Origin of the sequence: Aeromonas sp. S2(2024), from assembly GCF_041402505.1 — a bacterium.
GTDB classification, from domain to species: Bacteria; Pseudomonadota; Gammaproteobacteria; order Enterobacterales; family Aeromonadaceae; genus Aeromonas; species Aeromonas media.
On sequence record NZ_JBGLRL010000014.1, the window covers coordinates 1 to 109,174 of the forward strand.

Annotated in this window: 106 protein-coding genes and 1 riboswitch; of the genes, 64 read left to right on the top strand and 42 right to left on the bottom strand. The window is 61.3% G+C overall.

The window, feature by feature from the left end; translation table 11 throughout:
* Positions 1-343: 343 nt before the first annotated feature.
* The 4 genes from ACB039_RS14330 (at position 344) to ACB039_RS14345 (ending at position 5,434) form a co-directional block, all read left to right on the top strand.
* Positions 344-793 carry a pullulanase gene (locus ACB039_RS14330; protein WP_041206375.1) on the top strand — a complete coding sequence of 150 codons (450 nt, stop codon included), beginning with the start codon at positions 344-346 and terminating at the stop codon, positions 791-793.
* Between the two features lie 207 nt (positions 794-1,000).
* Positions 1,001-3,148 carry an adenosylcobalamin-dependent ribonucleoside-diphosphate reductase gene (locus ACB039_RS14335; protein ID WP_005323871.1) on the top strand — a complete coding sequence of 716 codons (2,148 nt, stop codon included), beginning with the start codon at positions 1,001-1,003 and terminating at the stop codon, positions 3,146-3,148.
* A gap of 9 nt (positions 3,149-3,157) precedes the next feature.
* Complete coding sequence (locus ACB039_RS14340; RefSeq protein ID WP_005323870.1) at positions 3,158-3,841, top strand: hypothetical protein; 684 nt, start codon at positions 3,158-3,160, stop codon at positions 3,839-3,841.
* Between the two features lie 222 nt (positions 3,842-4,063).
* Positions 4,064-5,434: a PhoH family protein gene (locus tag ACB039_RS14345; RefSeq protein ID WP_041206373.1), complete on the top strand. Its 1,371-nt coding sequence runs from the start codon at positions 4,064-4,066 to the stop codon at positions 5,432-5,434.
* A 69-nt stretch (positions 5,435-5,503) separates the two neighbouring features.
* Here ACB039_RS14345 and thiQ read toward each other — a convergent pair whose 3' ends face one another.
* The 3 genes from thiQ to thiB form a co-directional block, all read right to left on the bottom strand.
* On the bottom strand, positions 5,504-6,208 hold the full coding sequence (thiQ, locus tag ACB039_RS14350) for a thiamine ABC transporter ATP-binding protein (RefSeq protein ID WP_371165916.1): 705 nt from the start codon (positions 6,206-6,208) through the stop codon (positions 5,504-5,506).
* Positions 6,209-6,286: 78 nt separating this feature from the next.
* Positions 6,287-7,915: a thiamine/thiamine pyrophosphate ABC transporter permease gene (thiP, locus tag ACB039_RS14355; RefSeq protein ID WP_371165917.1), complete on the bottom strand. Its 1,629-nt coding sequence runs from the start codon at positions 7,913-7,915 to the stop codon at positions 6,287-6,289.
* The gene (thiB, locus tag ACB039_RS14360; RefSeq protein WP_371165918.1) at positions 7,891-8,871 is read right to left on the bottom strand and encodes a thiamine ABC transporter substrate binding subunit; all 981 of its coding nucleotides are present in this window, start codon (positions 8,869-8,871) and stop codon (positions 7,891-7,893) included. The genes thiP and thiB overlap by 25 nt, the downstream gene beginning before the upstream one ends.
* A 100-nt stretch (positions 8,872-8,971) precedes the next feature.
* Positions 8,972-9,062: riboswitch (TPP riboswitch) on the bottom strand.
* A gap of 91 nt (positions 9,063-9,153) precedes the next feature.
* Here thiB and ACB039_RS14365 point away from each other — a divergent pair.
* On the top strand, positions 9,154-9,444 hold the full coding sequence (locus ACB039_RS14365) for a PilZ domain-containing protein (RefSeq protein WP_025328169.1): 291 nt from the start codon (positions 9,154-9,156) through the stop codon (positions 9,442-9,444).
* 104 nt (positions 9,445-9,548) lie between these two features.
* On the opposite strand, the gene ACB039_RS14370 is transcribed toward ACB039_RS14365, so the two are convergent.
* From ACB039_RS14370 to leuA, 5 genes are all read right to left on the bottom strand, one after another.
* Positions 9,549-10,475: a transglutaminase domain-containing protein gene (locus ACB039_RS14370; protein WP_371165919.1), complete on the bottom strand. Its 927-nt coding sequence runs from the start codon at positions 10,473-10,475 to the stop codon at positions 9,549-9,551.
* 112 nt (positions 10,476-10,587) lie between these two features.
* Entirely contained in the window at positions 10,588-11,187 is a 600-nt protein-coding gene (leuD, locus tag ACB039_RS14375; RefSeq protein ID WP_005323852.1) for a 3-isopropylmalate dehydratase small subunit, read from the bottom strand.
* Positions 11,188-11,199: 12 nt separating this feature from the next.
* Complete coding sequence (gene leuC, locus ACB039_RS14380) at positions 11,200-12,597, bottom strand: 3-isopropylmalate dehydratase large subunit (protein ID WP_371165920.1); 1,398 nt, start codon at positions 12,595-12,597, stop codon at positions 11,200-11,202.
* A 32-nt stretch (positions 12,598-12,629) separates the two neighbouring features.
* Positions 12,630-13,715 carry a 3-isopropylmalate dehydrogenase gene (leuB, locus tag ACB039_RS14385; RefSeq protein ID WP_371165921.1) on the bottom strand — a complete coding sequence of 362 codons (1,086 nt, stop codon included), beginning with the start codon at positions 13,713-13,715 and terminating at the stop codon, positions 12,630-12,632.
* A gap of 265 nt (positions 13,716-13,980) precedes the next feature.
* A complete protein-coding gene (leuA, locus tag ACB039_RS14390) occupies positions 13,981-15,543 on the bottom strand; it encodes a 2-isopropylmalate synthase (RefSeq protein ID WP_005323845.1) in 1,563 nt (520 codons plus the stop codon).
* A gap of 406 nt (positions 15,544-15,949) precedes the next feature.
* Here leuA and ACB039_RS14395 point away from each other — a divergent pair, with 406 nt between their 5' ends.
* The 6 genes from ACB039_RS14395 to ilvN all read left to right on the top strand — a co-directional run bounded on the left by ACB039_RS14395 (position 15,950) and on the right by ilvN (position 21,113).
* Complete coding sequence (locus ACB039_RS14395) at positions 15,950-16,573, top strand: TetR/AcrR family transcriptional regulator (RefSeq protein ID WP_005323843.1); 624 nt, start codon at positions 15,950-15,952, stop codon at positions 16,571-16,573.
* Positions 16,574-16,713: 140 nt separating this feature from the next.
* Positions 16,714-17,217: a phosphatase PAP2 family protein gene (locus tag ACB039_RS14400; RefSeq protein ID WP_005323841.1), complete on the top strand. Its 504-nt coding sequence runs from the start codon at positions 16,714-16,716 to the stop codon at positions 17,215-17,217.
* Positions 17,214-18,323, top strand: a complete 1,110-nt coding sequence (locus ACB039_RS14405) for an MJ1255/VC2487 family glycosyltransferase (protein WP_371165922.1) — start codon at positions 17,214-17,216, stop codon at positions 18,321-18,323. Before ACB039_RS14400 ends, ACB039_RS14405 begins: the two co-directional genes overlap by 4 nt.
* 35 nt (positions 18,324-18,358) lie before the next feature.
* Positions 18,359-18,511, top strand: a complete 153-nt coding sequence (locus ACB039_RS14410; protein ID WP_005323837.1) for a hypothetical protein — start codon at positions 18,359-18,361, stop codon at positions 18,509-18,511.
* A 389-nt stretch (positions 18,512-18,900) separates the two neighbouring features.
* Positions 18,901-20,619: an acetolactate synthase 3 large subunit gene (locus tag ACB039_RS14415; RefSeq protein ID WP_005323836.1), complete on the top strand. Its 1,719-nt coding sequence runs from the start codon at positions 18,901-18,903 to the stop codon at positions 20,617-20,619.
* Positions 20,619-21,113: an acetolactate synthase small subunit gene (gene ilvN / locus ACB039_RS14420; protein ID WP_025328160.1), complete on the top strand. Its 495-nt coding sequence runs from the start codon at positions 20,619-20,621 to the stop codon at positions 21,111-21,113. Before ACB039_RS14415 ends, ilvN begins: the two co-directional genes overlap by 1 nt.
* Positions 21,114-21,512: 399 nt before the next feature.
* Here ilvN and pta read toward each other — a convergent pair whose 3' ends face one another.
* Both pta and ACB039_RS14430 read right to left on the bottom strand, forming a co-directional pair.
* Entirely contained in the window at positions 21,513-23,666 is a 2,154-nt protein-coding gene (gene pta, locus ACB039_RS14425) for a phosphate acetyltransferase (protein ID WP_025328159.1), read from the bottom strand.
* Between the two features lie 69 nt (positions 23,667-23,735).
* The gene (locus ACB039_RS14430; protein WP_005323830.1) at positions 23,736-24,938 is read right to left on the bottom strand and encodes an acetate kinase; all 1,203 of its coding nucleotides are present in this window, start codon (positions 24,936-24,938) and stop codon (positions 23,736-23,738) included.
* A gap of 302 nt (positions 24,939-25,240) precedes the next feature.
* Between ACB039_RS14430 and yfbV the strand changes: the two genes are divergently transcribed.
* Entirely contained in the window at positions 25,241-25,681 is a 441-nt protein-coding gene (gene yfbV / locus ACB039_RS14435; protein ID WP_025328157.1) for a terminus macrodomain insulation protein YfbV, read from the top strand.
* A gap of 45 nt (positions 25,682-25,726) precedes the next feature.
* Here yfbV and ACB039_RS14440 read toward each other — a convergent pair whose 3' ends face one another.
* The 3 genes from ACB039_RS14440 to ACB039_RS14450 form a co-directional block, all read right to left on the bottom strand.
* Positions 25,727-26,227, bottom strand: coding sequence for a YfbU family protein (locus ACB039_RS14440; protein WP_005323826.1), 501 nt, complete (start codon positions 26,225-26,227; stop codon positions 25,727-25,729).
* A 219-nt stretch (positions 26,228-26,446) separates the two neighbouring features.
* Positions 26,447-26,911 carry a thioredoxin-dependent thiol peroxidase gene (gene bcp, locus ACB039_RS14445; RefSeq protein ID WP_005323824.1) on the bottom strand — a complete coding sequence of 155 codons (465 nt, stop codon included), beginning with the start codon at positions 26,909-26,911 and terminating at the stop codon, positions 26,447-26,449.
* 23 nt (positions 26,912-26,934) lie between these two features.
* Positions 26,935-27,468, bottom strand: coding sequence for a glycine cleavage system protein R (locus ACB039_RS14450; protein WP_025328154.1), 534 nt, complete (start codon positions 27,466-27,468; stop codon positions 26,935-26,937).
* A gap of 199 nt (positions 27,469-27,667) precedes the next feature.
* Between ACB039_RS14450 and dapA the strand changes: the two genes are divergently transcribed.
* From dapA to ACB039_RS14465, 3 genes are all read left to right on the top strand, one after another.
* The gene (dapA, locus tag ACB039_RS14455) at positions 27,668-28,555 is read left to right on the top strand and encodes a 4-hydroxy-tetrahydrodipicolinate synthase (protein WP_226170226.1); all 888 of its coding nucleotides are present in this window, start codon (positions 27,668-27,670) and stop codon (positions 28,553-28,555) included.
* Positions 28,548-29,672 (top strand): outer membrane protein assembly factor BamC, encoded by a 1,125-nt coding sequence (gene bamC, locus ACB039_RS14460; RefSeq protein ID WP_226170224.1) that lies wholly within the window; start codon positions 28,548-28,550, stop codon positions 29,670-29,672. The genes dapA and bamC overlap by 8 nt, the downstream gene beginning before the upstream one ends.
* A gap of 169 nt (positions 29,673-29,841) precedes the next feature.
* Positions 29,842-30,945, top strand: a complete 1,104-nt coding sequence (locus tag ACB039_RS14465; protein WP_226170221.1) for a phosphoribosylaminoimidazolesuccinocarboxamide synthase — start codon at positions 29,842-29,844, stop codon at positions 30,943-30,945.
* Between the two features lie 128 nt (positions 30,946-31,073).
* On the opposite strand, the gene ACB039_RS14470 is transcribed toward ACB039_RS14465, so the two are convergent.
* Positions 31,074-31,676, bottom strand: a complete 603-nt coding sequence (locus ACB039_RS14470; protein WP_182786308.1) for a short chain dehydrogenase — start codon at positions 31,674-31,676, stop codon at positions 31,074-31,076.
* A gap of 98 nt (positions 31,677-31,774) precedes the next feature.
* On the opposite strand from ACB039_RS14470, the gene ACB039_RS14475 reads away from it, so the two are divergent.
* The 4 genes from ACB039_RS14475 (at position 31,775) to ACB039_RS14490 (ending at position 34,690) form a co-directional block, all read left to right on the top strand.
* Positions 31,775-32,674, top strand: coding sequence for a LysR family transcriptional regulator (locus ACB039_RS14475; RefSeq protein WP_226170218.1), 900 nt, complete (start codon positions 31,775-31,777; stop codon positions 32,672-32,674).
* Between the two features lie 77 nt (positions 32,675-32,751).
* Positions 32,752-33,363 (top strand): DUF2057 domain-containing protein, encoded by a 612-nt coding sequence (locus ACB039_RS14480; RefSeq protein WP_371165923.1) that lies wholly within the window; start codon positions 32,752-32,754, stop codon positions 33,361-33,363.
* Between the two features lie 66 nt (positions 33,364-33,429).
* Entirely contained in the window at positions 33,430-33,876 is a 447-nt protein-coding gene (locus ACB039_RS14485) for an HIT domain-containing protein (protein ID WP_226170212.1), read from the top strand.
* A 118-nt stretch (positions 33,877-33,994) separates the two neighbouring features.
* Positions 33,995-34,690, top strand: coding sequence for a DUF3334 family protein (locus tag ACB039_RS14490; RefSeq protein ID WP_226170210.1), 696 nt, complete (start codon positions 33,995-33,997; stop codon positions 34,688-34,690).
* Positions 34,691-34,760: 70 nt separating this feature from the next.
* Here the strand turns inward: ACB039_RS14490 and ACB039_RS14495 are convergent, their stop codons facing one another.
* Complete coding sequence (locus ACB039_RS14495; RefSeq protein ID WP_371165924.1) at positions 34,761-35,759, bottom strand: DUF2860 family protein; 999 nt, start codon at positions 35,757-35,759, stop codon at positions 34,761-34,763.
* A 201-nt stretch (positions 35,760-35,960) separates the two neighbouring features.
* Between ACB039_RS14495 and arcB the strand changes: the two genes are divergently transcribed.
* The 7 genes from arcB to ACB039_RS14530 all read left to right on the top strand — a co-directional run bounded on the left by arcB (position 35,961) and on the right by ACB039_RS14530 (position 49,453).
* The gene (arcB, locus tag ACB039_RS14500) at positions 35,961-38,273 is read left to right on the top strand and encodes an aerobic respiration two-component sensor histidine kinase ArcB (protein WP_371165925.1); all 2,313 of its coding nucleotides are present in this window, start codon (positions 35,961-35,963) and stop codon (positions 38,271-38,273) included.
* A 33-nt stretch (positions 38,274-38,306) separates the two neighbouring features.
* Positions 38,307-39,677, top strand: coding sequence for a dGTPase (gene dgt, locus ACB039_RS14505; protein ID WP_371165926.1), 1,371 nt, complete (start codon positions 38,307-38,309; stop codon positions 39,675-39,677).
* 292 nt (positions 39,678-39,969) lie between these two features.
* On the top strand, positions 39,970-40,173 hold the full coding sequence (locus ACB039_RS14510) for a hypothetical protein (protein WP_005328210.1): 204 nt from the start codon (positions 39,970-39,972) through the stop codon (positions 40,171-40,173).
* Between the two features lie 913 nt (positions 40,174-41,086).
* Positions 41,087-41,752, top strand: coding sequence for a hypothetical protein (locus tag ACB039_RS14515; protein ID WP_371165927.1), 666 nt, complete (start codon positions 41,087-41,089; stop codon positions 41,750-41,752).
* Positions 41,753-41,969: 217 nt separating this feature from the next.
* A complete protein-coding gene (locus ACB039_RS14520) occupies positions 41,970-46,235 on the top strand; it encodes a transporter substrate-binding domain-containing protein (RefSeq protein WP_371165928.1) in 4,266 nt (1,421 codons plus the stop codon).
* Positions 46,228-47,439 (top strand): EAL domain-containing protein, encoded by a 1,212-nt coding sequence (locus ACB039_RS14525; protein ID WP_371165929.1) that lies wholly within the window; start codon positions 46,228-46,230, stop codon positions 47,437-47,439. Before ACB039_RS14520 ends, ACB039_RS14525 begins: the two co-directional genes overlap by 8 nt.
* A gap of 37 nt (positions 47,440-47,476) precedes the next feature.
* Positions 47,477-49,453 (top strand): methyl-accepting chemotaxis protein, encoded by a 1,977-nt coding sequence (locus tag ACB039_RS14530; protein WP_371165930.1) that lies wholly within the window; start codon positions 47,477-47,479, stop codon positions 49,451-49,453.
* Positions 49,454-49,622: 169 nt separating this feature from the next.
* Here the strand turns inward: ACB039_RS14530 and ACB039_RS14535 are convergent, their stop codons facing one another.
* The 5 genes from ACB039_RS14535 to metN all read right to left on the bottom strand — a co-directional run bounded on the left by ACB039_RS14535 (position 49,623) and on the right by metN (position 52,913).
* Positions 49,623-49,763 carry a hypothetical protein gene (locus tag ACB039_RS14535; RefSeq protein ID WP_371165931.1) on the bottom strand — a complete coding sequence of 47 codons (141 nt, stop codon included), beginning with the start codon at positions 49,761-49,763 and terminating at the stop codon, positions 49,623-49,625.
* Positions 49,732-50,232, bottom strand: a complete 501-nt coding sequence (gene rfaH / locus ACB039_RS14540; RefSeq protein ID WP_005331636.1) for a transcription/translation regulatory transformer protein RfaH — start codon at positions 50,230-50,232, stop codon at positions 49,732-49,734. Before rfaH ends, ACB039_RS14535 begins: the two co-directional genes overlap by 32 nt.
* 98 nt (positions 50,233-50,330) lie before the next feature.
* On the bottom strand, positions 50,331-51,131 hold the full coding sequence (gene metQ, locus ACB039_RS14545) for a methionine ABC transporter substrate-binding lipoprotein MetQ (RefSeq protein ID WP_005327312.1): 801 nt from the start codon (positions 51,129-51,131) through the stop codon (positions 50,331-50,333).
* A 26-nt stretch (positions 51,132-51,157) separates the two neighbouring features.
* Positions 51,158-51,811: a methionine ABC transporter permease gene (locus ACB039_RS14550; protein WP_005327310.1), complete on the bottom strand. Its 654-nt coding sequence runs from the start codon at positions 51,809-51,811 to the stop codon at positions 51,158-51,160.
* A 58-nt stretch (positions 51,812-51,869) separates the two neighbouring features.
* A complete protein-coding gene (metN, locus tag ACB039_RS14555; protein WP_041206353.1) occupies positions 51,870-52,913 on the bottom strand; it encodes a methionine ABC transporter ATP-binding protein MetN in 1,044 nt (347 codons plus the stop codon).
* A 482-nt stretch (positions 52,914-53,395) separates the two neighbouring features.
* Here metN and ACB039_RS14560 point away from each other — a divergent pair, with 482 nt between their 5' ends.
* The gene (locus tag ACB039_RS14560; RefSeq protein ID WP_005327308.1) at positions 53,396-53,851 is read left to right on the top strand and encodes a hypothetical protein; all 456 of its coding nucleotides are present in this window, start codon (positions 53,396-53,398) and stop codon (positions 53,849-53,851) included.
* Positions 53,852-53,905: 54 nt separating this feature from the next.
* Here the strand turns inward: ACB039_RS14560 and ppgK are convergent, their stop codons facing one another.
* Both ppgK and queG read right to left on the bottom strand, forming a co-directional pair.
* Positions 53,906-54,649, bottom strand: a complete 744-nt coding sequence (gene ppgK, locus ACB039_RS14565; protein WP_005327307.1) for a polyphosphate--glucose phosphotransferase — start codon at positions 54,647-54,649, stop codon at positions 53,906-53,908.
* 83 nt (positions 54,650-54,732) lie between these two features.
* Positions 54,733-55,887: a tRNA epoxyqueuosine(34) reductase QueG gene (gene queG / locus ACB039_RS14570; protein ID WP_005327306.1), complete on the bottom strand. Its 1,155-nt coding sequence runs from the start codon at positions 55,885-55,887 to the stop codon at positions 54,733-54,735.
* 132 nt (positions 55,888-56,019) lie between these two features.
* Between queG and ACB039_RS14575 the strand changes: the two genes are divergently transcribed.
* From ACB039_RS14575 to ACB039_RS14620, 10 genes are all read left to right on the top strand, one after another.
* Positions 56,020-57,522 carry a bifunctional ADP-dependent NAD(P)H-hydrate dehydratase/NAD(P)H-hydrate epimerase gene (locus ACB039_RS14575; RefSeq protein WP_041206352.1) on the top strand — a complete coding sequence of 501 codons (1,503 nt, stop codon included), beginning with the start codon at positions 56,020-56,022 and terminating at the stop codon, positions 57,520-57,522.
* Positions 57,523-57,539: 17 nt separating this feature from the next.
* Entirely contained in the window at positions 57,540-58,013 is a 474-nt protein-coding gene (gene tsaE, locus ACB039_RS14580) for a tRNA (adenosine(37)-N6)-threonylcarbamoyltransferase complex ATPase subunit type 1 TsaE (RefSeq protein WP_041206351.1), read from the top strand.
* Entirely contained in the window at positions 58,004-59,539 is a 1,536-nt protein-coding gene (locus ACB039_RS14585) for an N-acetylmuramoyl-L-alanine amidase (RefSeq protein WP_041206350.1), read from the top strand. The genes tsaE and ACB039_RS14585 overlap by 10 nt, the downstream gene beginning before the upstream one ends.
* Before the next feature lie 180 nt (positions 59,540-59,719).
* Positions 59,720-61,591 carry a DNA mismatch repair endonuclease MutL gene (mutL, locus tag ACB039_RS14590; RefSeq protein WP_371165932.1) on the top strand — a complete coding sequence of 624 codons (1,872 nt, stop codon included), beginning with the start codon at positions 59,720-59,722 and terminating at the stop codon, positions 61,589-61,591.
* Between the two features lie 81 nt (positions 61,592-61,672).
* Positions 61,673-62,605, top strand: coding sequence for a tRNA (adenosine(37)-N6)-dimethylallyltransferase MiaA (miaA, locus tag ACB039_RS14595; protein WP_081805770.1), 933 nt, complete (start codon positions 61,673-61,675; stop codon positions 62,603-62,605).
* A gap of 72 nt (positions 62,606-62,677) precedes the next feature.
* Complete coding sequence (gene hfq / locus ACB039_RS14600) at positions 62,678-62,941, top strand: RNA chaperone Hfq (protein WP_011704864.1); 264 nt, start codon at positions 62,678-62,680, stop codon at positions 62,939-62,941.
* 63 nt (positions 62,942-63,004) lie between these two features.
* On the top strand, positions 63,005-64,291 hold the full coding sequence (gene hflX / locus ACB039_RS14605; protein WP_005327255.1) for a ribosome rescue GTPase HflX: 1,287 nt from the start codon (positions 63,005-63,007) through the stop codon (positions 64,289-64,291).
* A gap of 82 nt (positions 64,292-64,373) precedes the next feature.
* The gene (hflK, locus tag ACB039_RS14610; protein ID WP_041206349.1) at positions 64,374-65,522 is read left to right on the top strand and encodes an FtsH protease activity modulator HflK; all 1,149 of its coding nucleotides are present in this window, start codon (positions 64,374-64,376) and stop codon (positions 65,520-65,522) included.
* A 3-nt stretch (positions 65,523-65,525) separates the two neighbouring features.
* Complete coding sequence (gene hflC / locus ACB039_RS14615) at positions 65,526-66,410, top strand: protease modulator HflC (protein ID WP_041206348.1); 885 nt, start codon at positions 65,526-65,528, stop codon at positions 66,408-66,410.
* 85 nt (positions 66,411-66,495) lie between these two features.
* The gene (locus tag ACB039_RS14620; RefSeq protein WP_005327246.1) at positions 66,496-66,684 is read left to right on the top strand and encodes a DUF2065 family protein; all 189 of its coding nucleotides are present in this window, start codon (positions 66,496-66,498) and stop codon (positions 66,682-66,684) included.
* Between the two features lie 92 nt (positions 66,685-66,776).
* Here ACB039_RS14620 and ispB read toward each other — a convergent pair whose 3' ends face one another.
* A complete protein-coding gene (ispB, locus tag ACB039_RS14625; RefSeq protein WP_171272527.1) occupies positions 66,777-67,748 on the bottom strand; it encodes an octaprenyl diphosphate synthase in 972 nt (323 codons plus the stop codon).
* 242 nt (positions 67,749-67,990) lie between these two features.
* On the opposite strand from ispB, the gene rplU reads away from it, so the two are divergent.
* From rplU to ACB039_RS14645, 4 genes are all read left to right on the top strand, one after another.
* On the top strand, positions 67,991-68,302 hold the full coding sequence (rplU, locus tag ACB039_RS14630; protein WP_005304210.1) for a 50S ribosomal protein L21: 312 nt from the start codon (positions 67,991-67,993) through the stop codon (positions 68,300-68,302).
* 17 nt (positions 68,303-68,319) lie between these two features.
* Positions 68,320-68,577 carry a 50S ribosomal protein L27 gene (gene rpmA / locus ACB039_RS14635; protein WP_005911261.1) on the top strand — a complete coding sequence of 86 codons (258 nt, stop codon included), beginning with the start codon at positions 68,320-68,322 and terminating at the stop codon, positions 68,575-68,577.
* Positions 68,578-68,766: 189 nt separating this feature from the next.
* Positions 68,767-69,972: an Obg family GTPase CgtA gene (gene cgtA / locus ACB039_RS14640; protein ID WP_218409651.1), complete on the top strand. Its 1,206-nt coding sequence runs from the start codon at positions 68,767-68,769 to the stop codon at positions 69,970-69,972.
* Between the two features lie 368 nt (positions 69,973-70,340).
* The gene (locus tag ACB039_RS14645; RefSeq protein WP_043130455.1) at positions 70,341-71,711 is read left to right on the top strand and encodes a YjiH family protein; all 1,371 of its coding nucleotides are present in this window, start codon (positions 70,341-70,343) and stop codon (positions 71,709-71,711) included.
* 72 nt (positions 71,712-71,783) lie between these two features.
* On the opposite strand, the gene ACB039_RS14650 is transcribed toward ACB039_RS14645, so the two are convergent.
* Positions 71,784-74,669: an HD domain-containing phosphohydrolase gene (locus tag ACB039_RS14650; protein ID WP_371165933.1), complete on the bottom strand. Its 2,886-nt coding sequence runs from the start codon at positions 74,667-74,669 to the stop codon at positions 71,784-71,786.
* A gap of 231 nt (positions 74,670-74,900) precedes the next feature.
* Here ACB039_RS14650 and ACB039_RS14655 point away from each other — a divergent pair, with 231 nt between their 5' ends.
* Together ACB039_RS14655 and ACB039_RS14660 are read left to right on the top strand one after the other, a co-directional pair.
* Positions 74,901-75,890, top strand: coding sequence for a luciferase-like monooxygenase (locus ACB039_RS14655; protein WP_371165934.1), 990 nt, complete (start codon positions 74,901-74,903; stop codon positions 75,888-75,890).
* Positions 75,891-76,060: 170 nt separating this feature from the next.
* Positions 76,061-76,546, top strand: coding sequence for a 2TM domain-containing protein (locus tag ACB039_RS14660; RefSeq protein ID WP_371165935.1), 486 nt, complete (start codon positions 76,061-76,063; stop codon positions 76,544-76,546).
* Positions 76,547-76,612: 66 nt separating this feature from the next.
* Here ACB039_RS14660 and ACB039_RS14665 read toward each other — a convergent pair whose 3' ends face one another.
* The 6 genes from ACB039_RS14665 to lptD are packed head-to-tail and all read right to left on the bottom strand — an operon-like array spanning position 76,613 to position 83,390.
* Entirely contained in the window at positions 76,613-77,434 is an 822-nt protein-coding gene (locus ACB039_RS14665) for a symmetrical bis(5'-nucleosyl)-tetraphosphatase (protein WP_317841417.1), read from the bottom strand.
* 6 nt (positions 77,435-77,440) lie between these two features.
* Positions 77,441-77,803: a Co2+/Mg2+ efflux protein ApaG gene (gene apaG, locus ACB039_RS14670; RefSeq protein ID WP_171272523.1), complete on the bottom strand. Its 363-nt coding sequence runs from the start codon at positions 77,801-77,803 to the stop codon at positions 77,441-77,443.
* 4 nt (positions 77,804-77,807) lie between these two features.
* A complete protein-coding gene (gene rsmA / locus ACB039_RS14675) occupies positions 77,808-78,635 on the bottom strand; it encodes a 16S rRNA (adenine(1518)-N(6)/adenine(1519)-N(6))-dimethyltransferase RsmA (RefSeq protein WP_043130439.1) in 828 nt (275 codons plus the stop codon).
* Positions 78,625-79,620, bottom strand: coding sequence for a 4-hydroxythreonine-4-phosphate dehydrogenase PdxA (gene pdxA / locus ACB039_RS14680; RefSeq protein WP_043130574.1), 996 nt, complete (start codon positions 79,618-79,620; stop codon positions 78,625-78,627). Before pdxA ends, rsmA begins: the two co-directional genes overlap by 11 nt.
* Positions 79,621-79,634: 14 nt before the next feature.
* Positions 79,635-80,927, bottom strand: a complete 1,293-nt coding sequence (surA, locus tag ACB039_RS14685; protein WP_043130437.1) for a peptidylprolyl isomerase SurA — start codon at positions 80,925-80,927, stop codon at positions 79,635-79,637.
* 30 nt (positions 80,928-80,957) lie between these two features.
* A complete protein-coding gene (gene lptD / locus ACB039_RS14690; RefSeq protein WP_182786258.1) occupies positions 80,958-83,390 on the bottom strand; it encodes an LPS assembly protein LptD in 2,433 nt (810 codons plus the stop codon).
* Positions 83,391-83,564: 174 nt separating this feature from the next.
* Here lptD and ACB039_RS14695 point away from each other — a divergent pair, with 174 nt between their 5' ends.
* From ACB039_RS14695 to djlA, 3 genes are read left to right on the top strand one after another with little or no spacing between them, the layout of a single operon-like run.
* Positions 83,565-84,593 (top strand): aminoglycoside phosphotransferase family protein, encoded by a 1,029-nt coding sequence (locus ACB039_RS14695; RefSeq protein ID WP_371165936.1) that lies wholly within the window; start codon positions 83,565-83,567, stop codon positions 84,591-84,593.
* Positions 84,590-85,258 (top strand): N-acetylmuramate alpha-1-phosphate uridylyltransferase MurU, encoded by a 669-nt coding sequence (gene murU, locus ACB039_RS14700; protein WP_041206335.1) that lies wholly within the window; start codon positions 84,590-84,592, stop codon positions 85,256-85,258. The genes ACB039_RS14695 and murU overlap by 4 nt, the downstream gene beginning before the upstream one ends.
* A 19-nt stretch (positions 85,259-85,277) precedes the next feature.
* Positions 85,278-86,096 carry a co-chaperone DjlA gene (djlA, locus tag ACB039_RS14705; RefSeq protein WP_005327208.1) on the top strand — a complete coding sequence of 273 codons (819 nt, stop codon included), beginning with the start codon at positions 85,278-85,280 and terminating at the stop codon, positions 86,094-86,096.
* A gap of 67 nt (positions 86,097-86,163) precedes the next feature.
* Here djlA and ACB039_RS14710 read toward each other — a convergent pair whose 3' ends face one another.
* The 12 genes from ACB039_RS14710 to ACB039_RS14765 all read right to left on the bottom strand — a co-directional run bounded on the left by ACB039_RS14710 (position 86,164) and on the right by ACB039_RS14765 (position 98,764).
* On the bottom strand, positions 86,164-87,519 hold the full coding sequence (locus ACB039_RS14710; protein WP_041206332.1) for an NCS2 family permease: 1,356 nt from the start codon (positions 87,517-87,519) through the stop codon (positions 86,164-86,166).
* 261 nt (positions 87,520-87,780) lie between these two features.
* Positions 87,781-88,116, bottom strand: a complete 336-nt coding sequence (locus ACB039_RS14715; RefSeq protein WP_005329107.1) for a hypothetical protein — start codon at positions 88,114-88,116, stop codon at positions 87,781-87,783.
* A gap of 268 nt (positions 88,117-88,384) precedes the next feature.
* On the bottom strand, positions 88,385-90,052 hold the full coding sequence (gene ettA / locus ACB039_RS14720) for an energy-dependent translational throttle protein EttA (protein WP_005329110.1): 1,668 nt from the start codon (positions 90,050-90,052) through the stop codon (positions 88,385-88,387).
* Positions 90,053-90,080: 28 nt separating this feature from the next.
* Complete coding sequence (locus ACB039_RS14725) at positions 90,081-91,388, bottom strand: Arm DNA-binding domain-containing protein (RefSeq protein ID WP_371165937.1); 1,308 nt, start codon at positions 91,386-91,388, stop codon at positions 90,081-90,083.
* Positions 91,364-91,579, bottom strand: coding sequence for an excisionase family protein (gene xisR / locus ACB039_RS14730; RefSeq protein WP_307773191.1), 216 nt, complete (start codon positions 91,577-91,579; stop codon positions 91,364-91,366). Before xisR ends, ACB039_RS14725 begins: the two co-directional genes overlap by 25 nt.
* A 60-nt stretch (positions 91,580-91,639) precedes the next feature.
* Positions 91,640-92,113, bottom strand: a complete 474-nt coding sequence (ssb, locus tag ACB039_RS14735; protein WP_103244313.1) for a single-stranded DNA-binding protein — start codon at positions 92,111-92,113, stop codon at positions 91,640-91,642.
* Entirely contained in the window at positions 92,113-92,370 is a 258-nt protein-coding gene (locus tag ACB039_RS14740; protein ID WP_216944648.1) for a hypothetical protein, read from the bottom strand. Before ACB039_RS14740 ends, ssb begins: the two co-directional genes overlap by 1 nt.
* Positions 92,371-92,425: 55 nt before the next feature.
* Positions 92,426-92,620, bottom strand: a complete 195-nt coding sequence (locus ACB039_RS14745) for a hypothetical protein (protein ID WP_102948876.1) — start codon at positions 92,618-92,620, stop codon at positions 92,426-92,428.
* Positions 92,596-93,033, bottom strand: coding sequence for a hypothetical protein (locus tag ACB039_RS14750; protein ID WP_371165938.1), 438 nt, complete (start codon positions 93,031-93,033; stop codon positions 92,596-92,598). The genes ACB039_RS14745 and ACB039_RS14750 overlap by 25 nt, the downstream gene beginning before the upstream one ends.
* Positions 93,030-94,841 carry a DNA cytosine methyltransferase gene (locus ACB039_RS14755; protein ID WP_371165939.1) on the bottom strand — a complete coding sequence of 604 codons (1,812 nt, stop codon included), beginning with the start codon at positions 94,839-94,841 and terminating at the stop codon, positions 93,030-93,032. The genes ACB039_RS14750 and ACB039_RS14755 overlap by 4 nt, the downstream gene beginning before the upstream one ends.
* Complete coding sequence (locus ACB039_RS14760; protein ID WP_371165940.1) at positions 94,838-96,583, bottom strand: phage N-6-adenine-methyltransferase; 1,746 nt, start codon at positions 96,581-96,583, stop codon at positions 94,838-94,840. The genes ACB039_RS14755 and ACB039_RS14760 overlap by 4 nt, the downstream gene beginning before the upstream one ends.
* 1,497 nt (positions 96,584-98,080) lie before the next feature.
* Positions 98,081-98,764 carry a LexA family transcriptional regulator gene (locus tag ACB039_RS14765; protein ID WP_323895287.1) on the bottom strand — a complete coding sequence of 228 codons (684 nt, stop codon included), beginning with the start codon at positions 98,762-98,764 and terminating at the stop codon, positions 98,081-98,083.
* A 104-nt stretch (positions 98,765-98,868) separates the two neighbouring features.
* Here ACB039_RS14765 and ACB039_RS14770 point away from each other — a divergent pair, with 104 nt between their 5' ends.
* The 18 genes from ACB039_RS14770 to ACB039_RS14855 all read left to right on the top strand — a co-directional run bounded on the left by ACB039_RS14770 (position 98,869) and on the right by ACB039_RS14855 (position 108,894).
* The gene (locus ACB039_RS14770) at positions 98,869-99,135 is read left to right on the top strand and encodes a hypothetical protein (RefSeq protein WP_180911231.1); all 267 of its coding nucleotides are present in this window, start codon (positions 98,869-98,871) and stop codon (positions 99,133-99,135) included.
* Between the two features lie 25 nt (positions 99,136-99,160).
* On the top strand, positions 99,161-99,607 hold the full coding sequence (locus ACB039_RS14775) for a phage regulatory CII family protein (protein WP_323895291.1): 447 nt from the start codon (positions 99,161-99,163) through the stop codon (positions 99,605-99,607).
* 339 nt (positions 99,608-99,946) lie between these two features.
* Complete coding sequence (locus tag ACB039_RS14780) at positions 99,947-101,020, top strand: hypothetical protein (protein ID WP_323895293.1); 1,074 nt, start codon at positions 99,947-99,949, stop codon at positions 101,018-101,020.
* 107 nt (positions 101,021-101,127) lie between these two features.
* Positions 101,128-101,682, top strand: a complete 555-nt coding sequence (locus tag ACB039_RS14785; RefSeq protein WP_324051297.1) for a replication protein P — start codon at positions 101,128-101,130, stop codon at positions 101,680-101,682.
* The gene (locus ACB039_RS14790) at positions 101,682-101,942 is read left to right on the top strand and encodes a hypothetical protein (protein WP_323895297.1); all 261 of its coding nucleotides are present in this window, start codon (positions 101,682-101,684) and stop codon (positions 101,940-101,942) included. Before ACB039_RS14785 ends, ACB039_RS14790 begins: the two co-directional genes overlap by 1 nt.
* Positions 101,939-102,169, top strand: a complete 231-nt coding sequence (locus tag ACB039_RS14795) for a hypothetical protein (protein WP_231959418.1) — start codon at positions 101,939-101,941, stop codon at positions 102,167-102,169. The genes ACB039_RS14790 and ACB039_RS14795 overlap by 4 nt, the downstream gene beginning before the upstream one ends.
* Positions 102,166-102,375 carry a hypothetical protein gene (locus tag ACB039_RS14800; protein ID WP_322131003.1) on the top strand — a complete coding sequence of 70 codons (210 nt, stop codon included), beginning with the start codon at positions 102,166-102,168 and terminating at the stop codon, positions 102,373-102,375. Before ACB039_RS14795 ends, ACB039_RS14800 begins: the two co-directional genes overlap by 4 nt.
* A complete protein-coding gene (locus ACB039_RS14805) occupies positions 102,368-102,673 on the top strand; it encodes a hypothetical protein (protein WP_103244322.1) in 306 nt (101 codons plus the stop codon). Before ACB039_RS14800 ends, ACB039_RS14805 begins: the two co-directional genes overlap by 8 nt.
* Positions 102,663-103,052, top strand: coding sequence for a DUF4406 domain-containing protein (locus ACB039_RS14810; RefSeq protein WP_103244323.1), 390 nt, complete (start codon positions 102,663-102,665; stop codon positions 103,050-103,052). Before ACB039_RS14805 ends, ACB039_RS14810 begins: the two co-directional genes overlap by 11 nt.
* 103 nt (positions 103,053-103,155) lie before the next feature.
* Entirely contained in the window at positions 103,156-103,965 is an 810-nt protein-coding gene (locus tag ACB039_RS14815; RefSeq protein ID WP_371165941.1) for a Bro-N domain-containing protein, read from the top strand.
* A 31-nt stretch (positions 103,966-103,996) separates the two neighbouring features.
* A complete protein-coding gene (locus tag ACB039_RS14820; protein WP_371165942.1) occupies positions 103,997-104,620 on the top strand; it encodes a 3'-5' exonuclease in 624 nt (207 codons plus the stop codon).
* Positions 104,592-104,810 carry a DUF3283 family protein gene (locus ACB039_RS14825; RefSeq protein WP_042648553.1) on the top strand — a complete coding sequence of 73 codons (219 nt, stop codon included), beginning with the start codon at positions 104,592-104,594 and terminating at the stop codon, positions 104,808-104,810. The genes ACB039_RS14820 and ACB039_RS14825 overlap by 29 nt, the downstream gene beginning before the upstream one ends.
* The gene (locus ACB039_RS14830; RefSeq protein WP_371165943.1) at positions 104,794-105,057 is read left to right on the top strand and encodes a hypothetical protein; all 264 of its coding nucleotides are present in this window, start codon (positions 104,794-104,796) and stop codon (positions 105,055-105,057) included. The genes ACB039_RS14825 and ACB039_RS14830 overlap by 17 nt, the downstream gene beginning before the upstream one ends.
* Positions 105,054-106,043: a DUF968 domain-containing protein gene (locus tag ACB039_RS14835; RefSeq protein ID WP_371165944.1), complete on the top strand. Its 990-nt coding sequence runs from the start codon at positions 105,054-105,056 to the stop codon at positions 106,041-106,043. The genes ACB039_RS14830 and ACB039_RS14835 overlap by 4 nt, the downstream gene beginning before the upstream one ends.
* A 74-nt stretch (positions 106,044-106,117) precedes the next feature.
* Positions 106,118-106,408: a phage related protein gp8 gene (locus tag ACB039_RS14840; RefSeq protein ID WP_042648556.1), complete on the top strand. Its 291-nt coding sequence runs from the start codon at positions 106,118-106,120 to the stop codon at positions 106,406-106,408.
* Positions 106,408-107,037, top strand: a complete 630-nt coding sequence (locus ACB039_RS14845) for an antitermination protein (protein WP_371165945.1) — start codon at positions 106,408-106,410, stop codon at positions 107,035-107,037. Before ACB039_RS14840 ends, ACB039_RS14845 begins: the two co-directional genes overlap by 1 nt.
* A gap of 304 nt (positions 107,038-107,341) precedes the next feature.
* Positions 107,342-108,487 (top strand): hypothetical protein, encoded by a 1,146-nt coding sequence (locus ACB039_RS14850; protein ID WP_317841390.1) that lies wholly within the window; start codon positions 107,342-107,344, stop codon positions 108,485-108,487.
* Positions 108,488-108,609: 122 nt separating this feature from the next.
* A complete protein-coding gene (locus tag ACB039_RS14855; protein WP_317841389.1) occupies positions 108,610-108,894 on the top strand; it encodes a DUF3892 domain-containing protein in 285 nt (94 codons plus the stop codon).
* The last annotated feature ends 280 nt before the right edge of the window (positions 108,895-109,174 follow it).

Here is a 109,174-nt window from a genome sequence, read left to right on the forward strand (position 1 = left end):
AGAAGTGAAACGCGGTAGCGCCGATGGTAGTGTGGCATTCGCCATGCGAGAGTAGGACACTGCCAGGCACCCAATACAAGAAACCCCGCTCAATGAGCGGGGTTTTTTATTTCCTGAAAATTAGCGCATTGACTGATAATTGACCTCTAACTTTGACGGCATGTTCCCTCGGTCCAAAAACCTCGACCATCTTCTGTTCGATATTTATCCATTATCACCACGTGCTGGATATAAAAAGCACAGAATGTGATGACTCTACCTTTCTTGTGATGCCTGCTCTGCTTTAATTCGTCTGCCCACGTTCGATGGGCCAAGGAATCACAATAATCTGAGGAATGGACACATGTTCAAAAGAACAGTAACGATGATGCTGGCGGCGGGAACCCTGGTATTAGGCGGTTGCGCATCCAATGGTGGTGCAGAGCAGGCGGCAGACAACAGCGACTTCGACGGCAAGTCCATCTACCTGCGCGGTGAGATGAACGACTGGATGGCGACCGATGAGAGCAAGGTGGTCAAGGTGGCAGACAAGCTCTACATGGCCAAGGGCACGCTCAAGAAAGAATGGGCTCCCTACAAGTTCAAGTTCGCCGATTCCGGCTGGAGCTGTGGTACCAACTTCGGCTACAAGAGTCCGAGTGACGGCGTTGCCGTGCTGGGCGGAGAGCCTGTGCCGGTCAACCCCTGCTCCAAGTATGAGGACATGAAGTTCTCGCCGGATGCCGACGGTGTCTACGAGTTCTATCTGAACATGGCGGGTGAGACGCCGAGCGTGTACGTCAAGAAGCCCTGAGAACTCACCTCCCGTTAAATTCATCGGGAAATGAACCGGTTAAATGCCCTGGCCCAAATATCTGCTGGCCGGGGCATTTTTTTAGGATAGAATCGGCGCCCCGTGAGAGAGATACTATATATAGTGTTATCTGGTTTATATGAAACCTATTAGTTGTGTTTTTAACTCTGTCATGACGTTGTTGCATTCACATAAGGTGGCTTGAAAATGGCTAAATCCAACCCTGTTCTGGAGAGTGGACCCGGTTCTGCCCTCATCCCCATGCAGGAAACCTCCCTCGAGATCTGGGACAGCAAGTATCGCCTCAAGAGCAAGGATGGGGCGCCCATCGATGGCACCATAGACGAGACTTATCAGCGGGTTGCCCGTGCGCTGGCGGCCCAGGAGAGCGAGCCCGATGCCTGGTATGAGCCCTTCCTGTGGGCCCTGCGCAATGGCGCCATCCCGGCGGGTCGCATCACTTCCAATGCCGGGGCCTTCGAGCACAAGCCGGCCACCTCGACCATCAACTGCACCGTCTCCGGCACCATCGAAGATTCGATGGACGACATTCTCGGCAAGGTGCACGAGGCCGGCCTGACCCTGAAAGCGGGCTGCGGCATCGGCTATGACTTCTCGACCCTGCGCCCGCGCGGTGCCTTCGTCTCCGGCGCCGGGGCCTATACCTCGGGCCCGCTCTCCTTCATGGATATCTACGACAAGATGTGTTTCACCGTCTCGTCAGCCGGTGGTCGTCGCGGCGCCCAGATGGGCACCATGGATATCCGGCATCCCGACGTGATCGAGTTCATTCAGGCCAAGCGGGAAGATGGTCGCCTGCGCCAGTTCAACCTCTCCCTGCTGATCACAGAAGAGTTCGTCAAGGCGGTGAAGGAGGATGCTCCCTGGCAGCTGATCTTCCCCTACACCGCCAAAGAGGTGGAGCAGGACGGCATAGCCCTGGATGATCCCGCTCAGGTGCTCTGGGCCGACTGGCCGAACAAGGAAGGAGTGGTGATCAATGCACTGGGGCAGGTGGCCTGCAAGGTCTACAAGACCCTGCCAGCGCGCAAGCTGTGGAACGTCATCATGACCTCCACCTATGACTATGCGGAGCCCGGTTTCATCTTGATCGACAAGGTGAACCAGATGAACAACAACTGGTTCTGCGAGGAGATCCGCGCCACCAACCCCTGTGGTGAGCAGCCCTTGCCCCCCTATGGCGCCTGCCTGCTGGGGTCGGTCAATCTGACCAAGTTTGTCCGCGAGCCCTTCACCGAGCGTGCCGCCTTCGACTGGCAGGCGTTTCGCAAGGTAGTGGCCATATTCACCCGCATGCTGGACAACGTGGTGGAGATCAATCAATTGCCGCTCCCTAAGCAGCGCGAGGAGATCACCGCCAAGCGCCGCCACGGCATGGGCTTCCTCGGCCTGGGGTCGACCCTCACCATGCTGCAGATAAAGTACGGCTCTGCCGCTTCTGTCGCCTTCACCGAGCAGGTCTCCCAGGAGCTGGCGATGACCGGCTGGCAGGAGTCCCTGGCGCTGGCGAAAGAGAAGGGCCCGGCTCCCATCATGGAGCAGGAGTTCGAGGTGACCGGCAAGATGCTGCGGCTGCGCCCCGAGATGGTGGCCGATGGCATCAAGCTCGGCGACAAGGTGAAGGGCAAGGTGCTGCATGCGCGCTACAGCCGCTACATGCAACAGGTGGCCGAGGTGGCTCCCGCCCTGGTGGCCGCACTGGCCGAGGTGGGTGGGCGTTTCACCCACCACAGCAGCATAGCGCCGACCGGTACCATCTCCCTGTCGCTTGCCAACAATGCCAGCAACGGCATAGAACCGAGCTTCGCCCATCACTACAGCCGCAACGTCATCAAGGCGGGCAAGAAGAGCAAGGAGAGCGTGGATGTCTACTCCTTCGAGCTGCTGGCCTACCGGGAGCTCATCAATGCTGGCGCCATGCCCTACACCGAGGATGAAGCCTGCCGTCTGCCGGATTACTTCATCACCGCCGACGACATCAGCCCGGCCCAGCACGTGGACATTCAGGCCGCGGCCCAGCGCTGGATAGATTCGTCCATCTCCAAGACGGCCAACGTACCGACCGACTTCCCGTTCGAGCAGTTCAAGGACATCTACATGTATGCCTCGGACTCCGGCCTCAAGGGCTGCACCACCTTCCGCTTCAACCCTGAGGCCTTCCAGGGGGTGCTGGTGAAGGAGAAGGATCTGGAGAACACTCAGTACGAGTTCACTCTGGAGGATGGCTCCGTCATCACGGTGAAGGGGAACGAAGAGATCGAATACGATGGCGAGCTGCACACCGCCGCCAACCTCTACGACGCCTTGAAAGAAGGCTATTACGGTAAATTCTGAGAACAGATTATGGTCAAGAAGATCGACAGGAAAATCGTCGCCTACAAGGTGAAAACCCGGGATGAGCCGCAAGAAGCGCCGGCTCCTCAGGATGACGTGGTGCACATGCACGAGACGGTACTGCGTCCGGAGCGGCTGATGGGCACCACCTACAAGCTGAAGACGCCGGAGCATGTCTCCGAGCACTCGCTGTTCATCACCATCAACGACATCATTCTCAACGAGGGCACGGTCCACGAGACGCGCCGTCCGTTCGAGATCTTCATCAACTCCAAGAGCCTGGAGCACTACCAGTGGATAGTGGCGCTGACCCGCATCATCTCTGCGGTGTTTCGCAAGGGTGGAGATGTCACCTTCCTGGTGGAGGAGCTGAGGTCCGTGTTCGATCCCAAGGGGGGTTATTGGAACAAGGGCAAGTATGTGCCGTCGCTCATCGCCGAGATTGGCAATGTGATCGAGACCCATCTCACCGAGATAGGGATGCTCAAGGCCACCGGGCTGGATGAGCACCAGCAGGCGTTTCTGGCCGAGAAGCAGGCACAGATCCAGGCCGAACAGGAGGCTGACGTCCAGCAGGCAGGCAGCGGCTTCCCGGCCAGTGCGGCGCTCTGCTACAAGTGCCACACCAAGGCGCTGGTGCAAAAGGATGGCTGCATGACCTGCCTAAACTGTGGCGATTCCAAGTGTGGCTAGCAGGTGCGGTTAGTCCGAAAAGCAGTGTGAAAAGACCGGCCTGTGGGCCGGTCTTTTCTATTGGGTATTTTCTGTTCAGTCAGTCGCGGGAGCCAAAGGGATTTGTTGCACGCTGGTAAAATCGGGCGTAGCGTTGGGGGTAATAAAACTGTCACGGCCGTGTGGTTTCAATGACATCTGAGATTCACACACGTGGCACCTTCAGTGCCAAGGAGGATGCTTATGGACAACACGGACCGAAAGCTGTTTATCCTGGATACCAACGTTCTGCTTCACGAACCCCTCGCCATCTACTCCTTCAAAGAGCACGACGTGCTCATTCCCATGACGGTGCTCGAAGAGCTCGACAACATCAAGGATCGCCAGAAAGACGTCAGTCGTGATGCCAGGGTCGCCATCCGGGCGCTGGAAGACGTGTTTCGCGACGCCAACCCCGAGCAGATAGTGCAGGGGGTGGCCCTGGCCGGTGAGGCAAGCGGTCATATCTCCATCTTCAGCGATCATCATCTGCCCCAGGATGCCGAGGTGTTCACCGACAAGGAGGCGGACAACCGCATCATCAACGCGGCCCTCTACCTGCAAAAACACGAGATGAAACGCCAGGTGGTGCTGGTCACCAAAGACATCAACATGCGCCTCAAGGCCAAGGGGGCGGGCCTTGCCCATGTGGAGGATTATCGCAGCGACCAGCTCATCGACGACATTCGCCTGCTGGCCAAGGGTTTCCAGGTGGTGCCCGGCAGCTTCTGGGAGCGGGTCGGCGAGTGCGACAGCGAAACCCATGGCCGCGATACGGTGCACGTTATCGATGCCAACCTGTTGGAGGGGGTACACGTCAACCAGTACCTGCTGGACGAGGAGAACTTCTTTGCAGCCAGGGTGCTGAGCCACGATAGCAACAAGATCCGCCTCAAGGATCTGGGCCGCGAGCGGCTGATGTCACGCAAGGCCTGGGGGGTGCATCCCAAGAACGTCTATCAGGGGATGGCGCTGGATGCTCTGCTGGATCCGCACATCGACCTGGTGATCCTGACCGGCCCGGCGGGCTGCGGCAAGACATTGCTCGCCATGGCTGCGGCCCTGGAGCTGGTGATCGAAAAGGGGATCTACGAGAAGGTGATCGTCACCCGTAACACCCCGGAGATCGCCGAGAGCATCGGCTTCCTGCCCGGTACCGAAGAAGAGAAGATGATGCCCTGGCTGGCGGCGGTGACCGACACCCTGGAAGTACTGCACAAGCAGGACGAGAACATGAGCGGGTCCCTCAGCTACATCATGGAGAAGGCCAACATCCAGTTCAAATCGGTCAACTTCATGCGCGGGCGCAGCATCCAGAACACCTTCGTGCTGCTGGACGAGTGTCAGAACCTGACTGCTTCCCAGATCAAGACCATCATCACCCGCTGCGGCGAGGGGACCAAGATAGTCTGCTCCGGCAACCTGGCGCAAATAGACTCCAACTACCTGAGCCCGGTGACCTCGGGGCTGACCTACATAGTCGAACGGTTCAAGGACTTCGACGGCAGTGCCAATATCTTCCTGAACGGGGTGGTGCGCAGCCGGCTGGCCTCGTTCGCCGAGGAAAATCTCTGATTTAACTGACTATCTTCATACGGAAAAAGGGAAGCCAGCGGCTTCCCTTTTTTGATCCCGTTGCTGTCATTACCCTTGTGCACGACCAAGGTAACGTAGCAGTCCGGGGTGCTCGCTGTTCTGCAGTATGTCGGGTTTGCCCTGCAGGGCGATGCGGCCTTCGTCCACGAACAACACCTGATCGGCGATAAGCTGGGCATCTTCCGGGTTGTGGGACACCATGAGCACAGTGATGCCCTGCTCGCAGGCAAGCTTGGCCACTTCGGCCAGCATCTCCCGGCGCAGGGCGGGATCCAGGGCCGAGAAGGGCTCATCCAGCAGCAACAGCGGTTTTCCCCGCACCATGGCGCGGGCCAGCCCGACCCGCTGTTGCTGGCCGCCGGAGAGCTGCTCCGGCAGGCGCGTGAGCATGTCGCCAAGACCGACCCGCTCTGCGCCCTGCTTCACCTGCTCGCGCTGTGCCGGACTCAGGCGCAGGCCCGGGTGCAGGCCGATGGCAATGTTGTCGAACACAGACAGGTGCAGGAAGAGGTTGTGATCCTGAAACAGGGTGGTGACAGGGCGCTCGGCCGGACCGAGCGGCAGCAGATCGACGTCATCGAAACTGAGGCGGCCGGACTCCACCGGCACGAAACCGGCGATCATGCCGAGCAGGGTGGACTTGCCGGCGCCGCTCGGCCCTATCAGGGCCGTGATCTCCCCTCTGGGCAGGGTGGCGCTGAAGCTGACGCGCCAATCCGGGTAGCTGGTGACCAGCTGATCAATGTTCAGCATGTTGTCTTCTCCAAGAGGCCGCTTGACCAGCCTGTCTGGCCGAATAAACGGTGAGGGTGGAGTCGTACGCTCTGTGCCTCAATGTTCAGCATTTTTTCCTCCAAGACCCCGCTCAACCAGCCAGAACAGGGAGAAACAGAGCGTGAGCAGCAGCAGGGCAGTGGCGGCCGCCTCGGTCAGCCGGTAGCTGCCGAGCTGCTGATAGAGCAGCCAGGGCAAGGTGGTGAGGGCCTGGCTGCCGAACATGGCGATGGCGCCGAGATCCCCGAGGGACAATATCATGGAGAGCGCCATGGCGAGCGCCAGCGGGCGGCGCAGCAGAGGCCACTCCACCAGTCGCAGGCGATGCAGACCGCGCACCCCCAGGCTGTCCGCCAGCCGGTCATACTGACGCACCACCAACTGCATGGGGGCGCTGAGTGTGCGCAGCACATAGGGCAGCGCCATCAGGGCGTTGACCAGCACCACCAGCCAGGGGCCCAGAGCAAAGACATCGGTGAAGGGCATGAACATGATGAACAGCCCTGTGCTCAGCACCACTGCCGGGATCATCAGGATCATGGAGCCGCTGGCCTCCCACAGGGCGGCGGCCCGCCGCTTGCGCCCGCGCACCCTCAGGTGGCGGCTGGTGAGCAGCAGACCGGCGCCGAGCAGGGTCGCCAGCGACCCGGCCGCCAGGGCGATGGCCAGGGACTGGCCGCCCGCCTGCCACAGTTGGAGGGATGCCAGCGCCGTCAGCAGGCCGGGGTTGAAACCGGCCACGACTATGGCCAGCAGGGGGGGCAGGAAGATGGCAAGCCCGGTGGCAAGGGCCAGCCCATCCACCAGGCCTGTCCCCGGCTGATGGCGATCCGGCCTCAGGCAGGGGCGGCGGCTGGTGAGACGGCTGGCCGGGGTGGTCTGCAGCCTGTGTTGCAGCAGGAGCAGGGCGACGGTCAGCAGCAGCTGTACCAGCGCCAGTCCGCCCGCGGTGGCGAGATCGAAATCAAAGCGCAGTGCCTGATAGACGGCGACTTCCAGGGTGGTGGACTTGGGGCCGCCGCCCAGCGCCAGCACTGTGGTGAAGCTGGTGAAGCAGAGCATGAAGATGAGGCTGGCGAGCCCTGGCAGTATGCTGCGGATGAGCGGCCACTCCAGCAGCAGGAAGATGTGGGATGAGCGCATGCCGAGCTGGCTGGCGAGGCGCCAGGAGGTCTCAGGGACGCTCTCTATGCTTTGCAGCATGAGGCGCGCCGCCAGCGGCATGTTGAAGAAGACATGGGCCAGCAGTATGCCGAACAGGCCGTACAGGTAGTTGCCGGGATCCAGCCCCAGGCCGCGCAGCAGCTGTGGCAACCAGCCCTGGCGGCCGTGCACCGCGACCATGCCGAAGATGGCGATGATGACGGGTAGCACCAGGGAGAGGCCGAACAGCTTGAGCAGCAGGGCTCGGCCGGGGAAGCGGCGCCGCGCCAGGGCACGGGCCACCGGAATGGCGAGCCCCAGACTCAGCAGGGTGGAGAGCAGGGCCTGCCCCAGGCTGAAGCCCAGCACATGGCGCAGATAGGGATCGGCCAGCAGGGTGCGGGGAGACAAGGTGCCCGCCTGCCACAGCAGGGCCGCGAGCGGCCCGAGGGACAACAGCAAGATCAGCAGGGTGGCCGCACTGCCCGGCAGCCACCAGAGGGGACGAGAGCCTGCGTTCACTGGGTGACGGCTTGCAGCCATTCGCGGATCCAGTCCTTGCGATTGGCGGCCACTTCATCGGCGCTGAAGGCGAGCGGTTTGGCCACGGTGATCATCTGCTCGAAGCCCTTGGGCAGCGGCTGGTCGATCACAGGGTACATCCAGTTGCCGGCGGGGATCTCCTGCTGGAAGGCAGGGCTTATCATGAACTGCAGGAACTGGTCCGCCAGCTTGTCCTGGACAGCGCCTTTCAGCTTGGCGGCCACTTCCACCTGACGGTAATGCCCCTCTGCGAAGGCGGCCGCCTGATACTGGGGCTTGTTTTCGGCGATCAGGTGATAGGCGGGGGAGGTGGTGTAGGAGAGCACCATGTCCGCCTCGCCATCGAGGAACATGCCATAGGCCTCGGACCAGCCCTTGGTGACGGTGACCGTCTTCTTGGCCAGCTCGGCCCAGGCGGCGGGGGCCTGGTCGCCGTAGACGGACTTCATCCACAGCATCAGCCCCTGGCCTGGGGTGGAGGTGCGGGGATCCTGATAGATCACCTTGAGATCGGGCCGTTCCACCAGCTCTTTCAGGCTCTTGGGGGGCTGCTTGAGTTTGTCCTTGTCGTAGACGAAGGCGAAGTAGCCGTAGTCATAGGGGACGAAGGTGTCATCCTGCCAGCCACCCGGCACCTTGAGGGCGTCTAGCCTGGTGTGATGGGGGGCAAACAGGCCGCTCTGCTTGGCCTCGCTGACCAGGGCATCGTCCAGCCCCAGCACCAGGTCTGCCTTGCTGTGCTGGCCTTCCAGCCGCAGTCGGTTGAGGATGGCGACGCCGTCTTCCAGGGCCACCAGGTTGAGGGTACAGCCGCACTCCTTCTCGAAGGCCTGCTTGATCTTGGGACCCGGGCCCCATTCGGCTGCAAACGAATCGTAGGTGTAGACGGTGAGGGTGTCGGCGGCAAATGCCTGGGCAGAGAGCAGGCCGGTCGCGAGCAGCAGCAGGGTCTTCATCAATGGCACTCCTGTGGGTACTGAGGTGCCATGGGCAGCGGTCTGCTCATCAATGGCACGTCTCCTGTGGTGAGGGCCAGCGGATGAGGGCACAAAAAACGCGCGCCATGCCTCAAATTCCTCCGCCAGCATTATCTGGATCAGGTTCACGGGTATAATCTCAGCGGTAAACCGCACCCCGTTTGAGCAACGAACCGCATTGTATTGGCCTTCTTTGGGGGAGGCCAGCACTATGTTTCACGGGCCGCGCCGTGCGAGCCACCACCAAGGAGGATGCCCCCAGTGATCACCAGCACCAAGGAAAGACGTGCCTTCCAGCGCATGGTCATCAACGCCCCTGTCACCCTGTTCCAGCGCCAGCAGGTGCTTGAGGGAGTCTGCCGGGATCTCAGCGCCAATGGCATGGGGGTCGAGGTGAATGAGCATGGCTTCGATCTGGCTCAACCCATCAGGGTGAGCCTGGCCACCAGCAGCAACCTGCTGCCCCCCTTCGAAGCCCAGGCCCGCATAGTGCGGGTGCTGGAGGAGGAGGGCGGGCTCTTGCTGGCGCTGGAGTTCCTGCCGCTGACCTGAGCCCGCACGTCACCCTGTTCCATCGACCAGCCACCGGCTGGTCGATGCATTTTCGGCCCGTGCCAATCTTATCTTCCCGCCCGGATTGTCGCCCTGGGGGCAGCTCAGTTGCTGGCCAGCACGGGTTGGACGCTCAACTGCTTGCTGTCGACCAGCGTCTTGCTGGTGGGGGCGAGCTGGCCCATGGGCAGCTGGGCGGGGCCGGTCGGTTCCAGCAGCAGATAGCTTTCCCCTTGCCAGCTCAGGGTCGCCTGACCCGGGCCGGCAGGCAGTGCCACCCCCAGCAGGGCATGGCCCGGCACGAACACCATGGCCTGCTTCAGCTCGGGAAAGCGCTGGGCCAGCAGGGCCGACATCAGAGTGACCTTGCTGTCACAATCCCCCCGGTTCTGTTCCAGCACCTGGCGCGGGCTGAGAAAGCCCTTGCCCGAGCGCCCCGACTGGCTGTCGAGCAGTTGATAGGGGATGGCCTGGATGAAGTCGAGCATGTGCGCCACCGTCTTCTGGCGCGCCTCCGTCTCTGTGGCTCCCTCCTGCTTGAGTTGCTCGGCCAGGGGCGCCAGTTCGGCGCGGCTCTCCAGGGCGATGCGCACATGATCCTGCTTGATGGCGGGGACGCCGTCGGGCGGGGTGAAGGGCTGGAAGTAGTGCTGCTTGAGCCACTCTGCCTCCAGCCTGGCCTGCTCCGGCTTGACCCAGAGCGAGGCTTCCCTGGCCATGTCGGCGTTGCGGCTCTTGAGGCTGAGGGCGAGGCTGGGGCGAGCGAGGGAGAATTGCACCTCGGGGAACTCAAGGGCAGCCTGCTGCAGCAAGGTCTGCAGCACCTCCTCCTGCATCCTGGCCGGGCGATAGGCGATGAGCGGCGGCAGCTTGCCCGCCTCCAGCCGGTAGCTGAGTTGCTGGGGTTGGCCCTCCCTGTCCTGCCAGCCGACGTTGAGCTGACCGCCGTTGCTGTTGAAGTAGGTCTGTCCGCCCAGGGCCGGGAGGCTGAGCAGCAGGCAGAGCAGTGAAAGGGCGCCCCTTGCGGACATAGGTGTCTCCTGTCGGACATGCAGAGGTGGCGGGCCTTGTACAGCGACCCGACAATAAAACAGGGAGCCTCGGCTCCCTGTTGATTCTACTCGTTTTCTTGCAGCTGGCGCGTCAGATCCAGCTCGGCTGTTTCGCCTCGAAGGCGCTGATGGCGGCCTCGTGCTGCAGGGTCAGGCCGATGGCATCCAGCCCGTTGAGCAGGCAGTAGCGGCGAAACTCGTCGATCTCGAAACTGAAGCTGAGCTCACCGGCGCGCACCTGGTTCGCCTCCAGATCCACGTCGATCTCGATACCCGGCTGGGCGGCAACCAGCTGGAACAGGGCCTCGACCTCTTCTTCTTTCAGGCGTACCGGCACCATGCCGTTGTTGATGGCGTTGCCGTAGAAGATGTCGGCAAAGCTCGGGGCAATGATGGTCTTGAAGCCGTAGTCCGCCAGCGCCCAGGGGGCGTGCTCGCGGCTCGAGCCGCAGCCGAAGTTCTCCCTGGCCAGCAGTATGCTGGCGCCGGCGAATTGCGGCTGGTTCAGCACAAACTCGGGGTTCGGCTGCTGGCCTGCATCGTCCAGGAAGCGCCAGTCGTGGAACAGGTGCTTGCCAAAACCGATGCGGTTGACCTTCTGCAAAAACTGCTTGGGAATGATGGCGTCGGTGTCGACGTTGGCGCTGTCGAGGGGGACGACGATCCCTTTATGCTGTTTGAATCCTGTCATCGCTGTTTCCTCTTAGAGTGCGCGAATGTCGGCGAAGCGGCCGGTGACGGCGGCGGCGGCGGCCATGGCCGGGCTCACCAGGTGGGTGCGGCCGGCACGGCCCTGACGCCCTTCGAAGTTGCGGTTGCTGGTGGAGGCGCAGCGCTCCCCCGGTTGCAGCCGGTCGTTGTTCATGGCCAGACACATGGAGCAGCCGGGCAGGCGCCACTCAAAACCCGCCTCGAGGAAGATCTTGTCCAGCCCCTCGGCTTCGGCCTGGGCCTTCACCTGCTCGGAGCCCGGCACCACCAGGGCCTGTACCCCGGCGGCCACCTTGCGGCCACGAGCGATGGCGGCGGCGGCGCGCAGATCCTCGATGCGGCTGTTGGTGCAAGAGCCGATGAACACCTTGTCGATGGTGACATCACAGAGCTTCTGGCCCGGTTGCAAGTCCATGTAGGCAAGCGCCTTGCGGGCGGACTGCTGCTCCATCAGGTCGGTAAACGACTCCGGCGCAGGAATGGGTTCATTGACGGCAATCACCTGGCCCGGGTTGGTGCCCCAGGTCACCTGAGGGGCGATGGCGGCGGCGTCCAGCACCACTTCGGCATCGAATCTGGCATCGGCATCGCTCTTGAGGGTTTGCCAGTAGGCGATGGCCTGCGCCAGCGCCTCGCCGGTGGGGGCGAATACCTTGCCGCGGATGTAGTCGATGGTGGTCTGATCCGGTGCGATCATGCCTGCCTTGGCGCCGAGCTCGATGGCCATGTTGCACACCGTCATGCGCCCTTCCATGGAGAGACCCGTGATGGCATCGCCTGCGAACTCCACCACATAACCGGTACCGCCGGCCGCGCCGACCTTGCCTATGATGGCCAGCACCACGTCTTTCGCGCTGATGCCTTCGGCCAGCTTGCCGTTGACAGAGATACGCATGGTCTTGGCCCGGCCCTGCTTCAGGGTCTGGGTCGCCATCACATGTTCCACTTCGGAAGTACCGATGCCAAACGCGAGCGATCCGAAGGCGCCATGAGTGGCGGTGTGGGAGTCGCCGCAGACGATGGTGGTGCCGGGCAGAGTGATGCCGAGCTCGGGACCCATCACGTGGACTATGCCCTGGTATTTGTGGTTGAGATCGTAGAGACGGACCCCGAACTCCTTGCAGTTGGCGGCCAGGGTTTCCATCTGGATGCGGGCCATCTTGCCAGAGGCGGCGATGTCCTTGGTGGTGGTGGAGACGTTGTGATCCATGGTGGCCCAGGTCAGATCCGGGCGGCGCAGCGGGCGCTTCATGGCGCGCAGGCCGTCGAACGCCTGCGGGCTGGTCACTTCATGCACCAGATGGCGGTCGATGTAGATAAGGGGGGTTTCCCCTTCCACTTCCCGGACCACATGGGCGTCGAACACTTTCTGATAGAGGGTCTTGGACATTGCTCTGTATTCCTTGTTATGTGCTGCGTGGCTCAGATCCGTGCGGCTATCTGGCTGCCCATCTCGGCGGTGCTCTGTACCGGGTGCTGTGCGTTACCCTGATGCAGGTCGGCGGTGAAGTAACCCTCGGCCAGAGCCTGGGCCACGGCCTGCTCTATGGCCTGGGCCGCCTCTTCCTGCTTGAGGCTGTAACGCAGCATCAGGGCGGCGGAGAGAATCTGGGCTATGGGGTTCGCAATACCCTTGCCGGCGATGTCGGGGGCCGAGCCACCGGCCGGCTCGAACAGGCCGAAGCCGGATTCGTTCAGGCTGGCGGAGGGGAGCAGCCCCATGGATCCGGTGATCATGGCGCACTCGTCGGAGAGGATGTCACCGAACAGGTTGGAGCAGAGCAGCACGTCGAACTGGGACGGATCCTTAATGAGCTGCATGGTGGCGTTGTCGATGTACATATGGTTCAGGGCCACGTCCGGATAGGACTTGGCGACCTCGCTGACCACCTCGCGCCACAGAATGGAGGAGGCGAGTACGTTGGCCTTGTCGATGGAGGTGACCCTGGACTTGCGCACCCGGGCGGATTCGAACGCTATCTTGGCGATGCGCTCGATCTCGAAGCGGTGATACACCTCGGTGTCGAATGCCTTCTCCATGGCGCCTTCCCCTTCGCGCCCCTTGGGCTGGCCGAAGTAGATGCCGCCGGTCAGCTCCCGCACGCAGGCGATGTCGAAGCCGCGATCCGAGATGTCGGCACGCAGCGGGGAGAACTGCTCCAGGCCGGTGTAGATACGGGCCGGGCGCAGGTTGCAGAACAGCTTGAAGTGGGCACGCAGGGGCAGCAGGGCGCCGCGCTCCGGCTGATCGTTCGGCGGCAGATGCTCCCACTTGGGGCCACCGACCGAGCCGAACAGCACGGCATCCGCCGCTTCGCAGCCCGCGATGGTGCTCTGGGGTAGCGGGGTGCCGTGGTTGTCGATGGCGATGCCACCCACGTCGTGGCGCTCATAGTCGAGGGAGAAGCCGAATTTGGCCTGTACCTTTTCCAGTACCTTGATGGCCTCGGCCATCACTTCCGGGCCAATGCCGTCCCCCGGCAATACTGCGATCCGATAACTGCTCATACTCTCTCCGTCCTGATGTTGTCTTGAGTTCCATCTGCCCAGTGACCCGATACTGCGAGCCTATACCTGTTCAGACTGTCTCCGTCCTGATGTTGTGATTGAATTCCGTCGCTTTCAGCGAGCCGATCGCTGCTCAGACGGTTTCCGATTTGGTGTTGTTTTTATGTCCCATCTGCTCAGTGAGCCGATCACTCACTGTTCAGACGGTTTCCGATTTGGTGTTGTTTTTATGTCCCATCTGCTCAGTGAACCTATCACTAACTGCTCAGACGGTTTCCGATTTGATGTTGTTATTGCGTTCCATCTGCTCGGCGACCTGATCGGCACGCCAGATGCTGTTGATGACATGGACCAGGGCCTGGGCCGAGGATTCTATGATGTCGGTGGCCAGCCCCATGCCATGGAATTTGCGGCCCTTGTATTCGGCGACGATGTCGACCTGGCCGAGGGCATTCTTGCCTTCCCCCTTGCCCTTGAGCTCGTACTTGTCGATGCGGATCTCGTAGCCGGTGATGCGGTTGATGCACTGGTAGACCGCATCCACAGGACCGTTGCCGGTGGCCGCTTCGCAGATCAGATCCTGACCCACCTTGAGCTTGACCGAGGCGGTGGCCAGCACAGAGCTGCCGCTCTGCACCCCGAGGTACTCCAGCTTGAAGTGTTCGGGCTCCTCGTGGATTTGGCTGAAGAAGGCCAGCGCCTCGAGATCGTAATCGAACACCTGCCCCTTCTTGTCGGCCAGGACCAGGAACTTGCCGTAGAGGTGGTCGAGATCGTAGCTGCTCTCGGCGTAGCCCATGCTCTCCATGCGGTGCTTGATCACGTGGCGGCCGGAGCGGGAGGTCATGTTGAGGTTGTTCTGGGTGAGGCCGATGCTCTCGGGGGTGATGATTTCGTAGGTGTTCTTGGCCTTGAGCACGCCGTCCTGATGGATGCCTGAGCTGTGGGAGAAGGCGTTGGCCCCAACGATGGCCTTGTTCGGCTGCACCGGCATGTTGCACAGCTGACTGACGAGCGTGCTGGTGCGGTGGATCTCGTTGTGGCGGATGTTGGTGTGCACCCCGAGCAGGTCGGCGCGGGTTTTCAGGATCATCGCCACCTCTTCCAGGGAGCAGTTGCCCGCCCGCTCGCCGATACCGTTGATGGTGCACTCTATCTGACGCGCCCCCATCTGTACGGCACCGATGGAGTTGGCCACCGAGAGGCCCAGATCGTCGTGGCAGTGCACCGAGATGATGGCCTGGTCTATGTTCGGCACCCGGTTGAACAGGGTCTGGATGATGCCGGAGAATTCGGTCGGCACCGTGTAGCCCACGGTATCCGGGATGTTGATGGTGCGGGCCCCCGCCTTGATGGCGGCCTCCACCATGCGGCAGAGATTATCAATCGGTGTGCGGCCCGCATCCTCGCAGGAGAACTCCACGTCGTCTGTGTAGCGCAGGGCGTGCTTGATGGCGCCGACCCCCATCTCCAGCACGTCTTCGAAACTCTTCTTCAGTTTGCTTTCGACGTGGATGGAGGAGGTGGAGATAAAGGTGTGGATACGGAAGGCTTCGGCGACCCGCAAGGCTTCGCCGGCGGCATCGATGTCTTTGGGCAGGGCGCGGGCCAGGGCGCAGACACGGCTGTTCTTGATGTGGCGGGCTATGGTCTGCACCGATTGAAAATCACCGGGGGAGGAGACAGGGAAGCCCACTTCCATGATGTCGACACCGAGTCGTTCCAGCGCCTGGGCAATCTGCAGCTTCTCCTTGACCGTCAAGCTGGCCGACAGCGCCTGCTCGCCATCACGCAAGGTGGTATCGAATATGATGACTCGATCTGACATGTGACTTCCCTCTTCCTAAGTTCAGTGCGTGCATCCTGCATTGGCATAAAAAAACCCGTGCGGGGTGCACGGGTTTTTGTAAATTCCGGCTATGCCTTAGCCCGGCTACAAGGATCCCGCGCGAGAAGTCGCGATTAGGGGGAGCAGTAGTAGCGGAGCGGCAATATGCATGATGACTCAATCCTTCCAGTCGATAACGCTACTACCAATATCGAGATTTTTATGCTGTGTCAACTCGAAAGGACAGGTTCAATTCACTGTGTTATTTAATCGGATTGTAAAGGAGTGCAAATTTCCTTGTCCCATATTCGGTTCATGCCTGATTATCTGGTCGTTCCTGCTGTACTCGATCACCCGCACAATCAGATCGACTTATCAGCCCTTGCTGAATTATCTGAGGTATTCCATGGAAAAACGCAGACCTGGCCGTCCGGTCGGACGTTCCGACATTCGTGACAAGCTGCTCGCCGCCGCACGCGAACGTTTTCTCAACACCCCCTACAGCAAGGTGACGACCCGCGAGATCGCCGAGCTGGCAGGCTCCAATCTGGCGATGATCCATTACTACTTCGGCAGCAAAGAGGGCCTCTACAAGGCGGTGCTGGGGGATGTGGCCGAGCCGCTGGATCAGGCCTGGCATGACGAGAGCAGCAACCGCAGCCTGACTGATCTGCTCAATACCTACTATCAGGTGATGGCGCCAAACAGCGAGCTGACTTCCGCCATCTCCAGCGCATTATCAACCGAAAAAAGCCCAGGGCGGGATTTTGTGTTGAATCGTCTGCTGGAGCGTCAACTGCCCCAGTTCGATGCCCTGCTCGAATCCATGCGCTCCAATGGCCAGCTGGGCGACAACCTGGATCCCGAGATGCTGAAGATCTCCTTCCTCAGCATGATGTGGCAGCCCTTCGTGATGAAGGATCTCTACGAGCAGGTGTTCGGCCTGACGGTGGACGAGAGTTTCATGAGCCGGTTGGCGGCCCACAACTGCCAGTTGATGGAGAACGGCCTGCGCGGTTCCCTGAACTGAGTCTTCCCGGGTAAAAACTGAAAAAAGGGCCGCATGGCCCTTTTTTGCATAGCTCATTTCACAAATCTGTTATCTCTCCTTCAACCAAGTGTCACTCCAGCGCCCTAGTCTGCAGGCAAGACTCAGGAGCAGGAGGCGTGATGAACAAGATCCAGCAATGGGACCTGCGGGTGTGCCGCGTCTGTCTGCTTCATCCCTACAACGGGCCACAGGCCAGGATCAGCCGGCTCATCTCCCGCACCGGTGACGGCCCCCTCTACGCTGTGCTGGCCGCCCTGCTCTGGTGGCAGGGAGAGGCGCAGCGGGAAGTGGTGCAAGTCGCCCTGCTGGCCTTTGCCGCCGAGCTGCCGCTCTATCTGCTGCTTAAGAATGCCCTGAGACGTCAGCGCCCCGTGGGCTTGCCGGTCTTCATCACCCCCTCCGATCGCTACAGCCTGCCCTCCGGCCATACCGCCGCCGCCTTCCTGATGGCCACCGTGCTGGCGGCAAGTTTTCCGCTCTGGGCGCCGCTGTTGTTTCTCTGGGCCATATTGGTCGGGGCGTCGCGCCTGCTGCTCGGGGTGCACTATCTGAGCGATCTGGTGGCCGGCGCCCTGCTCGGGGGCGGCTGCGCCCTGTGGGCGCTCGGCTGGAGCCAGGGATGAGGATACTGTTCGGGGTACAGGGGACCGGCAACGGTCATATCAGCCGCAGCAGGACTCTGGCGCGCGCCCTGAAGGCCAGGGGGATAGAGGTCGACTACCTGTTCAGCGGGCGCGCCGCCGACGGCTACTTCGAGATGGGGGAGTTCGGGGAGTACCGCACCTTTCCCGGCATCAGTTTCGTCAGCCATCAGGGCTGCATCTCGGGCTGGCGTACCCTCAAGGGACTCTCTCCCCTGCGCTTCTGGCAGGACATGCGAGCGCTGGATTGCCGGGATTACGATCTGGTGATCAGCGATTTTGAGCCACTCAGTGCCCATGCAGCCCGGCGCTGGCAAAAAACCAGTCTGACCATCAGCCATCAGGCCAGCTTCGACTGGCCCATTCCGCGCTGGGGGGAGAGTGGTTTCAACCGTCAGCTGATGCGCCACTTCGCCCCGGTGAGCCGCTCTCTGGGGTTGCACTGGTTCCATTTCGGTCAGCCGCTGCTGCCCCCCATCATAGATCCCATGACCCCGGTTCCGGACAACCAGCAGATCCTGGTCTATCTGCCATTCGAGCAGACAGAGCAGATAGCTGCGCTGTTGTCGCGCTTCAGCCAGCAGCGATTCGTCTGCTTTCACCCCGGTCTTCGCAAGGCCAGTCAATGGCGCAACATCCGCTTCGAACCGGCGGCCCGTGAGGGCTTCAAGTTGGCGCTGGCCGGTTGCCGGGGTGTCATCAGCAATGCGGGGTTTGAACTGGCCTCGGAGGCGCTGTCGCTGGGCAAGAAGCTCTTGGTCAAGCCTCTGGGCGGCCAGTTCGAGCAGCTGACCAACGGCAGAACGCTGGAGCTGATGGGGCTGGCCCAGTTGATGGAGACGCTGGATGTCAATGCGGTGAGAGCCTGGCTGGAGGCACCGGCACCCGGCAGAGTGCATTACCCCGATGTGGCGGGGGCGCTGGCCGACTGGCTGCTGGCCGGTACCGAGGAAGATATTGAGTCTCTCTCCCGCCGCCTGTGGGCCAGGACCCTCTTTCCGGAGGAGGTGTGCGATCGCCTTAGCGAGTTGGCGGGCAACCCGGCATTGTCCCGTCCCTGGTTATCGCAACTCAGCGCCTTTGACTAGACTGAATTGATCCCACCAAGGAGAGGACGGACACCATGCGCTTTACCAATGAAAACGGCGACACCATGACCCTGGCAGACAATCTCACCCTGCATGAGCTGCTCGACATGGGGGTCAGCATCTCGGTCTGTGAAGAGACGGATCCGGATCAGCAGATCTGGCTGGCGGAGCCGGAAGACGAGCACTAAAACGTTATGGTTTTGACGGCCCGCCCTCTGGGGGCGGGCCATTTATTTCCATCTCTATCCTGATTGGCAGCATGATCCGCTAGTTTCCCCCCCATACTCCCCGCTTTGTTTCCGGTCTGGTGACCAAGTCACTGAATGTTAATAGCTGTTTGAAATTTATGACTGTTCTGCTCAGACAAAGCCGTGGACAAGCGTTCACAAGCGGGTTAAGTTGGTTTTTCACCCGCTTTTCGGGTGAATGATGGAAAAAACCTATTTTTCTACTATCGACGGCTCCGAACTCGCCTGGTCTGGATGCAGACAACAACAAGAGACGGATCGGCGCTGCCGGGAAGCAGCGGACTGTCGGTAGCTTTCGCTTAACGGAGCAAAGCCTGGAGGGCTTTATCATGGAGATGTTATCAGGCGCCCAGATGGTGGTTAGAGCGCTGGAAGATCAGGGAGTGGAACACGTTTTCGGCTACCCTGGTGGCTCAGTGCTCGACATCTATGACGCTCTCTTCGAAAACGGCAAGATGGAGCATGTCCTGGTGCGGCACGAGCAGGCCGCGGTGCACATGGCGGACGGTTACGCCCGCTCCACCGGCAAGGTGGGCACTGTGCTGGTGACCTCGGGTCCCGGCGCCACCAACTGCATCACCGGCATCGCCACCGCCTACATGGACTCGATCCCCCTGGTGATCCTGTCCGGTCAGGTGCCGACCAGCATGATAGGGGAGGACGCGTTCCAGGAGACCGACATGATCGGCATCTCCCGCCCTGTGGTGAAGCACAGCTTCTTGTGCAAGAAGGCCAGCGAGATTCCAGAGGCCATCAAGAAGGCCTACTACATTGCCGCCAGTGGCCGCCCGGGGCCCGTGGTGGTGGACTTGCCCAAGGACGTGCAGAACCCGAAAGAGAAATTCCCCTACCAGTATCCCGAGTCCGTTTCCCTGCGCTCCTACAATCCGACCAAGGCCGGACACAAGGGCCAGATCAAGCGTGCTGCCAAGCTGCTGACCGAGGCGAGCCGCCCGGTCATGTACGTGGGCGGTGGCGCCATCAACGCCAATGCGGATCATCTGGTGACCAAGCTGGCGGAGCTGCTGAACCTGCCGGTGACCACCACCCTCATGGGGCTGGGGGCCTTCAGCGGTACCCATCCGCAGTTCATCGGTATGCTCGGCATGCACGGCACCTTCGAAGCGAACAAGAGCATGCACAACGCGGATCTCATCTTCGCCGTGGGTGCCCGCTTCGATGACCGCGTCACCAACAACGTGAGCAAGTTCTGCCCCAATGCGACCATAGTCCACATCGACATAGACCCCACCTCCATCTCCAAGACGGTGCAGGCCCATGTGCCCATCGTCGGCTCGGTGGAAACCGTGCTGGAGCAGATGCTGGAAGTGATCCGCGAGTGCGGCTTCGACAACGACAAGCAGGCGCTGGCGGACTGGTGGAGCCAGATCGATCAGTGGCGCTCCCGCAACTGCCTGGCCTACGAGACCCACCCCACCCTGATCAAGCCGCAGCAGGTCATAGAGGCGCTCTATAAGGTGACCAAGGGGGAGGCCTTCGTCGCCTCCGACGTGGGCCAGCACCAGATGTTTGCCGCCCTCTACTACCCGTTCGCCAAGCCGCGCCAGTGGATCAACTCCGGCGGTCTCGGCACCATGGGCTTCGGCATTCCCGCCGCCATGGGGGCCCAGTTTGCCAACCCGGATGCCGTGGTCTGCTGCGTCACCGGCGACGGCTCTGTGCAGATGAACATCCAGGAGCTCTCCACCTGCATGCAGTACGGGGTGCCCATCAAGATCATCTCCATCAACAACCGCGCGCTGGGCATGGTCAAGCAGTGGCAGAAGATGTTCTACGGCGGCCGTCACAGCCACTCCTACATGGAATCCCTGCCGGACTTCGTCAAGCTGGCGGAAGCCTATGGCCACGTCGGCATCGCGGTGAGCGATCCGGCCGAGCTGGAGAGCGCCATGGAGAAGGCGTTCGCCATGAAGGATCGGCTGGTGTTCATGGACATCTCGGTCGACCCGGATGAACACGTTTATCCGATGCAGATAAAGTTCGGTGCCATGGACGAGATGTGGCTGAGCAAGACGGAGAGGACCTGATGAGACATATAATTTCCGTTCTGCTGGAGAACGAATCCGGCGCCCTGAGCCGTGTGGTGGGCCTCTTCTCCCAGCGCGGCTACAACATCGAGACCCTGACGGTGGCCCCCACCGAGGATCCCACCCTGTCGCGCATGACCATCGTCACCATGGGTGACGAGCGGGTGCTGGAGCAGATCCAGAAGCAGTTGCACAAGCTGGTGGACGTGCTCAAGGTGTGCGATTTGAGCGAAGGGGAGCACATCGAGCGGGAGATCGCCCTGGTCAAGGCACGCGCCGCCGGTGGTGCCCGCGACGAGCTGAAACGGCTGGCGGATATCTTCCGTGGCCAGATTGTGGACGTCACCCCCGAGCAGTACACAGTGCAGCTGGTGGGCACCAGCGAGAAGCTGGACGCCTTCATCAAGACTGCCGCCCAGACCAACGAGATCATCGAGGTGGTGCGCTCTGGTGTCTGCGGTATCTCCCGTGCGGACAAGTCCCTGCGTCCCTGATATCAGGGGCTGGTAATCTATCCAAAAGGGGCTCTTCGGAGCCCCTTTCTCATGGTCGCTCTAGGGAGGGGAAGTGCTGACCGGAACTGTCATTTTCTTTCAAATGATCGGTAAACTATCCACAAAAGCTGTGGAAAACTCTGTAGATTAGCGGTGTGTCTGACGTTAGTTTGCTGATCTTAAAGGGATATTCTGATTTGATCCTGACTGGATCGCAATTGTGCAATCCCCCTGCGCGGGTGTGAGTGTTTGCTTATCGCCCGCGCCTTGCCAGATGAGCCCCAGCGTCAGATCGGGGGATCTGCCCAGGATCCTGATTTGATCTTGTGGATCAACATCTCGCCGCCATAAAAAAACCCGCCGGAAGGCGGGTTTTTCACAGGGCCAGCGCGGGCGATATTACTCGGCCTGGGCTGCCTGGATACCGGTCAGGGCGATGGTGTAGACGATGTCGTCTACCAGGGCGCCACGGGAGAGGTCGTTGACCGGCTTGCGCATGCCTTGCAGCATGGGGCCGATGGAGACCAGCTCGGCGGAGCGCTGTACCGCCTTGTAGGTGGTGTTGCCGGTGTTGAGATCCGGGAACACGAACACGGTGGCTTTACCCGCGACCGGTGAGTTCGGTGCCTTGGACTTGGCTACGTTCTCCATGATGGCCGCGTCGTACTGCAGCGGGCCGTCGATGATGAGGTCGGGGCGCTTGGCCTTGGCCAGCTCGGTCGCTTCACGCACCTTCTCGACGTCCGCACCGGCGCCAGAGGTACCGGTGGAGTAGGAGATCATGGCGACGCGCGGCTCGATGCCGAAGGCGGCAGCGGAGTCGGCGGACTGGATGGCGATCTCGGCCAGCTGTTCGGCGCTCGGATCCGGGTTGATGGCGCAGTCACCGTACACCAGTACCTGATCAGGCAGCAGCATGAAGAAGATGGAGGAGATGAGGGACGAACCCGGGGCAGTCTTGATGATCTGCATCGGCGGACGAATGGTGTTGGCGGTGGTGTGCACGGCGCCGGAAACCAGACCGTCCACTTCGCCACGCTCCAGCATCATGGTGCCCAGCACCACGTTGTCTTCCAGCTGTTCGCGGGCGACCACTTCGGTCATGCCCTTGTTCTTGCGCAGCTCGACCAGACGCGGCACATAGCGCTCGCGTACTTCCAGCGGGTCGATGATCTCGACGCGATCGGTCAGTACCACACCCTGCTGTTCGGCGACGCGACGGATCTCTTCCGGGTTGCCAAGCAGCACCGGACGGGCGATGCCACGTTCGGCACAGATGGCGGCAGCCTTGATGGTGCGCGGCTCTTCCCCTTCCGGCAGCACGACGCGCTTGTTGGCCTGACGGGCCAGCTCGGTCAGCTGATAGCGGAACGCAGGCGGGCTCAGGCGACGGGAGCGGGTGGACTTGGCAGAGAGAGACTCGATCCAGTGCTTGTCGATGTGGCCAGCCACATAGTCCTGCACCAGCTCGATACGCTCGCGGTCATCTTCCGGGATGTCGACGTTGAAGTTCTGCAGGCTGACGGCGGTCTGCCAGGTGTTGGTGCCGGTGATCATGATCGGCAGGCCGGTAGCCATGGCCTGTTGGCACAGGGCGATGACTTGCGGCTCAGGGTGGTAGTTGCCGGTCAGCAGCAGGGCACCCAGCTTGACGCCGTTCATGGCGGACAGACAGGCGGAGACGATGACGTCGGAGCGGTCGCCTGAGGTGACCAGCAGGCTGCCCGGACGGAAGTGCTCGATCATGTTGTGGATGGAGCGGGCACAGAAGGTCACGGTCTGCAGGCGACGGCTGTCCAGCTCACCCTTGTGCAGGATCTTGGCGGCCAGGTGCTTGGCGAGATCCTTGGCGCGCGGGGCGATCAGCTGGGTGTTCCAGGGGATGCAGCCGAGGATGCGCAGCGGGCTCTTGCCGAACACCTGCAGCACTTCCAGGTTGTGGGCGGTGTCGGAGGTGTGGTGATGGGCCTCGAACATCTCGGTCAGATCGGGGCGGGTCACACCGTGCTCGTCAACCGGTGCACCCACCTTGTTGATGACGCAGCCCACGATGCGCGGGTTGCTGACGCCACCGAAGTTGGAGCAGGCCAGTTCGATGCGCTCTTTGAGCTTCTGGCTGGAGTCGTTGCCCGGATGGGTCACGAACACCATGTCGGCATCCAGCGCCTTGGCGACGTCGTAGTTCAGCTTGTTGGCAAAGGGTTGCTTGTCGGTCGGCACCAGGCCTTCGATCACCACCACTTCGGCACCGCTGGTCTTCACGTGCTCTTCGAAGCGGGCCACGATCTCTTCCAGCAGGATATCGGTGTTGCTGGAGGTGATCATGTTCTCGGCGTAGGAGAGGGCGAACGGCTCGGGTGGGTTGATGTTGGCGGCGGCGCGGATCACGGCGGTGGAGCGCTCGGTACCGGTTTCACCCGGGCGCGGCTGAGCAACCGGTTTGAAGAAGCTGACATTGACACCGTGACGTTCCATGGCGCGAACGACGCCAAGACTCACGGAAGTTACGCCGACACCAGTGCCGACCGGGATGAGCATAATAGTGCGTGCCACTTATTACCCCTTGTTCATTTTTGGGATCAGGAAAAGGCCGCCCTGGGGCGGCCTTGCTCTACAGCTAATTTATGCGCCGACCAGTTCCAGCGCGTCGTGGGCGATGACCCACTCTTCGTTGGTCGGGATAACCAGGGCCTTGGTGGAGCCAGCCTTGGTGATCTCGCCACCCTTGCCGAAACGTGCCTTCAGGTTGGCGTCGTGGTCGACGTCGAAGCCCAGCAGGCCCAGCTTGCCCAGGGTGATCTCGCGGATCGGGGCGGAGTTCTCGCCGATGCCGCCGGTGAAGACCACGGCGTCCAGACGACCGTCCATGGCGGCGGCGTAGGCGCCGATGTACTTGGCCAGACGGTAGCAGTACACGTCCATGGCGCGCTTGGCTTCTTCCTTGCTGTCGTAGTTGTCTTCAACGAAACGGCAGTCGGAGGTGACTTCGGTCAGACCCAGCAGGCCGGATTCCTTGGTCAGCATGGTGTTGATCTCGGCGACGCTCATGCCCAGCTTGTCGTGCAGGAAGAAGATGATGGCCGGATCCAGATCACCGGAACGGGTACCCATCACCAGGCCTTCCAGCGGGGTCAGGCCCATGGAGGTATCGACGGATTTGCCGTTCTTGATGGCGCAGACGGAGCCGCCGTTGCCCAGGTGGCAGTTGATGATGTTGAGCTCTTCCACCGGCTTGTTCAGCTGCTTGGCGGCTTCCAGGCTGATGTAGTAGTGGCTGGTGCCGTGGGCGCCGTAGCGACGGATGCCGTTCTCTTTGTAGAGTTTGTACGGCAGGGCGTACAGGAAGGCTTCTTCCGGCATGGTCTGGTGGAACGCGGTGTCGAACACGGCGACGTTCTTCTCGGCCAGCTCAGGGAAGACCTTCAGCGCGGCACGGATACCGATCAGGTGAGCGGGGTTGTGCAGCGGAGCATAAGGAATGGCGGCTTCGATACCGGCGATCACGTCATTGCAGATCCGCACGGAAGAAGTGAATTGCTCGCCGCCGTGTACCACGCGGTGGCCGATGGCGATCAGGTTCTTGGACAGTTCCGGGTTGAGCGGCAGGATCTTGTGGACGATGAAGTCCAGCGCTTCCTGGTGAGCGGCACCGGCACCCAGATCGGCGCTACCCTTTTCGCCGTTGAGCTTCCACTTGATGCGGGCGTCGTCGAGGTTGAAGCACTCGGCCAGGCCGGACAGCAGATCATCACCGGTGGTTGCGTCAATGACAGCAAACTTCAGGGACGAGCTGCCACAGTTAAGAACAAGAACCAGCTTACTCATGAATAAATCCTATCGCAGATTGGGTTGGGTTGGAGGATGCGCCGGACGCGGTGCGTCCAAAAACTATCAACTTATCCTTATGAGGGTTGGCAATCTGTTGCTTGCCCCTTGTATAGTGATACAAGACCCGGAATTCTGACGTCCCTGACAGGCCAGCAGCAAACCACTGGCGTAAAAATTGGGCGTACAAAGGATAACCTGATTGTTGAAAAATAACAAAGTCATCCTCAACCTTTGTTATCGCCTCTCAAATATTGTCGAGGTTTTGCCGTTAATACGTTCAAAAAGAGCTCGGAGGTAGTATGAGCATGAACATTTTTGGAACTAAATTACAGCAAGGCCGTCATTATATGACTCTTTGGCCGCGCCGTCCCGAGCTTAATTCCATGTTCCCGGAGAATCGGGTGATCAAGGCCACCGAGTTCGCTCTCAGGGTCATCCCGGCACTCGCCGTGCTCAGCGTCATGCTGCAGTTCCAGTTCGGCGAACTGCACTACTGGCCCTCCGTGATGGCCTCCGTGCTCTTCCTGCTCAGCCTGCCGCTGCAAGGCTATTACTGGCTCGGCCAGCGTGCCGATACCCGTCTTCCCCCCTCCCTTGCCAATTGGTACAGGGAGATCAACGGCAAGATGAACGAGCAGGGCGGTCATCGTCAGCTGGTGGCCCGCCCCCGTTACGAGGAGCTGGCCGATACCCTCAACGCCGCCTTCAAGCAGCTGGACAAATCCTTCCTCTACGAATAACCCCGGCAGGGGAGCAAAAGGCGCCATCAGGCGCCTTTTTCACATTCAGGCGGCCAGCACCTTGCTGATCTCCTGAATGGAGAGCTTGTACTGACGGGGGCACTGACGCCAGGCCGCCAGCATGCGCTGGTACTTGTCGCGCATGGCGATGTCGCTGGAGAGCTCGTCGCAGGGGCAGGGCAGTTCGGGGAAGCGCTTGTCCACCTCCAGCAGGAAGCAGACATAATCCGCCAGTTCCCGCTCCTGGCTGCGGCTGTAGCCGTTGAAGGCCAGGCGACTCTCGTTCACCTCGGCCCGGGTACCGGCGTCGAGGTTGCCCCAGGAGATGGCCAGCGCATGATGCAGCTCCAGGGTGTCCAGCACCTCCTGGCAGGTGGCGAGATCCAGGTGGCCGAAGCTCTTCTCCAGCTCGAGGATCTGCAGGCAGTAGCCACGCTCGACTATGGTGCTGGCCCGCTGGTAAAACGCCGCCTTCTCCGGATTGAGTTTGGCCAGGATCTCGTACTGGTTGCTCAGGATCAGGCGTTCGGTATGGCTCATGTTCATGGGCTGTCTCGCTGGAAAATGAATCTGGGGTCACGTTAACCCATATCCAGGATGAATTTTTTGATCTGATAGGGGAGGTTGGCGAGAAAAACGGGAAGGAGGGTCCAATAGGGGAGCTGCATTTGGCAGGACATCCCCGGCTCTTGCATGGCAGAGTTGGGTGCAAACGAACAGGGCCTGCATCTGCAGGCCCTGTTGTCGTGTCTGAACTGGCGGGGCTCAGCCCTTGACGAGGTCGAGCACTACCTGATGGTGATCGCTGGTCTTGAACTTGTCGAAGCGATGGGCCACTTTGCCCTCCTCATCGATGAGGAAGCTCAGCCGATGGATGCCGTCATACTCCTTGCCCATGAACTTCTTCGGGCCCCAGACGCCAAAGGCATCGGCCACGGCGTGATCCTCATCGGCCAGCAGCCGGAAGTTCAGGCTGTCGCGTTCCTCGAATTTTTTCAGGCGCTTGGCCGGATCCGGGCTGATACCGAGCACCACCACGTTGAGGGCGGCCAGCTCTGCATTGACGTCGCGCAGGCCGCAGGCCTGGGTGGTGCAGCCCGGGGTCATCGCCTTGGGATAGAAATAGATGAGCACCTTCTTGCCCCGCAGGGAGGACAGACTGACCTGCTGACCATCCTGATCGGGGAGGGAAAAATCGGGGGCCTGAGTACCAACTTGTAGTGGTTGCATGGGGTCTCCTCGGATAAACGCCGTCAGGCGTATTTGTGATTGACGATGAACTCGAATGACTCGGCACCCAGTTCACGACAGAAATCGGCGAAGGCCGTCTTCGAGTCGGCCGCCTCGCCCTGCTTGGCCTGATTGAGCTGGAAATTGGCCTTGAGCAGGTTGAAGGGTTGCTGCTCGAGCGTGACGGTCTGCATGGCCTGGATATCCCAGCCGTGATCGCTGAAGAACTGGGTGCACTGGCTTACGATGCCCGGCTGATCCCGGATCAGCACCTCGGCGCTGGCGCTGATGTCATATTGCAGAGAGTGGTGGCGCTCGGTGCGCTTCATCATGGTGATGAGATCCCACTCCTGGCTGCGCAGGGGGAGGCTTATCTCAAGCTGCATCAAGCTGTTCCAGTCACCAGACAACAGCATGATGAAAGTGAATTCGTTACCGAAGATGCCAAGACGGCTGTCGACAATGTTGCAACCGCAGCCACTGACGTGACGGGTAACCTCATTGACGATGCCAGGCCTGTCCGTGCCGATGGCCGTTACGACCAGGTAGTGAGTCATAAATCGTCTCTCGTCCATTTATTGCGAATGCGGTGAAAGCGAGCGCTTGGCGGGCATGACGCCCTGCTCCGGGCTCTCTCCTGCCCTCGTGCATCCATACGTTTTGTGGCGGATGGTAACACGGCTTATCCCTTGCCTCCCTTGTTTTTCAAAAGGGGCAGCTTTACCATTACGCCCCTGAAAATCGGGAGAAATATCCATGTTACGCGGTAGTATTGTTGCGCTCGTTACCCCCATGCTGGCCTCGGGTGACATCGATTGGACCAGTCTAGCGGCCCTGGTGGAGTATCATGTCGGCGCCGGTACCAGTGCCATAGTCGCGGTGGGCACCACAGGAGAGTCGGTCACCCTGAGCGAGCAGGAACATATCGCCGTCGTGGAAAAAACCGTCGAATTCGCCGCTGGCCGCATTCCGGTCATCGCGGGCTGCGGCTCCAACAACACCGCCCATGCCATCGCCCTCTCCAGGCGTTTCGCCCAAGCCGGCGTGGTGGCGGGTCTCTCGGTGACCCCTTATTACAACAAACCCACCCAGGAAGGTCTCTATCGTCACTATTGTGCGATCGCCGAGGCTAGTGGTCTGCCTCAAATTCTCTATAATGTGCCCGGTCGCACCTGCTGCGATCTCAAACCGGAGACCGTGGCTCGTCTGGCCAAGGTTCCCGGCATCATCGGTTTGAAGGAGGCGACGGGTGATTTGAGCCGCACCCCGCTGCTGCGCGAGTTGTGCGGGCCGGATTTCGCGCTTTATAGTGGCGATGATGCCAGCGGATGTGATTTTATGCTGCAAGGGGGCGATGGCGTCATTTCGGTCACCACCAATATTGCGGCGCCCCAGATGGCCGACATGTGTCGTGCTGCGCTGGCCGGTGATGCCGGGCAGGCTCATGACATCAACAATCGATTGATGCCGTTGCATCAGACTCTGTTCTGCGAACCGAGTCCCATCCCGGTGAAGTGGGCCTGTGCCCGACTGGGATTGATGGCGACGGCGACCTTGCGCCTGCCGCTGACCGACCTCACCCCCGAGGGGGAACAGGCGATGGCGCGAGCACTGACGACTGCGGAGTTGATGGCGAGTGTTTAAAGCAAATGGAAAGGGAAATGCAGTGCGCCTGGTGCTGAGTGTCGCGACTGTTGCCGTGTTGGCAGCCTGTAGCTCACCCCAGGATCGCAAGATGGCCAACCGTGGCTTCGAGTATGAAGAGAGCCGCCTCGAAGGTCGCGCCTTCCTCGTGCCCGCCGGGTTGAGTACCCCCGCCTTTAACAGTAATTTCGACATCCCGGCCCTGCCGGAGAGCAGCCGCGAAGGTGCCATCGGTGCCAAGGTGGACGTGCGTCCGCCAGCCCAGCTGCTGACGGTGGTCCCTGGCAGTCAGGTGGTGGCCAAGGCCAGCGAACCGACCCTGGCCTTCTATGCCCTGAGCACCAGCCAGAGCGTGGAGCGCGATACCTGGGCCTTCCTGATGAACTTCCTGGCCCAGCACAAGGTCACCACAGAGAAGCTGGATCAGCAGGCCGGCGTGTTGCAGACCGGCTGGTTTGACAACTCCGCCGCCCTCGATGGCTGGGCAGAGGAGGACGACGACTTCCGTATCCGCCAACGCTACCAGTTCACCCTGCGCAACGATGTGCAGCGTCACGCTGTCAACATGTCGGTACGGGTGCTGGATCATGAAGAGACCATAGACGGCGAGACCAGCACAGTGCTGACCCCGGCGGATGCCCAGCGCTATGCGACCCGGGCACTGAACCAGTTCTCCCTCTACTACGACAAGCAGCTCAAGGCCCGCGAACAACACAAGTCCAACGATGGCATGGGTCTGGAGCTGGGTCTGGACAACAACGAGCTGAGTGCCTGGCTAGCCGACGGCTCCTTCGAGCAGGTCTGGCGCCGCCTCAACCAGGTGTTGCCGGCCTACGGTTTCACCATCAAGGATACCCAGCAGTCCCTGGGCTGGATCGACGTCGAGTATGACGAGCCCGATGCGGAGTTCTGGCAGGCTAAGGGGGCCGAGCCGTTCAAGCTGGAGGAAGACAAGTACCGCTTCCAGCTCGGCGAGATGGCCGGAGGCAAGACCTCCATCACCCTGTTCGACAAGGACAAGAAGCCGGTCGCATCCGGCGTCATCTCCCAGATGTATATCAGCCTGTCCGAGGCGTTTGCCAAAGGCGTGGCCGATCAGGCTGCGAAAGCAGAATAGAAACAGGGGCCTGGTGCCCCTGTTTTGTTATGTGGAGTTCGCGCAGAGGCCCTCTTGGGAGCCTGCCCCGGCAGAGAGGCCTGGCGCTGCTTCGCTTGAATGAATCCCTCGTAGACAGGAGCCTGATGCGCCTGTCTTGTCAGTCCCACAACAGGAAGTGTTATTAGCCATGAGTCTTGCAGATCAAGTATTGGCGGTGAATGACGATTTGCCGATCCGTACCGATAAACCTGTCCATTCCGGCAAAGTGCGCAGCGTCTACTGGTTGACCCCCGCAGACAGTGCCCGGCTCATAAGAGAGAAAGGCTATGATGTGCCAGCCGATACGCCCCTCGCCCTCATGGTGATCAGCGACCGCATCTCGGCCTTCGATTGCATCTGGCAGGGTGTGAATGGCTTGAACGGCGTGCCGGGCAAGGGCGCGGCACTCAATGCCATCTCCAGCCACTGGTTCAAGCTGTTCAAGGAGAAGGGATTGGCGGACAGCCACATCCTGGACATACCACACCCCTTCGTCTGGATAGTGCAAAAGGCCCGCCCGGTGATGATCGAAGCCATCGCCCGCCAGTACATCACCGGCTCCATGTGGCGTGCCTACAAGGACGGCGAGCGGGAGTTCTGCGGCATCACGTTGCCGGAAGGGCTGAAGAAGGATCAGAAGCTGCCCGAGATCCTCATCACCCCGTCTACCAAGGGGATCCTCAGGGGGCTGGATGGCGTGCCGGAAGCGGACGACGTCAACGTCTCCCGTGCCGACATAGAGCGCCACCATCAGGCCTTCGGTTTCCGCTCCCCGGCGGACATCGACCGCTACGAGACGCTGCTCAAGGATGGTTTCAACGTCATCAGCGAGGCCCTGGCCGCGCTCGATCAGATCTTCGTCGACACCAAGTTTGAGTTTGGCTATGTCCAGGACGCCGCCGGTCGCGAGAAGCTCATCTACATGGATGAAGTGGGTACCCCCGACAGCTCCCGCATCTGGGACGGCGCCGCCCTGCGCCAGGGCGAGATCGTCGAGAAGTCCAAAGAGGGCTTCCGCCAGTGGCTGCTGAATCACTTCCCGGATCCAGACATTCTGCTCAACAAGAACCGCATGCCGGAACGCTTCGCCCTGGCCCGGGACAACAAGCTGCCCACCGAGGTGATGATGGACATCTCCCACACCTACGTGGGGATCGCCGAGAAGGTCATTGGTCACAAGCTGGTGCGCAGTGCCAATCCCAAGCAGGAGATCATCGAGGTACTGCGCGAGCAGTACGGTCTGATCGACTGAGGCTGACCGCCTTTTTTTGCCACCGGCGCACAAACGTTTGCCAGCGGTGAAGGCAGCAAGCCGGCAAACAGACGGGCCCCATGATGGGGCCCGTTTTTATTGGCATCTGGCAGTGAGAGAGGGAGGCCTCAGCCATTGACCCGGAAGATCTGGCCGGTCTGTACTCCCAGCACCGACTTCCTGTAGGCCTGCGCCACCCGGGCGGCAGGCACCGGCACGAAGCCCGGGAAGAAGTCGGCGTACTTGCTCATGGACTCCTCCAGCACGGTCGGGCTCACCACGTTGATGCGCAGGCCCCTCGGCAGTTCGCAGGCGGCCCCCTTCACGAAGTGCTCTATGGCACCGTTGATGGTGGTTGCACTGACCCCCCAGTTGATGGGCTCCTCGCTCAGTATGCCGCTGATGAGGGTGATGGAGCCGTTATCATTCAGATAGGGAATGGCGGCCCGGGTCAGGTTGATCTGGCCCATCAGTTTGCTCTGGAGCCCCAGTTGCCACTGCTCGTCCGTCATCTCGGTCAGGGCGTTGAAGGCCACGCTGCCGCTGGCGACCACCAGGGCATCGAACCGGCCGATGCCCGCAAACAGAGCGGCGATGGAGGCGCCATCCGTCATGTCGACGGTAGCATCCCCCCGGCTGTGGCCTACCCGGATCACTTGGTGGTCTCTGGCAAGCAACTCGCTGACGGCGGAACCTATGGTGCCGGAGGCACCCACAATCACAATCTTCATCTCTATCGCTCCTGGTTGGGATGTGTTGATGATAGCGGGATGAAAAGGGAGAAAAAGCGCTTAAGATAAACCCATTGTTTCCATATTGGAGCTAATGGATGGAGATCGCCCATCTGAGCAGTTTCTACGAGGTGGTGCAGCGGGGCAGTTTCTCCGCCGCCGCCGATGCATTGGGGGTGAGCAAGGGGATGCTGAGCCGCCACGTCAGCGCCCTGGAGTCCGCCCTCAATGCCCAGTTGCTGCAGCGCACCACCCGTCGCCTCAGCCTGACCGAGGCGGGCAGAACCCTCCATGTGCAGGCGGGGCAGATCTTTGCCCTTGCCCGTCAGGTGGAGCAGGACATCCAGGCCCTGACCGAGGAGGACAGTGGTCGCCTGAGATTCACCTGCCCGGTCAGCACGGGGGATGCCATGGTGAGCGAGCTGCTGGCGCGCTTCGCCGTGTTCTGCCCCGGGGTCGAGGTGGAGCTCAACTTCACCAACGCCATGATCGACATGAGTCAGGGGGAGAATGACATCGCCCTGCGCGCCATGGATCAGGTGCCGGACAACCTGGTGGCGCTGCCCCTCGGGCAGTTGAAAGACGTGGTGGTGGCGAGTCCAACCCTGCTGGCCCGGGAGGGGTTCCCCGCCACCCCCTATGAGCTGGGAGGGCGCTCCTGCCTGCGCCAGGGGCACAACCCGGCCTGGGAGCAGTGGCATTTTCGCAAGGCAGGGGAGGAGGCCCACATCCTGGTGCAGGGCAAGGTGCGGGCCAACCACTACAGCACCCTGCTGCAGCTGGCACGGGCGGGCATGGGGTTTGCCAAGTGCCCGCTGATGCTGGTGGAGACGAGTCTGGCCAGGGGCGAGCTGGTGGCCGTGCTGACTGACTGGCAGACCGGCCTGCACCCGCTGCATGTGCTCCATGCCCAGCAGCGCCGGGTGCCGCGCAAGATCCGGCTGTTCAAGCAGGTGCTGGCCCAGTGGTTTGCCGAGCGGCCCCACTACCTGCTCTGAGAAGCTGGCTCGCGTTATTTTTCTGTCATCTTCGGCTGCTAGCCTGCGCCCATCATAGCGAGCAGAGAGAGACGGGAATGAAGGGTCATCAGGGTTGGGTTGGGGTCATGTTGTTGTGTGCTGGCGCCGTACAGGCCGAGGTCAGGGTCGAGGTCCCCGGGGATTTCCAGATCCTGGCGGTGAGCGACGGCAAGGTGCAGGACGAGCGGCATGGGGTGTTGGCCGACGGGGCGCAGCAGTTGCTGGTGCGCTATGAGGGGGTGATCCCGAGTCGCAACAGCAGCGACAACGATCGCCAGATCCGCTCCGAGCCCCAGGTGATCCGCTATGAGGCCAGCGGCCAGTCGGTGCGCCTGCAGGCCGCGGTGCCCACCGACGAGAAAGGCATGGAGCGCTACGCCAAGGCGCCGGTCGTGAGCCTGCTGGTGGGGGACAAGCCCCTGAAGGTGCAGCAGGAGGCCCTGGTGGTCAACGGCATGCAGATCGGCATGGACTGGCACGCCAGGTTGATGGAGTACAACCGCGGCACGGGCAAGGCGGTGCTGGCGGCCGGCGCCGTGGCGACCACGGCGGCCCAGGCCCCTTCAGTCCCTGCCAGCGAGCTGGAGGGGCAACTGCAGCGGCTCTTCCTGCAGGCGGATCCCGAACTTCGCAAGCGCTTCATCGGTTGGGCCGTGCCCCGGCTTTAAGTTTGCCCCCCGTTGCAGTAACGTGGGCACACTCATCTCCGTGCCCATGTTGACCAGCGAGGCCCCATGTTTGAACTGCATCCCCGCCTGCAGGCGGATACCCAGATACTCGGGGATCTCCCCCTTTGCCGCGTGCTGCTGGCCAAAGACAGCCAGTACCCCTGGCTCATCCTGGTGCCCAGGGTCGCCGGGCTGCGGGAGATCCACCATCTACCTCCCGAGCAGCAGCAACAGCTGATGCGGGAGTCCTGCGCCGTCGCCACCCTGATGGAGCACGCGCTCAATCCGGACAAGATCAACGTGGCGGCGCTCGGCAACCTGGTGCCCCAGCTGCATCTGCATCACGTGGCCCGCTTCAGTACCGACGCCGCATGGCCAGGCCCCATCTGGGGAGCACACCCCGCGATCCCCTATCAGGCGCAAGATTTGCGACTGCAGGCCGATAACTGGCGAGCCCGGTTGGCCGCCCTGGGGGAATTTCAGCCGTTTGTCACTGACAATACGGTCAAGTGAGAGGCCGCTCGCGGTTTCAACACCGGGATCACGCAATCTGTTAGCGTCTCGCGCCCGTGCGTGATGACATGGGCGCTGACACAGACAAGCCTATTTTTTCGATCAGCAGGAAGGTTCCATGATAGTGACAAGATCCGAGGATGATGCCGTATTGACCACAGAGGACGTGCTGCTGAGCCTGTGCAATTCGGTGACGAGCGTATTGAGTGCGGCGACCCAGACCCAGGTGCGCTTCTCCGGCATGGTGCAACGGATCAGCAAGACCTGCCTCAAGCCGGACATCGGCTGCTTCGTGCTGTTCGACGGCGGCTTCTCCGGGCTGGTGGTGATCAACTTCTCCGCCGCCGCGGCCATGGAGCTCTACGAGCGCTACATGCTGAGCATGGGGCTCTCCAAGGAGGATCTCGCCATCTCCCACACCTCGGACGAGGTGAGCAACGTCATGGGCGAGCTGATGAACCAGATCGTCGGCAGCTTCACCACCAAGGTGGGGCGCGAGTTGCAGACCCACATCACCCAGAACCAGCCCAAGATGCTGGCCCTCAACAAGCAGGTGATGCTGAGCGTCGACACCAACCTCGACAACCCCGAGACCCGCAGGGTCACCTTCTTCACCGCCAGCAACAATATCTTCTATCTGGAGCTGGCCATGGACAGGACCGAGTTTATCCGGATCCACGATGGTGGCGTGCAGGAGGAGGTCGACCCGGACGAGCTGATCGCCCAGGCCAAGCTGGCGGCGGCCAAGCCGGCGCAGGCGGTCGCCCCGGCGAGCAACGAGCACGACGATCTGCTGGACTCCCTCGGCATCTGACGCCGTCAGGGTGCGAAAAAAAAGCGAGGCCACCCCAGGGGTGGCCTCGCCGTTTTCGGCAGGGCTCGACTTAGAAGTTGTACAGCAGGCCGGTGCTGAAGCGGGTGGCCTCGGTGTCGTAGAAGTCGATGTCGGAGTCGGCGGCGGAGTAAGCGGCGGTGAAGGTGGCGGCCAGGGCCTTGACCCCGAACAGGTTGTGCCAGAAGAAGGTGCCGTTGAGGGCGAACTCGTCGGCATCGGCCCGCTGGCCGAACAGGGGATTCGCCTCGTCATACTTGCGCTTGCCGGCGTAGAGGTTGCTGACGATGGACCATTGCGGGCCCCGCTTGGCATAGGTCAGCTGCAGACCTGTGTTGTCGAAGCTCTCGGCACTGCCGTCCAGGCGGGCCTGCTTGTAGAGGATCGCCGGCTCCAGCAACTGGTTGCCGCCGAAGTGGAACTGGTAGGAGAGCGCCATGTCGTGCACCTTGCCGTTGCGATTCAGCATGGCGGCATACTGGGTGCCGTGGGTCTGGTCATACTGCTGACCACTGCGCTCCTCGTCCAGATCCACCTCCCGGGTGGTGAGGGTGCCGTAGAAGTTGCTGCCCCAGATCTTGTCCCAGGCAAAGCGCACTCCCTTCGACTTCACGTCGGTGGCACTGCGATCCACCCCGGTGGCGAAGGGATCGCTCCACAGCTCCACCGGCATGGCGTTGAACACCAGGGAGGTGGCCACTATGCCCTTGTCGCCCATCTCCTGGCGCAGGCCCAGCTGCTGGGTGAAGTCGAAGCGCACCGCATCCTGGATCAGGTTGCCGAGGAACACCTGGGTGCGGGTGTCGGCAAAGGTATAGCGGATGTCGGCGTTGATGAGCGGCGTCAGGCCGCTCTCGCTGTCGGGAGAGCCGAGGTCGTTGATACGACTGTGGTTGTCATCGCCGGCGTAGAAGTTGGACTCGTAGCTGACGACGTTGACCCCGCCGAGCAGGAAACCGGACCAGCCGGACTCTCTGGGGATCTCGCCAAGATCGGCGTGGGCGGCATTGGCGGCTAGCAGACCAAGACTCAACAGGACATGATTGCGCATGGGGTGTGCTCCTGACACAAGGGATGACAAGGGTGGCAGTGCGGCTCGGGATCCTTGGCTGAACCGGAGCTGACTGACTCAGGCGGGAATGCTACCCCAGTCGGAGTGTGACGTTAATCAATAATTTAAGGTGCAACGGGCAAGAGTTCAGGGCGCCGTACTGGTATTCTGTTTGCGCAATAACGGGGAGAAAACAACGAGATGAAGCAAATCAAATCCTGGGCGCAATATTACGTCGACCTGATGACCAAGCTGGGACTGGTGCGCTTCAGCATGTTCCTGGCGACCGCCATCATAGTGCTGGCGGTTTCCATCCAGATGGGGGTGACCCTGTTTCTGCGCGGCACCGTGGACATCGTCGACCTGGTGCGCTCTGTGTTCTTCGGCCTGCTGGTGACCCCCTGGGCCGTCTATTTCCTCTCCATCGTGGTAGATCAGCTGGAGGACTCTCGCCAGCGGCTGACCCGCATGGTGCGCAAGCTGCAGGACATGCGCGAGCGCGATCTTGAGCTCAACAGCCAGCTGCAGGAGAACATCAGCCGCCTCAATGCCCAGATAGCCGAGACCAACCGGGCCGAGACCCTGCGCCAGCAAGCCATAGAGGATCTGGAGAACGAGGTGTTCCAGCGGGAGAAGGCCCAGTTGCACCTGGGGGAGCGTACCGCCCTGTTGCGCTCCTTCATCGACTGCTCTCCGGACCTGGTCTACTACCGCAACGAGGACGAGCAGTTCTCCGGCTGCAACCGCGCCATGGAGGAGCTGACCGGCAAGGTGGAGGCTGAGCTTATCGGGCTGACCCCGTTCGACGTCTACAAGCACGACATCGCCAGCAAGGTGGTGGAGACCGACAAGCAGGTCTTCGCCAGCAACGAGCCCCTCACTTACGAGCAGTGGCTGGAGTACCCCGATGGCCGCAAGGCCTACTTCGAGCTGCGCAAGGTGCCCTTCTTCGACCGCTTCGGCAAGCGGCTCGGCCTGCTCGGCTTTGGCCGCGACATCACCGAGCGCAAGCAGTATCAGGACAAACTGGAGAAGGCGAGCCGGGACAAGACCACCTTCATCTCCACCATCAGCCATGAGCTGCGCACGCCGCTCAACGGCATCGTCGGCCTGAGCCGCATGCTGATGGACACGCCGCTGGATGCCAAGCGGCAGCAGCAGCTCAAGACCATCCACCTGAGTGCGGTGACGCTCGGCAACATCTTCAATGACATCATCGATCTCGACAAACTGGATCGCCGCCGCCTCGAGATAGCACCTGCCCCCATGGACCTGCCCGCCTTCCTCGACGAGCTGGAGATGCTGTCGCGCATCCAGGCGGAGCAGAAGGGGCTCTATCTGCACTTCGATCGGGATGGCGACATGCCGCAGTTCGTGATGGCGGACGGCACCCGGCTGCGCCAGGTGTTGTGGAACCTGGTGGGCAATGCGGTCAAATTCACCGACGAGGGTGGCGTGACGGTGCGTTGCCTCGCCCACGCCGCCGATGAACCGGGCAAGCTGGCGCTGCACTTCGAGGTGGAAGACACCGGGGTCGGCATTCCGCGCGCCCAGCAGGAGAAGATCTTCGCCATGTACTATCAGGTGCAGGGCAAGAAGCACGCCACCGGCACCGGCATCGGTCTTGCGGTCTCCCGCCAGCTGGTGCAGGCCATGGGCGGCCAACTCTACGTGGACAGTGACCCGGGTGAGGGTTCCTGCTTCACCGCCGAGCTGGAGGTGGACTGTGTCGAGCCGCAGGCGACCCCGCAGGAGCCCGAGATGCCCTCCCTGGATATCCTGCTGGTGGAGGACGTGGAGCTGAACGTCACCGTCGCCTGCGCCCTGCTCAACAAGCTGGGTCATCAGGTGCAGGTGGCGCGGGACGGTACCCAGGCGCTGGCCATGGCCAACCCGGATGACTTCGACCTCATCCTGCTGGACATCCAGCTGCCGGACATGACCGGCTTCGACGTGGCGGCCCAGTTGCTGGCGCGTTATGGCGACAGCCTGCCCCCCATGGTGGCGCTCACCGCCAACGCCACCGGCGATCGCCAGTACTACCGGGATCACGGCATGCAGGATGTAATCAACAAGCCGCTCGGCTCCAAGGCCGTGCGGGAGGTGATAGGTCATCTGTTTGCGGATCTCGCCGACGACGAGGCCTTTGATCAGGCGGACGCGGGCAACCAGGATGCGCTGCTGGATCTGCCCTTCCTCACCGATTACGCCAGTACGGTCGGCAAGCCGGTGCTGCTCTCCAGCGTGGATCTGTTCGAGAAGATGATGCCGGACTACATGGCGGTGCTCGATTCCAACATGATTGCCAGGGATCAGGCCGGCGTGGTGGAGGAGGCGCACAAGATAAAAGGGGCTGCGGGCTCCATCGGCCTGCGCCGCCTGCAGCAGACAGCCCAGCTTATCCAGAGCCCGGATCACCCCGCCTGGTGGGAGAACGTGGAGGACTGGATTGAGACGCTGCGCCGTGAATACCCCGGCGATATCGCCCGCTTGCGGCGCTGGTTGTTGTCGTGAACCTGACGGACGCCGCTGGCAAGGAGCCGCACCATGTATAGCCGTTTGATTACCCCGGCGCGCATTCACCCCTGGGGCAGCGAAGAGCTGCTGGAGGCGACCGAGCAGGATCGCGCTCGCATCGTGCAGGCCGCGCCGGTGCGCCGCCTGCAGCAGAAGACCCAGGTCTTTCCGCTCGATGTGAAGGCCTCGGTGCGCAGCCGTCTCACCCACTCCCTGGAGGTGCAGGAGACGGGCCGCCAGATCAGCAGGCGCATCCTGGCGGCCCTGCCGGCGGGCACCGTCTGCGAAGGCGCCTTCATCAACCTGGTGGAGATGGCCTGCCTGCTGCACGACGTCGGCAACCCGCCGTTCGGCCACTTCGGCGAGCAGGTGATGAGCCAGTGGCTGGCACAGTCGCTGGATGAGCTGTTTGCCCGCGCCCATGATCAGTTGCCGAGCCCGCAGTGGGCCGAGCTTCGCCAGGACCTGCTGGTGTTTGACGGCAATGCCCAGAGCCTGCGGCTGGTGCACAGTCTGCACGAGATGAACCTTACCCTGGGCCAGTTGGCGGCCCTGTGCAAATACCCGCAGCAGCCCCTGTTGCACCATCCCCAGGGCTATGGCCAGCACCATGGCTGGACCAGCAAGCGCGGCATCTTCTTCAGCGAGCAGCCTCTCTATCGCGCCCTCGGCCAGAGTCTGGGGTTGGCGCCGGGATGCCGGCATCCGCTGGTCTACATCATGGAGGCGGCGGACGACATCTCCTACTGCATCGCCGATCTGGAAGACGCGGTGGACAGGCGCATCCTCACCCAGGGCGAGCTGCTGGTGGCGCTGCGCGGTGCCGATGAGGGGGACTACATGGCCAGCCTGCTCGAGGAGGCGCTGGCATCCGGCAGGGGCTTCTTCCCCCATTTCCGTCAGCATCTGACCCGGGATCTGGTGGCGCTCGCGGCCCAAACCTATGTGAGCGACCACGAGGCCATCCTGAGCGGCGCCTACCCCAGGGCGCTCTTGCACGGTCAGGCACCGGCTGCCAGAGTGCTGGATACTCTCAAACGTGTGGCCCGCGAGCAGGTATTCATGCGCCCCGAGGTGGAGGCGCTGGAGCTGGAAGGCCATGCCGCCCTGCGCGGGGTGCTTTCCACTTATTCCTGCCTGCTGGCACTGCCGGCCGCGCAGTTCGAGCGGTTGCTGGCCGGCAACGGCGGGAGTGAGCTGTTCTTTGCCCGGCGGCTGTTCCACCGCTTGTCGGCCCGCCATCTCAAGGCATACCGGCTGGCGGTGGCCAGCCGGGATCCGCGCTTCGACAAGGGTAGCGAGCAGGAGTGGTACTACAGGGTGCGGCTCTTGCTCGACTACGTCAGCGGCATGACGGATACCTATGCGCTGGAGGAGTTCAGGCTGTTGTCCGGGATTTGACCGGGGCCGGCTGTGGCCGCATTCCACCCATATGGGTGGGGGTGATATTGCGTAAAATTCGGTGTTTTTTTAGACTGTGGCAACTTGTTCAACTTTCACACGGTAAGGAGACGATCATGCAACATTCCATGTTCAACGTTGCGTTCGATCGCTGCAATGGCAGCGCGAAGACTCGTGCTCTTTATTTACCGCGTGGAGGGAACAGGTAACACCTGCCTTTTCATCACCCGCGGTTGTCCCGCAGGGTGATGTCCTCTCTCCGGGAGAACCGCACGTTCAACTGGAGAATATTATGTCTATCGAACTCGCCCTGCTGCGCCACGTCGAAACCCTGGTTCAAAAACGGATCACTCGGCTGGAACGTCGCGTCAGCTATCTGCATCTCTCTCCTGCCCTGCTCAAAGACATCGGGCTGGAAGGGCACAATGTGCAGGTCGCTCATGTCCGTGAGCGGGAGTTTCAAACCGGTTTCCGACTCGGGAATCGAATAACCTGAGGCGAGGGGCTTCGGCCCCCGACTTGTGGATGGCAGGCCCGGGCCTGCCATTTTTCTTTTCTGATAGAAGTCGTCATCATTAGCAGCACGGCCCAAATCGGTATAAAGCAATCTCAGAGGAAGATAAATCTTTCGGTGAGATATACCTCGCTATGAAATTCATTCCGATCGCAGATGATGGTTTCCAGAATGACCTCTTCAAACCATGTGACACCGACAAGTATCGAGTGCGCTCACTGTTGTATTTATGTTTCGTAATGCGGGTAACTCTTTAACAAAAGGTTTTTTATACTTTCAATACTTGGTTTTCAGATTATAAATTCGTCTCGCTCGGGGCTTTTTTTTGTTTGATTTTCATTTATGTATTTGTTTTTTATCGACATTTTAGATTTTTTGTTGTTTTGATTTCTTTGTCATTTAAATTGGTGTGAATTATGTGGATCATAATGCATCTTTTCTATTCAGGGTCGCCATCTGGTCATTCGTTCAGTTTCCGTACAGTGGTTTGCTCGAATGATGAGCATCCCTTTGCATGGTTCGAGGGCACTCAAGGTCGGAGAAAGGCGTTGTACTTGAAGAATACAGAAAAACATTGTCATCGACTTGAGAAGTCACGTGATGTTTATCCAGTGAATGTGCCGGCGGTTGTACCACCGCATCATAAATATGGAAACAGAGAAATGAATTAGCTCATATCTTTGACAAGAAACCGTGGCTACCTGATTTTCCGAGACACATTGCCAATCCATCTCAGGCGTGAACTAACCGCATGTGAAGATACGGTGCAGGCGCCCCTTTCTGGGATCAGGAGCATAGTGATAAAAACGGACCTTGATTGCCGGTATATAGTTACCTTGGTCAAGTTGAGGCATGTTTTATCCACGTCTTGCAAGGTTTGAGATGGAGGAATTTGATGACTATGGCAATCAGTCAATGCCCTGGCTCTGTTAGGCATACATTAACACCGATAGTTAATTTCAATAGCGGCGATGTCTTTTCTTTTGAAATCAAGCAACGCATCCTAAAAAACAATGGGAGTGTGCTCAACAATCATAGCGATGAAAGAATGTCTTTTATGAGACAACTGGAGTTTTTTCAAAAATTGAATCGGCAGGATGCGTTGTCCTATCGAGGGTTGTTTATTGATGCGGCGGCTAGTTTGCTGGATACCAGATCGGCATGGAAAGACTTTATTCCATTTGTTTTTCAATTCAGAGTCAATGTCGGCGTGAAGATGCAGACGATCATGAGCGAGTCGTCCGACATTGCGCTGGATAATATTATAAAACTCAAGTCATTAGGCGTGCGATTCTGGATGATTGCTGATGATGAATGGCCTTCATTGCAGATGTCAAAATCCTTTCACCCATATATTGATGGGGTAAAGATAGACAGCAATTTTTTTGAAGCTGCATTTAGCAGGGGCGATGCTACTGAGCTAAGACGCATACTCAATGCATGGGGCGGTGAGCAAACCATAGTGCATGGTCTTGAACATAAAGAGCATTTCGCCTTCGCTGTCAGCAATGGATTTATGTTGGGTCAGGGAACGTATTGCTGTGCCCATCCCTGTCACTGAATATGGCACTCTCCTGGATTTTTGATATCAAGAAACCACTCATGCGGTACTGCTGCCTGGTGGTATTGTAACAATGCTCAGGGAAGGACCCCTGACCTGCGCGAAAACGCGACATTTTCAAGCAAGGTGAGAGCCTGGCTTTATTTTTACTCGCAGTGTTCTCACCTTGCCCTGAGATTCTGGCCTGCTATCGCCCTCGCTTTATTAGGAACTAACAATGTTTTACCGTCTCATCCTGTTGTGCTGGTTGACCTGCTGTAGCCTGGTGGTGATGGCGGCCTCGACGCAACTGGACAGAAGCACCTTCACGCCAGCCGAACAGCAGTGGCTCGCCGTCCATGACGAGCTGGTGGTCGGCATGCCGGCGACGGCCTGGCCTCCCTATGTCTATACCGATGGCCGGGGCAACTTCACCGGCCCTCTGGATGAATTTGCCTCGCAGATAGCAAGCAGGCTGGGGCTCAAGCTGCGCTACCAGGCCTATGCCAACAATGCAGGGGTCCAGCAGGCATTGCTGGATGGCAAGGTCGACATGGTGATCGGCGTGGCACCGAGCCCGACACGCAAGCTGCAGATGCTGTTTACCTCCGCGTTGATGGCGCTGCCGCGTGCCGTCCTGTTGACCGGAGGACGGGACAGTCTCTCCCTGGAGGAGGCCTATGGGGTGCGTTGGGTCTGCGTCTTCGGTGTCAGCGCTTGCGATGAGTTGCTGCGACTCGGCATCTCGAACCTGGTGACGGTGGACAGCCGGGATGAAGCGATCTTCATGCTCAAGGAGGGGCAGGCGGACGCCTATCTGGCCGAGTTGCCCATGCTGAGCCGCCTGCAAGCCATGGCGGGCATGACGTTGACCACGGTGGACTGGATGAGGGATACCTCGCTCGCCATGGCGGTCGCCCCTGGGGGAGAGGTACTGCAGGGGCTGCTGGACCGGGCCCTTGAGGACATCTCCCCGCTGGAGCGTCGCGGCATCCTGGAGGCTGGCGGCATCGTCGACTATGCCCTGGTGAAAGGGAACAGGGAGATTATCTTCAACGCGCAGGAGCAGGCGTGGCTGCAAGCGCATCCGGTGATCAGGTACGGGGTCGCCCCGGACTGGCCCGGCATGAGCGAGATAGACGACCGGGGCAGGCTCAAGGGGCTCATTGCCGATCTGCTGGCGATGATGAACCAGCGTGCCGGTCTGCAGTTCACCCTGGTACAGACCCGAAGCTGGGCCCAGACCCTGGATCTGTTTCAGGCTCGCAAGCTGGATGTCATCCCGGCCATGACACCGACCGCCGAACGACAGCAGTTTGCCCGTTTCACGCCGAACTATGCCTCTCTCAACCGGGTGATAGTGGCGAGGCGAGGCATGGCCGAGCTGACCAACCCCAGGGCGTTGAAGGGACACCGGGTGGGCATGGTGGGGGGCTCGGTGGAAAAAACGCTGCTGACCGAGGTGGGGGCCGAGCCCGTGGCGGTCGCGAGCGATCCCGAGTTGCTGCCCCAGCTGGATCGGCAGCAGGTCGACTACGTGCTGATGAGCATGACCACCCTGGAAGAGTCGTTGAAGAAGGGATTCAGCGACCGTTATCAGGTGGTCTTCTCCGGCAACGAACTGCGGGTTCCCATCGCCATGGCAACCCATCTGCAGGATCCCATGTTGCAGCAGATCCTGACCAAGGTGTTGCTCTCCATTTCGCCGGCGGAGCTGACCGCCCTGGAGAAGAAGTGGCTCTCCCTGACCATACAGACGGGGCTGGATCCCGACAAGGTGCTGCTCTGGTCCACCCTGGGCGGGGGCATCTTCGTGCTCTTTCTGCTGCTGTTCGTGGGCTGGAACCGGACCCTGCGCCGCCAGATCAGCCAGCGGCGGGAGGCGGAGCGGCGGCTCGAAGAGCAATTGATGTTTGTCCAGATGATGCTCGATGCCCTGCCCAATCAGGTGGTGCTGACCAATGAGCGCTATGAAATTGCGATGACCAATCTGGCGTATCGGCAGATGTTCCTGGGGGGCGAGAACCTGAACGGCTCGTATGAGCGACTGCTTCAGGACAGGCTGCCGGAGGCCATCCGGGCCAGGGTGATCGAGGAGGATGCCAGGGTCTGGGAGAGTGGCGAGGAACTCCATGGCCGCGGCGAGATCCAGCTCGCCAACGGTGTCGAACATCAGATGATCTACACCAAGCGCCTGTTCGTCGGCCCCGGCGGCAAGCGACTCGGGATCCTGACCGTGCTGACCGATGTGACCGAGCTGGAACAGGCGCGGTTCGCGGCCCAGGATGCCCAGACCCGGCTCACCCAGATCACCGACAGCATGCCGGGCCTGGTTTACCAGTACCATTGGCTGGGGCCGGGCAATGGGCACTTCCTCTACACCTCCCAGGGTCTCAGAGAGATAGTGGGCTATGAAGATGAACCGGTGCAGACGGCAAGCACCGGAGCCACGATTCTCGGGTTGGCGGGGCAGGCCCATCAGGACTTCGTTGACACCGTCGAGGAGCATGCCAGGGCCATGAAACCGCTGGATCTCGAGGTGGAGATCCAGCGCCAGGGGCAATCGGGTTACCTGCAGATCCGGGGTCACTTCGTGCGGCAGGAGGGGCTCGAGGGCGTCATCCTGAACGGGGTGGTGCAGGACATCACGAACCTGAAACGCCAGGAGCTTGAGCTGCGCCAGGCGAGGCGGGTAGCGGAGGAGGCGACCCGGGTGCGCAGCCGGTTCCTCGCCACCATGAGTCACGAGTTGCGCACCCCCATCTCCGGCATGCACGGCATGCTGGAGCTGTTGCAGATGAGCCATCTCGATGACGATCAGCGCTACATGCTGCGCAACATCTCGACCTCCACCAATCACCTGCTCTATCTGGTGAACGACATCCTGGACTTTTCCAAGATGGAGGCGGGGCAGTTGCAATTGCACCCCCATCCTTGCCGACTGACCTCGGTCATCTGTGACGTCATCCGGGGGCATGCCGCCCTGGCCTATGGCAAGGGGCTCAATGTGGCGCTGACGTGGGGGCGGGAGGTGCCGGATCAGGCGAGCATGGATGCGGTGCGGGTGGGCCAGGTTGTCTCCAATCTGCTGAGCAATGCGGTGAAGTTTACCGAGGCGGGGGAGATTGCCATCCGGGTGAGCTACCACGACCATCGATTGAGCTTGCAGGTTCGGGATACGGGAATAGGCATCGCCCGGGAGAAGCAGGACAACCTGTTCATCCCGTTCAAGCAGGTGGAGTCCGACATCAACCGGCGCTTTGGCGGCACCGGGCTTGGGCTCGCCATCTGCCATCAGCTGACCCAGAAGATGGGTGGGAGCCTGATGCTGGCGAGCGAGGCGGGGGTGGGCACCACGGTGACTTTCGCGATGCCCCTGTCCGAGTGTCAGTGGGATGCGCCGCCGCTGGCCGGCCAGGTGTGGTGGTGGTGCGGTGAGGATGAGGTGGTGCAGTCGGTGATGGAACAACTCGGCGCCAGACTCCACCGACTGACCGCCGACCAGTGGCACCAGCCTCTGGATGGCTACCTGCTGGCTCAAGAGGGTCATATGGAGCAGATTTTCGGTGGTGGCTGGTTGCAGTATTTGCAGCAGTCTTCGCTCAAGGGCATAGTACTCTCCCCCCACGAAGCACTGCGCGGCCGCATGGGCAGCGACGCCTGGTGGCGGCTCGGCCAGTCGCCCATCTATCCCGACCTGCTGCTGGAGACCTGTCGCCAACTGTCGAGCGAGCGATCCAGTCGGCCGATACAGATACAGCGGGATAAGCTCAAGGGCAGGGTGCTGGTGGCGGACGATCATCCCGTCAACCGTGCGCTGCTGACCCGTCAGCTCGCCATCCTGGGGCTCGAGTCCGAGGTGGTGGATGATGGGGAACAGGCGCTTCGCGCCTGGCAGGGGCAGGGATTTACCCTGTTGCTGACCGACTGCCACATGCCGGTGATGGATGGTTATACCCTGACGCGCACCCTGCGGGCGGCCGGTGACGAGGCGCCCATCATAGGCGTCACCGCTGACACCTCGGAGGAGGCCGGTCAGCAGATGCGGGAGGCGGGCATGAACGACATGTTGTTCAAGCCCTACAGCCTGGAGACCTTGCGTCAGACCCTGGCTCGCTGGTTGCCGGCTCTGGCGCTGCAGCATGAGTCAGTGGCTCCCCGACAAGCCAGGGCCCAGGCGTCGGGCATCAGCTGGTTGACCCTGTTTGGGGAGGAGGCGGTGGCTCGCAGCATGGCCAGCGAATATCTGGAGGCCAATCGGCAAGATGGTGAGGACATGATGCTGGCTTTGGCCCGACAGGATACCCAGGCGCTGGTGGAGACGGCGCATCGCATCAAGGGGGCCGCTCGCATGGTCGGACAGCAGGCATTGGCGGAGGAGGCTGCCCGACTGGAGGCGGCGGCCAGGTTGAAGCAGCTGGACAGGCTCGGCGAGCTGAGCCAGACGGTACAGGCATTGATGGACTCTATCAGAGGTGAAACGGGGTTATGGCTCGATGAATAGTGCACGGCATGAGTGGGTGATCATGGTGGTGGAGGATCACAACTTCCAGCGCAAGGCCCTGATGCATCAGATCCGCGGACTTGGCTACGCTAACCTGCTGGAGGCTCAGGACGGGGAGGAGGCATTGGCCCAGTGCCAGCACCACCAGGTCGACATCCTTTTTTGCGATCTGCGGATGCCCGGCATGGATGGCATGGCCCTGCTGCGTCGCCTCTCTTTGGGCGGTTTTCGCGGCGGCATAGTGCTGTGCAGCGCACTGGAGGACGATGTGGTCGACGCCGTACTGCGCATGAGCCGTGCCTACGGCCTGCAGGTGCTGGGGCGTATCGACAAACCTGCGAGCCATCAGCAGATCGCGCAGTTGATCGGTGCCTGGCAGCCCCAGCAGGTGCGCAGCCAGGAGGAGGACGGTCACAACCTGAGCCTGGATGAACTGTGTCGGGCCCTGGAACAGGATCAGTTGCTGCCCTGGTATCAGCCCAAGGTGAGCTTTGAAAATGGTCAGTGGGTCGGCATGGAGGCGCTTGCCCGCTGGCAGCATCCCGAATATGGGCTCATCTCGCCGGCCCGCTTCATCCCGCTGGCGGAGCACAACGGGCTCATGGATCCGCTGACCGAGGTCATCATCGGCAAGTCCCTGCGCGACGGCCATCTGTGGGAGAAGACAGGACTCTCCCTCAACCTGTCGATGAACCTCTCCACCACCTCGCTGATCGAGGGGGATCTGTGCAATACCCTGCTCAATCACTGCCAGCGCTGGAGCATCAACCCCGAGCTCATCACACTGGAAGTGACAGAAAGTGCCTTCGTCAAGGATCTCGGCAAGTCGCTGGAGGTGCTGACCCGCTTGCGGATGCACGGCTTCGGCCTCTCCATCGACGACTTCGGGACCGGCTACTCCTCCATGCAGCAGCTCGCCCTGCTCCCGTTCACCGAGCTGAAGCTGGACAGATCCTTCGTCGATCGCTGCTATGAGGATCCCTCCCGCCTCGCCATCATCGAATCCAGTATCGAACTGGCGCGCAAGTTGGGGTTAAAATCGGTGGCAGAGGGGGTCGAGGATGAGGCCACCTGGCGGCTGCTGGCCAGGTTGGGGTGCGATCAGTGCCAGGGATTCTTCTCCGCACGCCCCATGCCACGCGAGGAGTTGCTCGTCTGGCATGACACCTGGCGCGAACGATCGCCCGCATTGATCGGGCGCTAATCAAGGGCAGGATGCCCGCTGCGACACAAGGATGGTCATGAAAATATCAAGCAAGCTGTTGTTGAGCTTCTGTTTTATCAATCTGCTCATCATTCTCTCCTCCGCCCTTGTCTACCATCAGCTCGGCCGGATTGAAGCGTCCCAGGAGACCCTGCTGGCCCAGGCCCTGCCCGCCCTGCAACGGGACGAGGCGAGCCAGAAAGCCCTGATCGCCACCGTCTCCTCCCTGCGGGCCTACCTCATCCTCGGCAAGGATCCCGCGCAAGGTGCGCGCATCAAGCAGGAGTGGGAGCAGGCCTGGCAGGCCATCGAGCAGCAGGGGTTCACACCCGCTCTGACCCGGTCCCTCAAGACCTTCAAGGGGGGGCAGGAGAAGGTGTGGGCCCTGGCCCATACCGAGGAGAATCTGCCGGCCCACACCCTGATGCTGCTGGAGGCCGGCCCCCTGGCGGAGGCGGCCCTCGATCAGCTGCAATCCATTGCCAACGAAGAGGTCGCGACCCCCCAGGAGGCACTGCCTGGCGATCGCCGCCTGCTGCTCAAGCAGGTGGGGGATGCCTACAACGGGTTGGCCAATGCCCTCTCAACTCTGCGGGACTTCCTCATCTCCGGGGACAAGGAGTACCTGGACAAGTACCAGGACTACTACCAGTTCCACCTGCAGCGGGTGGCCGAGCTGAAACAGCAACAGGCCAACCTCACCGAGGCGCAGAAGGGTCTGTGGACGCTCTTTGAGGAGATGTCGGCTCCCTTTGCCGAGCTGGTCGGGCAGGTGATCGCCAGACGACAGGCGCCGGACTGGGATCAGGCCAACCACCTGATGGCCACCGACATAGAACCTGCGTTGACCCGGCTCGCCGACCAGCTGGCGAGCCAGGTGACCCAGACCCGGGGTGAAGTGGAGAAGATAGCGGGCAAGATGGCCGGCGCCAGTCAGACCATCCACCGCACCCTGCTGCTGGCGACCACCAGCGTCATCCTGCTCGGCACCCTGGTGGCGCTGCTGTTCAGTCGTCGCCTAACCCGCGACATCGCCAGCCTGGTGAGCCGTGCCGGGCAGGTCGCCGATGGCCGCCTGCCGAGGGAGCCGTTGCCGGTGCTGCGCCAGGATGAGCTGGGCGGGCTGACCGGCTCTATCAACCGGATGTCGAGCCAGTTACGCCAGCTGGTGGGGGAGATCCAGGGGGCGGTGGCGCAGGTGGAGGGGGCCGGTCGCGAGGTGGGCCAGACCACCAATGCCATAGTGGACGATCTGGCCAGCCAGAATCAGCGGCTGGATACGGTTGCGGCCGCCATAGAGCAGATGTCGGCTAGCACCCGGGACGTGGCGGGGAACATCGCCGATGCGGCCGGGGCGGCGCGTCAGACCGAGCGACAGGCCAAACAGGGGGAACAGGCTCTCGCCCGCATGAGTACCACCATGGCGCAGATTGCCGCCATGATCACCCAGGCCAATCAGGCGATGACGCTGCTCAGCAGCCAGAGCGAGCAGGTGGGTCGCGTCACCGAGGTGATCGCCACCATCGCCGAGCAGACCAATCTGCTAGCGCTCAATGCCGCCATCGAGGCGGCGCGGGCCGGGGAGCAGGGCAGGGGATTTGCCGTGGTAGCGGACGAGGTGCGCCAGCTGGCCAGCCGCACCAGCCAGTCGACGGCGGAGATCAACCAGACCATCGCCAGCATCCAGCAACAGACCCGGCAGACGGCCGATACCGTGGGCAGCGGCACCCTGCTGGTGGAGCAGGGCAGGGGCGCCGTGGCCTCGGCCACCGAGACCCTGGCGGCCATGTCGGCGCTGGTGCAGGATCTCTGCGGCCAGCTCGCCGCCATCGCCACCGCGACCGAGCAGCAGTCGAGAGTGGCGCAGGAGGTGGCGGGCACCGTGGAGGAGATCGCCGGGCTCAGCCACCAGTCCAGCGAGCACAGTCAACAGGGCGAGCTGATCGCCGCCAGACTGACCCGGGAGACGAACCGACTGACCACGGCCATCAGCCGCTTTGCGCTGGATGCCTGAGGAGGGGAGCGGTGCAGCGGCATAAAAACGGGGCAGGCCGATGGGCCTGCCCCGTTTTATTTCCAGTACCTGGTGGTCGACGCTGCGGCTGGTCTCCTGATTGAGCAGGCTCACCAGCAGGGGTGGGGCGCTTCTCGCTGCCGACGCCGTCTAGATGCCGGAATCCGGGTCAGTCCAGGCGCCGGAAGGCCTGGTTGTCGAAGCTGCTGCTGGTCTCCTGGTTGAGCAGGCTGACCAGCAGGGGTGGGGCGCTTCTCGCCAGCGACGTCTGGTGAGAATCAGTCCAGTCGCCGGAAGGCCTGGTTGTCAAAGCTGCTGCTGGTCTCCTGATTGAGCAGGCTGACCAGCAGGATCGCCCGCTTCTCGCCATCCGGCTCCAGGTAGATGGCCTCGAACCCGGCCAGGGGACCAGATTCGATCAATACCTTGTCCCCTTGCGTCGGCAGGCGGGCATAGCTGGCGCGCGCCTCGTCGCTGTCGTCCCGGCTCATCAGCCGGTAGATCAGCTGGCTGCTGACGGGGGTCCACTCCTTGCCGAAGTGAATGATGCGGCTGATGCCGCGGGTGGACTTCAGGGTGACCGGAGTGACCTCTTCCAGATCCACGTAGATGAACAGGTAGTTGGGGAACATGGGTTCACGTAGCGGAACCCGTCTGCCCCGTCTCAGCTTCTCGACTTCCACCATGGGGTAATAGGATTCGACGCCTTGGGCTGCCAGATGGGCGCGAGCGCGAGCCTCTTCCTTGGGCTTGCAGTAGGCTAGATACCATTTCTTCATTGTTGTTCTGTTTTTTCGTGTTGCCGTGCTTCTGGCTATGATAACGGGGGCAAAAAAAAAGGCCACGCTTGACGTGGCCTTTTTTACAGAGTGAGTGATTACCAACCTTTTACCAGACCACCCTTGAACAGCTCGGTCCCCTTCTTGTAGACCTCGTCGGTCTGGAAGGCCTGGACGAACTCCTTGACCTTCTCGTCGTCCTTGTTGTTCTCGCGGGCAACGATCAGGTTGACGTAGGGGGACTCCTTGTCTTCGACAAACAGGCCGTTCTCGGTCGGGGTCAGGCCAATCTGACCGGCGAAGGTGTTGTTGATGATGGAGAGATCAACATCTTCCAGGGAGCGGGGCAGCTGAGCGGCTTCCAGCTCGACGATCTTGAAGTTGCGCGGGTTGCTGGCGATGTCCAGCACGGTGGCTTCCAGACCGGCACCTTCTTTCAGTTTCAGCAGGCCCTGCTTCTCCAGCAGGATCAGGGAGCGACCCAGGTTGGTCGGATCGTTCGGCACCGCGATCTGGGCGCCGTCTTTCAGCTCGGACAGGGCCTTGATCTTCTTGGAGTAACCGGCGATCGGGTAGACGAAGGTGTTGCCAACCGGCACCAGCTTGAAGCCGCGATCACGGATCTGGGCATCCAGGTAGGGCTTGTGCTGGAAGGCGTTGACGTCGACGCTGCCGTCGTTCAGTGCCACGTTCGGGGTGACGTAGTCGGAGAAGGTGACGATCTCGACGGTCAGGCCGTATTTCTCCTTTGCCACCTTGGCCGCGGTCTCGACCAGTTCGGTCTCGGGGCCGGCGATGGCGCCGACTTTCAGGGTCTTGCTCTCTTCCTTCTGACCGCAGCCGACCAGTACCAGAGTTGCCAGCAGCGCAGCCGCAGCGGATTTAATGCCCAATTTCATAAAAACCTCCTGTCAGAAATCGACGATTAACGATGATCACATTGTTTGACCAGGCGCTCACCTGCGCTCTGGATGAGTTGAACCAGTACCACCAGAATGACCACGGTGACCAGCATGACGGTAGGGTCGAAGCGCTGGTAGCCGTAGCGAATACCCACATCGCCGAGACCGCCCCCCCCGATGGCACCGGCCATGGCGGAGTAGTTAACGAGCGTGACGAGGGTGATGATGATGCTGTTGAGGATCCCGGGCAGGGCCTCAGGCAGCAGCACCTTGGCAATGATTTGCAAGGGTTTGGCACCCATGGCCTTGGCGGCTTCGAGCAGGCCGTCCGGCACTTCCATCAGGGCACCTTCCACCAGACGAGCGATGAAGGGGATGCAGCCCACGGTCAGCGGCACGATGGCGGCTATAGTGCCGATGCTGGTGCCGACGATCAGCCGGGTCAGTGGAATGATGGCCACCAGCAGTATGATAAAGGGCACGGAGCGGCCGACGTTGACTACGATGCCGAGGATCTTGTTCAGCAACGGGTTGGCCAGGATCTGGCCCGCCTTGGTCACGTGCAGTGCCACGCCGAGCGGCAGGCCGAGCAGGCAGCCGAACAGGGCGGAGGCAAACACCATGATCAGGGTGTCGCCGAGGGCTGTGATGAGCAGATTAATCATGGCTTCGGACATGAGTCATTACCTCCAGCTGGATAGGATGGCTGAGTCGCCGAGGATTGGGCGCAGCAGATTAGTCATTGCTTCGGACATAGCCCATTACCTCCAGCTGAATGTGGTTGTCGATGAAGAACTGCTGGGTGGCCTCGCACTGGGCCTCATCCCCGAACAGCTCCGCCAGCAGGAAGCCGAACTTGACGCCACCAGCGTATTCGATGTCTGCGCTCAGTATGCTGATGTCGATGTTGAAACGGCGGCTCACCTCGGAGATGAGCGGCGAATCAACGGTGGCGCCGGTGAAGCCGAGCTTCACCAGGGGATAGCTGTTCGCCACCCGCTCGGTGCTCATCCTGTCCTGGTACTCCTGGGGCACCTCCAGGTGGATGGTGGAGTGGATGAAGTCACGGGCCAGCTGGGTCTTGGCGTTGCTGAAGAACCAGGCCACCTCGCCCTGCTCGATCAGGCGACCGTCGCTGATGATGGCCACTTCGTCACAGATCCCCTTCACCACATCCATCTCGTGGGTGATGAGCAAGATGGTGAGCCCCAGCTTGACGTTGATCTCCTTGAGCAGGCTCAGGATGGATCGAGTGGTCTGGGGGTCGAGGGCCGAGGTGGCCTCGTCGCACAGCAGTACCTTGGGGGCCGGAGCCAGGGCGCGGGCGATGGCGACGCGCTGCTTCTGGCCGCCGGAGAGCTCGGACGGATAGGCGTGGGCACGGGCTTCCAGCCCAACCAGGGCCAGTAGTTCGTCGACCCGGGTCTGGATCTGTGCCTTGTTCCAGCCAGCCAGCTCCAACGGGAAGGCGATGTTGGCGAACACGGTGCGGGAGGCCAGCAGGTTGAAATGCTGGAAGATCATGCCGATCTGGCGACGAGCCTGGGTCAGGTCCCGCTCGCTCAGGGCCACGAGATCCTGACCATCGACGATGACCTGGCCCTGGGTGGGACGCTCCAGCAGGTTGACGCAACGAATAAGGGTGCTCTTGCCGGCACCGGAGGCGCCGATCACCCCGAAAATCTTGCCTTGTGGCACATGCAGGCTCACGTCACGCAGGGCGTGCACGGCGTCACTGCCTTTACCGTAGACTTTGTTGAGACCGATCAACTTAATCATGGATTCTTCCGTGCTAACAGCCTTAAAGCACAGGGCGCTACAGGCGGGTGAATTGGGCAGAGGTTTCACTGGGTTGCTCTGCCATCATGGAGGATGATGCTAAGATGTCCGGATGGCTGTGTCAACGCATGTTTCTACGTCTAGACGTCTAAAAAATGGATAAGGATTCCCGCTCGCTGACTAAGGGAAGAGGAGTAAACCGACAGCTTCAATATTAGATTCTGATTTTAAATCATCCTTCCGAATATAACCTGGATAATCACCCTTGAATCGATGATTCCCCCGTTTTGTCACGGCCTACCCCTGGGCGCTGGCAGTCAGTTGCCAGCATGACAGGGAGGAATCTCTTTGCCCACTTCTCTTCGTTTTCTTCTTTTTCTTTCCCATCCCTTTGATGTAGAACAAAAAACGACCGTTTTTATCCGGGGAAGGAGCGGCGTTTTTTTATACTGGCAGGAGGTGGACGGCAGGAGGAAGCAGAGATGCGATTTCAACAGATCAAGGACCTGATGCTTTACCTCGAACAACTGCATCAGCAGCAGGGGCGCAGTTACGGGCGCCTGATCCCCCAGGTGGATGGGGAGCGCAGCCGGATGCTGCTGGCCTATTTGCAAGGACGGGAGGACGCGGCGGCGGCCCACCTGCACGACTATCGGGAGCAGATGGGGAGTGCGGTCAAGGAGACCTGGCTGGATCAGGGCTTCGGTGAGGATCTGCTGGCCGATTGCCAGCGTCTGGCATTGGCGGCCGGTACTCAGCCCGAGGAGATAGTGGCCATGGTGTCGCGGCAGGAGGAAAAACTCGTTGGCGAGCTGGGGCGCCTGGCTCGCGAGTGCCCCACGCCGGACACGGCCGCGTTGCTGACGTCGCTGGCATCCATGGCGCAATCCCGGCTGACCCGGCTGGTGCACGGAGCCCATCGGCTCGACGACATCTAGCGGGCCATGGCAGAGGCCCGGTCCGGGCCTCTTGCGGCGTTGTCGGGAGGAGAGTCAGTCCTCTTGCCGGGCCGCGCCATAGAGGGCGGCCCCTATGATGCCGGCCTGGTTGAGACTGGCCGCCGCCACCAGGGGGGCACGGGTTTCTATCCGGTCGATGAACTTGTCGAGCTTGGCGGCGCTGCCGCCTCCCAGGATGAAGAGGTCGGGGGAGAAGAGGAACTCGAGGCGGGCCAGGTATTTGTTGAAGCGCTTGCCCCAGCGGTTCCAGGAGAGATCCTCGCGTTTGCGCACCGCGTCCGAGCAGTAGTGCTCTGCCACCATCCCTTCCAGGATGAGATGACCCAGCTCGGTGTTCGGCAGCAGTTGGCCGTTGACGAACACGGCGGTGCCGATGCCGGTCCCCACCGTGATGAGGATGATCACTCCCTTGCGATCCCGGCCGGTACCGAAGCGCATCTCGGCCAGCCCGGCCGCGTCGGCGTCGTTGAGCACGTGGCAGGGCAGGCCGGTCACATCGGCGAACAGGTGGGCGGCGTCGGTCTCGATCCAGCTCTTGTCGATGTTGGAGGCATTCTTGGCGATGCCGTTGTGGATGGTGGCGGGGAAGCCACAGCCCACCGGGCCCTTCCACTGGAAGTGCTCTACCAGCGCCTTGAGGGTGTGCGCCACGGCGGCCGGGGTGGCCGGTTGCGGCGTGGCAATGCGGTGGCGCTCGCCAATCAGTTCGCCAGTCTCGGTATCCACCAGGCAGCCCTTGATCCCGGAGCCGCCAATATCTACTCCCAACATCTGCATCCGAATCTTCCTTTTATTGTGCCGATGGCCAATGGTCGGCAGAGCATGAAAAAAGTGCTGTCATCCGGCAAGGACCAGATCACTTATGCGTGATCCGGCAGGCCTTTTTCGATGCAGCGGATCAACAAACGGGTCTTCTTGTCCTCTTTCTCCTGGCGCACGGCCAGGGTCGCCAGCGCCCACTCGATGTGTTCGGCCACCATGGGCTCGGCACTGGCGAGCGCCTGTTGCAGTGCGGCCATGGCATCGCTGCTGGCCGGGCCGTTGCCGAGCGCTACCGCCAGGTTACGGCGCCAGCGCCGATAGCCGATGCGGCGGATGGGGCTGCCTTCGGTGTGCTTGAGAAAGTCGCTCTCGCTCCAGCCCCACAAGGTCAACAGCGGCGGGCGATGCAGATTGGGGCGCGGGCTGAAGTCGGGCTCTGGGCTCGCATCCGCATAGCGGTTCCAGGGGCAGATGAGCTGGCAGTCGTCACAGCCGTAGATGCGGTTGCCCATCAGCGGCCTGAACTCTTCCGGGATGGGGCCGTCGTTCTCTATGGTGAGGTAGGAGATGCAGCGCCGCCCGTCCACCACGTAGGGCGCGACGATGGCGCCGGTCGGACAGATGTTGATGCAGGCCACGCACTTGCCGCACTGCTCTTTTTCCACCGGTGCATCGACGGGCAGCGGCAGGCCGACCAGCAGTTCTCCGAGAAAGAAGAAGGAGCCGGCAGTCTCGTTGAGCAGCAGCGAGTGCTTGCCCACCCAGCCGAGCCCCGCCTTGGCCGCCAACGGGCGTTCCAGGATGGGGGCCGAATCGACGAAGGGGCGCCACTCCCCCGGGGTTGCCTGCGTGGATGGCAACAGTGTCTGGCAGCGCTGCTCGATGCGCTCTCCCAGCTGTTTGAGCCGGTTGCGCAGCACCTTGTGGTAGTCGCGCCCGAGGGCATAGCGGCTGATATAGCCCAGGGTAGGATCGCGCAGGGTGGCGGCAAAGCCCGCCTCGAAGGGGAGATAGTTCATCCGCACCGACAGCACCCGCAGGGTGCCCGGCAGCAGCTCGTGGGGCCGGGCCCGCATCATGCCGTGGCGCGCCATGTAGTCCATGGTGCCGTGATGACCCGCATCCAGCCAGGCCTGCAATCTGGGCTCCTCGAGGGCGAGATCCGTGTCCGTGATGCCGACCTGGTCAAATCCTAGCTCCCGTGCCCAGAGCTTGATATCGTGGGCCAGTTGCGCGAGTTCGGCGGCCGTCATTGTGCCTTACCTGCCTGCTGGCAGCGGCATGGCGCCCGCAGCACTGAGGGTGACGAGGGCCGTGCGCCGTCATGGCACGTCATATGCCAAGCCAGGAATCGGGCCAGTGGATGATGAAGGTGGGGAGCCGTCATGGTAGAGGGTATCGAGGACGCTATCGGCAAAAAACAAGGCATCAGTCTAGCACAGCCGCTGTGGCGGGCCGAACAGATCCGCAAGATGGAGCAGCGCTGGGCCGAGCGTGAGGGGCAAGCTCTCTACGCCTTGATGGAGCGGGCCGGTGCCGCCCTGTGCAGTTATGCTCGCCATCACTGGCCCCAGAGTCACCACTGGTGGATCTTCGTCGGCTCGGGCAACAACGGGGGGGATGGCTATGTGCTGGCCCGCCTCGCCCGTCGACTCGGCCTCGAGCCTCTGGTGATCGCCGCTAGGGCCCCGGGCCTGCTCAGAGGAGACGCCAGGCGGGCCGCCGATGAGTGGCTGGCGGCGGGGGGGGAGGTGATGATGGCCGATGCGCTCGAGGGGGCGTCGCTCCCTTCGCCGGATCTGGTGATAGATGCACTGCTCGGCACCGGTGTCCAGCTCCCCCTCTCCTTGCCAATGACAAAGATCGTCTCAACAATCAATGGTTTGAATGCTCCCGTTCTGGCGGTGGACCTCCCCTCCGGGCTCAATGCCGACACCGGCCGTGCCATGGGGGCCCTGGTGCACGCCACCCGTACTCTCAGCTTCATCGGCATCAAGCAGGGCATGCTCACCGCCGACGGGGTGGACGGTGTCGGCCAGCTCGACTGGGATCCCCTCGGGGTGGTGCCCGAGGCCGGCCTGGTGCCCGCCGCCGAGCGCCTGGATTATCCCCGCCTAAAGAATCTGCTCTTTCCCCGTCCCCGCTCGGCCCACAAGGGCAAGCACGGCAAGGTGCTGCTGGTGGGGGGCAACCTGGGGATGCAGGGAGCCATACTGCTGGCGGGGCAGGCCTGCCTGCGGGCGGGGGCGGGTCTGGTGCGACTGTGCCAGCACCCGGACTCTCCCCCCGCCAGCCTGGTGCAACCTGAGCTGATGGGATGTCCGGTCGGGATGGACGAGGGGTGGGCCTCGGTGCGCGTGCTGGGGCCGGGGCTCGGGCAGGATGAGTGGGGAAGGGCTCAGTTCGAACACCACCTCAATGCCAGCGGGCCACTGGTATTGGACGCCGATGGATTGAATTGGCTGGCGCAGGCACCCCGTCATCAGGATAATTGGGTGCTCACGCCCCACCCAGGGGAGGCGGCCCGCCTGCTGGATTGCGGCGTCGCCGAGGTCGAGGCGGATCGCTTCGCCGCCGTATCGCGGCTGCAGCAGCGATACGGCGGCGTGGTGCTGCTCAAGGGGGCGGGCTCGCTCATCTGCGATGGCCAGCGCATCAGCCTCTGCGATGAAGGCAATCCCGGCATGGCCAGTGGCGGCATGGGGGATCTGTTATCTGGTATAATCGCCGCCCTCCTGGCTCAGGGCTGGTCTGCCGGCATGGCCGCGCGACTGGGGGCCGTGATTCACGCAGAGGCCTCCGACCTGGCCGCGGCCGAGGGAGAAAGGGGCATGCTGGCATCGGATCTGCTGCCCTGGATCCGCCGTCTGGTCAATCCGACACCGTAACAAGTAACAAGAAGAACATGGCAAAAACGTTGATGATGACACTGCCGGACGAGGCAGCAACTGTGGCTCTGGGCGGCCGCCTGGCGCAGGCATGCCAACAGGCTACTACCGTATTTCTGCACGGCGCCCTCGGGGCCGGCAAGACCACCCTGACCCGCGGCTGGGTGCAAGGGCTTGGCCATCAAGGCAAGGTTAAGAGTCCGACCTATACCCTGGTGGAGCCCTATGAACTGGCCGACTGGCAGGTCTATCACTTCGATCTCTATCGACTGGCGGATCCGGAAGAGCTGGAATTCATGGGGATTCGGGACTATTTCGGCGCCGATACCCTCTGCCTGGTGGAGTGGCCTGAAAAAGGGGAAGGCTGGCTGCCGTCCCCCGATCTCGAGATTACCCTGACGTATGTAAACGAGCAGCGCGAGGCCCTGATTGCGGCGCGCACTGCTATTGGCGAAGCCATTCTGGAACGGTTGTCATCTCAGTGCGCTTGATCCTTGTTATTGCCCTCTCCCTGATGGCCTTACCCTCCTGGGCAAATCAGCTCAAGAGTGTGCGGGTCTGGCCGTCGCCGGATAACACCCGGGTGGTGCTCGACATGAGCAGCGCCCCCAATTTCAACTACTTCACCCTGAGCGGCCCGAGTCGTCTGGTGATCGATCTCAAGGGGGCGAGCAACGCCGCCAACCTGGCTCGCATCGAGAACAAGAGCGAACTGGTGCGCAAGATCCGCGAGAGCACGCCCCTTGAAAAAGGCAGCATGCGTCTGGTGCTGGATCTCAGCTCCAGCATCAAGCCGGTGGTGTTCCCGCTGGCACCGGCGGGCCCCTACGGTCATCGTCTGGTGATCGATCTGCCCTATGAAGAGAAGGGCGGCGCCACGGCGCAGCCTGCTCCCGTCGGCGGCCAGGGCAAGGCCATCGTCATCGCCATCGATCCGGGCCATGGCGGGGAAGATCCCGGCTCCATCGGCCCGCGCCGCACCTACGAGAAACGGGTGACCCTGGCGGTGTCCCAGAAGTTGGCGGCACTGATCGACCGCGAGCCGGGCATGCGTGCCGTGATGACCCGTCGTGGTGACTATTTCGTCGATCTCAACAAGCGCTCGGAAATCGCCCGCAAGGCCAAGGCGGATCTGCTGGTGTCCGTGCATGCGGACAGCTTCCACAACTCGACCCCGCGCGGCGCCTCGGTCTGGGTGCTGTCGACCAATCGCGCCAACCGCGAGATGGGCAGCTGGCTGGAGAAGCAGGAGAAGCAGGGGGAACTGCTGGGCGGGGTGGGCAAGGTATTGGCCGAGTCCGATCCCAACCCCTATCTGGCGCAGACCTTCCTCGATCTCTCCATGGACAAGTCTCGCGCCGAGGGATACGACGTCAGTCGCCAGATCCTGCGCTCCATGGGACGGGTGGCCCGGCTGCACAAGAAGGCGCCGGAACACGCCAGTCTGGCGGTGCTTAAGGCGCCGGACATCCCCTCGGTACTGGTGGAGACGGGCTTTATCTCGAACCATGCGGAAGAGAAGCTGCTGGCTACCGCCAGCTATCAGGATCAGCTGGCCCGGGCCATCTTCGAGGGGATCCGCAATTATTACCGCAGCCACCCGACCAAGGGCCCCATGATGACCGGCAAGGGGCAGCAATTGGCTAGCGTCAGTCAGCCTGCGGCGAAAAAGGCGGCGGTTGCCCCCGCGCCCCGGCAGCAGGTGGCCAACCGCATGCCGGCGACAGTACCGAGCCGCAGCAGTGATGGCGGTGCCCCGGTCAGCAGTGTCGGCAGCGCCTCCGGTGCCGGGGTGATAAAACCCTACAAGGTGGCGGCCAAGGAGCCGAGCATGCCGGTCGCAAGCAGCCAGCGCGACGACAAGTCCCAGATGATCCGCCACGTGGTCACTCGCGGCCAAAGCCTCTCCCGCCTCGCCGAGAAGCACGGGGTGAGCCAGGCGCGGCTGGTGGAGATCAACAAGCTCAAGTCACGGGATATCCAGATAGGGCAGGTGCTCTACATTCCCCAAAACTAACGCGCGGGAGCTGGCGATGCAGGGCCGAGGGGCGCCCGGATTGGCGCTCAAGCCAGGCCGTGCCCTGCATTGTTCGCCACGTCGGCCAACCGGATGGCTGCTGGCGAAGGTGCGGTGGCGCGGCCCGTCCACGTGTTGAAAGTGTCTTAACCCCGCAAGCGAAACCATCAGGAGTAAGCCATGCCGATCCGTATATTGCCTCCTATCCTGGCCAACCAGATTGCTGCCGGCGAGGTGGTGGAGCGGCCCTCCTCTGTGGTGAAGGAGCTGGTGGAAAACAGCCTGGATGCGGGGGCCGACCGGGTCGAGATCGACATCGACAAGGGGGGCGCCAAGCTTATCCGCATCCGTGACAACGGCAGCGGCGTCGCCAAGGAGGAGCTGGTGCTGGCGCTGTCACGACACGCGACCTCCAAGGTGGCGACCCTGGATGACCTGGAAGGGATCAACAGCCTCGGTTTTCGTGGCGAGGCGCTCGCCTCCATCAGCTCTGTCTCCCGTCTCACCTTCACCTCCCGCACCGCGGAGCAGTCCGAAGCCTGGCAGGCGCAGGCCGAAGGGCGCGAGATGAGCGTCACCGTCAAGCCGGCGGCCCACCCGGTGGGGACCACGGTAGAGGTGGTGGACCTCTTCTTCAACACCCCGGCGCGGCGCAAGTTCATGCGCAGCGAGAAGACCGAATTTGCTCACATCGACGAGCTGGTACGCCGCATCGCGCTCTCCCGCTTCGACATTACCTTGATCCTGCGCCACAACGGCAAGGTGGTGCGCCAGTACAAGGCTGCCAATACGGTGCCTGAACAGGAGCGCCGCCTCGCCGCCGTTTGCGGCACTCCCTTCATGCACCACGCGCTGGCGGTGGAGAGCGAGCACAGCGACGTGCGTCTGTGGGGCTGGCTGGCGCTGCCTGCGGGGGCCAGGCCGCAGAACGATCTGCAATATACCTATGTAAACGGCCGCATGATGCGCGACAAGCTCATCAACCACGCCATCCGTCAGGCTTATGACGAGCTGCTGCCCGCCGGCAGCTTCGCCGCCTATGTGCTCTACATCGAGCTGGATCCCCGTCAGGTGGATGTGAACGTCCATCCCGCCAAGCACGAGGTGCGTTTCCATCAGGCGCGACTCATCCACGACTTCATCTTCCAGGCGCTCTTTACCGCCCTGCGCCGGGAAGGGGTGGGGGCCAGCGAGCCGGATGCGCCACTCGCCGAAACCCTGGTCGAGCTGCCGACCAGCTCGCAGATAGAGTATCCAGGCCAGGCGCCGCGCCCCGAGTGGTATGGTGCCGAGCACAGCTACAGAGCCCCCGCCCAGACGCGGGATGGCGGCGCCGTGCGCGAAGGTGCTGGCCGCGCGGGCAGCTACCAGCCCCCCGAGCCCCCCAGCCGGGAGGCGATGCGCGGCATGGGCGCCCTGCTCACCATCCTGCCGGTAGCGGGGGAGGTATCTCAGGCTGCCCCCGTCACCCCGGCCGGTTCGCCGCCGCAAGGGACTCGCGCCCTGACCCTGGTGGAACAGGCCTATCTGCTGATCGAGCGAGAGGGACAACTGGCGTTGCTCTCCCTGGTGCGGGCCGAGCGGGTGTTGCTGCGCCACTGGTTGCTGGAGACCTGGGGCCAGGGGCTGGCGGCGCAACCCCTGCTGCTGCCGGTCTCCTTCAAGCTGCCAAAGAACCTGATTGCGCTGGTGACCGAGCAGGAACGTTTGCTCAAACGCATGGGGCTGGAGTTGAAAAGCGGGGGACGCGACACCATGATCCTGACTCGGGTGCCTGCCTTGTTGCGCCAGACCGATCTGGTGCGTCTCTTACCCGAATTGCTGCAATTGATCGAGAGCGGATCTGACAGTGATGCTGGCCAGCAGGCTGAAGTACTATGCCAGTGGCTGGTGGAGCAGGGGATAAGCACCGAGAAAATATATGATTTTTCAACTGCCAGCCGGCTGCTGACGGAACTTGTGACCGATTTCAGTGACCAACTGGCAGACATTCGCATGGCGCGCCCTCTGTCGTTGGCGGCCGTGCTGGAAGGGTTTGCACAAGGCGATTGAGTCGCCGGGGCTGACCTCTTCCATTCATTGATAGCTATTTGCATGGTACGCCTCCCGACGAGGCGACCGTGCCAGAGGAACATGAAAGTGGCTGACTTGCCGACTGCAATTTTTCTGATGGGGCCGACGGCCTCCGGCAAGACGGATCTCGCCATTGAACTGTGCCAGGCCCTGCCCTGCGACATCATCAGCGTGGACTCCGCGCTCATCTATCGCGGCATGGACATAGGCACCGCCAAGCCGACTGCCGCCGAGCTGACCCAGGCGCCTCATCGCCTGATCGACATCCTGGATCCGGCCATGAGCTATTCGGCGGCGGATTTCTGCCGCGATGCCCTGCGGGAGATGAAAGAGATCGCCGACCGCGGCCGCATCCCGCTGCTGGTGGGGGGCACCATGCTCTACTTCAAGGCGCTGCTGGAGGGGCTCTCTCCGTTGCCCTCCGCCGATCCGGCCATTCGCGCCGAGATTGAGGCAGAGGCCGCCCGCCTCGGCTGGCAGGCGCTGCACGACGAGCTGGTGCGCATCGACCCGGTGGCCGGGGCGCGGATCCATCCCAATGACCCGCAGCGGCTCAGCCGGGCGCTCGAGGTCTATCGCATCAGCGGCAAGACACTGACCGAACTGACCCAGGTGCAGGGGGAAGGCTTGCCCTACCGGGTGCACCAGTTTGCCATCGCGCCGAGCGATCGCGCCGTGCTGCATCAACGCATCGAGCTGCGTTTCGACAAGATGCTGCAAGGGGAGTTCGAACAGGAGGTCAGAGCGCTCTATGAGCGGGGTGATCTTCACCCGGATCTGCCAGCTATCCGCTGCGTTGGCTACCGCCAAATGTGGGACTACCTGGCAGGGGAAGTGGGATATGATGAGATGCGTTATCGTGGCATCGTGGCCACCCGTCAGCTGGCCAAGCGTCAGATGACCTGGTTGCGTGGCTGGCCCGACCTGACCTGGTTGGAATCTGGTGAGTCTGGCAATGTGGCCAGGGTGGTCGCCCGAGCTGGTGCGGCTTGACACTCCCTGTATAATCAGGTTGTTATATTGATATCCGGTGTTTAAAAACAACAAACTATAAGGAAAAGAAAGATGGCTAAGGGGCAATCTCTCCAAGACCCGTTTTTGAATGCGCTGCGCCGTGAGCGGATTCCTGTTTCTATCTATTTGGTGAACGGCATCAAACTGCAGGGTCAGATCGAATCGTTTGACCAGTTTGTCATTTTGCTGAAGAACACCGTGAGCCAGATGGTCTACAAGCACGCCATTTCCACCGTGGTGCCGGCCCGTGCCGTCAACCATCACCAGCACGCCCCGGGCGCCGCCGGTGAAGAGCAGGGTGAAGCCGAGGCGTGATATCCCGCGGCGAGCCCACTCGCCAACTCAGAATCATCATGATACCTGTCAAGGAGCAAGCGCTTGTTTGACCGTTACGAAGCTGGTGAACAGGCCGTTCTGGTACATGTCAACTTCAGCGATGAGGGTGAGCGCGAGGATCTGGACGAGCTCAAGATGTTGGTGAGCTCGGCCGGGGTCAATGCGCTGGGGGTGATCACCACCAGCCGCAGCGCGCCCAGTGCCAAATTTTTTGTCGGTAGCGGCAAGGCGGAAGAGATCGCGTCCCAGGTCCAGATGCTGGGTGCGGACGTGGTCATCTTCAACCATGCTCTGACCCCTGCCCAGGAACGCAACCTGGAGCGTCTGTTCCAATGCCGTGTGGTGGACAGGACAGGCCTCATCCTCGATATCTTCGCTCAGCGCGCCCGTACCCACGAAGGCAAATTGCAGGTCGAACTGGCCCAGTTACGCCATCTTTCCACTCGCCTGGTGCGAGGCTGGACCCACCTTGAGCGTCAGAAGGGCGGGATCGGTCTGCGCGGCCCGGGTGAAACCCAGCTTGAAACCGACCGACGCCTGCTGCGAGAGCGCATCAAGGCTATTTTACGCAGGCTCGACAAGGTGGCGAAGCAGCGGGAGCAGGGGCGTCGCGCCCGCAACCGCAACGAGGTGCCGACCGTGTCGCTGGTGGGCTACACCAACGCCGGAAAGTCCACTTTGTTCAACCAACTTACAGATGCCAGCGTGTATGCTGCCGACCAACTGTTCGCAACCCTGGATCCCACCCTGCGTAAATTGGTGATCCAGGATGTGGGTGATGTGATCCTGGCGGATACAGTTGGATTTATTCGGCACTTGCCCCATGATCTGGTCGCGGCCTTCAAGGCGACGCTGCAGGAGACCCGCGAAGCGGACTTGCTGCTGCACGTCGTGGACTGTGCCGATGAGCAGATGCAGGAGAATGTCGATTCGGTGCAGACAGTGCTGGCCGAGATCGAAGCGGACGACCGTCCCCAGCTGATGATCTGCAACAAGATCGACAAGCTGACCGATCGTCCGGCCGGTCTGGAGCGGGATGACGAAGGGCGCCCGCAACGGGTCTGGCTGTCGGCCCAGACGGGTGAAGGCAGTGAATACCTGTTCCAGGCCCTGACCGAACTGCTGGCCGGGTCCATGGTTCATCACACCCTGCAGTTGCCGCCCTCGGCCGCAAGACTGCGCAGTGCGCTCTATCGGCTGAAAGGCATCGAGCAGGAAGGTTTCAGCGAGGAGGGGGATTTTGTCCTGGAGGTTCGCTTGCAGCTTGCCGACTGGAACCGCCTCATGAAACAAGAAGGTGAGAGTTTACAACGCTTTATCAGGCATTGATCCGGCGATGAAGACAAGCTTCGTCAACGGTTGATGGCTCGGTAGAGATGATATCCATCCGCATGTATTAATGGAGACGCTGATGGCTTGGAATGAGCCTGGTAACAACGGCAAAGACCGTGACCCTTGGGGGAACAACGGCAAGAATCAGGGACCCCCTGATCTGGACGAGATGCTGCGCAAGGTGAGCCGTCGTTTCGGTGGCCTGTTCGGTGGTGGCAAATCGGGTGGTGATGTGGGCAAGTTTGGCCTCTCCATCGCCCTGGTGGTGGCCGTGGTGGTGTGGGTCGTCAGCGGCTTCTACACCATCCGTGAAGCCGAGCGGGGCGTGGTACTGCGCTTTGGGGAGTACTCCCACAACGTGGATCCGGGCCTGCGCTGGAAGCCGACCTTCATCGATCGGGTGATCCCGGTGGATGTGGAATCGGTGCGCTCCCTGCCTGCCTCTGGTTTCATGCTGACCCAGGACGAGAACGTGGTGCGGGTCGAGATGGACGTGCAGTACCGCGTGGTCGATCCCGAGCAGTATCTGTTCAGCGTCACCAACGCCGACGAGAGTCTGAGCCAGGCCACCGACAGCGCCCTGCGCTACGTGGTGGGTCACACCAAGATGGATGATGTCCTGACCACGGGTCGGGAAAAAGTCCGTCAGGAGACCTGGCAGGTGATCGATGGCATCATCGAGCCCTATCAGATGGGATTGCAGATCGTCGACGTCAACTTCCTGCCGGCGCGTCCGCCGGAAGAGGTGAAAGACGCCTTCGATGACGCCATCTCCGCCCAGGAAGATGAGCAACGCTTCATCCGTGAAGCGGAAGCCTATGCCCGTGAAGTCGAGCCCAAGGCCCGTGGTCAGGTCAAGCGTCTGGAACAGGAAGCCGAAGGCTACAAGTCCCAGATCGTGCTGAAGGCCAAGGGTGAAGTCGCCCGCTTCAACGAGCTGCTGCCCCAGTATCAGTCCGCCCCCGAGTTGACTCGCGAGCGTATCTACCTGGAAACCATGGAAGAGCTCTATCAGCAAGCCAACAAGGTGCTGGTGGACATGCCTGCTGGCAACAACAGCATGATCTATCTGCCGCTCGACAAGTTGTCCGGCAAGGCCAATGCCGCGCAACCGGCGCGTCCGGCGGGCACACCTGCGGTGGAGCCGGCCCAGCCGTCCAACGAAGGGGCGAATTCCACCCCGACCCCGCTGCGTGGCGGTGACCGTTTCAGCACAGGGAGAAACTGATAGATGAAAAAGCTAGCTATTGGTGTCATCGCTGTGGCCGCCATGGTCTGCTTCTCTTCCGTCTTCATCATCGATGAAGGGCAGAAGGGAATCGTGGTGCAGTTTGGCAAGGTGAAGCGGGTTGACTCCGGCGAGCCGCGCCTCTATGAGCCGGGCCTGCACTTCAAGGTGCCGCTCATCGATCAGGTTCGCAAGATGGATGCCCGCATCCAGACCCTGGAAGGTCAGGCGGATCGCTTCGTCACCTCCGAGAAGAAAGACCTCATCATCGACTCCTACGTGAAGTGGAAGATCGAGGACTTCTCCAAGTACTACCTGGCGACCGGTGGTGGCAACAAGATCCAGGCCGAAGACCTGCTCAAGCGCAAGATCAACAACGGTCTGCGTTCCGAGATCGGTAACCGCACCATCAAGGACATCGTCTCCGGTGAGCGCAGTACCGTGATGGAAGATGCCCTGATGAAGATGGCGCGCTCCTCCGAGCTCGGCATCAAGGTGGTGGATGTGCGGATCAAGCAGATCAACCTGCCGGTGGAAGTCTCCAGCTCCATCTATCAGCGGATGCGTGCCGAGCGGACTGCCGTCGCCCGTGAACACCGCTCCCAGGGCCGCGAGCAGGCCGAGATCCTGCGTGCCGACATCGACCGCAAGGTCACCGTCATGATCGCCGACGCCGAGAGTAATGCGCGTCAGCTGCGTGGTGAAGGGGATGCCGAAGCCGCCAAGATCTATGCCGACAGCTACAAGAAGGATCCCGAGTTCTTCAGCTTCGTGCGCAGCATGGAGGCCTATCGCAAGAGCTTCGCCGGTGGCAACGACCTCATGGTCCTCAAGCCTGACAGCGAGTTCTTCCGCTACCTCAAGTCACCTCATGGTGACAAGCAGTAAGCAGGCATAGCGCCATAACCCAAAGGGCCTGATGATTCAGGCCCTTTTGCTTGATGAGACAAGGGCCCAGAGGGCAGGAGGAGTCATGCTGACAGCCATCTTGATAGGAGTGGGGCTGTTGCTGCTGTTCGAGGGGCTGGGCCCCTTGCTGGCGCCGAGGGTCTGGCAGCGGATGCTGAGACTGATGAGCGATCAGCCGCCGGAGCAGTTGCGTCGCATCGGCGGCTGCCTGGTGGTGGCGGGGGCTGTGATCCTCTGGGCACTGTCCCATTGAGCAGTCAAGACAGCGCTGATGCCTCAGAACAAAGCGCAGACCATAAAAAAGAGGCCGCAGGCCTCTTTTTTCTTGGATGCTGACACGCTGGCTCAGGCGCTGCGCTGTACCGCCATCTGGGCCAGGGTCTCCAGCGCCTGCCTGTGCTGGGAGTCAGGCAGGATGGCGAGGGCGGCGATGGCCTTGTCGGCCTCTTCCCGTGCGCGTTGACGGGCGTACTCGAGGGCACCGGTGCGGTCCAGAATGGCCAGGATGCGCTCGAGATGCTCCATGCCGTTGCGGTGCTCGATGGCGTCACGGATGAGTTGACGCTCCTCCGGGGTGCCCACGGCCATGGCGCGCAGCAGCGGCAGGGTAGGCTTGCCTTCGGCCAGATCGTCGCCGACGTTCTTGCCCATCTCGTCGCTCTGGGAGCAGTAGTCCATGACGTCGTCGATGATCTGGAAGGCGGTACCCAGGTACTTGCCGTAGTCGGTCATGGCCTGCTCGACGGGCTCGGTCTGATGGGTCAGCACGGCGGCGAGGCGGGTGGCGGCTTCAAACAGCTTGGCGGTCTTGCAGTAGATGACCGTCATGTAGCTCTCTTCCGTGGTGTCGGGATCGTTGCAGTTCATCAACTGCAGCACCTCCCCCTCGGCGATGGTGTTGGTGGCATCCGACAGGATCTCCATCACCCGCAAGTTGGAGAGCTCGCTCATCATCTGGAAGGAGCGACTGTAGAGGTAGTCACCGACCAGGACGCTGGCGGCATTGCCGAACAGCGCATTGGCGGTCTCCCGGCCGCGGCGCAGGTCGGATTCATCGACCACGTCGTCGTGCAGCAGGGTTGAGGTATGAATGAATTCGATGATGGCGGCGAGCTTGAGATGGTCCTGACCCTGGTACCCCAGTGCGCGAGCGGCCATCACCGTCAGCATGGGGCGCATCCGTTTTCCGCCTGCACTGACGATGTAGAAACCCAGCTGGTTGATCAGGCTGACATCGGACTGAAGTCTGGCCAGGATCAGTTCATTGACCGCCGTCATGTCGGCGGCACAGAGCGCACGGATAGTCTGTTGGTCCATAAGTCTCGTAACGTGACGGCAGCAATTACTGCGTTTTTAGCAATGGCGGGGATTCTACACGATTTCACAATGGGTTACAGTTAAGCGTTTATTCACGGCGGCAGATATGCGCACAAAATAAACTTTTTGCTAAATTGGCCTTGCCTAGGCAAATCGTTCTGCGTAGAATGCCGGCCCATTGTTATAGGTTTTTGCGCGTGTCTGGCCTTGAGCAAAAGACACGCCTTTACGGAGTTAATCAAATGTACGCGGTATTCCAAAGCGGCGGAAAACAACACCGTGTGGCCGAAGGTCAAATCGTTCGTCTGGAAAAGCTGAACGTTGAGACTGGCGCTACCATCGACTTCAACGAAGTTCTGATGGTTGCTGCAGGCGACACTTTTAAAGTAGGTGCTCCTTTCGTTGAAGGTGGCAAGGTTGTAGCTGAAGTTGTGGCTCACGGCCGTGGCGAGAAAGTGACTATCGTCAAGTTCCGTCGTCGTAAGCACCATCGTAAGCAAGCGGGCCACCGTCAGTGGTTCACTGAAGTCAAAATCACTGGCATCAGCGCTTAATTAGAGGAGTCCGATAAATGGCACATAAAAAAGCTGGCGGTTCATCCCGCAACGGTCGCGATTCTGAAGCTAAACGCCTTGGCGTTAAGCGTTTCGGCGGCGAAACAGTTCTGGCAGGCAGCATCATCGTTCGTCAGCGTGGCACCAAGTTCCACCCTGGCACCAACGTTGGCCTGGGTACCGACCACACTCTGTTCGCTACTGCGACAGGTAAAGTGTTGTTCGAAGTTAAAGGTCCGCAGAATCGTAAGTACGTCAGCATCGTTGCTGAGTAATTACGGACCGCAAGGATCCGAAGCCCCGCCAACCTGGCGGGGCTTTTGTTTTTCTGATGAGTTTGACGAAAAAACGGCACGCGGATGAGCCGGCGCAGACGGGCCTCATCGGCCAGATGCGTCTCGCCCGAAGGGGCCTGTACCACTATAATTGCGTATCGGTTTTTCGAATTAAGGTGACGGTTACCTATGAAGTTTGTTGATGAAGTCCAGATTCGAGTCGATGCCGGTGACGGTGGTAACGGTTGTGTGAGCTTTCGCCGTGAGAAGTACATCCCGAACGGTGGCCCGGACGGCGGTGACGGCGGTGACGGTGGCGATGTCTATCTGATCGCCGATGAGAACCTGAACACCCTGATCGACTACCGTTTCGAGCGTTTCCATGCCGCCGAGCGTGGCGAGAACGGTCAGAGCGCCAACTGTACCGGCCGACGCGGCAAGGATCGCACCCTGCGCGTCCCGGTCGGTACCCGCGCCAGCGATGAAGATACCGGTGAACTGCTGGGGGATCTGACCACCCATGGCCAGAAGCTGCTGGTCGCCAAGGGCGGTTTCCACGGCCTCGGCAACACCCGTTTCAAGAGCTCGGTCAACCGTGCCCCCTATCAGAAGAGCAACGGCACCCCGGGTGAAGTGCGTACCCTGAAGCTGGAACTGCTGCTGCTGGCTGACGTCGGCATGCTGGGCCTGCCCAACGCAGGCAAGTCCACCTTCATTCGCGCCGTCTCTGCTGCTCGCCCGAAGGTGGCCGACTATCCCTTCACTACCTTGGTGCCGAACCTGGGTGTGGTACGTGGGGAGAACTCCCGTTCCTTCGTCATCGCCGATATCCCGGGTCTGATCGAAGGCGCTGCCGAAGGTGCCGGCCTCGGTATCCGCTTCCTCAAGCACCTGGAGCGTTGCCGTGTGCTGATCCACCTGGTGGATATCTGCCCGGTCGATGGTTCCGATCCGGCCGAAAATGCCGTGACCATAGTCCGGGAGCTGGAGAAATACAGCCCCGAGCTGGCAGGCAAGCCGCGCTGGCTGGTATTCAACAAGATGGATCTGATCCTGGAAGAAGAAGCTCAGGAAGTGATGGATCGCGTCAAGGCCGCGCTGGCCTACGAAGGCCCTGTCTACCAGATCACCGCCATCAGCAAGGAAGGTACCAAGAAGGTCTGCTACGACATCCTGGATCTGCTGGACACCATGCCCCGTCAGCTGGAAGCCGATGCCAAGGCCGCTATCGAGAAGGTCGAGTTCAAGTGGGACGACTACCACAAGAACCAGCTGGCCCAGGCGGAGGCGGAAGCCCTGGCGGCCTCCAAGGCCTTCGATGACGCTCTGGACGATGACGACGACTGGGATGACGAAGATGACGACGGTGTCGAAGTGATCTACGTCCGCGACTGAGACTCTCTTTCGTGACAAGACCGGAGCCCCGACAGGCTCCGGTTTTTTTATGGGAGGATCGACGGGATCACCTTATAGATATATTTCTCATGCCACTTATTGCCTGCCAACCGCAACGGATTATACTGCGCCCCTGAACGTAACCTGTATGAAACATTATGCTAACCTGTTGAATTGAATTGATATGCATGACTGTTTTGGTTTGTTCTTATGGATGGTTTGCCTGATAAAATATTTATGCTTGAAATAATCCATTAAAAGCTTGTTTGTGCAGTTTTTTGGGTTATTCTTGCGCCCGTTTGCCGGGCGAGGGCATGAATATGCAGGCGGCCTGGCTGAAGGAAAAGTCACATTTAAGGCTGTCTATCATGTTGGAAAAGACCCTGCAGGCACCGGCGATCCATACTCGCCGCAATGTGCTGATGTTTTTGATCCCGTCGCTCATCGGGATCCTGCTGTTCATGACCCCGGTCATCTATGACGGCAATGTCACCATCCCCGTCGCCGTGCTGGCGAAGCTGGTACAGACGGTGTTCGCCGACTATCTGGTGGCCATGGTCAGCGCCATCATTACTACAACCATGCTGATGACCTTGATCGCCTGGTTGTTCAAGCCGGCGATCCTGGTGCGTCGCCCCTTCCTCAACAGCCTGTTCAACGTCTCCCCCTTCTGGGCCTGCGTGCGGGTACTGGGGGGCCTCTTCGTGCTGTTGACCTTCTTCGAGGCCGGTCCCGAAGTGCTGCGTTCCGGGGCGACCGGCGGCCTGGTGCTGCACGATCTGCTGCCGGTACTGTTCTCCGTCTTCATCTTCGCTGGCTTGCTGCTGCCGCTGCTGCTGGACTTCGGTCTGCTGGAGTTTGTCGGCACCATGATGACCCGCATCATGCGCCCTGTGTTCCGCTTGCCTGGTCGCTCCGCAGTGGATTGCTTCGCCTCCTGGCTCGGGGATGGCAGTGTCGGCATCCTGCTTACCAGCAAGCAGTATGAGGGCAAGTTCTACACCCAGCGTGAAGCCGCCGTCATCGGTACCACCTTCTCTGCGGTCTCCATCACCTTCTGTCTGGTGGTGATCTCCCAGGTGAAGCTGGAACACATGTTCGTTCCCTTCTACCTGACCGTCTGCCTGGCCGGCGTGGTGGCGGCCATCGTCGTGCCGCGCTTGCCGCCGCTCTCCTGGAAGAAGGATGTCTACAGCGACGGTACTCCCCTGTGCCGCAAGCAGGAGGCTATCCCCCACCAGCACAGCGTGCTGAGTTATGGCTATCAGCGTGCCCTGACCAAGGCCGACAGCATGACGGACCTCGGCGCCGTGGCGCGGGAAGGGGTGAAGAATGCCCTGGATATGGTGTTCGGCGTGTTGCCGGTGGTGATGGCGATCGGGACCTGTGCCCTGATGCTGGCCGAGCACACCCCTATCTTCAACTGGCTGGGTGCGCCCTTCGTTCCCTTGCTGGAGCTGCTGCAACTGCCGGAAGCCGAAGCGGCGTCCAAGACCATCATGGTGGGTTTCGCTGACATGTTCATCCCGGCGGTGCTGGCCTCGACCATAGAGAGTGACATCACCCGCTTCGTGATCGCCGCCATGTCGGTGACCCAGCTCATCTATATGTCGGAAGTGGGCGCCCTGCTGCTGGGCAGCAAGATCCCGGTCAAGCTGTGGGAGCTGTTCGTCATCTTCCTGCTGCGTACCCTGGTGACACTGCCGGTGATCGCCGGTGTGGCGCACCTGCTGTTCTAAGGGGCAGCCTGGAGATAAAAAAACGGTCAACTTCGGTTGACCGTTTTTTTATGGGCGCTCGGCGGATAGCGGCTAATGCGGTTCCGCCAGCAGGGCCTGGCAGGCCGCCTCGTCCAGCTGCTCGGGGGCGAGGAAGCGCAGGGCATAGTCCCGCCAGACCCCGCTGTCGATGAACAGGGTGAACAGTGCCGGGTCTATGTGTTGCTCCTGCACCATCTTCTGCATGATGGTCAGGGACTGGGAGACCGTCTTGCCCGATTTGTAGGGACGATCGCTCGCGGTCAGGGCCTCAAAGATGTCGGCGATGGCCATGATGCGGGCGGGAATGCTCATCTGCTCACCCTGTAACTGGCGTGGGTAGCCGGTGCCGTCCATCCGCTCGTGGTGGCCCCCTGCGATCTCCGGCACCTTGCGCAGGTGACGGGGAAAGGGGAGCTTCTCCAGCATGCGGATGGTCTGGATGATGTGATCGTTGATCTTGTAGCGCTCCTCCTCGGTGAGGGTGCCACGGCCGATGGCGAGGTTGTAATGCTCCCCCCGGTTGTAGAGATGGGTGGGCACCCGCACCTTGAAGCCCCAGGGATTGTGCCTGGTCAGGTTGTCGTGGGCGGGGCGGGGAATGAGGTGCACCGGCTTGTCGGCCAGCAGCGGCTCGCGGCAGGGCAGGGGAGCCGCCTCCCCGGGATGGCGCTTTAGCTCCTCCGGGCTGACGCCGAGGCGATCATCCAGGGTGCGCAGCCAGGTACGGCTGGCGATGGCATCGAGCTGCGCCAGTTTTTCCGGTGCCATCCACTCGCCCCCCAGATTGCACTCGGCGACGAAGGCGAACTCCTGATCCAGCATCTGCCAGGTCGGGGTCACTGCCTCGAGGGCTGCCTGCCGATCGGAGGCGGGCAGCCGGGCCGCCAGCGCTTCTATATGGGCGTCGCGCTTGAGCACCTCGAAACGGGTGCGGATCTCGTGGATCCTGTCGTAGATGGTCTCCAGCTTGGTGGCCTTGTCCACCACGAACTCTGGTGTGGTGACCTTGCCGCAGTCGTGCAGCCAGCTCGCGATATGGATGGCCTCCCACTCCTCGTCGCTGAGGGTGAAGTCGCCAAAGGGGCCCTGCTGCTGGGCGCAGGCCGCCTCCGTCAGCATGCGGGTCAGTTCGGGCACGCGCTGGCAGTGGCCTCCGGTATAGGGACTCTTGGCGTCGATGGCACCGGCGATAAGCTCGATGAAGGCTTCCAGCAACTGCTTTTGCTCCTCCAGCAGGCGTTGATTCTCGATGGCGGAGGCGGACATGCCCGCCAGCGCCTCGATGAGGCTGATGCGTGACGCCAGCTCCCGTGGTGCGCAGTCCGGCAAGATCAGCAGCAGGCAGCCGATCAGCTCCTGGCGGTGGTTGTAGAGGGGCTCGGCCAGCAGTTGGCGGGGGCCGGGGAAGGGGCCCCAGTCGGCCAGGCAGTGCGACCACTGCTCGGCATTGAGGGGCAGGCTGAGTCGCTCGGTATGATAGAGGCCGCCGAGCAGGGACTCCTGCCAGTGCAACTGTTCACAGTCCAGGGGCTGCCGTTGCCAGATGGCCTGAACCGCCTTCATCTGCTTCTCCTGGGCCAGATAGAGGCAGCCTCCCTCTGCCTGGGCCGCCGCCACCGTCTCGTGCAGGATGCGGCTGAGCAGGGAGTCGAAGCGGTGTTCGGCCGCCAGCGCCAGACCCATGTTCATGAAGTTGCCGAGGGTCAGTCGCATGCTGGACATGGCGCGGGCGAGATCGTCGATCTCGCGGATCGCCGAGTCTGGCCGCTCGCTCTCGCCGAAGTCGAAGTGCTGGATCCGCTCGGCTTCTTGCGTCAGCGCCAGCAAGGGGGCGGCGGTGCGTCTCGCCACCAGCCAGATGACGGGCAGCAGCAACAGCAGACCCGTCAGGGCCCAGACCAGGTTGCGCAGGGCGTCGTGGCGGGCCGGTGCGGTGAGTTCGTCCGTCGGTACCAGCAGGGCCAGGTAGAAGGGAGACCCCTCGTCGAGGGCGGAGAGGTTGACCAGCCAGTCGCGGCCATCCTCGGCAGTCAGCGTCAGCTCGGTTGGCTCGTGCAGCAGGGTGGGTCTGGATGCCATCTCCTGTTGCAACTTGGTCAGTATGGGTTGCTTGAGCGCCGACAACATGGGCAGCCGGCTCAGTTGATCGAAGCTGGGCAGCCGTTTGGGATCCGTTGTCAGCAGGGTTCCGACTTCGTCGAACAGTACCAGCTGGCAATAGCTGGGCAGAGGCAGCTCGCCGATGAGGGAGGAAAGCCCCTCCACACCGGCATCCAGCCCGATCACCGCCCGGCGATCGTCGCTCTCCACCGCCAGCGTCATGCCAGGCTCTCTGGTGGTGAAGAAGAGATAGGGGTGGGTCACTATGATGCCCGTGCCCCAGCGCGCCTCCTTGTACCAGCCACGGTCGCGCGGATCGAAGCGGTAGTCCGGCATGGGCCGCCGCTCCAGCAGTCGCAGCCGCTGGTCGAAATAGAGGAACTCTCCCCGGCCCTGACTCAGGCTCTGTACCAGCAGGTGGCTCCCGGGAGGTGGCCTGTCCAGCAATCCCCTGGCCCGCTCGGTCAACTTGCGCACCAGGAAGAAGTCGCCGTTCTCGTAACCGGCATAGATGGCACCATAGCTGGCGCTGTTGGCCAGCACCTCGGCCAGTTGGGGCAGGTAGCCGAGACGGGATTCCAGGCTGGTCATGGCGGCCAGCTGGCCACTGCGCAGCAGGCTGAGCGACATGCGAGCCGGGCGCTGGTTCAACTTGATGGCAAGCGCGAGCTGTTCCCTGTACTGCTGGAAGCTCTGTCGCTCGTGCGCCAACCCCTGCTGCATGCCCTGCTGAAACTGCAACATGATGAGGGCGCCCCCCAGCACGGAGAACAGCAGAATGAAGAGGGTGGCAATGTGCACGTAAAAGGGTTTGCTGCCGAGGCTTGTTTTTGTCATGGACCTATCCTTGTCCTGCGGGCGCACCCCGCGATGATCTGCTAAACAGTGTGCTCGCAAGATGACAAAAAGCATAGGAGGTGAGGGGGGAAGAGGCCCTCTATCTTCAGGGGCGCACCCTCGCCGGCACGGACGGGGTACCTCACAGACAACCGGGTCGCGTGATTCATTCAGATATCTCATGCTACATTGCTCCACTGATGGATCGCCTTTGAATCAATGGAGTGTCCCATGCCTGTCGTTCCCTATTCCGTCCTGGATCTGGTGCCCGTCCCCGAAGGTAGCCTGCCGGCCGAGTCGTTTCGTCATTCGCAGGATCTGGCCCGGCATGCCGAGCGCTGGGGCTACCACCGCTACTGGCTGGCGGAGCACCACAACATGCCCGGGATCGCCAGTGCCGCCACCGCCGTGCTGATCGGCCATCTGGCCGGCGCCACCAGCACCCTGCGGCTGGGGGCCGGCGGCATCATGCTGCCGAACCACTCGCCCCTGGTGATCGCCGAGCAGTTCGGCACGCTGGCCTCTCTCTACCCGGATCGGGTCGATCTCGGTCTCGGCCGTGCGCCCGGCACCGATCAACGCACCATGCAGGCGCTGCGTCGTCAGCGCGGCGGCGAGGTGGATGATTTTCCTGCGGACGTGCGTGAGCTGATGGGCTACTTCGGTGACGAGGTGGGCGCCGTGCAGGCGGTACCTGGCCAAGGGCTGCATGTGCCGATCTGGTTGCTGGGCTCCAGCCTCTACAGCGCCCAGCTGGCGGCCGCCATGGGGTTGCCGTTCGGTTTTGCCTCTCACTTTGCACCCGGTCTGCTGTTGCAGGCACTGGAGATTTACCGCGCCCAGTACCGCCCTTCCGCGCGCTGGCCCAAACCTTATGCGGTAGTCTGTATCAACGTGATCGCTGCCGACACGACCCGGGAGGCCCGTTTCCTGTTCACCACGCTTCAGCAGCAGTTCCTGCGCCTCTATCGGGGGGATGCCGGCAAGCTGCCGCTGCCGGTGGAGAGTCTGGGGGAGCAGTGGTCACCCCGGGAGCTGATGGCGATGGAGCAGACCCTGGCCCGCTCTCTGGTGGGGGATCCGGATCAGGTACGCCACGGTCTCAAGGCCTTGCTGGCCGAAACCGGGGCCGACGAGCTGATGTTCAACGGTCCCATCGTCGATCATCAGGCCAGGCTGCGTTCCTTCGAGATCGCCGCCGGTCTGATGCAGAGCCTGTGACAATCTGGTCGGGCGTACCAGCGTGTGTGTCCGCACAGGGGTGAACCTCCCGTTCATATTTCAAGTCTTTGATTTAAAACGATAGTCAGGTTTATGTCGGCCCTCTGTCGTGTCACCTCTCGCCGCGCTGGCCCTATGCTGGCCCTGTCAATCACCACAAGGAGTTCGAGATGATCGTCAGGAAGTTGAGATTGCAACGGGGGTGGTCCCAGGATCAGTTGGCGACCCTGACTGGCCTGAGTGTCCGCACCATACAGCGGATCGAGCAGGGCCAGCAGCCCGGACTGGAATCCCTCAAGGCCCTGGCCGCCGTCTTTGAGCTCGATGTGACGCAACTGCAGGAGAGCGAGATGAAAGGGAACGAGACCGACAGTCAGGGGACGGTGCAGGTGGCCAAGGATGAGCGGGAGGCGATGAAGTTCGTCGAGGGGCTCAAAGGCTTCTACGGCCACCTCATCAGCTATGTGCTGGTGATAGGGGGGCTGTTTGTCATCAACTACCTGAGCAACCCGGACTATATCTGGGCCTGGTGGCCCATGCTGGGCTGGGGGCTTGGCCTGATGTCCCATGCCATCAACCTGTTCCAGCCATTCAGGCTGTTCGGGCCCGAATGGGAGCGGCGCCAGGTCGAGAAGCGGCTGGGGCGCAGGCTCTAGCCTGCGTGCTGACCAACGAAGAGGCCCGGCAATGCCGGGCCTCTTTATATCGCCAGCGTCTTTTTTTTACTTGGCATAGGCGGGGCAGGGGGTCGCTATCAGGGCATCGTCTTCATAGCGCCAGAGGGTGAGGCTGTTGCCCCACACGCAGCCGGTGTCCAGCCCCTTGATGTCCGCCTTGCCGGTGGCGCCCATCAGTGCCGCCCAGTGGCCGAATACCAGGATGGGGTCGTCGTCGTGGTGCTCGCGCTGCTCGAACCAGGGGCGCAGGCCCGGGGTGGACTCTGTGGGTCCCTTCTTGCACTTGAAGTCGAGCCGGCCATCGAAGTAGCAGAAGCGCATCCGGGTGAAGGTGTTGATGATGTAGCGGTAGCGCTCTATCCCCTGCAGGTTCTCGTCCCAGCTATCGGGCTGGTCGCCATACATGTGGTGCAGCAGCCAGCTGTACTGATCGCCGCGCAGCAGCGTCTCCACTTCACGGGCACAACTGCGTGCCGTGTGGGCATCCCAGGCCGGAGAGAGTCCGGCATGGATCATCATGATGGGCAGATCCGGATGCTCCGCCAGCAGGGGACGGTGGCGCAGCCACTCCAGCAGCTCGTCCCGATCCGGGGCTTCCATCAGGGCCTGCAGCTTGTCTTTCTTCTTGAGAGGGGCGACCCCATGAGCCACCGCCAGCAGGTGCAGGTCGTGGTTGCCGAGCACGGTCACGGCGTGGCTCCCCAGTGACTTGACGAAGCGCAGGGTGTTGAGGGAATCCGGCCCGCGGGCGACCAGGTCGCCACACAGCCAGAGCGTGTCCTTGTCGGAGTCGAATTCGGCAAGATCCAGCAGACGGCGCAGATCGTCGTAACAGCCCTGGATATCACCGACGAAACAATTCGCCATGAAACCTCAGTTGATAATGTTGGGAACGGCCAGTGTGAAAGGGGCGATGGGGGCCTCGAATTGCTGCCCCGATTCGTCTTGCAGGGTATAACTGCCTTCCATCACGCCGAAGGGGGTGGCGAGCGGTACGCCACTCTGATAGCTGAAGGTCTCGCCGGGGGCGATGAAGGGCTGCTCGCCCACGACCCCCGGCCCTTCCACTTCCAGCATCTTGCCATTGGCATCCGTGATGAGCCAGCGCCGATGCAGCAGTTGCACCTTGCCCGGCCCCAGATTCTCTATCTCGATGAGATAGAGAAAATGGTAAGGATCCTCGGTACCCGCCACATAGCTGGGGTGCGGGCGCACCACTATCCGGGTGGATGCCATGGGATCAGGCCTGCTGCTGATCGGCCAGCCAGTTGGCGATCATGACGAACTGCTCGAGGGAGAGGTTCTCCGGACGCAGGTTGCCATCGATGCCAAGCTCGGTCAGCTGAGCGTCGGTGATGAAGTTGGAGAAACTGTTGCGGATGGTCTTGCGACGCTGGCCGAAGCCCTCGGTGCAGACCCGGCTCAGGCAGCGGAGGTCTTTCGCGACGATAGTCGGGTTCTTGTGTGGCACCAGTCGCACCACGGCCGAGTCGACCTTGGGGGCTGGCTTGAAGGCACCCGGGCCCACTTCCAGCACCGGGATCACCTGGCAGTAGTACTGGACCATGACGCTCAGGCGGCCATAGGCCTTGCTGCCAGGGCCTGCGCACATCCGCAATACCACTTCCTTTTGCAGCATGAAGTGCATGTCCTCCACCCGGTCGGCGAACTCGCACAGGTGGAAGATGAGCGGGGTGGAGATGTTGTAGGGCAGGTTGCCGAAGATGCGCAGGGGCGGTTTGCCTTCTCCCATCAGGGTGCCGAAGTCGAAGCGCATGGCGTCGGCCTCGATCACCGTCAGTTTGTCCTTGAGGGTCGGGTGCTCGCGCAGGCGAGCCGCCAGATCCCGGTCAAGCTCGACCACCGTCATCTTGTCCATCTGGGAGGCGACCGGTTCGGTCAGTGCCGCCAGACCCGGGCCGATTTCCACCAGGTTCTGACCCGGCTGTGGATTGATGGCGGCGACGATCTGGTCGATCACATAACGGTCGTGCAAGAAGTTCTGACCGAAACGCTTACGGGCCGTGTGGCCCATGTGCACCTTGTTGCTCTGCACCTTACTGCTCATATCTTTTTTTCTCTACCATCTGGATGGCGTGGTTAATCGCGGTGATCAGGCTCCCCGAGTCTGCCAGGCCCTTGCCTGCCAGATCCAGTGCGGTGCCGTGATCCACCGAAGTACGGATGAAAGGAAGTCCGAGGGTGATGTTGACCGAGTTGCCAAAGCCCTTGTATTTGAGCACCGGCAGCCCCTGGTCGTGGTACATGGCGAGTACCGCATCCGCATCCTTGAGGTATTTGTCTTGGAACAGGGTATCGGCCGGCAAGGGGCCGACCAGATCGATCCCTTCCTGGCGCAAGTCGGCCAGGGCAGGTTCGATCACGTCGATCTCTTCACGGCCGAGATGGCCCCCTTCCCCGGCGTGGGGGTTGAGGCCGCAGACGTAAATTCTGGGGTGTTCGATGCCGAATTTTCCCTTGAGATCCGCATCCAGGATGCGGATCACCTTGCCAAGGCGCTCCTGCGTGATGGCCATCGCCACATAGGCGAGGGGAATGTGGGTGGTCGCCAGCGCCACCCGCAGCCCTTCGGTGGCCAGCAGCATCACCACGTCGGCGGTGTCTGACTGCTGGGCGAAGAATTCGGTGTGACCGCTGAACGAGACGCCCGCCTGGTTGATGATCCCCTTGTGCACCGGGCCGGTCACCACGGCGGCGAACTCGCCGCTCAGGTTGCCGTCACAGGCACGCTGCAGGGTGGCCAGCACATAGGCGCCATTGCCCTCGTCGAGTTCACCCGGCACCACGGGGGCGCCGAGGGGAACGGGACAGACCGTCAGGGTCCCCGCCCGCTGCCCCCTCACGGGGGCGGCGGCATCATAGGGTTCCAGCTCGATGGGCAGCCCCAGCAGGGCGGCGCGCTCGCGCAGCAGGGCGGGATCGGCGATCACCACCAGCTGGTGCGGCCAGTCCCGCTGGGCTATCTGCAGCACCAGGTCCGGGCCTATGCCGGCGGGCTCACCCGGGGTGATGGCAAGACGATGGCTGTTCATCTGCTCATCGGCCATTAATTGGGTTCGATCTGGATGTAGGCTTCGTCGCGCAGCTCATCCAGCCAAGCCTGGGACTCTTCGGTGAAGCGGCGGTTGAAGATCAGCTGATAGGCACGCTGCTCCTGGGCCTTGCCGGTGGCATCCTGGCTGCGGCGATCTTCCAACTGCACTATGTGCCAGCCGTGGGTGGTGCGGAAGGGCTCGCTGAGCTGACCCGGTTGCAGGCGGTTGACCATGTCGCGGAACTCCGGCACATAGACGTTGGGATCGGACCAGCCCAGCTCGCCACCCTGCACCGCAGAGCCCGGATCTTCGGAGTACTTCTCCGCCATGCTGGCGAAGCTCGCTTTGCCGCTCTTGATGTCGTGCAAGATGCCGTCCAGGGTGCCCTTGGCCTTCTCCTCGCTCAGGATGATGGAGGGCTTGATCAGGATGTGGCGCGCCTTCACCTCGGTCTGCATCACTTGCTGCTGACCCTTGGTGTCGAAGATCTTGACGATGTGCAGACCGGCGCCCGAGCGCAGCGGGCCGACGATGTCACCCTTGCTGGCACCCTGTACCGCTTCGGCCATCAGGGTCGGCATCTCCTGCGGGCTCATCCAGCCCCAGTCTCCCCCTTCCAGGGCCTTGGGACCGTTGCTCTCGGCGATAGCCAGCTTGCGGAAGTCCGCCCCCTCTTTCAGCGCGGCCAGGATGCGCTCGATCTTGGCCTTGGCGGCGTTGAGCTGCTCGGCATTCGGGTTGTCAGGCAGGGCAACCTGGATGTGACCGACGTGGTACTCGGTCTGTTGCTGACCCTGTTTGCTCAGGGCCTCGACCACCTGCTTCACCTCCTGCTCGGAGATGTTGATGCGGCGGCGGACCTGGCTGCGGCGCACCTCGTTCATCAGGATCTCGCGGCGCACCTCCTCCCGGTACTGGGCATAGGTCAGCCCTTCCCGTTCGAGCTGGGCACGCAGTTGATCCAGGGTCATCTTGTTGTCGGCGGCGATGCTCTGGATGGCCTGCTCCAACTGGGTGTCACTGATCTTGAGCCCCTGGCGATCCGCCAGTTGCAGTTGCAGGCTCTCCTGGATCAGGCGATCCAGCGCCTGCTTGCGCAGGGTGACGTCATCGGGCAGGGATTGGCCGCTCTCCTGGGCTGAGGCCTTCACCTTCTGCACCAGGGCTTCCTGCTGACTGGCCAGTACCACGTCCTTGTTGACCACGGCAAGCACCTTGTCCATCAGCTCGGGCGCGGCGAAGGCGCCCTGGCTCATGACTCCAAACAGGCCTGCGGTCAGCAGGGAAATCAACGTCTTCTTCATATCCATCTCTCAAGGCGTTTGCCAGACCCGTTATTGGTCTCGCAGGTTAAACGGACGAATGTAAGGCAGTGCTTCGGTATCCAGGGAGGTACCCTTGGAGCCGGTACCCACGCTACCCAATCCTTTCATTTCAAATTGAATGCCGAGGCTGCGCTCGGACGTCGGGGCCAGGTTCACGTTGTCCGGCGTATTGACCCACTCCAGGTTGAAGTTGATGCTCCAGCAGCAGGAGTCATATTTCAGACCCACCTTGCGGTCAACTTTGACGTTCTGGTCGAGCTCCTGATAGTAGCCGCCATAGAGGTGCCACTGATCGTTGAGCGGGGTGGTCAACAGCAGGCCTATCTGGTTGAGATCCGTCACCTCGCCCTTGCGGTCGAGGTCATAGTTGGCGTCCCGCACGAAGCGGTGGTTCAACTGACTGATCAGCTTCTCATGGCGGTACTCCAGGGCGCTGTTGGCAGAGCTTATCTGGCGTTGCTCCACATCATATTGCGCCCCGGCATGGGCATACCACTGCTCGTTGATCTTGGCATCGCCCTCGAACGACAGTGGCGAGCGGGTATTGGTGCTCAGGTTGTCGCTGGCGTAGAGCTTGACCCTGGGCGCCACGAAGTCGAAGGCTTGGGCAACGGCCAGCCGGATTCGTTCATCGCCAGCCGGATCATAGATACGGGTAGTAACGCCAACAGAGAGCCGGTTGGAGTCGCTGATGCGGTCCAGGCCGGCGAAGCGGCGATCGCTGAACAGGCTGTAATAGTCCTGGCGCATGGTGGTGGAGTCGTAGACGCCGATGTTGTCCTGATCCTTGTAGGGCACATAGAGGTACTGGAACTCAGGCTCCAGGGTCTGGCTGGCCCCTTCCCCGAACCACTGCTGGTCGCGCTCGAAGGTCATGCCGCCCTTGAGGCGGAACGAGGGCAGCACCCGGGTGATAATGCCCTCCTCCAGGGTGACGTCACCCCCGCCCTGGGGCGTGAATCGGTTGGTGAAGGTACTGCTCATGTCATCCGGCACCGTCTGATCGTAACGGGTGTACATCAGCTTGTACTGGCTGTCGAGGAAGTAACCCGCCTCGTCGATGAGCGGTATGGTCAGGGTGGGGGCCGTGTAGACCCGGGTGCCGGTGTAGGCGCTACCCTTGTTCTCCTCGATGGCCTGGTCGTTGTTGTAGCCGAAGTTGGTCAGCTCGGTGTTCCAGGCCAGATCGTACCAGTTGCCCTGCTGGTAGTAGTTGTGGTTGATGCGCGGCATCAGCTCGTGGGGTTGCTGGGCGCTGGCCAGCAGGATCTGGTAGGTCCGCACCTCGGCATTGAGGTTCCAGCTCTGCTGGTAGTAGCCGGCTTTCAGAGATTGCTGCAACTGGTTGTCGACCTGGGTCCCCACTTTGGGGGAGAAGTCGTTGAAGTAGTTGTAGTCCTGATCCCGCACCTTGGTATAGTCCACCGACACCCGCATGGCATTGTCCATGAACATGGAGGTGTGGCGGGCACTGAGCAGATAGCGGTGACCATCGGACAGGTGATCGTTGAGGCTGTCCGTCTCGTCGTACTGCTTGTCATCCGCCAGGTTTTCGAAATAAAGGGTGCCCACATGGGCCGGATCCGGCATGTAGCGGAACTCGACCTGCTCCATCAGGCCCCGTCTGTCCATGAAGCGGGAGGTGATGGTGGCATCGTAGTTGGGGGCTATGTTCCAGTAGAACGGCTGGGTGATGTCCATGCCGTTCTTGGAGCTTTGGGTATAGCCCGGGTAGAGCAGACCGGTCTTGCGCTCATCCTTGATGGGGAAGTTGATATAGGGGAAATAGAAGACCGGATAATCATAGAGCCAGAGGCTGGCGTTCCAGGCTTCCCCGAACACTTCGGACTGATCGATGTCGATGCTGCCGGCCTTCAGGGTCCAGGCCTCCTGACCCGGGGGGCAGGTGGTGTACTGGGCTCCCTCCAGGGTGATGTTCTGGTTGTTGTTGGTCATGGTGACTTTTTCGGCGAAGCCGCGCACCGGTGAGCCATGAACCTGATACTTACCCTCTTCTAGCTCGGAGTTCTTGGTGTCCAGGTTGGATTTGAGGGTCTTGTCGCTGGTGACAGTAATCTGGCCATCGTTGTAATAGATGTTGCCGATGGCAATGACATCCCGGCTCTTCTGATCAAGCTGGGCATAGTCGGAGTCAAATTTGCGCACGCCCTGACGCACCTTGACGTCACCCTCATAGACGGCGGTCCCGCCCTGCTTGGCCTCCAGGCGATCGGCATCCACTTCGACGGGCTGGGCATTGGCGTCCTGATCCGCGCTGGGTTTCTCGATCTTGGGGACATAGTCATAGCAGAGGCTGTTGAGGATCCCGGTGGCCGGTGGCGCGTTGAGGGGCGCCGCCTGTACCGTGAGCGGGCTCAGGGCAGGAACAAGGCTGATGGTCAGGGCGATGGGATAAGAACACCCCAGTGTCCATTTTGTCATGTGAAGGGCTCGCGCAATCCGTAGTAAAAACGGTTGATTCAGGGCATGCATTTTATGTCAGGATCCATCGAGTTGACATTGCATGTCATTGCTTTATGTTAGCCGGCAATGATAAAGCATTATTGCGGCCAGGGCTAACAGCCAAGTGCTGCTTTCCAATTTGGTTCCCGACTCATGCACGATCGCGCTTCCCTGCTATTGCAATGGGCACGCCGGATTTCCGGTGATGCCAATCTCCAGTTGACCCTGATCTCCGGTGACGCCAGTTTCCGCCGCTACTTCCGTGGTGGTGGCCTGGTGTGGGTGGATGCTAATCCGAAAACCGAAAAAAATCATGAATTCGTTCGCAATGCGGCCGCCCTGCACGCCGTGGGGCTGCTGGCTCCCGAGGTCAAGGGGGTCGACTATGAGCAGGGGCTGCTGGCGGTCAGTGACCTTGGCGATACCCAGCTTATCGGCTGCCTGAACGATGACAACGTGCTGGCCTGGTATGGCAAGGCCATCGCCCTGCTGCCTCGGCTCGGATCGGTGGCGCTCGAGCTCGAGCCCTTCGACGAGGCCTTCATGGCGCGCGAGAACGCCATCTTCCCCGAGTGGCTGCTGGGTCATCATCTGCAACTGACCCTGAGCGCCGAGGAGCAAGGCTTGCTGGCGGAGACATTCGCCTGCCTCACCGAGAGCAACCTGGCTCAGCCCCAGGGAGTGATGCACAGAGACTTCCACAGTCGCAACCTGATGGTGTGTGGTGGCGATACGCCGGACGACAGCCAACTGGCCGTCATCGACTTCCAGGACATGGTCATCGGCCCTCTCAGCTACGACCTAGTCTCCCTGCTGAAAGACTGTTACGTGCGTTGGCCCGATGCCGTGATAGAGCAAGACATGGGCCATGGCTTCGATACCCTGAGCCAGGCCGGTCTGCTGGGCGATCTCGATTATGCCGCTTTCCGCCGGTATGCCGATCTGACCGGCATGCAGCGCCACCTGAAGGCGGCCGGCCTCTTCACTCGTCTCTACCATCGCGACGGCAAGTCCGGCTACCTCAAGGACATCCCCCGTACCCTGGGCTACGTGGTGGATGTGTGCCATCAACATGGGGCCGAGCATCCGGTGCTGGCCCGTTTCGGCGACTGGTTGCAGCGGATTGTGCTGCCGGGCCTGGCCCGGGCGGCAGAGGCTCGGCGTGCCGGGGAGCCGTCATGAAGGCGATGATCCTGGCCGCAGGCCGTGGGGAGCGGATGCGCCCGCTCACCGACTTGCTGCCCAAGCCGCTGCTGGCGGTGGGGGGCAAGCCCCTGATCGTCCACCACATCGAGAAGCTCAAGGCGGCCGGGGTGACACAGCTTGTCATCAACCACGCCTGGCTTGGCCACAAGCTGGTGGAGGCGCTCGGCGATGGCCGCCAGTTCGGGGTCGAGATCCTGTGGTCGGCGGAGGAGAGTGCGCTCGAGACTGCGGGCGGCATCGTGCAGGCATTGCCACTGCTCGGCAGCGAGCCCTTTCTGGTGATCAACGGCGATACCTGGATTGATGCGGATTATGGCGCTCTGGTGAATCAGCCGTTGGCGGATGACCTGGCCCACCTCTGGCTGGTGCCCAATCCACCCCAGCACCCTCAGGGGGATTTCTCCCTGCAAGACGGCCGGGTGCTGGACGCGCCAGCCCTCACCTTCAGCGGCGTTGGCCTCTATCACCCGGCGGCCTTTGTCTCCCTGCCTTGCGGTGCCCGCAAGCTGGCACCCCTGCTGCGCGACTGGATGGCACAAGGCCGGGTCGGTGGCAGTCTGCTGGCTGGCGAGTGGCGGGACATAGGCACAGTCGATCGGCTGCGGGAGCTGGATGACCAGCTGCTTGCCGGCACTCATTAACATCACGAGGTCTTGAACCATGCGTATTTGGGGTAAGGTGCTTGGCGCCTTCTTCGGTTTTCTGCTCGGCAATATCTTCGGCGCCCTGCTTGGCCTCTGGATCGGCCACCGCTTCGATCGGGGCATGGGCATTCGGGGGGCGTTCCAGCGAGCTCCCAGCCAGCAGCAGCAGGCGGTCTTCTTCCACGCCACCTTCGCCGTCATGGGCCATATCGCCAAGGCGAGCGGTCAGGTCACCGAGCACGAGATCCGGGTCGCCTCCAGCCTGATGGACAGGATGCGACTCTCCGGCGAGCAGCGGGTGCGGGCTCAGGAGTCGTTCCGCCAGGGCAAGGAGAACGACTTCCCGCTGCGCGAAACCCTGGCGGAGTTTCGCCAGGCGAGCCTGGGGCAGCGCGACATCCTGCGCTTCTTCCTTGAGGTGCAGCTGCAGGCCGCCTTTGCCGATGGCAAGGTGGAGGCCAACGAGCGCGCCATCCTGCAGACCATCGCGGACGAGCTCGGCTTTAGCCGCATCGAGCTGGCGCGGATCCTGGCGATGGCGGAGGCGCAGATGAACTTCTTCCACCGCCAGCAGCAGGGTGGACAAGGGCAGCAATACCGGCAGGAGGCCCCCTCCCAGGATCGCCTCAAGGATGCCTACCAACTGCTCGGGGTGAGCGAGAGCGACAGCGATCAGGATATCAAGCGCGCCTATCGCAAGGAGATGAGCAAGCATCACCCGGACAAGCTGGCCGCCAAGGGGTTGCCGCCCGAAATGATGGAGATGGCCAAGGAGAAGACCCAGGAGATCCAGCAGGCCTGGGAGTGGATCCGCGAGGCCCGCGGCATCCGTTGAACCCTGCCCTTTGTCAGCCATAAAAAATGCCCGTCGATGACGGGCATTTTTGTATGCGAAAGCCGGGTTAGTGGCTGTCGACCCAGACGAACTTGAGCACGAACAGCAGGGCTACCACCAGCACGCAGGGGTTGATCTCGCGCCAGCGGCCAGTGCCCGCCTTCATCACGCAGTAGGAGATGAAGCCCACGGCTATCCCCTCGGTGATGGAGAAGCTGAACGGCATCATCACTGCGGTCATGAAGGCCGGTACCGCTTCGGTCAGGTCTTCCCACTTGACCCGGGTCAGCTCGGAGCACATCAGCACCCCCACGTAGATAAGGGCGCCGGCGGCGGCATAGGCCGGCACCATGGCGGCGACCGGGGAGAAGAAGATCGCCAGCAGGAACAACACGCCGACCACGATGGCGGTGAGGCCGGTACGACCGCCGACGGCCACCCCTGAGCTGCTCTCGATGTAGGCGGTTACGGAGGAGGTGCCCATGAAGGCGCCGCCGACCGAGCTCACGCTGTCCACTACCAGCGCCTGCTTCATGCGTGGGAAGTGGCCGCGATCATCGGCCAGCTTGGCGCGGTTGGTGACGCCGATCAGGGTGCCGGAAGAGTCGAACAGGTTGACCAGCATGAAGGAGAAGATGATCCCGGCCAGGCTGATGTCCAGCGACCCCATCAGGTCCAGCTGACCGAAGACGGGGGTGATGCTCGGCGGCACAGAGACGAAGCCCTTGAAGGTCACATCGCCAAACAGCCAGCCCAGGGTGGTGGTGACCACGATGGCGATCAGCACGGCGGAGTGCACACCGCGGGCGGAGAAGATGCAGATAAGGAAGAAGCCGAGCAGCCCCAGCAGGCAGGGCAGGGAGGTGAGGTTGCCCACGGTCACCATGGTGGCGGGGCTCGCCACTACGATGCCGGCGTTGTGCAGGCCGAGCAGGGCGATCAGCAGACCTATGCCGGCCGTGATGCCGACCCGCAGGGTGAGGGGGATGTTGGCAATCAGCCAGTAGCGTACCCGCAGCAGGGTGAGGATCAGCAGACCCAGGGCGCCCCAGAAGATGGTGCCCATGCCGACCTGCCAGGAGTAGCCCATGCCGGCCACTACCACGAAGGCGAAGAAGGCATTCAGCCCCATGGCCGGAGCCAGGGCGATGGGCAGGTTCGCGAGCAGACCCATCAGGATGCTGCCGATGCCGGCGATGAGGCAGGTAGTGACGAACACTGCCTGGGTGTCCATGCCTGCTGCAGAGAGGATCTGCGGGTTGACGAACACTATGTAGACCATGGTCAGGAAGGTGGTGATGCCGGCGATGACCTCGGTGCGGGCCGTGGTGCCGTGGCCTTTCAGGGCAAACAGGCGCTCGAGCAATCCTTGCCCGGCGGCCGGGTTGGCTGCCTGCTCTGTGGCGTTGTGTGGTTGATTCATGTTGGATTCCAATGGGTGACGTGAAATAAGCAGCAGGCGAACAGTCAACTCCATCCATGGGGGCTGGGTTGCCCTGTTTCTGGCGACTGAGCGACCAGACTCGTCCTGATACCGTGACAGCGCGCACATTTTTACACAGGCGGCGGCGTTTACAAACCCCGGATCTGCGAGGGGGATCAATGAATAGAGCAAAAATTCAAACGTTTGCCATTTGCCCTCTGAAAACAGGCTCGATAGGGGCCTGTTCCGTGAGGGCGGCCCTCAGCGGCTCTTCAGATAGCGCTCCACCAGCTGGGCCAGCACGGCGTCGCTGTGCTCCTGCAAGGTGGTGAGCGTCAGCCCCATGCGCTGCAGCAGCAGGTTGGCCTGCGCTTCGCTCAGGGTGCGCCCGTCGATGAAGTAGGCTTGTTCGGGCAACAGCTTGTCGTGACGGGGGAGCAGCACCCAGCTGACCCGCTCGGGTTCGATGGCGGCAAAGATCCGGCTGGCCGCGGCGCAGAAGGTATCGATGTGGGCCTTGCCATCCGGGCCCAGGCAGCCGGGTTCGATCCGGATCTGGATGGTGAGTCTCTTCGGGGGGGCGTTGGTCTGGGTCATTGGTAGGGCCGGTAGGGGAACGCGGGGAGAGTGTAAGCGAAAAGGCAACAGAAAGGGGAGCCTGGGCTCCCCTTGTCACGCTGCAATCACCCCGATGGGGTGATGCATCATTTCGCTTGCATGGCGGTCCGCTGGTGTATCTGGAGCGGTGCGTTTGGGCCGCCTCGCTCCAGTTCATGGCGGCGTGACCGCTTACCTGGCGATGCGCTTGTTTATCTGGAGCTGTGTGGCTGGGCCGCCTCGCTCCAGTTCATGGCTGCGTGGCCGCTTACTTGGCGATGCGCTTGTACTTGGCGCGGTGCGGCTGGACAGCGTCGGCGCCGTAGGTCTTCTTCTTCCACTCTTCATATTCGGTGAAGTTGCCCTCGAAGAAGGCAATCTTACCCTCGTCCTGGTAGTCCAGGATGTGGGTGGCGATACGGTCGAGGAACCAGCGATCGTGGGAGATGACCATGGCACAACCCGGGAACTCCAGCAGGGCGTTCTCGAGGGCGCGCAGGGTTTCGATGTCCAGATCGTTTGTCGGTTCATCCAGCAGCAGCACGTTGCCGCCGGTTTGCAGCAGCTTGGCCAGGTGCAGACGGCCGCGCTCCCCACCGGAGAGCTCGCCGACCCGCTTCTGCTGATCGGCGCCCTTGAAGTTGAAGCGACCGATGTAGGCACGGCTCGGGAACTCGTAGTTGCCGATGCGCAGGATGTCCTGACCGTCGGCGACCTCTTCGAACACCGTCTTCTTGTCGTTCATGCTGTCGCGGAACTGATCCACGGAGGCCAGCACGACGGTATCGCCCAGGGTGATGGTGCCGGAGTCCGGCTGCTCCTGGCCCGACATCATGCGGAACAGGGTAGATTTACCAGCGCCGTTCGGACCAATGATGCCGACGATGGCCCCCTTCGGAATGGAGAAGGAGAGATCGTCGATCAGCTGGCGGTCACCGTAGGACTTGCAGAGGTTCGCCACTTCCACCACCTTGTCGCCGAGGCGCGGTCCGGGCGGAATGAACAGTTCGTTGGTCTCGTTGCGCTTCTGGTAGTCGTTGGTGTTGAGCTCCTCGAAGCGAGCCATACGGGCCTTGGACTTGGCCTGACGGCCTTTCGGGTTCTGACGTACCCACTCCAGTTCCTTCTCGATGGACTTGCGACGGGCCGCTTCGGAACTGGCTTCCTGAGCCAGACGGGCGTCTTTTTGCTCCAGCCAGGAGGAGTAGTTGCCTTCCCAGGGGATACCCTCGCCGCGGTCCAGCTCCAGGATCCAGCCCGCCACGTTGTCGAGGAAGTAACGGTCGTGGGTGATGGCGACGACGGTGCCCTCGTAGTCGTGCAGGAAGCGCTCCAGCCAGGCCACGGATTCCGCATCCAGGTGGTTGGTCGGTTCGTCCAGCAACAACATGTCCGGCTTTTCCAGCAGCAGACGGCACAGGGCTACCCGGCGGCGCTCACCCCCGGAGAGGTGCTTGATCTGGGCGTCCCAGGCTGGTAGGCGCAGGGCGTCGGCCGCGCGCTCCAGTTGGTTCTCCATGTTGTGACCACCCTGGGCGGCGATGATGGCTTCCAGCTCGCCCTGTTCGCGGGCCAGCTTGTCAAAATCCGCATCCGGGTCGGCGTAGGCCGCATAGACCTCATCCAGGCGAGCCATGGCGCGTTTCACCTCGCCGACCGCCTCTTCCACCGCCTCGCGGACTGTCTGCTCCGGATCCAGCTTCGGCTCCTGGGGCAGGTAGCCGATCTTGATGCCGGGCTGCGGACGGGCTTCCCCTTCGATCTCGGTGTCGATCCCCGCCATGATGCGCAGCAGGGTGGATTTACCGGCGCCGTTCAGACCCAGTACGCCTATCTTGGCGCCCGGGAAGAAGGAGAGGGAGATGTTCTTGAGAATATGACGCTTGGGCGGCACGACCTTGCCGACCCTGTTCATGGTGTAAATAAATTGAGCCATTGGCTAATTCTCTTTAATTTACAGGTTGTTATTGTGTTGCTTTGAAATCTTGGGGCTGTATTGGGGCCAAATCTGAAAAGCTGGCCCCAAGCCTGCCCCAAACCCTGTCCGCTTCGTCGCGGTCTTGTTCGGGAATCCATTTGCCATAGACTGTTCGCACCATGGTGCTGTCCTCGTGCCCAAGGTAAGACGCAACCCATTCAGGGTTGGCGCCAGCGGTCAGCATCCAGCAAGCAAATGTATGGCGCATATGGTATTGGGTTCGGCGGCGAATGCCAGCCCTCTTTATCAACCTGTCCCATTTGTCACCCAAGGTGAAAGCCGTGTAGCAGATGCTGAGCCCGGGTGTCTTGCTGGTTACATCGGGGCTGAACACGAACGTGACCTTTTCATCTACCTGCCGGCGGTCCCGCAGCGTCTTCTTGATGTAGTGGGATTGGCGCATGGCTGTCATTGGCCGCATGCGTCTTAGTGCCTCAATTGCCGGTGGGAGGAGCACAATCGTTCGCTCATGACCTGTCTTCGGCACCTTGAAGTTGCGGGCCTGGGTGATGTTGCGGCGGATCTGCAATTCCCCGCGCTCCAGGTCAACATCCTCCCATGCCAAGGAGCAGAGCTCCCCAGTACGCATGCCTGTCCAGCAGGCGAGCTGGACCCACATTGCGTCCATGTCGTGCCTGGCAGACTCCTGCAGGCGACGAAACTCATCTTGATCAAATGGGTCTGGTTTATCCCGGATCACTTCCACCTTGGTCAGCACTGAAGAATGGTCCTGATGGGTGTAGCCGTTCTGCTTGGCGAAGTTGAACAGCCCAGCGGCGACCATCATGTAGTAGTTGACCGATCTCGGAGCCAAGGGCTTGCTGGTTCTGTTACGCGGCTCGGTCATCAGGTACCGGCGCCATTGCTGCAGGTCTTCGGTCCGGAAGGTGCTGACGACCCGGGTGTGGTCCAGGTCAGATGCCAGCATCCCCAGGATTGAGCGATATCGGCCACGGGCGTTATCGCCTATGTCCACATCCTTGATCTTCAGGTAGTGCTCTACCAGGTCGCCCAGAGAGATGTCCCGGCTTGCGGTCGTGCCGGCGAACCGGTGGGCGTTCTTACTGTCTGGGAAGTGTTTGGCGTAGTCGAAGACACCAATGGCAATTTCATGCAGGATAGCCTCCCGCTTGCGGGAGGCGTGCTTGATGTTGGCTTTGGTGGCCGGCATGTTGAGCGTTTCCCGGCATCGCTTGCCGTGGAATCGGAAGTCGATGCGAAGACTCTTGCCGTGCAGTTCGACACCTGGTGTTTCAGCAACGATGTCGATCAGTTCTTGGTTCCGGTCAGCCAATCCTCATATCTCCGCCAGTGATAGACATACTTCCCATCCGGGGCCAACTTGTAGTGGACCCCCTCTATAAGCTGACCCTTCTTCCGCTTCTCGCTGATGGCCTTCTCAGTGTACCCGAACATCTCTCCCAAAACTCGAGGCAGAACCCAGCTGGGGCGTTCCATCACAACCACTTTCTGATGCATATTCATGTCTCCTTTACGCCTCACGGCGAGAAGAGCGGCCCCATGGGGCCACTGTCTTTCGTTACGCTAGAACGGCAGATCGTCGTCATAAGCGATCGGTGGTTCGGTGTAGGCCGGTGATTGCGCCGGCTGTGGCGTTGGCCTTTGCTGGCTGCCTGCCGCTTGCTGTTTCCCTCCTCCGTTTTGCCCGCTTCCTCCCAGCATCTGCATCACCCCTGTGAAGCTGTCCACGAGCACCTCGGTGGTGTAGCGCTCCTGGCCGCTCTGGTCCTGCCATTTGCGAGTCCGCAGTTTGCCCTCCACATAGACCTGAGAGCCCTTCTTCAGGTGCTTCCCTGCCACCTCAGCCAACATTCCCATGAACACGACACGATGCCACTCGGTGCGCTCCTTGGCCTCGCCGGTCTGCTTATCGCGCCAGGTGTCGGAGGTCGCCAAGGTGATGCTGGTGACAGCGTTCCCGCCGGGCATGTAGCGCACTTCCGGATCCTGGCCGAGGTTGCCGATCAGGATGGCCTTGTTGATACCGCGGCTGGCCATCAGTGATGCCCCTGGGTTTGATAGAGCTGCTGGAACTTGGTGTTGACCTGCCTCCATTGGGGGTCCTTTGCCTGCTTGAGGCAGTGAATACGGCGAGCCATCGCGAACTTGGCCTTTTCCAACATGTTGGCGCTGGTGGCGTGGTGCTGGGCTTTCTTGTAGGAGAGGGCCGCATCCTGATGGTTGCCGGCATGCTCCTGCTGGATGGCCTGCTTGAGATCATCCCGGTAATTGCGCTGGTAAAGTTTGATATGCATCGTGTCCTCCCGGACAGTCGTGGTTCGTTACATCCAGGCCTGCATGGCCGGGCATTCAATTCAGGGGGGATTCAATCTCCTGGTACTCCAGTTCGTTGAAATTCAGATACTGGGCCGGGGCCTTGTCGATGGCGGCCAGCCGGATCTGCTGGTGAGTCATCGGGTGGTGCGCCTCGATGGTCCCGGTCAGACGATCCGGTGCTGCCCCCAATTCGGTGGCCGCATTCAGGGTGTAGCTGTAGCGGTGCATTGGCCTGCTCCTTTGGTGGTATCGATTTGCCAGCGGTACCCGCCGTGCTTTTCCTGCTGGCCGGCAAGACAGCGGGTGATGCCGACCCTGACAAAACCGCCCTTGGTCTCCGCATCCGTGACACTGTCGAACCGGACGACCTGATCCCCATTGATGCCGATCACCGGGGTCTTGCGCCACTGCGGCGGTTTCACCATGTCAACGAAGAGGCGGCGGGTATGGCGCCCGCGACCGTTTTGCCCAACCATGCAGAAGTGTTCAATTCGAGTGGTGAAGCGAGACTCCCTGTGGATCTGGCCCATCACGATGCTGGCCTCACTGACAGTGAGGGAGAACTCGGCGGCCACATCGGCACTGATGGCGCCGCCGGTGAGGGCATGAATCCACTCGGCAACGTCCTGAACAACGCTCATGCTGCCCTCCTGGCTTGCAGGTGCTTGTACGGGTTGTTGGCTCTGGCAATGGCCGCCATCGGCGGAGGGCTGACGCTGTTGCCTACCATCAGCACCTGATCGGTGATGGAGAGAGGGGTGCCGTCGTGGCCGCGGTCATGGATGTAGTGGCGTGGCATGCCCTGACAGCCATAGAGCTCCTTCGGTACCAGCATGCGCAGGCCGATATCCACGATCACCCAGGTGTTGCCGCACCAGGTCACGGTTACCAGCGCCAGCCGGTCCTTGGTGGTGATGGTGTGCATCGGGTCGGTGACAGCACCCCACTGCCCGCCGCTCGAGTAGTAGCGCATCAGGAAGGCGCTGACCCACAGGGCCCCGGCCTCTTGCTCCGGTGTCAGACCGAACTCACCCGGGCTCGCCATCACGGTCTGCACCAGGGCGTGGTGCTGGCCCGCTGAAACGATGGTGGGGAGCTGGCTCTCCGGAGTGCTCGGTGGCAGGTTCTTGCGCAGGTGCACCATGAAGGCGGAGGCCAGTTGCTGCTGGCTGCCGCTCGAGGTGATGGTGCTGCATGGGTCAGCCACGGATCTGGCAGGCACGGTGTTGAACCCGCCATTGGCCTGCACCATCAAGGGGGCCGCCAGCATAGACTTGCCACCGCCGCCGGCCATGATGGCTGCCGCAGGTTCATCCACCCCGTGCTCACCCCCTTTACCGAAGTGGCGCACCACCAGAGGGGCCAGACTCGGGTTGCACACGGCGAACGCGCCACCCTTGGGCCAGCCTGTAATAGTGCGCAATGGGGCATCAACCGAATCGACACTGCGCCCTGACCAGTTGGCCAGCTCGATGACGAAGGGCTTGGGATTGGTCAGCACCTCGCGGATCACTCCGATTGCCACGCGCTCCAGGGTGGCATCGGCCAGTGGGCGTTTGACGTTCAGCCCCTGTGCCCGGGCTTCTTCCTTGGTGAGGAAGATGCTGGGGCAGGGGATAGACCAGTCGATGTGATCCGCCGTTACCCGATAGGGCTTGAGGTGGCTGCCTGGTGCCGGGGCCTTGCAATGGGTTGGAGCGGGCCAGCAAACGGCCTCCCCGTCCCGGCGGGCAACGAGGTAGAGGCGCTGGCGGCTGGTGGCCGCACCGTAATCGGCTGCATTCTTCACGGTATGGTCAAGCTCATACCCCATGCGCTCGATGCTGGCCAGAAAGCGGCGCCAAGTCTGGCCTGCCCGCTTGGGATCCGGCACAAGGTATTGCTGCTGGCGTGGCACCCGCTCCCCGGGCTCGGCGATATGCTGCTCGATCTTGGTCTTCTTGCCGCGCTGAACCTCGACCAGCTTGATGACCCGGCCAGTGGCCTTGTCCCGCTTGGCGATGAGGGGCCCCCAGGTGCGCATCTGCTTGACGTTCTCCATGGAAAGCACGGCAGGTTTGCTCAGGGCAAGCCATTTGGTGATCACCCATGCCAGGCTGCGGATCTCCTGCTTGCGCGGCTGACCGCCGGCGGCCTGTGAGTGGTGGGTGCAATCCGGGCTGGCGTGCAGCCAACCGACCGAGCGCCCTGCCAGCACAGCAACCGGGTCCACGGCCCAGATATCCTCTTGCAGATGCAGAGCCTCCGGGTGGTTTGCCTGGTGCATGGAGAGCGCCTTGGGGTTGTGGTTGATGGCGATGTGCACCGGGCACCCAAGCCCACGCTCAATCCCCGTGCTGGCGCCACCGCCGCCGGCGAACAGATCCACGTTGATGGCTGATCCCAGGTTGAGCGGGGCCCCGGTCACCTTGGCCCTGACGGCGCGGGAGCGGCGAAGTGATTTGCTCATACCATCACCTCATTCACTCGGGTAATTGCGTTGATCATCACGCTCTTTTGTGTGACTGGGCTGAGGGTCGGCTCGTGATGCAGGGCGTTCAGCAAGGCGATCACGGCCTCCTGGCGGTGCAGGTCGAGCATGGTGAAGGACTCGGTGAAATTGTATCCCTCAACCTGCTTCAGATTTGAGACAACCTTGCGCAGCAGCACCTTGGTTTTCTCGTCCAGGGTGGTGTATTCGTCCATGAGCTGCTCATCGCTGACTGATATGGCAATCGCTACCTCCCGGGCGGTGTAGTGCTCCTTGGAGCCGTAGAGGACAGTCAGCACGGCGACGAAGCATGACCACTCGGCGCCACCCAGATTGAGCTCGTCGTTCTGGTAGTCGAAGGCCCAGTCTTCCAGCGGCTTGATGTTGGGGGCCTCGTCTTGCTGGTGGCTATCCAGTTCTGGCTCAGACAACAGCTCGAGCTGCAGTTCGCTCTGCACAGGTTCGGCACTCTGCGCCAACAGCTCGGCGGCTTTGGCGGTGGCCTGTGCCAGCAGATCGCCGGGGGCCGTCAGGTTGTCGATGATCCAGGCGGCCAGCTCGGCGGTCCTAGCCGGGGTCAGGATGTCCGCATCGTCGATCTGGTAGATAACCCCCTTCACTGCGGGGTGGCGCTGCCAGTAGGGCAGTGCGGGTGAACGACTATCTTCTGCGACAAAGCCCTGATGGATAGGCTTGCCGGCCAGCAGGTTGGCGACGGCCAGATCAAGCCGATAGAAAATCTCGGAGAGTGGATAGGGCTCGTCCAGCCAACCCTGCACATAGCCCCTGACCGTGGCCAGCTGCTCTTCGCTCAGGTCGCGGCACTCGAGCTGTTTGCCCATGATGCTGCCAGCATCGGAATAGCCCTGCTCGGCCAGCATGGTGCTGTCCGTGATGGGCAATACCAGCTCCAGCATTGCCAGCTCGTCAGCCGCAGCGGCGTTGGTCGTGTCATCGCTGGCCACTGGCGGTTCCCACGCTGTCGGCTTGGCGACGGCAGGTTCGTCCAGCAGCATGGCTGGCTCGGTAGAAGTGGCCTTGGCGATGGCCTGGCTGGCTTCTTCGTTGAGGGCAACCGCCTGGCGGTGGATCATGTCGAGGATGATCTGGCCGGTGGTGATGAGGTCATCCCGGCGCAGGCGTGCCTCGGGTCGACGCTCGCCCTGCCAGCTTGCATCGAAGATCGCCACGGCAGAGGCAAAGCCGCTGGCGCTGGGTTTGTCCTTCTTCGGATCGCGGGGCACGTACCAGCTCGGGACTTCAAAGCCGATGCGGCCGCTGATGAACTGGATGAAGTCGGCATCCTCCGGCCACCAGGTTTCACTGGTGGCGGCCTTGATGAGCAGCATGATCTTGGCGCCCTGTGCCCGTTGCTCACGGCAGTTGTTGAGGATGGCCTCCATCCCGGTGATGGGGTTGCCCTCGCTATCCGCGCACGGGCGGGAGTAGGGCGGGTTGCCGAAGGCGGCACCACCGAGGCGGCGCAGGTCGGCGGCCAGCTCCTGGGTGAGGGCATTGTCTTCGGCGTCGTAGTAGTGCGGCACCAGAGCGTTGCAGTCATCGGCGAACATGTCGAGCACCACCGGCCCCAGGGTGGGGGCGAACTGGTGGAACAGGCCCCAAGCCAATGCCTTGGGGGTCTGCCATTGGTCGCCAATCTGCTTGAGCTCATGGTCAGGCTGGGCCTGCAGTTCGGCCAGCGCTTGGGCGTAGTGGTTCATCGTTGCCTCTTCGTTGAGATATGACCCGCTCCCCGGATCAGGGCTTGGCCTTCTTTGCGACCCTGGCTACTGCGCGGGCCGCCTTGAGGCACTCATCGAACACCTTCCCCTTGGCGAAGCTGGGCGTCAGGTCGAAATAGAAGGTGGCTTCTTTCACCCCCAGCGAGACCGCGTGGGGGGGGGAATTCCTCCTTCTCCAGCGTTGCCTTGATGTGCTTGGCAATGAACTCGCGTGGGTGCATGGCTGCCTCCGCTATGTCTGAAATTGGTCTCATCACGCAAGCGACAGGCAATAGGAGGCCGTGACCCGCTGTTGGGCCGCTATCGCTTGTGGGATAAGGGCCCCGTTGCCGGGGCCAGGAGAGAACATGTCGGGCTGATTGGTCAGGGCCCGGAGCCCTGTGCCAGCATGGGCAGTGGTGCTGCCCTTGATGGCGCCGTCAGGTGGGTGACGGCTGGTATTGCAAGTTGGTCAGCTGCCAGCCCGAACAGCCAGATCAACATCAGGAGTAGTAACCACATGCGTTGCACCTGTGGTGGTGGCTTGAGCACTTCACAGTGAGTCAGCCGTTCTTGCTATCGGTACCGGTGCGCCCTCACGGGCAGACCTACCTATCGAAACTGTCGCCTCTCGGCGAGGGCCTGGGTGGCGCTTCACAGCGGGACCAGGCGACCGCGTAACCCTGCGGTGGGTTGGTTGCCGGTTACCCTATCCGGCGTCAGCGCTGAGGTCTTGCGACTTGCCCAACTGACGGGTTTGCTGTGGTGGCCGGGTCTGACACCGGCCGAGGTCTAGGGGGCATCCCTACGAATGCCGGTTGGCGCAAAGACCTTCCCATTCACCACAACCGTGGATTGCATTGGTCTCCGGGTCTCTCGTGCGGTACCCCATGGGCCTAGGCTCACCTGCAATGCAATCCCGGTTGTGTCCCGGCCTTTCACCGGGTGGGTGGCTGGGGAGTCAGACCCGCCACTCGCTTCGTTCGCTATCACTTCAACAACGCTGTCTTTCCAGCTGCCAGCCGGTCACTGACTGTGTTTTCCGGTCACCTTGGTCGGCACGCATACCAGCCTTGCCAAGGGAGAGCGGGGAGGTGAGTCAGCCCGGTTGCCGGTGTTATGTCCCCAAGCGGTTTGTTGCCACCGCTGCCAGTGTTGTGCTGGCCCTCCGGCTGGGGTCGTCTTTCGCAAATTGGTTTCTGTTTGTGATTTTATGGTAATCATAGGTTTCTTTGTGGTCAACCTGTGGTTTCTGTTTTTTTGTATTTTTTTGTCATGGGCCAGGAACTGGCTGGTGTGGAAGTGATGCGGCAGCCCGCTGTGGGGCTGGGATTAGTGGGGCGTAGAGCTTATTCGCTTCGAGGAGAGTGGGTAATGCTGAGCTGTTTGAATGGAAACTGGGGGAGGGGGGGAGTTGGCGTTGTGGGTTGCTAGCAGAACGCCGTTACATTGGACCGTGAAGGCTGCAAGGGAAAAAGCAAGGCGCCAGAGGCGCCCTTACTCTTCTTGCACTGCGCAGCGAACTACGCCGCAGATGACGACCTCTTCGGTCACCGGGATCATCCTGTACTGGGGGTTGAGCGGCTTCAGGTACCACTGGCCCGCATCGCGTACCAGCTCTTTGAAGGTGGTCTCGTCACCGATGCGTGCCACGACCCGTTTGCCAGCATCTGGATGAACGTCCGGGTCTACAATCAGCACGGTGCCTTCCGGATAGGATCGGCCCCCATCGCGAGACACCATGGAATCACCTTTGACCCGAACGGCATAGGCTCGGCCGCCAACCCGGACCGGGCTGGGGATCCGCTCATCCACTTCCTCGGGGAGCGGTATGTCACCGTTACTGCAAAATGCCCCTGCCTGCACCCAAGAGAGTACCGGTACCAGCCCAACCTGGTCAGAGAACTCCTCCACGTTACTGTCTTCACCGGTCAGCATCCATTGCACTGACTTACCGATGATCTGGGAGATCTCGCCCAAGCGCTTCACTTCTGGCAGGTTCTCGCCCGAAAGCCATTTGCGCACGGCAACGATTGATGGCGCATCACGTAACATGCTCCTCAATTTGCCTGCTCGGCCACGTTCGCTAATCCCTTGAGCCTCTAAGGCTTCGTTCAGGCGTTTGGCAAAAGCTATCTTGTCGGCCTCGTAGCGTGCCATGTCATTGTTTCTCTTCTGCATAACGAATTCCTTCTATTGTCCCTGCCTTCATTGGAAACTTTCAGTTGCCATAAAAAGAAATCCTCGGTTACCATTTATCTGTGATAGATGGATAGGAAGCTGCAATGAACGTATTACTCGAGCGATTCAAGAACAAAGCTGCGCTGGCAAAAGCGTTGCAAGTGAGCCCCCCTGCCGTAATGCGTGCATTCAAACGCAATGTTGTACCGGCCACCTGGGTACCGAAATTACTGAGGCAAGGCCTAAGCCAGCAGGAGATTGCTGCTTTACCCCTTGCGACAAGGGCAGCCGATATTCTGTCGGCTTTGCAGCCGCAGGATGGCCATGGAGCTGATCATGACGCAAATAACCGAAACCTCCACGTTAAGTAAACCAATGGTTTCGCGTCCGGATGTTTTGTGGTCAGCCTACTTGCTCGGCAAGCACCACAACATCAGCGAGCTGGCTCGACTGTTGGGCAAGGGGCCGACTGTGCTGGCCAACAAGTTCAACCCGGAGTGCGATGCCCATCACCTGAACCTGGGTGAGGCTGTCGCGGTCACCGAACTGACCGGCGACAACCGTATCCTCGAGGCCTGGGCGGTGAGCCGCGGCAAGGTGCTGGTGGACTTACCAGCGGGGGTCGTGAGCGATGATGACCTGGTAGAGCAGGTGCTGCTGGCGCAGGCTGTGTTCGGCAAGCTCATGCAGGCCATTCACGACGCCAGGGCGGACGGGGTCATAGACCGGATGGAGCAGGGGCAAATCGAGCGCATCGGCACCCAGGCCGCGGAGCATGTGCTGGGGCTGATCAGCAGCACCGGCGCAAATGTGCGGCAACTGCCGACGACTTCCAGCAAGTAGATACAAGGCGGCCCCGCGCTGCGTCAACAGCCGAGGCCATGGTTCAGTCATCGATTGGGGATGAGAACATGGAAAAGCATACGGTTAACAATGCCTTTGAGCAAGGTGCCAATAGCATGTCTTGGGTCGAGCATCAGCGTCCAGAGCTGCCTCGGCCTTCACTTCCGCGTCAGCGTCGACCCAGTGTCATTCCCAGCATGCTGCCACGACTGGTTTGTAGCCAGTGCGGCACATTCCTGGTTTATGGCGGGTTCCGTGGCGGAATCAAGATCCCCGTTTCTCCGGAGCAGGCAAGGCGCCACCTTGACTGCCTGATGCAGCATCTACGGGAGGTGGGCCATGGGTGAGGTGATCAGACTGGCGGCCCCGGTGGCCGCCTCAACGCAACGAGGTTGCAACGTGGACGACAATGCCCGCACCGGTTTTCGCCTGTTCTACCGCAGCATGAAGAACGCGGCCTGGTACCGGGATGTCGCCAAGAAGGCGGTGATGTTTCACCTGATCCTTGAGGTGGCGCACGAGCAGCGCACCGTGGTGTTTGGCGGCAAGCGGGTTCAGCTTTCCCGCGGGCAGCTGGTGTGCTCGGCCAAGAGTCTAGGGCAGGAGTGCGGCATCTCTGAAGATCAGGCCCGCCGGGCGCTGGAGTTCTTCAGGGCAGAGGGGGCTATCAGCTGTGTGGGGGCCCGTGGCAAGGGTGGCTATACCGTGGTGAGCCTGCTCAATTTCGATGCCTATCAGCGCGGATTATCGCAAATATTTAGCGCGGAATATGGCGCGGATTCTGAGGCCGCGCCAGCACTGGGGTTGGAGGCTGGTTCGCAAAGTGGCGGCGCGGATTTACCCGCCGAACAACACGCCGAAGACTATATCAGTAAGAACATAAAGACAGATCTTAAAGACTCTTCGTCGCAACTCGCTGTCGCGACTTTCGACCAGCAGAGTGAACAGCCTATCGCTGATGAGCCTGTCACTGCTGACCCCCTCCCTGATGAGCCCACTGTTGCCGAGCCCAAGACCCGGGTTATCCCGGGGGCTGCGATCCAGACGCCCAATGGCAAAGCCTGGGGTACGGCGGAAGACCTGACGACCGCGCAGTGGATGTTCAAACGGGTGCAAGTGATCGCGCCCACCGCGCTTGAACCGAACTGGGCGCAGTGGGCCAACGTGATCCGCCTGATGCGCGAGCTCGACCAGCGCAGCCACCGGGATATCTGCGAGCTGTATGACTGGGTGAGCCGGGATGCATTCTGGTGCACCAATGTGCTGTCCCCGCAGAAGCTGCGCCAGCAGTGGACCCCGTTGACGGTGAGGCGCAATGCCCCCACCCATCGGCCCGTCAGTGGCCAGCATACCGACCTGACCCAATCCATGACTGCCGACGAGCTGAATCGCCGGATGCAGGAGGGCTTCTGATGAGCATGAAACCACTGAGCGCAGTGCTCGAGGACATGACGAGTTGTGGTCTTGCTGCACATGCCGGAGAGCAACAGCAGCGGGTTTTGACCGACCACGACTCGCAGATGGTGTCGATGTTGTTCGAGCAGTTGAAGATCGTGTTCCCTGCCTGGAAGCATGCTTTCCCGACCGATGACGCCCAGCGCCGAGCCCTGGCCGAATGGACCCGAGCTCTGGTGGATGCTGAGTGCACCAGTCGCGAGCAGCTGCAGCTGGGCATGCGGGTGGCTCGCGAGCAGGAGATCCCGTTCTTCCCCAGCACCGGGATGTTCATCAAGTGGTGCCAGATCACACCAGAGGCGCTTGGCCTGCCGACGGTCGATCAGGCGTTGGCCGATGTGGTACGCCACCGTAAGAGCCACCCGGCCGTGGTGATTGCCGCTCGCGCTACCCGCTTCGAACGCCAGACGCTGACCGCTGACGAGTACCGCAAGGTGTTCGCTCAAGCCTATGACCAGGTCGTGCGCCGTGTGATGGCCGGGGAGGATATCGAGGCTGAGGTGCTGAAGGGGTTGCCCACTCGTGAGCAGATCCGCCACAGCCCCGAGTTCTACCAGCAAGCTGGGCAGCGCGGCGTCGCCAGCTTGAAGGCGTTGTTCAAACGCGGGGGAGGTGCGTGATGGCCAGTCAATTCAATGCGAACGTCGAGCGCGATGTCCGTGAGGCGCAGTTCTGCCGGGTGGTCATCTATCCGCCAGTGCGGGGCTGGGTGGGGGAGAGGGTGCACCTGGAGGTGTCGAATTCGCTGGACACCCTGGGCAAGACCGATGCCGCCACCGGTGCCGGGTATTACCTGGTGTGGGATGGGGCTGAGGAGGCGCGAGCAGAGGCTGCGCGGATCCGGGGCCAGGCGGTGGAGCTGGTGAGGGTAGGGGGATGATGCACTACTACGCCCAGCACACCCCGACCCGGGATTGGCAAGCGCCGCTGCTGGGCATCGAGGAGCTGGCGAAGGCCCAAGAGGGTGGCATCTGTGTGTCGATCGGGATGTGGGTGATCCACGATATCGGGTTTGGTGCCTGGAGCACCGAGATAGGCGTGATTGTCGGGGCTGCCATGCACAAGGCAGCCCTTCAAGCCACCACCGGGAGGGGGAGGAAGGGATGAACATAGGCATGCTGCTTGGGATGTTGATCGTCGGCTTGGCGCTGCTGCTGGCCGTGTTGCTGGTGCTGATATGGGTAGCGCTGCGGGCATGGCGGGAAGAAGTGCAAGAGGACGAGGCGGCGTTACTGGATGAACCGCGGCTGGTGTCAGCCTGCCGTGAGCTCTCCGAGTTGGCGGCGAAGACCAAGGAGGCCAGCCATGGCTAAGGCCTTCTTCGTGCTGATGTACCTGTTCGTGGCGCTGTTTGTGCTGGCCATGGTGCCCTATGAGGGGGGTATGGGCTGGCAGATGCTGCAGGCGCCGGTGGTGTGGGTGATCCTCGCGGGCTGGGTGTTGGTGATGTTCCCGTGCCCTGTGGTGCGCCTGCTGCTGGCACCGCTGCGGGCCATCCTGTTGCTGCTGGTGTGGTTGGGCACACTGCTGCTGGCGATCACCAAGGTGGTGCTGGTGGCGCTCAACCGTGCGAATCGCGATCTGGCCGGGGAGGCCCATCATGACCGTTGAACTGAAAGAACTGAATGAACGTGGCCTGATCGACCTGGCCGGGGTGAAGGTGTATGTGGCAGGGCCCATGACGGGCCTGCCACAGTTCAACCGGCCTGCGTTCTTTGCCGCCGAGGCCTACCTGCAAGGGCAGGGGGCCAGGGTGATGAACCCCGCCGTGCTGCCGGATGGCTGGGCGCATGATGCCTATATGCGGATCGCCATCCCGATGCTGATGGAGTGTGAGGCGGTGGCGTTTTTGCCCGGCTGGCAGCAGAGCAAGGGGGCGCGGCAGGAGTTCACCCGGGCGCACGCCTTCGGCCTGGTGCTGCTGCAACTGGACGTCGAGGAGCTCCCCCTGGGATTGCTGGTCAGGCAGCATCTGCCGTTGATGGTGTAGGTCATATCCCGCCGTGAGAACCTAACAAACGGTGATTGATGGCTGTATAAATACACAGTATCTTTTGGGGCTATGCCAAGGACATGACAATCGGGAGAGTGACATGCAGGTGTTGAGTTTTGACAGTATGGAGTTTGGCAAGGTGCGCCTGATCGATGAAGCCGGGCGCGTGCTGTTCTGTGCCGTCGATGTGTGCAAGGCGCTGGGCTACAGCAACCCGAGGGATGCGGTGAAGCGCCATGTGGACGAGGGGGATGTCGTGAAACGCGACACCCCCACGACCAGCGGGATGCAGGAGGTCAGCTTCCTGTGCGAGAGCGGGGTCTATGCCCTGATCTTCGGCAGCAAGCTGCCCGCGGCCAAGGGGTTCAAGCAGTGGGTCACCGGTGAGGTGCTGCCCAGCATTCGCAAGACGGGGCAGTACGCGATCGGCCATGCCCCGACCATCAACGTGGAGGCAGTGCAGGTCGAACTGCTGTTCGTCGAGACGGCGGCCAGGATGCTGAACGTCAGCAACTCCGGCAAGCTGGGTATGCTGCAGACCATCCAACGCCAACACGGTCTGCCTAACCTGCTGCCAGCCTACGCCATCGACGCGCCGAGCGATGCCACCGATGGCAGTTCGCGGCCGACCTTCTCAGCCACCGAGGGGCTGAAGCAGCACGGGGTGAGCATGGGGGTGCGCTACTTCAACGCCCTGCTCGAGTCGAACGGGTTGTTGACCAAGATGCAGCGCCCCTCCACCAAGTCACCGGATAAGCAGAAGGAGTTCTGGGCGATCACGCCCAAGGGGCTGCTGTACGGCAAGAACATCGTGGATCCGCGCTGCCAGCGCGAGACGCAGCCGCACTGGTACCAGAGCCGGTTCGCCGAGCTGCTGGCCAAGGTCGGGTTGGGGAAGGTGGCGGCATGAAGACAACCATATCAACCAAGGAACATGCAGTATGAATAACCCCAAAAAGGTCGCCGTCGTGGATATCGAGACTCTCGGCCAGGGTGTGGATGCGGTGATCGGCACCATCGGAGTGGTCATTGTCGATGTGGGGCAACTGCGGGCTGTGGATGAGTTCTACTGCCGGGTCGATCTGGCACAGGGCCGCCAGCGTGACGACGACACCCTGGCGTTCTGGGGGCGGCAGATGGTGGAGAGCCCGGCCGCTTGGGAGGAGATGTTCGGCAATGCCGGTCGTCTGTTCCTGGTGGATGCGCTGCAGGCGTTGGCCAACTTTCTCGGCCGCCATTTCGAGAAGGTGGCTGCGGTCGAGTTGATGGGCAATGGCAGTGAGTTCGACAATGTGTTGTTGACGCATGCCTATCAGCAATGGGGTGTTGAGCAGCCCTGGTGGTTTCGTGGCAACCAGAGCCTGCGCACTGTGGTCTGGATGGGGCGGCAACTACTGGGTATTGACCCCAAGTATCAGCTGCCTTTCGAGGGGGCCCGCCACCACGCTCTGCACGATGCCCGCCATGAAGCGGCATACCTGATCCACATACTGAACGCCTTCAAGCAGGGGCTGACAGGGGGCGTGAGCGCTGGTCATGACATTCAATCTGGCGCTGCTACCTGATCAGGAGCGTCAGCGGATAGAGTTGGATAAGCAGGCGGCTTTGCTGGTTTGGCAGTGCCGCCGCAACCTGGCGACCCGAGAGGATGTTGCCAGGGCAATCATCAATCAGCCCGTGGATAACCAGGAGTATTTTCGCGATCGGCTGAACCACTACCGTGAGGTAAAGGGGTCACATGAGCAAGTTTACTAGCCGCAGTGCGGCCAGAGTGCAGCACCTGCAGCAGCAGGCCAGCAACCCGGCCGGGGCCGCCATCAACACCAGCGCTGAGTTGTTCCGTTCCATCGACACCGCCTGCCCGGGCCTGACCGCCGCCGAGGCCGCCCGCCGGATCATAGCCTCAGAGTCCCTCGCCGTGCGCCGCACCGCCAGTTATCAGCTGTTGGCCCGCCTGGGCCCGCTGCTCGACAAGCTGGAGATGGTGGAGAAGCTGGGATGATGCCGACCCATCCGGTCTTTGTGCCAGAGATGGGGGTGGTGCTGCTGAAGGTGGGGGAGGGTCTGGCTGCGCTGCGCACCTCCCTGGCCAACCGCCCGGCGGTATTGGTTCCTGCCCCAGACGGTGGCGACCTGCTGACCCAGTTCCCGGAGCTTGCCAGTGCCCTTCTCAACCCTGCCATCGTCAACGCCGCCGGCGGCGAGCTGGCCTTGCGCAGCGTGGGCCAGTGCCTGATCGGCCATGGCTGCATCGGGGAATCGGTCACTACCGAGATGGGGGGCCTGCCGCTCCCCTTGTGCTGGCACCATGACAACGCATACCGGGATGGCCAGTTGCCGTTCACCCCGGCGGAGCACGCAGCGGCGATCGCCCGGGCACTGCTGACCAGGGTCGCTGGTTGGTGTGGGGTTGCCCTTGCCCAGTTGCAGGCACGGGATCTCTGCTGGTGGGCCAGCGTGTTCAAGGTGCAGCAGCATCTGCCGATCGCCGTGGTGCGCCACGCCTGCCGCTTGCCGCCGCTCGAGCCGGAGCGGTTGCTGGTGCCAGGGCGCGGTTATCGGGAGACCGATGCCCGCTATCGGGTGAATCGCACCGAGCTGCTAGAGCAGGACCCGCTGGCCGAGCTGCGCGGCCGGCTGCGTATCAAGCCAGCGGTGAAGGCCATCGACCCGGAGCCGCCGATGCTGCATATCCCACGCCCCAAGATGCGGCGCTGGGAGTCGGCCAACTATCTGGCGTTCGTCCGCCAGTTGCCGTGCGTGGTGACCGGGGAGACCGAGGGCATCGAGGCGCACCACGTGGTGGGGCACGGGCTCAGCGTGATGGGCAGCAAGACCCATGACCTGATGACCTTTCCGCTCTGCCACCAGGCACACATGGAATTGCACAACAAGGGCTGGCAGCAGTGGGAGCAGACCCACGGCAGCCAGCTGGATCACGTCGTGATGACGTTGAACAAGGCCGCCGGCCTGGGAGTGTTTGGATGACGCCATACAGTGGGAAGCCTACAGGTGGACGGAAAATAAAGGCGCGAGCCCGACCGCAGCCGGTACCGGGGTCCATGAACAAGACAGAGGAGGCCTATGCAGGCCACCTGCGCACGCTGATGCTGGCGGGCGAGGTGCTGCACTACGAGTTTGAACCGCTCAAGCTGCGGCTGGCCGACAAGACCTTCTACACCCCGGATTTCATGGTGGTGCGCCGGGATGGGCTGATCGAGCTGCACGAGGTGAAGGGGTTCTGGGAGGACGATGCCAGGGTGAAGATCAAGGTCGCGGCCAAGCAGCACTGGATGTTCACCTTCGTCGGGGTCCAGCGCAAAGGCGCCCACTGGTCACTGGAGGCATTCTGATGCGACTTGAATATGCGCTGTCGATAGGGGAACCCCGCTCGGCGATGATCCAGGCCATTCAGTCCCGCTCCACCGGACCCTCTCACCTGACGCAGGCCGATGTGCTGGGGGCGCTGGGGCTGGTGCAGAAATATGAAGGGGTGGGCCTGGCGCTGATGATGGCCCGCTACACCAAGGACAAAGCCAGCCACCACAAGGCGGTGATCGGGGTGATGGCCCAGTGCAGCAAGCTGGCACCCAAGTATGTGGGGACCATCAAGGAGCGCGGCCAGGGGATGGCACTGAAGGCGATCGCCGCGCTGGCGGTGCAGCACTATTGCCGCACGGTGGACACGCCGGGGGCAGCCTGTCACCCGCAGTTCTGCCACGGGCGAGGAGTGATCCGCGATCTGGAGCTGAGCCGCCTGCACGGCAAGGCCGTCGACAAGGTGTGCCCGCGCTGTGGTGGTACCGGGCTGCGCCCCATCCCTGGTACCCAGATCAGGCGAGCCATTGAGCCGCTGGCTGGTGGACTGACCCGCGGCCAATGGGAGCGGCGCTGGTATCCGCTTTATCTAGCGGTGCTGGCCTGGTGCCATGTGCAGGAGAGCGAGGTTGCGGCGTTCTACAAGCGAGTGACGGCGGCTTGATATCTGCTGCCCGCAACATTTTATATCAGACGTCATCACTGTGTTTTTTGCTCAATTATAATGGCAGGCCTAATAAAACTGGCTCATGAGAATACACCTAGACATCATGGTTAGGCTGGTAATATTATGATTTAAAATATTTTTTTCGTGGTGTTCTTGAGGTGGTGTGCATAGTTATACGGAAGGCTTTTTTATCGGATTTATACTGTCTTCCATCTAATCACTGTTGAGCATCGACATCAATTACTCAGACTAGTAGGCAGCCTTGATATCTCCACTTCCGACAGAACTTGAGGCGATCCGAGTGAAGGTGCAACGTGCTATCCTGCCCCTCAAACCGCTCGATTCGTCGACAGAGCATGATCCCAAGACGCTCTTTCTTGCACGGCGAACCAACGCTGGTCGAGAATTGCCGCCGTATTACCTTGTCTATTTCCTTCTCGTGGACTTGCTCGGTTTCCCACACGCCGGAAAGTGGGAAAAGACCGCATGGTCTGTCGCGGTAGATTGGAATGGTCGTGGGTTTCTAATCGAACATCGAAAGATGGGTCTTGGTGTCTTTGCGCAAGACGTCGAACGCGACGAGTCTACGGCACGCGAGCTTGTTATCCGAATTCAAAAGGCTGTCCGTGCCGCACAGCCCTTTTTCGAATGGTTAGCTGGTGACGCCGTGTCGCGATCGGAAGTGAACGTGACCAACAACGCATCTTCCCTATTTGGGAGATACGAATTCCTCCGCGACTCTTATCATGCCAAGTGCGACGAGTATGAAAGACGTAAGACGGAGCGTATCGTAACGCAAGGCACAACTCCAGGTGGTGGAACATGGACACATTCATCATTCCCAGCATTTCCTCTCATTGCGGAAAGTAACTGGCTAGCCATTTCCGCGGTCGAGGCATTCTTCGCTTGGACAGAACATATCTTTATTCACGTTGCTCTCATGACTGGGAGAAAGTCGACAGCAACAGAGGTAACTGAGATGGCGGAGGCAGACTGGTCAGTAAAGTTTCAGTCCGCCTTAGCTCTGACAGATTCAGACACCAAGTCCCAGTACGACCGGTTGGTTTCACTTCGCAAAGAATTGAGAAACTACGTTGCTCACGGAGCCTTTGGAAAGCAAGGCGAAGCCTTCTATTTTCACTCAGGCGCAGGTGCCGTACCTGTTCTACTTCCACACAAAGTTGGCAGTCGTAAGTTCAAACTGGCCCACGGACTAAGTTTCGACGCGTCGGCCGCCTTCATTGCGATGGAGGATTTCATTGCCTGCCTCTGGTCGGGCAAGCGTGCACCTGCTGAGCGATACATTCAACAAAGCGGGCTTCCCTTGATCCTTACTTATGTGCGCGACGGCACCTACTCTCGTGCTATGAATTCAGTCGAGGACATGGAGGCATTTGTACTCCATCTCTCCGGCGAGTTTGATCGCGCAGCCGACATGGACTGGTAGATGTTTCTCTCCCCATATATGGAAATCTCTATACCCAACCCATCATTCCACCGGACCTGCGCGAAAAGCCGCGCAAGCCGGCGAATTTAAACGTTAGGCAGTTACCAATAACGGAGGTTGCAATGTCAGACCATCAAGTTAAATGCATAAATAAGTCAAACCGCCAAAGCGCCCACGAGCGCATACAGTTTATCGGCGGAGTAAATGTGGATGGCACTCGCTGGAAGTTATCTCAACAAGACGCTATCGCCGGAATAGAGTCAGGTAAATGGCGCTTTTGGGTGAGTGCTGGCGGACAATCAGTTTGGGTAATTGTTGCCAAAAGCGCTAGCGGCAACAAATATCTAAAAACCCAAAATGATGGCGAACACCCGAACAACTTGCTTAGCCTTCCTGAATGTCCGTAAACAACCTAACAAGCTGTTCAAGTTCTTCGAGCCGCTCACTCGGGGCTGGCTAAAGCTGGCCCCTTAACCAAACGTTAGAGGTCTTTTCGACCGTGATCACAAAATGGTGGAAACGCTCAATGTTCAACATTACCTCGCAGGCCGCTGACACTATCTACACATGGTCAAACTGTAGTGGTCAACTAAATCCGGACACTTGGTTAGGCCGATCCTCGGCTTTTGCTGGCGCGATCCCGTCATTGTGTTGATGTGGACGCCGCCAGTTGTAGTAATCCATCAG

Coding starts and splice junctions, on each gene's coding strand:
- ACB039_RS14330 (WP_041206375.1), top strand. CDS start 344: ATGTTCAAAAGAACAGTAACGATGATGCTGGCGGCGGGAACCCTGGTA.
- ACB039_RS14335 (WP_005323871.1), top strand. CDS start 1,001: ATGGCTAAATCCAACCCTGTTCTGGAGAGTGGACCCGGTTCTGCCCTC.
- ACB039_RS14340 (WP_005323870.1), top strand. CDS start 3,158: ATGGTCAAGAAGATCGACAGGAAAATCGTCGCCTACAAGGTGAAAACC.
- ACB039_RS14345 (WP_041206373.1), top strand. CDS start 4,064: ATGGACAACACGGACCGAAAGCTGTTTATCCTGGATACCAACGTTCTG.
- thiQ (WP_371165916.1), bottom strand. CDS start 6,208: ATGCTGAACATTGATCAGCTGGTCACCAGCTACCCGGATTGGCGCGTC.
- thiP (WP_371165917.1), bottom strand. CDS start 7,915: ATGGCTGCAAGCCGTCACCCAGTGAACGCAGGCTCTCGTCCCCTCTGG.
- thiB (WP_371165918.1), bottom strand. CDS start 8,871: ATGAAGACCCTGCTGCTGCTCGCGACCGGCCTGCTCTCTGCCCAGGCA.
- ACB039_RS14370 (WP_371165919.1), bottom strand. CDS start 10,475: ATGTCCGCAAGGGGCGCCCTTTCACTGCTCTGCCTGCTGCTCAGCCTC.
- leuD (WP_005323852.1), bottom strand. CDS start 11,187: ATGACAGGATTCAAACAGCATAAAGGGATCGTCGTCCCCCTCGACAGC.
- leuC (WP_371165920.1), bottom strand. CDS start 12,597: ATGTCCAAGACCCTCTATCAGAAAGTGTTCGACGCCCATGTGGTCCGG.
- leuB (WP_371165921.1), bottom strand. CDS start 13,715: ATGAGCAGTTATCGGATCGCAGTATTGCCGGGGGACGGCATTGGCCCG.
- leuA (WP_005323845.1), bottom strand. CDS start 15,543: ATGTCAGATCGAGTCATCATATTCGATACCACCTTGCGTGATGGCGAG.
- ACB039_RS14395 (WP_005323843.1), top strand. CDS start 15,950: ATGGAAAAACGCAGACCTGGCCGTCCGGTCGGACGTTCCGACATTCGT.
- ACB039_RS14400 (WP_005323841.1), top strand. CDS start 16,714: ATGAACAAGATCCAGCAATGGGACCTGCGGGTGTGCCGCGTCTGTCTG.
- ACB039_RS14405 (WP_371165922.1), top strand. CDS start 17,214: ATGAGGATACTGTTCGGGGTACAGGGGACCGGCAACGGTCATATCAGC.
- ACB039_RS14410 (WP_005323837.1), top strand. CDS start 18,359: ATGCGCTTTACCAATGAAAACGGCGACACCATGACCCTGGCAGACAAT.
- ACB039_RS14415 (WP_005323836.1), top strand. CDS start 18,901: ATGGAGATGTTATCAGGCGCCCAGATGGTGGTTAGAGCGCTGGAAGAT.
- ilvN (WP_025328160.1), top strand. CDS start 20,619: ATGAGACATATAATTTCCGTTCTGCTGGAGAACGAATCCGGCGCCCTG.
- ACB039_RS14430 (WP_005323830.1), bottom strand. CDS start 24,938: ATGAGTAAGCTGGTTCTTGTTCTTAACTGTGGCAGCTCGTCCCTGAAG.
- yfbV (WP_025328157.1), top strand. CDS start 25,241: ATGAGCATGAACATTTTTGGAACTAAATTACAGCAAGGCCGTCATTAT.
- ACB039_RS14440 (WP_005323826.1), bottom strand. CDS start 26,227: ATGAACATGAGCCATACCGAACGCCTGATCCTGAGCAACCAGTACGAG.
- bcp (WP_005323824.1), bottom strand. CDS start 26,911: ATGCAACCACTACAAGTTGGTACTCAGGCCCCCGATTTTTCCCTCCCC.
- ACB039_RS14450 (WP_025328154.1), bottom strand. CDS start 27,468: ATGACTCACTACCTGGTCGTAACGGCCATCGGCACGGACAGGCCTGGC.
- dapA (WP_226170226.1), top strand. CDS start 27,668: ATGTTACGCGGTAGTATTGTTGCGCTCGTTACCCCCATGCTGGCCTCG.
- ACB039_RS14465 (WP_226170221.1), top strand. CDS start 29,842: ATGAGTCTTGCAGATCAAGTATTGGCGGTGAATGACGATTTGCCGATC.
- ACB039_RS14470 (WP_182786308.1), bottom strand. CDS start 31,676: ATGAAGATTGTGATTGTGGGTGCCTCCGGCACCATAGGTTCCGCCGTC.
- ACB039_RS14475 (WP_226170218.1), top strand. CDS start 31,775: ATGGAGATCGCCCATCTGAGCAGTTTCTACGAGGTGGTGCAGCGGGGC.
- ACB039_RS14480 (WP_371165923.1), top strand. CDS start 32,752: ATGAAGGGTCATCAGGGTTGGGTTGGGGTCATGTTGTTGTGTGCTGGC.
- ACB039_RS14485 (WP_226170212.1), top strand. CDS start 33,430: ATGTTTGAACTGCATCCCCGCCTGCAGGCGGATACCCAGATACTCGGG.
- ACB039_RS14490 (WP_226170210.1), top strand. CDS start 33,995: ATGATAGTGACAAGATCCGAGGATGATGCCGTATTGACCACAGAGGAC.
- ACB039_RS14495 (WP_371165924.1), bottom strand. CDS start 35,759: ATGCGCAATCATGTCCTGTTGAGTCTTGGTCTGCTAGCCGCCAATGCC.
- arcB (WP_371165925.1), top strand. CDS start 35,961: ATGAAGCAAATCAAATCCTGGGCGCAATATTACGTCGACCTGATGACC.
- dgt (WP_371165926.1), top strand. CDS start 38,307: ATGTATAGCCGTTTGATTACCCCGGCGCGCATTCACCCCTGGGGCAGC.
- ACB039_RS14510 (WP_005328210.1), top strand. CDS start 39,970: ATGTCTATCGAACTCGCCCTGCTGCGCCACGTCGAAACCCTGGTTCAA.
- ACB039_RS14515 (WP_371165927.1), top strand. CDS start 41,087: ATGACTATGGCAATCAGTCAATGCCCTGGCTCTGTTAGGCATACATTA.
- ACB039_RS14520 (WP_371165928.1), top strand. CDS start 41,970: ATGTTTTACCGTCTCATCCTGTTGTGCTGGTTGACCTGCTGTAGCCTG.
- ACB039_RS14525 (WP_371165929.1), top strand. CDS start 46,228: ATGAATAGTGCACGGCATGAGTGGGTGATCATGGTGGTGGAGGATCAC.
- ACB039_RS14530 (WP_371165930.1), top strand. CDS start 47,477: ATGAAAATATCAAGCAAGCTGTTGTTGAGCTTCTGTTTTATCAATCTG.
- rfaH (WP_005331636.1), bottom strand. CDS start 50,232: ATGAAGAAATGGTATCTAGCCTACTGCAAGCCCAAGGAAGAGGCTCGC.
- metQ (WP_005327312.1), bottom strand. CDS start 51,131: ATGAAATTGGGCATTAAATCCGCTGCGGCTGCGCTGCTGGCAACTCTG.
- ACB039_RS14550 (WP_005327310.1), bottom strand. CDS start 51,811: ATGTCCGAAGCCATGATTAATCTGCTCATCACAGCCCTCGGCGACACC.
- metN (WP_041206353.1), bottom strand. CDS start 52,913: ATGATTAAGTTGATCGGTCTCAACAAAGTCTACGGTAAAGGCAGTGAC.
- ACB039_RS14560 (WP_005327308.1), top strand. CDS start 53,396: ATGCGATTTCAACAGATCAAGGACCTGATGCTTTACCTCGAACAACTG.
- ppgK (WP_005327307.1), bottom strand. CDS start 54,649: ATGCAGATGTTGGGAGTAGATATTGGCGGCTCCGGGATCAAGGGCTGC.
- queG (WP_005327306.1), bottom strand. CDS start 55,887: ATGACGGCCGCCGAACTCGCGCAACTGGCCCACGATATCAAGCTCTGG.
- ACB039_RS14575 (WP_041206352.1), top strand. CDS start 56,020: ATGGTAGAGGGTATCGAGGACGCTATCGGCAAAAAACAAGGCATCAGT.
- tsaE (WP_041206351.1), top strand. CDS start 57,540: ATGGCAAAAACGTTGATGATGACACTGCCGGACGAGGCAGCAACTGTG.
- mutL (WP_371165932.1), top strand. CDS start 59,720: ATGCCGATCCGTATATTGCCTCCTATCCTGGCCAACCAGATTGCTGCC.
- miaA (WP_081805770.1), top strand. CDS start 61,673: ATGAAAGTGGCTGACTTGCCGACTGCAATTTTTCTGATGGGGCCGACG.
- hfq (WP_011704864.1), top strand. CDS start 62,678: ATGGCTAAGGGGCAATCTCTCCAAGACCCGTTTTTGAATGCGCTGCGC.
- hflK (WP_041206349.1), top strand. CDS start 64,374: ATGGCTTGGAATGAGCCTGGTAACAACGGCAAAGACCGTGACCCTTGG.
- hflC (WP_041206348.1), top strand. CDS start 65,526: ATGAAAAAGCTAGCTATTGGTGTCATCGCTGTGGCCGCCATGGTCTGC.
- ACB039_RS14620 (WP_005327246.1), top strand. CDS start 66,496: ATGCTGACAGCCATCTTGATAGGAGTGGGGCTGTTGCTGCTGTTCGAG.
- ispB (WP_171272527.1), bottom strand. CDS start 67,748: ATGGACCAACAGACTATCCGTGCGCTCTGTGCCGCCGACATGACGGCG.
- rplU (WP_005304210.1), top strand. CDS start 67,991: ATGTACGCGGTATTCCAAAGCGGCGGAAAACAACACCGTGTGGCCGAA.
- rpmA (WP_005911261.1), top strand. CDS start 68,320: ATGGCACATAAAAAAGCTGGCGGTTCATCCCGCAACGGTCGCGATTCT.
- cgtA (WP_218409651.1), top strand. CDS start 68,767: ATGAAGTTTGTTGATGAAGTCCAGATTCGAGTCGATGCCGGTGACGGT.
- ACB039_RS14645 (WP_043130455.1), top strand. CDS start 70,341: ATGTTGGAAAAGACCCTGCAGGCACCGGCGATCCATACTCGCCGCAAT.
- ACB039_RS14650 (WP_371165933.1), bottom strand. CDS start 74,669: ATGACAAAAACAAGCCTCGGCAGCAAACCCTTTTACGTGCACATTGCC.
- ACB039_RS14655 (WP_371165934.1), top strand. CDS start 74,901: ATGCCTGTCGTTCCCTATTCCGTCCTGGATCTGGTGCCCGTCCCCGAA.
- ACB039_RS14660 (WP_371165935.1), top strand. CDS start 76,061: ATGATCGTCAGGAAGTTGAGATTGCAACGGGGGTGGTCCCAGGATCAG.
- ACB039_RS14665 (WP_317841417.1), bottom strand. CDS start 77,434: ATGGCGAATTGTTTCGTCGGTGATATCCAGGGCTGTTACGACGATCTG.
- apaG (WP_171272523.1), bottom strand. CDS start 77,803: ATGGCATCCACCCGGATAGTGGTGCGCCCGCACCCCAGCTATGTGGCG.
- rsmA (WP_043130439.1), bottom strand. CDS start 78,635: ATGAGCAGTAAGGTGCAGAGCAACAAGGTGCACATGGGCCACACGGCC.
- pdxA (WP_043130574.1), bottom strand. CDS start 79,620: ATGAACAGCCATCGTCTTGCCATCACCCCGGGTGAGCCCGCCGGCATA.
- surA (WP_043130437.1), bottom strand. CDS start 80,927: ATGAAGAAGACGTTGATTTCCCTGCTGACCGCAGGCCTGTTTGGAGTC.
- lptD (WP_182786258.1), bottom strand. CDS start 83,390: ATGACAAAATGGACACTGGGGTGTTCTTATCCCATCGCCCTGACCATC.
- ACB039_RS14695 (WP_371165936.1), top strand. CDS start 83,565: ATGCACGATCGCGCTTCCCTGCTATTGCAATGGGCACGCCGGATTTCC.
- murU (WP_041206335.1), top strand. CDS start 84,590: ATGAAGGCGATGATCCTGGCCGCAGGCCGTGGGGAGCGGATGCGCCCG.
- djlA (WP_005327208.1), top strand. CDS start 85,278: ATGCGTATTTGGGGTAAGGTGCTTGGCGCCTTCTTCGGTTTTCTGCTC.
- ACB039_RS14710 (WP_041206332.1), bottom strand. CDS start 87,519: ATGAATCAACCACACAACGCCACAGAGCAGGCAGCCAACCCGGCCGCC.
- ACB039_RS14715 (WP_005329107.1), bottom strand. CDS start 88,116: ATGACCCAGACCAACGCCCCCCCGAAGAGACTCACCATCCAGATCCGG.
- ettA (WP_005329110.1), bottom strand. CDS start 90,052: ATGGCTCAATTTATTTACACCATGAACAGGGTCGGCAAGGTCGTGCCG.
- xisR (WP_307773191.1), bottom strand. CDS start 91,579: ATGAATATGCATCAGAAAGTGGTTGTGATGGAACGCCCCAGCTGGGTT.
- ssb (WP_103244313.1), bottom strand. CDS start 92,113: ATGGCCAGCCGCGGTATCAACAAGGCCATCCTGATCGGCAACCTCGGC.
- ACB039_RS14740 (WP_216944648.1), bottom strand. CDS start 92,370: ATGCATATCAAACTTTACCAGCGCAATTACCGGGATGATCTCAAGCAG.
- ACB039_RS14745 (WP_102948876.1), bottom strand. CDS start 92,620: ATGCACCGCTACAGCTACACCCTGAATGCGGCCACCGAATTGGGGGCA.
- ACB039_RS14750 (WP_371165938.1), bottom strand. CDS start 93,033: ATGAGCGTTGTTCAGGACGTTGCCGAGTGGATTCATGCCCTCACCGGC.
- ACB039_RS14755 (WP_371165939.1), bottom strand. CDS start 94,841: ATGAGCAAATCACTTCGCCGCTCCCGCGCCGTCAGGGCCAAGGTGACC.
- ACB039_RS14760 (WP_371165940.1), bottom strand. CDS start 96,583: ATGAACCACTACGCCCAAGCGCTGGCCGAACTGCAGGCCCAGCCTGAC.
- ACB039_RS14765 (WP_323895287.1), bottom strand. CDS start 98,764: ATGCAGAAGAGAAACAATGACATGGCACGCTACGAGGCCGACAAGATA.
- ACB039_RS14770 (WP_180911231.1), top strand. CDS start 98,869: ATGAACGTATTACTCGAGCGATTCAAGAACAAAGCTGCGCTGGCAAAA.
- ACB039_RS14780 (WP_323895293.1), top strand. CDS start 99,947: ATGGGTGAGGTGATCAGACTGGCGGCCCCGGTGGCCGCCTCAACGCAA.
- ACB039_RS14785 (WP_324051297.1), top strand. CDS start 101,128: ATGGTGTCGATGTTGTTCGAGCAGTTGAAGATCGTGTTCCCTGCCTGG.
- ACB039_RS14790 (WP_323895297.1), top strand. CDS start 101,682: ATGGCCAGTCAATTCAATGCGAACGTCGAGCGCGATGTCCGTGAGGCG.
- ACB039_RS14795 (WP_231959418.1), top strand. CDS start 101,939: ATGATGCACTACTACGCCCAGCACACCCCGACCCGGGATTGGCAAGCG.
- ACB039_RS14800 (WP_322131003.1), top strand. CDS start 102,166: ATGAACATAGGCATGCTGCTTGGGATGTTGATCGTCGGCTTGGCGCTG.
- ACB039_RS14805 (WP_103244322.1), top strand. CDS start 102,368: ATGGCTAAGGCCTTCTTCGTGCTGATGTACCTGTTCGTGGCGCTGTTT.
- ACB039_RS14810 (WP_103244323.1), top strand. CDS start 102,663: ATGACCGTTGAACTGAAAGAACTGAATGAACGTGGCCTGATCGACCTG.
- ACB039_RS14815 (WP_371165941.1), top strand. CDS start 103,156: ATGCAGGTGTTGAGTTTTGACAGTATGGAGTTTGGCAAGGTGCGCCTG.
- ACB039_RS14820 (WP_371165942.1), top strand. CDS start 103,997: ATGAATAACCCCAAAAAGGTCGCCGTCGTGGATATCGAGACTCTCGGC.
- ACB039_RS14825 (WP_042648553.1), top strand. CDS start 104,592: ATGACATTCAATCTGGCGCTGCTACCTGATCAGGAGCGTCAGCGGATA.
- ACB039_RS14830 (WP_371165943.1), top strand. CDS start 104,794: ATGAGCAAGTTTACTAGCCGCAGTGCGGCCAGAGTGCAGCACCTGCAG.
- ACB039_RS14835 (WP_371165944.1), top strand. CDS start 105,054: ATGATGCCGACCCATCCGGTCTTTGTGCCAGAGATGGGGGTGGTGCTG.
- ACB039_RS14840 (WP_042648556.1), top strand. CDS start 106,118: ATGAACAAGACAGAGGAGGCCTATGCAGGCCACCTGCGCACGCTGATG.
- ACB039_RS14845 (WP_371165945.1), top strand. CDS start 106,408: ATGCGACTTGAATATGCGCTGTCGATAGGGGAACCCCGCTCGGCGATG.
- ACB039_RS14855 (WP_317841389.1), top strand. CDS start 108,610: ATGTCAGACCATCAAGTTAAATGCATAAATAAGTCAAACCGCCAAAGC.